This window comes from Achromobacter sp. 1L-A-4-B-C2 (assembly GCF_057291955.1).
In genome coordinates, this window is sequence record NZ_JBXAWP010000004.1 from 54184 (window position 1) to 169138 (window position 114955).

105 protein-coding genes, 2 tRNA genes and 1 pseudogene (1 of these 108 cut by a window edge) are annotated in these 114955 nt (G+C 64.5%); 45 read left to right on the top strand and 63 right to left on the bottom strand.

What is annotated here, in order from left to right; genetic code table 11:
• Positions 1–268 precede the first annotated feature (268 nt).
• The 6 genes from AC0Z35_RS18925 to AC0Z35_RS18950 form a co-directional block, all read right to left on the bottom strand.
• A tRNA-Val gene (locus AC0Z35_RS18925) sits at positions 269–343 on the bottom strand.
• 83 nt (positions 344–426) lie between these two features.
• Positions 427–1146: a DNA polymerase III subunit epsilon gene (gene dnaQ / locus AC0Z35_RS18930; protein ID WP_046806136.1), complete on the bottom strand. Its 720-nt coding sequence runs from the start codon at positions 1144–1146 to the stop codon at positions 427–429.
• 3 nt (positions 1147–1149) lie between these two features.
• On the bottom strand, positions 1150–4266 hold the full coding sequence (locus AC0Z35_RS18935) for an efflux RND transporter permease subunit (RefSeq protein ID WP_319307733.1): 3117 nt from the start codon (positions 4264–4266) through the stop codon (positions 1150–1152).
• Positions 4267–4299: 33 nt separating this feature from the next.
• Positions 4300–5385 carry an efflux RND transporter periplasmic adaptor subunit gene (locus AC0Z35_RS18940; protein WP_120153788.1) on the bottom strand — a complete coding sequence of 362 codons (1086 nt, stop codon included), beginning with the start codon at positions 5383–5385 and terminating at the stop codon, positions 4300–4302.
• A 190-nt stretch (positions 5386–5575) separates the two neighbouring features.
• Complete coding sequence (rnhA, locus tag AC0Z35_RS18945; protein WP_046806169.1) at positions 5576–6037, bottom strand: ribonuclease HI; 462 nt, start codon at positions 6035–6037, stop codon at positions 5576–5578.
• Positions 6038–6090: 53 nt separating this feature from the next.
• The gene (locus tag AC0Z35_RS18950; RefSeq protein ID WP_046806133.1) at positions 6091–6870 is read right to left on the bottom strand and encodes a class I SAM-dependent methyltransferase; all 780 of its coding nucleotides are present in this window, start codon (positions 6868–6870) and stop codon (positions 6091–6093) included.
• 20 nt (positions 6871–6890) lie between these two features.
• Here AC0Z35_RS18950 and gloB point away from each other — a divergent pair, with 20 nt between their 5' ends.
• The 3 genes from gloB to fabI all read left to right on the top strand — a co-directional run bounded on the left by gloB (position 6891) and on the right by fabI (position 10044).
• Entirely contained in the window at positions 6891–7712 is an 822-nt protein-coding gene (gene gloB / locus AC0Z35_RS18955; RefSeq protein WP_219991678.1) for a hydroxyacylglutathione hydrolase, read from the top strand.
• A gap of 7 nt (positions 7713–7719) precedes the next feature.
• On the top strand, positions 7720–9138 hold the full coding sequence (locus AC0Z35_RS18960) for a transglycosylase SLT domain-containing protein (protein WP_319307734.1): 1419 nt from the start codon (positions 7720–7722) through the stop codon (positions 9136–9138).
• Between the two features lie 120 nt (positions 9139–9258).
• Positions 9259–10044 carry an enoyl-ACP reductase FabI gene (gene fabI, locus AC0Z35_RS18965; RefSeq protein WP_046806130.1) on the top strand — a complete coding sequence of 262 codons (786 nt, stop codon included), beginning with the start codon at positions 9259–9261 and terminating at the stop codon, positions 10042–10044.
• 86 nt (positions 10045–10130) lie between these two features.
• Here fabI and AC0Z35_RS18970 read toward each other — a convergent pair whose 3' ends face one another.
• Positions 10131–10529, bottom strand: coding sequence for an OsmC family protein (locus AC0Z35_RS18970; protein WP_046806129.1), 399 nt, complete (start codon positions 10527–10529; stop codon positions 10131–10133).
• A 179-nt stretch (positions 10530–10708) separates the two neighbouring features.
• Between AC0Z35_RS18970 and AC0Z35_RS18975 the strand changes: the two genes are divergently transcribed.
• Complete coding sequence (locus AC0Z35_RS18975; RefSeq protein WP_046806128.1) at positions 10709–11401, top strand: tellurite resistance TerB family protein; 693 nt, start codon at positions 10709–10711, stop codon at positions 11399–11401.
• Between the two features lie 40 nt (positions 11402–11441).
• On the opposite strand, the gene AC0Z35_RS18980 is transcribed toward AC0Z35_RS18975, so the two are convergent.
• The 3 genes from AC0Z35_RS18980 to AC0Z35_RS18990 form a co-directional block, all read right to left on the bottom strand.
• A complete protein-coding gene (locus AC0Z35_RS18980) occupies positions 11442–12428 on the bottom strand; it encodes a tripartite tricarboxylate transporter substrate binding protein (RefSeq protein WP_485132510.1) in 987 nt (328 codons plus the stop codon).
• 9 nt (positions 12429–12437) lie between these two features.
• Complete coding sequence (nadC, locus tag AC0Z35_RS18985) at positions 12438–13322, bottom strand: carboxylating nicotinate-nucleotide diphosphorylase (protein ID WP_485132511.1); 885 nt, start codon at positions 13320–13322, stop codon at positions 12438–12440.
• A gap of 82 nt (positions 13323–13404) precedes the next feature.
• Positions 13405–14340 (bottom strand): NUDIX hydrolase, encoded by a 936-nt coding sequence (locus AC0Z35_RS18990; protein ID WP_046806125.1) that lies wholly within the window; start codon positions 14338–14340, stop codon positions 13405–13407.
• A 283-nt stretch (positions 14341–14623) separates the two neighbouring features.
• Here AC0Z35_RS18990 and AC0Z35_RS18995 point away from each other — a divergent pair, with 283 nt between their 5' ends.
• From AC0Z35_RS18995 to AC0Z35_RS19010, 4 genes are all read left to right on the top strand, one after another.
• Positions 14624–14854 (top strand): hypothetical protein, encoded by a 231-nt coding sequence (locus AC0Z35_RS18995; RefSeq protein WP_104145151.1) that lies wholly within the window; start codon positions 14624–14626, stop codon positions 14852–14854.
• Between the two features lie 231 nt (positions 14855–15085).
• Positions 15086–15793, top strand: coding sequence for a fimbria/pilus chaperone family protein (locus AC0Z35_RS19000; RefSeq protein WP_162941149.1), 708 nt, complete (start codon positions 15086–15088; stop codon positions 15791–15793).
• A gap of 94 nt (positions 15794–15887) precedes the next feature.
• Positions 15888–18332, top strand: coding sequence for a fimbria/pilus outer membrane usher protein (locus AC0Z35_RS19005; protein WP_485132512.1), 2445 nt, complete (start codon positions 15888–15890; stop codon positions 18330–18332).
• A 34-nt stretch (positions 18333–18366) separates the two neighbouring features.
• Positions 18367–18978, top strand: coding sequence for a DUF1120 domain-containing protein (locus tag AC0Z35_RS19010; protein ID WP_485132513.1), 612 nt, complete (start codon positions 18367–18369; stop codon positions 18976–18978).
• Between the two features lie 38 nt (positions 18979–19016).
• On the opposite strand, the gene AC0Z35_RS19015 is transcribed toward AC0Z35_RS19010, so the two are convergent.
• Entirely contained in the window at positions 19017–19721 is a 705-nt protein-coding gene (locus tag AC0Z35_RS19015) for a response regulator transcription factor (protein WP_485132514.1), read from the bottom strand.
• Between the two features lie 180 nt (positions 19722–19901).
• On the opposite strand from AC0Z35_RS19015, the gene AC0Z35_RS19020 reads away from it, so the two are divergent.
• From AC0Z35_RS19020 to AC0Z35_RS19030, 3 genes are all read left to right on the top strand, one after another.
• The gene (locus tag AC0Z35_RS19020; protein ID WP_052946066.1) at positions 19902–20621 is read left to right on the top strand and encodes a DUF1120 domain-containing protein; all 720 of its coding nucleotides are present in this window, start codon (positions 19902–19904) and stop codon (positions 20619–20621) included.
• Positions 20622–20730: 109 nt separating this feature from the next.
• Positions 20731–21504 carry a DUF1120 domain-containing protein gene (locus AC0Z35_RS19025; RefSeq protein WP_485132515.1) on the top strand — a complete coding sequence of 258 codons (774 nt, stop codon included), beginning with the start codon at positions 20731–20733 and terminating at the stop codon, positions 21502–21504.
• A gap of 33 nt (positions 21505–21537) precedes the next feature.
• Positions 21538–22254 (top strand): DUF1120 domain-containing protein, encoded by a 717-nt coding sequence (locus tag AC0Z35_RS19030; protein WP_485132516.1) that lies wholly within the window; start codon positions 21538–21540, stop codon positions 22252–22254.
• A gap of 124 nt (positions 22255–22378) precedes the next feature.
• Here AC0Z35_RS19030 and AC0Z35_RS19035 read toward each other — a convergent pair.
• From AC0Z35_RS19035 to ribD, 5 genes are all read right to left on the bottom strand, one after another.
• Positions 22379–22469, bottom strand: a tRNA-Ser gene (locus AC0Z35_RS19035).
• A gap of 136 nt (positions 22470–22605) precedes the next feature.
• On the bottom strand, positions 22606–24159 hold the full coding sequence (locus tag AC0Z35_RS19040) for a SpoVR family protein (protein ID WP_046806119.1): 1554 nt from the start codon (positions 24157–24159) through the stop codon (positions 22606–22608).
• Positions 24156–25415: a YeaH/YhbH family protein gene (locus AC0Z35_RS19045; protein ID WP_046806118.1), complete on the bottom strand. Its 1260-nt coding sequence runs from the start codon at positions 25413–25415 to the stop codon at positions 24156–24158. The genes AC0Z35_RS19040 and AC0Z35_RS19045 overlap by 4 nt, the downstream gene beginning before the upstream one ends.
• A 12-nt stretch (positions 25416–25427) precedes the next feature.
• Positions 25428–27344 (bottom strand): PrkA family serine protein kinase, encoded by a 1917-nt coding sequence (locus tag AC0Z35_RS19050; protein WP_370512763.1) that lies wholly within the window; start codon positions 27342–27344, stop codon positions 25428–25430.
• A gap of 770 nt (positions 27345–28114) precedes the next feature.
• Positions 28115–29230 (bottom strand): bifunctional diaminohydroxyphosphoribosylaminopyrimidine deaminase/5-amino-6-(5-phosphoribosylamino)uracil reductase RibD, encoded by a 1116-nt coding sequence (ribD, locus tag AC0Z35_RS19055; RefSeq protein WP_185975398.1) that lies wholly within the window; start codon positions 29228–29230, stop codon positions 28115–28117.
• A gap of 232 nt (positions 29231–29462) precedes the next feature.
• On the opposite strand from ribD, the gene AC0Z35_RS19060 reads away from it, so the two are divergent.
• Together AC0Z35_RS19060 and AC0Z35_RS19065 are read left to right on the top strand one after the other, a co-directional pair.
• Entirely contained in the window at positions 29463–30026 is a 564-nt protein-coding gene (locus AC0Z35_RS19060; protein ID WP_046806115.1) for a cysteine hydrolase family protein, read from the top strand.
• 17 nt (positions 30027–30043) lie between these two features.
• A complete protein-coding gene (locus AC0Z35_RS19065) occupies positions 30044–31006 on the top strand; it encodes a GlxA family transcriptional regulator (protein WP_485132517.1) in 963 nt (320 codons plus the stop codon).
• A 72-nt stretch (positions 31007–31078) separates the two neighbouring features.
• On the opposite strand, the gene nrdR is transcribed toward AC0Z35_RS19065, so the two are convergent.
• The 4 genes from nrdR to tyrS form a co-directional block, all read right to left on the bottom strand.
• Positions 31079–31558 carry a transcriptional regulator NrdR gene (nrdR, locus tag AC0Z35_RS19070; protein ID WP_046806113.1) on the bottom strand — a complete coding sequence of 160 codons (480 nt, stop codon included), beginning with the start codon at positions 31556–31558 and terminating at the stop codon, positions 31079–31081.
• 220 nt (positions 31559–31778) lie between these two features.
• Complete coding sequence (gene glyA / locus AC0Z35_RS19075) at positions 31779–33029, bottom strand: serine hydroxymethyltransferase (protein ID WP_046806112.1); 1251 nt, start codon at positions 33027–33029, stop codon at positions 31779–31781.
• 268 nt (positions 33030–33297) lie between these two features.
• The gene (locus tag AC0Z35_RS19080; protein ID WP_104145164.1) at positions 33298–33954 is read right to left on the bottom strand and encodes a YbhB/YbcL family Raf kinase inhibitor-like protein; all 657 of its coding nucleotides are present in this window, start codon (positions 33952–33954) and stop codon (positions 33298–33300) included.
• A 72-nt stretch (positions 33955–34026) separates the two neighbouring features.
• Entirely contained in the window at positions 34027–35256 is a 1230-nt protein-coding gene (gene tyrS / locus AC0Z35_RS19085) for a tyrosine--tRNA ligase (RefSeq protein ID WP_120153768.1), read from the bottom strand.
• Positions 35257–35513: 257 nt separating this feature from the next.
• Here tyrS and AC0Z35_RS19090 point away from each other — a divergent pair, with 257 nt between their 5' ends.
• Together AC0Z35_RS19090 and AC0Z35_RS19095 are read left to right on the top strand one after the other, a co-directional pair.
• Positions 35514–36923, top strand: a complete 1410-nt coding sequence (locus AC0Z35_RS19090; protein WP_046806109.1) for a M23 family metallopeptidase — start codon at positions 35514–35516, stop codon at positions 36921–36923.
• 79 nt (positions 36924–37002) lie between these two features.
• Positions 37003–38136 carry an anhydro-N-acetylmuramic acid kinase gene (locus AC0Z35_RS19095; protein WP_485132518.1) on the top strand — a complete coding sequence of 378 codons (1134 nt, stop codon included), beginning with the start codon at positions 37003–37005 and terminating at the stop codon, positions 38134–38136.
• A 69-nt stretch (positions 38137–38205) separates the two neighbouring features.
• On the opposite strand, the gene erpA is transcribed toward AC0Z35_RS19095, so the two are convergent.
• The 12 genes from erpA to pmbA form a co-directional block, all read right to left on the bottom strand.
• On the bottom strand, positions 38206–38577 hold the full coding sequence (gene erpA, locus AC0Z35_RS19100; RefSeq protein ID WP_006217313.1) for an iron-sulfur cluster insertion protein ErpA: 372 nt from the start codon (positions 38575–38577) through the stop codon (positions 38206–38208).
• Positions 38578–38663: 86 nt separating this feature from the next.
• On the bottom strand, positions 38664–39413 hold the full coding sequence (locus tag AC0Z35_RS19105) for a DUF6776 family protein (RefSeq protein ID WP_370638745.1): 750 nt from the start codon (positions 39411–39413) through the stop codon (positions 38664–38666).
• Positions 39414–39459: 46 nt separating this feature from the next.
• A complete protein-coding gene (argC, locus tag AC0Z35_RS19110) occupies positions 39460–40524 on the bottom strand; it encodes an N-acetyl-gamma-glutamyl-phosphate reductase (RefSeq protein WP_046806107.1) in 1065 nt (354 codons plus the stop codon).
• A 221-nt stretch (positions 40525–40745) separates the two neighbouring features.
• Positions 40746–41138 carry a 30S ribosomal protein S9 gene (gene rpsI / locus AC0Z35_RS19115; RefSeq protein WP_006217310.1) on the bottom strand — a complete coding sequence of 131 codons (393 nt, stop codon included), beginning with the start codon at positions 41136–41138 and terminating at the stop codon, positions 40746–40748.
• Positions 41139–41147: 9 nt separating this feature from the next.
• Positions 41148–41576: a 50S ribosomal protein L13 gene (gene rplM / locus AC0Z35_RS19120; protein ID WP_006217309.1), complete on the bottom strand. Its 429-nt coding sequence runs from the start codon at positions 41574–41576 to the stop codon at positions 41148–41150.
• A 328-nt stretch (positions 41577–41904) separates the two neighbouring features.
• Complete coding sequence (locus tag AC0Z35_RS19125) at positions 41905–42615, bottom strand: ABC transporter ATP-binding protein (RefSeq protein WP_046806106.1); 711 nt, start codon at positions 42613–42615, stop codon at positions 41905–41907.
• Positions 42616–42670: 55 nt separating this feature from the next.
• A complete protein-coding gene (locus AC0Z35_RS19130; protein ID WP_046806105.1) occupies positions 42671–43459 on the bottom strand; it encodes an ABC transporter ATP-binding protein in 789 nt (262 codons plus the stop codon).
• Positions 43452–44333 (bottom strand): branched-chain amino acid ABC transporter permease, encoded by an 882-nt coding sequence (locus AC0Z35_RS19135; RefSeq protein ID WP_046806104.1) that lies wholly within the window; start codon positions 44331–44333, stop codon positions 43452–43454. Before AC0Z35_RS19135 ends, AC0Z35_RS19130 begins: the two co-directional genes overlap by 8 nt.
• A gap of 3 nt (positions 44334–44336) precedes the next feature.
• Positions 44337–45218, bottom strand: a complete 882-nt coding sequence (locus tag AC0Z35_RS19140) for a branched-chain amino acid ABC transporter permease (RefSeq protein WP_046806103.1) — start codon at positions 45216–45218, stop codon at positions 44337–44339.
• Between the two features lie 172 nt (positions 45219–45390).
• The gene (locus AC0Z35_RS19145) at positions 45391–46545 is read right to left on the bottom strand and encodes an ABC transporter substrate-binding protein (protein WP_485132519.1); all 1155 of its coding nucleotides are present in this window, start codon (positions 46543–46545) and stop codon (positions 45391–45393) included.
• A 259-nt stretch (positions 46546–46804) separates the two neighbouring features.
• Positions 46805–47899 (bottom strand): TRAP transporter substrate-binding protein, encoded by a 1095-nt coding sequence (locus AC0Z35_RS19150; protein ID WP_485132520.1) that lies wholly within the window; start codon positions 47897–47899, stop codon positions 46805–46807.
• A gap of 159 nt (positions 47900–48058) precedes the next feature.
• Positions 48059–49423, bottom strand: a complete 1365-nt coding sequence (pmbA, locus tag AC0Z35_RS19155) for a metalloprotease PmbA (protein WP_046806101.1) — start codon at positions 49421–49423, stop codon at positions 48059–48061.
• 58 nt (positions 49424–49481) lie between these two features.
• Between pmbA and yjgA the strand changes: the two genes are divergently transcribed.
• The 6 genes from yjgA to AC0Z35_RS19185 all read left to right on the top strand — a co-directional run bounded on the left by yjgA (position 49482) and on the right by AC0Z35_RS19185 (position 54497).
• Positions 49482–50033 carry a ribosome biogenesis factor YjgA gene (yjgA, locus tag AC0Z35_RS19160; RefSeq protein ID WP_046806100.1) on the top strand — a complete coding sequence of 184 codons (552 nt, stop codon included), beginning with the start codon at positions 49482–49484 and terminating at the stop codon, positions 50031–50033.
• Between the two features lie 29 nt (positions 50034–50062).
• Positions 50063–50740 carry an alpha/beta hydrolase gene (locus AC0Z35_RS19165; protein ID WP_485132521.1) on the top strand — a complete coding sequence of 226 codons (678 nt, stop codon included), beginning with the start codon at positions 50063–50065 and terminating at the stop codon, positions 50738–50740.
• A gap of 407 nt (positions 50741–51147) precedes the next feature.
• A complete protein-coding gene (locus tag AC0Z35_RS19170; RefSeq protein WP_046806098.1) occupies positions 51148–52143 on the top strand; it encodes an ABC transporter substrate-binding protein in 996 nt (331 codons plus the stop codon).
• A complete protein-coding gene (locus AC0Z35_RS19175) occupies positions 52143–52955 on the top strand; it encodes an ABC transporter ATP-binding protein (protein WP_046806097.1) in 813 nt (270 codons plus the stop codon). The genes AC0Z35_RS19170 and AC0Z35_RS19175 overlap by 1 nt, the downstream gene beginning before the upstream one ends.
• Positions 52956–52958: 3 nt before the next feature.
• Entirely contained in the window at positions 52959–53795 is an 837-nt protein-coding gene (locus AC0Z35_RS19180) for an ABC transporter permease (protein ID WP_046806096.1), read from the top strand.
• Positions 53796–53804: 9 nt separating this feature from the next.
• Complete coding sequence (locus tag AC0Z35_RS19185) at positions 53805–54497, top strand: cysteine hydrolase family protein (RefSeq protein ID WP_046806095.1); 693 nt, start codon at positions 53805–53807, stop codon at positions 54495–54497.
• A 134-nt stretch (positions 54498–54631) separates the two neighbouring features.
• Here AC0Z35_RS19185 and AC0Z35_RS19190 read toward each other — a convergent pair whose 3' ends face one another.
• Complete coding sequence (locus tag AC0Z35_RS19190) at positions 54632–57073, bottom strand: bifunctional acetate--CoA ligase family protein/GNAT family N-acetyltransferase (RefSeq protein ID WP_485132522.1); 2442 nt, start codon at positions 57071–57073, stop codon at positions 54632–54634.
• Between the two features lie 119 nt (positions 57074–57192).
• Between AC0Z35_RS19190 and gltX the strand changes: the two genes are divergently transcribed.
• Positions 57193–58599: a glutamate--tRNA ligase gene (gene gltX, locus AC0Z35_RS19195; protein WP_046806093.1), complete on the top strand. Its 1407-nt coding sequence runs from the start codon at positions 57193–57195 to the stop codon at positions 58597–58599.
• 243 nt (positions 58600–58842) lie between these two features.
• On the opposite strand, the gene AC0Z35_RS19200 is transcribed toward gltX, so the two are convergent.
• From AC0Z35_RS19200 to AC0Z35_RS19210, 3 genes are all read right to left on the bottom strand, one after another.
• A complete protein-coding gene (locus AC0Z35_RS19200) occupies positions 58843–60042 on the bottom strand; it encodes an MFS transporter (RefSeq protein WP_120153744.1) in 1200 nt (399 codons plus the stop codon).
• A gap of 157 nt (positions 60043–60199) precedes the next feature.
• On the bottom strand, positions 60200–60706 hold the full coding sequence (locus AC0Z35_RS19205; protein ID WP_046806514.1) for a hypothetical protein: 507 nt from the start codon (positions 60704–60706) through the stop codon (positions 60200–60202).
• Between the two features lie 267 nt (positions 60707–60973).
• Complete coding sequence (locus tag AC0Z35_RS19210; RefSeq protein ID WP_046806515.1) at positions 60974–61423, bottom strand: Lrp/AsnC family transcriptional regulator; 450 nt, start codon at positions 61421–61423, stop codon at positions 60974–60976.
• A gap of 130 nt (positions 61424–61553) precedes the next feature.
• On the opposite strand from AC0Z35_RS19210, the gene AC0Z35_RS19215 reads away from it, so the two are divergent.
• The 5 genes from AC0Z35_RS19215 to AC0Z35_RS19235 all read left to right on the top strand — a co-directional run bounded on the left by AC0Z35_RS19215 (position 61554) and on the right by AC0Z35_RS19235 (position 71331).
• Positions 61554–65060, top strand: coding sequence for an indolepyruvate ferredoxin oxidoreductase family protein (locus tag AC0Z35_RS19215; RefSeq protein WP_485132523.1), 3507 nt, complete (start codon positions 61554–61556; stop codon positions 65058–65060).
• Positions 65061–65363: 303 nt separating this feature from the next.
• Positions 65364–68294, top strand: a complete 2931-nt coding sequence (locus AC0Z35_RS19220) for a ribonucleoside-diphosphate reductase subunit alpha (protein WP_485132524.1) — start codon at positions 65364–65366, stop codon at positions 68292–68294.
• Between the two features lie 19 nt (positions 68295–68313).
• On the top strand, positions 68314–69510 hold the full coding sequence (locus AC0Z35_RS19225) for a ribonucleotide-diphosphate reductase subunit beta (protein WP_104145178.1): 1197 nt from the start codon (positions 68314–68316) through the stop codon (positions 69508–69510).
• Between the two features lie 347 nt (positions 69511–69857).
• Entirely contained in the window at positions 69858–70622 is a 765-nt protein-coding gene (locus AC0Z35_RS19230; protein WP_104145179.1) for a histone H1-like DNA-binding protein, read from the top strand.
• Positions 70623–70770: 148 nt separating this feature from the next.
• Positions 70771–71331, top strand: coding sequence for a YggT family protein (locus AC0Z35_RS19235; protein WP_046806520.1), 561 nt, complete (start codon positions 70771–70773; stop codon positions 71329–71331).
• Between the two features lie 51 nt (positions 71332–71382).
• Here AC0Z35_RS19235 and AC0Z35_RS19240 read toward each other — a convergent pair whose 3' ends face one another.
• From AC0Z35_RS19240 to AC0Z35_RS19305, 14 genes and pseudogenes are all read right to left on the bottom strand, one after another.
• Positions 71383–72828 carry a D-alanine--poly(phosphoribitol) ligase gene (locus AC0Z35_RS19240; protein ID WP_485132525.1) on the bottom strand — a complete coding sequence of 482 codons (1446 nt, stop codon included), beginning with the start codon at positions 72826–72828 and terminating at the stop codon, positions 71383–71385.
• Positions 72829–72844: 16 nt separating this feature from the next.
• On the bottom strand, positions 72845–73972 hold the full coding sequence (locus AC0Z35_RS19245; protein ID WP_485132526.1) for an MBOAT family O-acyltransferase: 1128 nt from the start codon (positions 73970–73972) through the stop codon (positions 72845–72847).
• 7 nt (positions 73973–73979) lie between these two features.
• Positions 73980–74132: a hypothetical protein gene (locus AC0Z35_RS19250; protein WP_104145181.1), complete on the bottom strand. Its 153-nt coding sequence runs from the start codon at positions 74130–74132 to the stop codon at positions 73980–73982.
• The gene (locus AC0Z35_RS19255) at positions 74129–75316 is read right to left on the bottom strand and encodes a D-alanyl-lipoteichoic acid biosynthesis protein DltD (RefSeq protein WP_046806523.1); all 1188 of its coding nucleotides are present in this window, start codon (positions 75314–75316) and stop codon (positions 74129–74131) included. Before AC0Z35_RS19255 ends, AC0Z35_RS19250 begins: the two co-directional genes overlap by 4 nt.
• Positions 75294–75533, bottom strand: coding sequence for an acyl carrier protein (locus tag AC0Z35_RS19260; RefSeq protein WP_046806524.1), 240 nt, complete (start codon positions 75531–75533; stop codon positions 75294–75296). The genes AC0Z35_RS19255 and AC0Z35_RS19260 overlap by 23 nt, the downstream gene beginning before the upstream one ends.
• A 394-nt stretch (positions 75534–75927) precedes the next feature.
• A complete protein-coding gene (locus AC0Z35_RS19265; protein WP_046806525.1) occupies positions 75928–76431 on the bottom strand; it encodes an outer membrane lipoprotein in 504 nt (167 codons plus the stop codon).
• Between the two features lie 215 nt (positions 76432–76646).
• Positions 76647–77588: a carbohydrate kinase family protein gene (locus AC0Z35_RS19270; protein WP_485132527.1), complete on the bottom strand. Its 942-nt coding sequence runs from the start codon at positions 77586–77588 to the stop codon at positions 76647–76649.
• A gap of 12 nt (positions 77589–77600) precedes the next feature.
• On the bottom strand, positions 77601–78677 hold the full coding sequence (locus tag AC0Z35_RS19275) for a DUF3426 domain-containing protein (protein ID WP_240434124.1): 1077 nt from the start codon (positions 78675–78677) through the stop codon (positions 77601–77603).
• 345 nt (positions 78678–79022) lie between these two features.
• Positions 79023–79127, bottom strand: a pseudogene (locus tag AC0Z35_RS19280) (zinc-ribbon domain-containing protein); the annotation flags it as partial.
• A gap of 26 nt (positions 79128–79153) precedes the next feature.
• Positions 79154–80080 (bottom strand): 50S ribosomal protein L11 methyltransferase, encoded by a 927-nt coding sequence (prmA, locus tag AC0Z35_RS19285; protein ID WP_120153731.1) that lies wholly within the window; start codon positions 80078–80080, stop codon positions 79154–79156.
• 95 nt (positions 80081–80175) lie between these two features.
• Entirely contained in the window at positions 80176–81522 is a 1347-nt protein-coding gene (accC, locus tag AC0Z35_RS19290; RefSeq protein WP_046806529.1) for an acetyl-CoA carboxylase biotin carboxylase subunit, read from the bottom strand.
• A gap of 9 nt (positions 81523–81531) precedes the next feature.
• On the bottom strand, positions 81532–81987 hold the full coding sequence (gene accB / locus AC0Z35_RS19295; protein WP_046806530.1) for an acetyl-CoA carboxylase biotin carboxyl carrier protein: 456 nt from the start codon (positions 81985–81987) through the stop codon (positions 81532–81534).
• Between the two features lie 88 nt (positions 81988–82075).
• Entirely contained in the window at positions 82076–82510 is a 435-nt protein-coding gene (gene aroQ, locus AC0Z35_RS19300) for a type II 3-dehydroquinate dehydratase (protein ID WP_120153729.1), read from the bottom strand.
• 97 nt (positions 82511–82607) lie between these two features.
• Entirely contained in the window at positions 82608–83141 is a 534-nt protein-coding gene (locus AC0Z35_RS19305) for a TlpA family protein disulfide reductase (protein ID WP_046806532.1), read from the bottom strand.
• A gap of 94 nt (positions 83142–83235) precedes the next feature.
• Between AC0Z35_RS19305 and mpl the strand changes: the two genes are divergently transcribed.
• The 13 genes from mpl (at position 83236) to AC0Z35_RS19370 (ending at position 99477) form a co-directional block, all read left to right on the top strand.
• On the top strand, positions 83236–84606 hold the full coding sequence (gene mpl / locus AC0Z35_RS19310; protein WP_485132528.1) for a UDP-N-acetylmuramate:L-alanyl-gamma-D-glutamyl-meso-diaminopimelate ligase: 1371 nt from the start codon (positions 83236–83238) through the stop codon (positions 84604–84606).
• Positions 84607–84631: 25 nt separating this feature from the next.
• On the top strand, positions 84632–85234 hold the full coding sequence (locus AC0Z35_RS19315; RefSeq protein WP_319308706.1) for a YqiA/YcfP family alpha/beta fold hydrolase: 603 nt from the start codon (positions 84632–84634) through the stop codon (positions 85232–85234).
• A gap of 73 nt (positions 85235–85307) precedes the next feature.
• Positions 85308–87209 (top strand): ribonuclease catalytic domain-containing protein, encoded by a 1902-nt coding sequence (locus AC0Z35_RS19320; RefSeq protein WP_485132529.1) that lies wholly within the window; start codon positions 85308–85310, stop codon positions 87207–87209.
• 127 nt (positions 87210–87336) lie between these two features.
• Positions 87337–88008, top strand: coding sequence for a response regulator transcription factor (locus tag AC0Z35_RS19325; protein ID WP_219991653.1), 672 nt, complete (start codon positions 87337–87339; stop codon positions 88006–88008).
• Positions 87995–90481 (top strand): sensor histidine kinase, encoded by a 2487-nt coding sequence (locus tag AC0Z35_RS19330; protein ID WP_120153725.1) that lies wholly within the window; start codon positions 87995–87997, stop codon positions 90479–90481. The genes AC0Z35_RS19325 and AC0Z35_RS19330 overlap by 14 nt, the downstream gene beginning before the upstream one ends.
• Positions 90482–90620: 139 nt before the next feature.
• Positions 90621–91718: an extracellular solute-binding protein gene (locus tag AC0Z35_RS19335; protein ID WP_314364702.1), complete on the top strand. Its 1098-nt coding sequence runs from the start codon at positions 90621–90623 to the stop codon at positions 91716–91718.
• A gap of 151 nt (positions 91719–91869) precedes the next feature.
• Positions 91870–93648, top strand: a complete 1779-nt coding sequence (locus AC0Z35_RS19340; protein ID WP_485132530.1) for an ABC transporter permease — start codon at positions 91870–91872, stop codon at positions 93646–93648.
• Positions 93641–94729 carry an ABC transporter ATP-binding protein gene (locus AC0Z35_RS19345; RefSeq protein ID WP_046806539.1) on the top strand — a complete coding sequence of 363 codons (1089 nt, stop codon included), beginning with the start codon at positions 93641–93643 and terminating at the stop codon, positions 94727–94729. The genes AC0Z35_RS19340 and AC0Z35_RS19345 overlap by 8 nt, the downstream gene beginning before the upstream one ends.
• 120 nt (positions 94730–94849) lie before the next feature.
• Positions 94850–95746, top strand: coding sequence for a TonB family protein (locus tag AC0Z35_RS19350; protein ID WP_485132531.1), 897 nt, complete (start codon positions 94850–94852; stop codon positions 95744–95746).
• Complete coding sequence (gene aroE, locus AC0Z35_RS19355) at positions 95743–96606, top strand: shikimate dehydrogenase (RefSeq protein WP_314364706.1); 864 nt, start codon at positions 95743–95745, stop codon at positions 96604–96606. The genes AC0Z35_RS19350 and aroE overlap by 4 nt, the downstream gene beginning before the upstream one ends.
• Positions 96607–96611: 5 nt before the next feature.
• Positions 96612–97337 carry a monofunctional biosynthetic peptidoglycan transglycosylase gene (gene mtgA, locus AC0Z35_RS19360; protein WP_485132532.1) on the top strand — a complete coding sequence of 242 codons (726 nt, stop codon included), beginning with the start codon at positions 96612–96614 and terminating at the stop codon, positions 97335–97337.
• A 131-nt stretch (positions 97338–97468) separates the two neighbouring features.
• Complete coding sequence (gene lptG, locus AC0Z35_RS19365) at positions 97469–98647, top strand: LPS export ABC transporter permease LptG (protein ID WP_104145191.1); 1179 nt, start codon at positions 97469–97471, stop codon at positions 98645–98647.
• A complete protein-coding gene (locus AC0Z35_RS19370; RefSeq protein WP_046806544.1) occupies positions 98644–99477 on the top strand; it encodes a symmetrical bis(5'-nucleosyl)-tetraphosphatase in 834 nt (277 codons plus the stop codon). The genes lptG and AC0Z35_RS19370 overlap by 4 nt, the downstream gene beginning before the upstream one ends.
• 13 nt (positions 99478–99490) lie before the next feature.
• Here AC0Z35_RS19370 and AC0Z35_RS19375 read toward each other — a convergent pair whose 3' ends face one another.
• The 6 genes from AC0Z35_RS19375 to AC0Z35_RS19400 are packed head-to-tail and all read right to left on the bottom strand — an operon-like array spanning position 99491 to position 104407.
• Positions 99491–100216: an amino acid ABC transporter ATP-binding protein gene (locus tag AC0Z35_RS19375; protein WP_046806545.1), complete on the bottom strand. Its 726-nt coding sequence runs from the start codon at positions 100214–100216 to the stop codon at positions 99491–99493.
• A complete protein-coding gene (locus AC0Z35_RS19380) occupies positions 100213–100929 on the bottom strand; it encodes an amino acid ABC transporter permease (protein WP_046806546.1) in 717 nt (238 codons plus the stop codon). Before AC0Z35_RS19380 ends, AC0Z35_RS19375 begins: the two co-directional genes overlap by 4 nt.
• Before the next feature lies 1 nt (position 100930).
• Positions 100931–101632 carry an amino acid ABC transporter permease gene (locus AC0Z35_RS19385; protein ID WP_046806547.1) on the bottom strand — a complete coding sequence of 234 codons (702 nt, stop codon included), beginning with the start codon at positions 101630–101632 and terminating at the stop codon, positions 100931–100933.
• Positions 101633–101660: 28 nt separating this feature from the next.
• Positions 101661–102488 carry an ABC transporter substrate-binding protein gene (locus AC0Z35_RS19390; protein WP_104145193.1) on the bottom strand — a complete coding sequence of 276 codons (828 nt, stop codon included), beginning with the start codon at positions 102486–102488 and terminating at the stop codon, positions 101661–101663.
• A 30-nt stretch (positions 102489–102518) separates the two neighbouring features.
• Positions 102519–103736, bottom strand: coding sequence for an aminotransferase class I/II-fold pyridoxal phosphate-dependent enzyme (locus tag AC0Z35_RS19395; RefSeq protein ID WP_485132533.1), 1218 nt, complete (start codon positions 103734–103736; stop codon positions 102519–102521).
• Positions 103733–104407, bottom strand: coding sequence for an RraA family protein (locus tag AC0Z35_RS19400; RefSeq protein ID WP_485132534.1), 675 nt, complete (start codon positions 104405–104407; stop codon positions 103733–103735). Before AC0Z35_RS19400 ends, AC0Z35_RS19395 begins: the two co-directional genes overlap by 4 nt.
• 216 nt (positions 104408–104623) lie before the next feature.
• On the opposite strand from AC0Z35_RS19400, the gene AC0Z35_RS19405 reads away from it, so the two are divergent.
• Positions 104624–105514: a LysR family transcriptional regulator gene (locus tag AC0Z35_RS19405; RefSeq protein ID WP_046806551.1), complete on the top strand. Its 891-nt coding sequence runs from the start codon at positions 104624–104626 to the stop codon at positions 105512–105514.
• Positions 105515–105541: 27 nt separating this feature from the next.
• On the opposite strand, the gene AC0Z35_RS19410 is transcribed toward AC0Z35_RS19405, so the two are convergent.
• The 6 genes from AC0Z35_RS19410 to AC0Z35_RS19435 form a co-directional block, all read right to left on the bottom strand.
• Positions 105542–106282: a lysophospholipid acyltransferase family protein gene (locus tag AC0Z35_RS19410; RefSeq protein ID WP_319308689.1), complete on the bottom strand. Its 741-nt coding sequence runs from the start codon at positions 106280–106282 to the stop codon at positions 105542–105544.
• Complete coding sequence (locus AC0Z35_RS19415; RefSeq protein ID WP_485132535.1) at positions 106279–107625, bottom strand: dihydroorotase; 1347 nt, start codon at positions 107623–107625, stop codon at positions 106279–106281. Before AC0Z35_RS19415 ends, AC0Z35_RS19410 begins: the two co-directional genes overlap by 4 nt.
• Complete coding sequence (locus tag AC0Z35_RS19420; protein WP_485132536.1) at positions 107622–108623, bottom strand: aspartate carbamoyltransferase; 1002 nt, start codon at positions 108621–108623, stop codon at positions 107622–107624. Before AC0Z35_RS19420 ends, AC0Z35_RS19415 begins: the two co-directional genes overlap by 4 nt.
• A gap of 22 nt (positions 108624–108645) precedes the next feature.
• On the bottom strand, positions 108646–109047 hold the full coding sequence (gene ruvX, locus AC0Z35_RS19425) for a Holliday junction resolvase RuvX (RefSeq protein WP_485132537.1): 402 nt from the start codon (positions 109045–109047) through the stop codon (positions 108646–108648).
• Positions 109040–109627, bottom strand: coding sequence for a YqgE/AlgH family protein (locus tag AC0Z35_RS19430; protein WP_046806555.1), 588 nt, complete (start codon positions 109625–109627; stop codon positions 109040–109042). The genes ruvX and AC0Z35_RS19430 overlap by 8 nt, the downstream gene beginning before the upstream one ends.
• Positions 109628–109775: 148 nt before the next feature.
• Positions 109776–109940 (bottom strand): rubredoxin, encoded by a 165-nt coding sequence (locus tag AC0Z35_RS19435; RefSeq protein WP_003814980.1) that lies wholly within the window; start codon positions 109938–109940, stop codon positions 109776–109778.
• Between the two features lie 162 nt (positions 109941–110102).
• On the opposite strand from AC0Z35_RS19435, the gene AC0Z35_RS19440 reads away from it, so the two are divergent.
• Genes AC0Z35_RS19440 through hemL form a run of 3 tightly spaced genes read left to right on the top strand, consistent with a single transcriptional unit; the run spans position 110103 to position 112857 of the window.
• On the top strand, positions 110103–110912 hold the full coding sequence (locus AC0Z35_RS19440) for a hydroxymethylpyrimidine/phosphomethylpyrimidine kinase (protein ID WP_104145197.1): 810 nt from the start codon (positions 110103–110105) through the stop codon (positions 110910–110912).
• The gene (gene thiE, locus AC0Z35_RS19445) at positions 110909–111574 is read left to right on the top strand and encodes a thiamine phosphate synthase (RefSeq protein ID WP_485132538.1); all 666 of its coding nucleotides are present in this window, start codon (positions 110909–110911) and stop codon (positions 111572–111574) included. The genes AC0Z35_RS19440 and thiE overlap by 4 nt, the downstream gene beginning before the upstream one ends.
• Before the next feature lie 5 nt (positions 111575–111579).
• A complete protein-coding gene (hemL, locus tag AC0Z35_RS19450) occupies positions 111580–112857 on the top strand; it encodes a glutamate-1-semialdehyde 2,1-aminomutase (RefSeq protein ID WP_046806558.1) in 1278 nt (425 codons plus the stop codon).
• Between the two features lie 50 nt (positions 112858–112907).
• Here the strand turns inward: hemL and AC0Z35_RS19455 are convergent, their stop codons facing one another.
• Positions 112908–113657, bottom strand: a complete 750-nt coding sequence (locus AC0Z35_RS19455) for a lytic transglycosylase domain-containing protein (RefSeq protein ID WP_485132539.1) — start codon at positions 113655–113657, stop codon at positions 112908–112910.
• A 235-nt stretch (positions 113658–113892) separates the two neighbouring features.
• Between AC0Z35_RS19455 and AC0Z35_RS19460 the strand changes: the two genes are divergently transcribed.
• Positions 113893–114955 carry the 5' portion of a DUF342 domain-containing protein gene (locus tag AC0Z35_RS19460; protein WP_485132540.1) on the top strand. The gene runs 716 nt beyond the window's last position, so only the first 1063 of its 1779 coding nucleotides appear in the window; it begins with the start codon at positions 113893–113895; its stop codon lies off the right edge, out of view.

A 114955-nucleotide genomic window follows, 5' to 3' on the forward strand; every position in this document is an offset into this window, starting at 1 on the left:
GCATTTTTGCGCCAGATCAACAAGCTTTGATCCCCAAACGCGATCCGCAAAGACGATCCACAAACCCGGCGTGCCCCCCTTGCTTCCCCCCCGGCACCCCCCCTGCACACACAAAGCTGACAGGCACAAAAAAGCCAACCGATTAAGGTTGGCCTGTTTTGCTTTCTTTTTTCTTTTTTCTCTTTCAGTCTTTATGCCAAAGACGCCTGGCAGGTCAGCAACAACTAAATGCTATCTACAAGCCTTCGTGTCGCCTTCCAAGGGTCTTTGGTGGGTGGTACAAGTTTCGAACTTGTGACCCCTGCCGTGTGAAGGCAGTGCTCTACCACTGAGCTAACCACCCTGAAAGAGGCGAAATAATAGCATGTTTTTTAAAACGTGCGCAAGTCGAAGTTCGCACGCCGCAAGCCGGGTCGGCAATAGCCTTTATGCCGCCACCGGCGCATCCAGCTTGCGCCAGACGCATTCGCCGTTCACCGACTTGTCCAGCGCCGCCAGATAGGCCTCGTGTTCGGCCAGCTCTTCGTCGCTTGCCTTGATGACCACCAGCCCCGAGGCATCGAATTTGGCCAGCACGATCCCATCGCTGCCCGCGCCGTCGTTGTCGTCCACGTCGATCAGCAACGCATCCTGCCCGCGCGTCATGGCCAGCCAGACTTCGGCCAGCAACTGCGAGTCAAGCAATGCGCCGTGCAGCGTACGGTGCGCGTTGGAAATGCCGAAGCGGTCGCACAAGGCGTCCAGCGAATTGCGCTTGCCGGGGAACAGCGACCGGGCGTGCAGCAGGGAATCGGTGACCGTCTCGCAGTAATCGGTGATCGGGCCGCGGCCCGTCTTGGCCAGCTCGGCGTTGAAGAACTTCACGTCGAACGCGGCGTTGTGCGCGATCAGCTCCGCGCCCTGGATGAATTTGACGAATTCGTCCGCCACGTCGGCAAAGCGCGGCTTGTCGGACAGGAATTCCGTCGTCAGCCCGTGCACGGCCAAGGCCTCGGGGTCGCTGTCGCGATCCGGGTTCAGGTAGATGTGCAGGTTGTTGCCGGTGGACATCCGGTTGACCATTTCCACACAACCGATTTCAACGATGCGATGACCCTGGGCAGGGTCCAGTCCGGTGGTTTCCGTGTCAAAGATGATCTGGCGCATGACTTATTCCGACGCTGCATTGGCCGAGGCCGGCGGCGTCTGACCGCCCGGCGGATGGGCCGGAGGGTGCTCTGCGCTGCCGGCATGGCCGGGTTTCTTGCGTGCGGTGGCAATCAGCGTATAGGCCACCGGCACGACGAACAAGGTCAGTAGTGTACCCAGCAACAGGCCGCCCACCAGCACCCAGCCGATCTGCTGGCGGGATTCCGCCCCCGCGCCGGTGGACAGGGCCAGCGGCACCGTGCCCAGCACCATCGCGCCTGTCGTCATCAAAATGGGGCGCAAGCGCAGCACGCTGGCCTCGGTCACGGCGGCGAACAGTTCGCGGCCCTCGTCGCGCAGCTGGTTGGTAAATTCCACGATCAGGATGCCGTGCTTGGTAATCAGCCCCACCAGCGTAATCAGGCCGATCTGGCTGTAGATGGACAACGTGCCCCCCGTCAGCCATAGCGCCAGCAACGCGCCCGTCATCGACAGCGGCACCGACAGCATGATGATGAACGGGTTACGCCAGCTTTCGAACTGCGCCGCCAGCACCAGGTAGATGAAGGCCAGCGCCATGCCGAACACCAGGTAGATGCTGCCGGACGAATCGCGGAATTCGCGCGATTGCCCGTCCAGATCGGTGATGGTCGTATTGGGCAGGACGTCTCGCGCCACCTGATGCATGTGCGTCAGGACCTCGCCCAGCGCATAGCCGGGCGCGACCGCCGCGTCGATCTTGACGGCGCGCAGGCGGTTGAAGTGGTTCAGCGATTGCGGCGACACGCCTTCGTGCACGCCCAGCAAATTGTCCAGCTGCACCATGCTGCCATCGCGGGCACGCACATAGATGCCGGAAATATCCGTGGGCGTGGCGCGGTCGCGCGGGGTGACCTGCACGATCACGTCGTACTGCTCGCCCTCATCCTTGTAACGCGTGACCTGACGCCCGCCCAGCATCGTTTCCAGCGTGCGCCCCACGGTGTCCACATTGGCGCCCACGTCCGCCATCTTGTCGCGGTCAACGCGCACACGCAGTTCGGGCGTGTTCAGGCGCAGGTCCGTGTCCAGGTTCAACAGGCCCGGATACTTGCGCAGTTCCGTCAGGAAGACATCGGTCAGGCGGGCCAGCTCGGCGTACGACGCCTGGCTCATGATGATGAATTCCACCGGCTTCGAGCGCGCGGACTGCCCCAGCGACGGGGGGTTCGTCGGAAACGCCCGCACGCCGGGCAGCGAGGCGAATTGCGGCTGCAACTGCTGCGTGATGGCCTGCTGCTTGCGGTCGCGCTCTTCCCAAGGTTTCAGGCGCAGGATTGCCGTGCCGTCCGTCACGGTCGGAAAGCCCACCGTGACCTGGCTGCCGCTGGCTTCCGAAATTTCTGAATAGAATTTTTCGATGCCCAGCATGCTGTCCAGCGTGTAGTTCAACGTGGCGCCTTCCGGCGAGCTTACGATGCCGAACACCACGCCGCGATCCTCGATGGGCGCCAATTCGCTTTTGACCACCTTGAACAACACGCCGCTGCCCAACGCCACCGCCACGCCGATCGTCACCACCAGCCAGCGGTGACGCAACGACGCGCCCAACAGGCGGCGGTAGCCGTTGCTCATGCCGTTGAGCCAGCCTTCGATCAAGTTGTACCAGCGGCTGTGGCTGCTTTGATGGCGCAGCAGCACCGAGCACATCATGGGCGTCAGCGTCAGCGCCACGAAGCCCGACACCAGCACCGCACCGGCCAGGGCCAGCGCAAACTCAATGAACAGGCGCCCCGTGCGGCCCGTGGCAAAGGCCAGCGGCGCGTACACGGTGACCAGCGTCATCGTCATGGCCACCACCGCGAAGCCGATTTCCTTGGAGCCCCGCAACGCCGCTTCCTTGCGCGGCATGCCTTCTTCGATGTGCCGATAAATGTTCTCCAGCACCACGATGGCGTCGTCCACCACCAGGCCGATGGCCAGCACCATGGCCAGCAAGGTCAGCGTGTTGATCGAAAACCCGAAGAAATACATCAGGGCGCAGGCGCCCACCAGCGACACGGGGATGGTGACGATGGGAATGATGCTGGCGCGCAGATTGCGCAGGAAAAAGAAGATCACCAGCACCACCAGGATGATGGCTTCGCCGATCGTGTGGAAAACCGAATCGATCGACCGTTCGATGAACACCGACGAGTCGTACGCGATGGTCAGCTTCATGCCCGCCGGCAAGGTTTCGTTCAGGCGTTCGACCTCGTGGCGCGCCGCCTTGGACAGTTCCAGCGGGTTGGCCGTGGATTGCCGCGTCACGCCGATGTTGATGGCCGGCTTGCCGTTAAAGCGCGACAGCACCCGGTCACTGGCCGCGCCGATCTCGACCTTGGAGACGTCGCGCAACCGGACCGGATAGCCCTTCACGTTGGCCACGATCACGTCTTCGAACTGTGCGGGCGTTTGCAGGTCGGTGGACGACACCACCGAGAATTCACGCGCGCGCGACTCGATGCGGCCGGCCGGGATCTCGACGTTCTGGCTGCGCAGCGCGGCCTCCACCTCTTGCACGGTCAGGCCGTAGGCGGCGAGCTTGTCACGGTCCACATAGATGCGCATGGACGGCAGGCGTTCGCCAAACACACGCACCTCGGCCGCGCCGGGCAGCACGGACAGGCGCGTCTTGATGTAGCGGTTGATGTAGTCGGACGTCTGGATCGCCGAGTACGAACCCGATTCCACCGCGATATAGATGATGGGCTGCGAATCGGCCTCGACCTTGCCGATGATGGGCTCGTCGATTTCATCCGGCAGGAAGCGGCGCGCGCGCGATACCTTGTCGCGCACTTCGGCCGCCGCCGCATCCGGGTTGCGCGACAGGTTGAACTTGATGTTGATCAGGCTGCGCTCGGACCGGCTGCGCGAAGTCATCACGTCCACGCCTTCGATGCCCGCCAGCTGGTCCTCCAGCGGCTTGGTCACCTGCGATTCAATCACCTCGGGCGAGGCGCCCTTGTAGGTGGTGTCCACCGACACGATCGGCTCGTCGATCTTGGGATATTCGCGCACCGTCAGCCGCGAATAAGAGATCAGGCCGATCAGGACGATGATCAGCGACAGAACCGACGCAAACACCGGCCGCTTGATGCAGGTTTCCGAGATACGCATTGCGTCACCGCTAAAAAGAGTAGGTGGCCGGGCTCACGAGCCGCTGCCCACGACGTTCACCGCGCCGCCGTCCGTGACGCGCTGTATGCCCGCCACCACCAGTTGATCGCCCACCGCAACGCCGGTCAGGATTTCGACCCGGCCTTCGCGGCGCTCGCCGATGGTCACTTCGCGCTTCTCGGCGCGGCCATCCTTGACCCGGTAAACGTACTGTGTTTCGCCCGATGGCGACAACGCCGCTTCCGGTGCGACCAGCGCCTTGTCCTGGTTGAACAGCAGCTGCACGCGGGCGAACATGCCTGGCCGCAGCAAGGCGTCTTTGTTGGCGACGGTGGCGCGCAGCAGGATGGACCGGCCGCCCGCGTCGACCAGCGGGCTGACGGCATACACCTGCCCTTGCCGTTCCTGGCCGGGCAGCGCGTCCAGGCGCAGCGTCAGTTGCTGGCCCACGCCCACTTTGCTCAAGTACATTTCGGGCACGCGAAAGTCCACCTTCAAGGGGTCGATGGCTTCCAGCGGCGCCAGGTCCTGCCCCTGGTTGACGTAGTCGCCCACGGACACGCTGCGCAGCCCGACGATGCCGGCGAACGGCGCCGATATCGTCATCTTGTCCAGCCTTGCCTGCGCCAGCGCCACGGCGGCTTCCTGCACCTTCAGCGTGCTGGCGGACTCGTCGCGCGCCTGCTGGCTGACGAAGCCCTTGCCCTGCAATTCCACGGCGCGCCGGTAATGGCTTTGCGCCAGCGTCAAGTTGGCTCGGGCCTGCGCCAGCTCGGCGCGCGGCACGGAATCATCCAGCCGGATCAGCACCTGGCCCCGGGCCACCGGCTGGCCTTCCTTGAATTCAATCGCCTGGATCCGGCCCACCACCTCGGGCCGCAGCACGACGGACTCGTCCGAACGCAGGCTGCCCACGGCGGACAGGCCCCGGGCAAACGGAATTTCTTTCACGGAAGCGACCTCGACCCGAACGGGCGCGGCCGGCGCAGCGGCCGGCTTGGCGGTCGCCTGGACGGTGGGCGAGGCGCCGGGCGCGAGCCAGCGCGGCACGAACACGCCCAATGCGGCCCCCGCGGCCAACCCGGCCGCGACGGCGGCCAGCAGTACAGCTTTTTTCATGCGCGTATGTGGCGGTGGTGCGGCGCGCACCGTATTCCCCACCTGGACGGCGCCGCGGGAACTGGAATGGGGGAAGGCACTGTAGCACCCGAATTTACATACTGGAACAATCCAGACGCCGGATGAAACGACTAAATCCGCCTCACAAGGCGGATTTCAGGGTATATCCCGATGCCGTCAGCGGACGCGGTCAGGCCCGGCGGGCCAGATCCACGCCCAGATTGGCCAATTGGTCGGCGCGTTCGTTGCCTTCGTCGCCGTTGTGGCCACGCACCCAGCGCCACGACACCTGATGCCGCTGCACCTGCTCATCCAGCGCCTGCCAGAGCTCGGCGTTCTTGACCGGCTTTTTCTCGGCCGTCATCCAGCCGCGCCGCTTCCAGTTCACCAGCCATTCCGTCATGCCCTTCATCACGTACTGCGAGTCCGTGTGGATGGTGACGACGCAGGTGCGCTTGAGCGCCCGCAGGCCCTCGATGACCGCCATCAGTTCCATGCGGTTATTGGTGGTTTGCAGCTCGCCGCCATGCAGGGTTTTTTCGTGGCCGCCGGCGCGCAGCAATACGCCCCAACCGCCCGGGCCGGGGTTGCCCTTGCAGGCGCCGTCCGTCCACATGTCCACTTTCTGATCGATCGCTTTGTTGTCCTGCATGGTGCTGCTTTGAAATCCTTGTTCGTGCAATGTGAAACGGACGCCGCCCGCTCTCAGGAAGGGTCGAAGCCGTCGTCCGCCTGGCGATTGACCACCACCGAGGCGGCGCGCGCCCGCTTGGGCTTGGTTTTCCAGGCCGGGCCGATGATACGCATGCCGGCCACGCGTTTCACCGCCGACACCATATACACCGCGCCGCCCAGGCTCCACCAGCGTGCGCCCGCGGATTCCAGAAAGCCCCAGCGTTGCAGCCACTTTTCGCTGCGGCAAGCCGGTGCATAGCAGCCGAAATGGCTGTCGTCGACTTCCAGGGACAACAGCTTGAACCAGTCTTTCAAGCGCGCCAGCGACACCTGGGCCGAGGGCGGCTGCGGCAGCCAGGGCTCCATGCCGGGCATGCGCGTGCGCGCGCCCCACATGCTCCAGGGGTTAAAGCCCGAAATGACGACCCGGCCTTCCGGCACCAGCACGCGTTCCACTTCGCGCAGCACGTTGTGCGGGTCCTGTGTACATTCAAACGCATGCGGCAGGATCAGCAGATCGACGCTTTGCGATTCGAACGGCAAGGCCTCGGGTTCGGCCAGCACCACGCGCGACTGCCAGGCGGCGGTACTTTCGGGCGACGGGGTCTCGGTGCCCACATAGCCCTTGAAGGGCATGCGGTTGGCGCGCAGCAGGTTCATGTCGGCCAGGCCGACCTGCCAGGCATAATAACCAAACACATCCGCGACAGCCGCGTCGAACTGGGCCCGTTCCCAGGCCAGGGCGTACTGCCCCGGTGGCGTCTGGAACCATTCGGCCAGTTCTACAATCGGCGGTGTTTCTTCTGCCACGTTCTATTCCTTCGAATCTCATGCAAGCCTTGACCGCCCCCGCAGGCGGCCGCGAGCAACATGCCGCGGTCTTGCCTCTACCCGCCTTCACCGACAACTACATCTGGGCCATCGTCCATGGCGAAAATGCCGCCGTGGTGGACCCGGGCGAAGCGGGTCCGGTGCTGCGATGGCTTGAGCAGGAAGGCTTGAGGCTGCGCGCCATTCTACTCACGCACCATCATGGCGACCATGTGGGCGGTGTACTTGAATTGTCACGCATGGCGGACCTTACCGTATACGGTCCGGCCCGCGAAACATTGCCGCGCTGCGATGTTCCGTTGGCCGAGGGCGACCGGGTGACGCTGCCCGAACTGGACCTGGATCTGACGGTGCTGGATGTGCCGGGACACACCGCCGGGCACATCGCGTACACGGGCCGGGCAGCCGGGATAGAACCGGTCCTTTTCTGTGGCGACACCCTGTTTGCGGGCGGCTGCGGCCGGCTTTTCGAGGGAACTCCCGCGCAAATGCATGATTCCTTGGAAAAATTTTCCGTTTTACCGCCAGATACACAGGTTTTTTGCGCGCACGAGTACACTCTAGCCAACTTGCGCTGGGCATTGGCTGTGGATCCCGCCAATCGCACCCTGCATCAGTGGTATCAGCGAGCCCAGCAATTACGAGCAGAAGGTCTTCCCACGCTTCCGTCGACAATCGGTCAGGAACGCGCGACGAACCCGTTTTTGCGTACGCAGCAAGTGGACGTGATCCGTGCCGCATCCAACTGGGCCGGAAACAATCAACCTACGCCGGTAGAGGTGTTTGCCTCCCTGCGTGAATGGAAGAACGATTTCAAGTGACCGCCTGATGAATCTATCCCGACTCCTTCTGCCGCTCATGTTGGCAGTCCTCGCCGGTTGCGCAGGAACGAAAGCCCCCGATAGCAAGAACCTCACCACCAATTCCCAAGGGCGTTACATCGCCCGGGATACGTCCAGAACGGTCGACCTGACCAACCCGCCCAGCGACGCCTGGGACCGCATCCGCCGCGGTTTCGCCATCCCCAACCTGAATACCGACCTCTCGCAGCAGTGGACCGACTATTACGCGTCCCACCCCGAGGCGGTTCAGCGCATGGCCGAGCGCGCGGGCAAGTACCTGTACTTCATCGTCGACGAAATCAACCGCCGTGGCCTGCCCACCGAACTGGCGCTGCTGCCCTTCGTGGAAAGCGCCTACAACCCCACTGCCCTGTCCCGCGCGCAGGCTTCCGGCCTGTGGCAGTTCGTGCCGGCCACCGGCACGCACTTCAATTTGAAGCAGGATTGGTGGCGCGACGAACGCCGCGACCCCATCGCGTCAACCAATGCCGCGCTGGACTATCTTGAAAAGCTGTTCGAGATGCAGGGCGACTGGTATCTGGCCCTGGCGTCCTACAACTGGGGCGAAGGCTCGGTGCAACGCGCCATGGCCAAGAACGAAGCGGCCGGCCAGAACACGGACTACCTGTCCCTGAACATGCCCGACGAAACGCGCAACTACGTGCCCAAGTTGCAGGCCATCAAGAACATCATTGCCGACCCGCAACGCTACGCGGTGGCGCTGCCCCCGGTGGGCAACACGCCTTACTTCGTGACGGTGCAAAAGAACAGCGACATCGATCTTGAAATCGCCGCCAAGCTGGCCGAAATGCCGCTGGACGAATTCAAGGCATTGAATCCGTCGTTCAACCGCCCGGTCATCCGTGGCGATCACGGCCCCACGCTGTTGCTGCCGGCCGACCGCGTCGAAATTTTCAACGCGAACCTGACGAACTACAAGGGCGACCTGTCCGCCTGGAAGATCTACCATTCGCGCCGTGGTGAGTCCTACGCGTCCATCGCCAAGCGTTTCGGCGTGACCGAGGCCAAGCTGCGTGAAACCAACGACATCGGCTCGCGCCAGAAGTCGGCCTCGGGCCAGGCGCTGCTGGTGCCCGGCGAGCCCGGCACCGGTGGCGTGCAGCTGGCATCCCTGGCCGCCCCCGTGGGCGCGCTGGAACAGGCCCCCACCGACACCAAGGCCGCCGCGCCGCGTGGCCGTGCCGCCCCGGCACCCGCCGCCCGCGTAGCCAGCGCCCGGCCCAATGTGCGCACCCACAAGGTCCGCCCGGGCGACACGCTGTTCTCGCTGGCCAAGCAGTACGGCACATCGGTGGACGCCCTGCGTGCGCTGAACAACCTGAAGGGCAGCGCGCTCAAGGTCGGTACCGCCTTGCGCGTGCCGGGCACGAACGCCCGCGGCTGATCCCAGCTTGCAGCCCCCAAAAACGGCGCCCGGTAACGGCGCCGTTTTTACAAGTACGCGACGCCGCCAAACTCCTTAAAATGGGCGGTCTTTCAGCAGGAAAAAATCAAAGGAACCATCATGGGCTTTCTCGCCGGCAAGCGCATTCTCGTCACCGGGGTGCTATCAAACCGATCCATCGCCTACGGCATTGCGCGCGCCTGTCACCAGCAAGGCGCCGAGCTGGCGTTCACCTATGTGGGCGACCGCTTCAAGGAACGCGTCGTTGAATTTGCCGCCGAATTCGGCAGCAAGATCGTGCTGCCTTGCGACGTGGCCGAAGACAGCCAGATCGAAGGCGCCTTCGCCGAACTGGGCAAGCACTGGGATGGGCTGGACGGCTTGGTGCACTCGATCGGCTTTGCCCCGCGCGAAGCCATCGCCGGCAACTTCCTGGACGGCCTGTCGCGCGAGGGCTTTCGCATCGCCCATGACATTTCGGCCTACAGCTTCGCCGCCATGGCCAAGGCCGCCCTGCCCCTGATGGAAGGCCGCAACGGCTCGGTGCTGACCCTGACTTACCTGGGCGCCGAACGCGTGGTCCCCAACTACAACACCATGGGCCTGGCCAAGGCGTCGCTGGAAGCCAGCGTGCGCTACCTGGCCACGGCGCTGGGCCCGCGCGGCATCCGCGCCAACGGCATTTCGGCCGGCCCCATCAAGACGCTGGCCGCCAGTGGCATCAAGGACTTCTCGGCCATCCTCAAGTTCGTGGAAGCGCAAGCGCCGCTGCGCCGCAACGTCACCATCGACGACGTGGGCAACGTGGCGGCATTCATGCTGTCGGATCTGGCGGCGGGCGTCACGGGCGAGATCACCCACGTGGACGCCGGCTTCTCGACCGTCGTTCCGGGCATGGAAGACTGATCTTGCGGCGGGCGGGCGGGCGGCAAGATGGCCGCTCGGCCGCCGTATCGGCCCGCAGTATCAGGACGCCGTATCAACCCGCCGTATCAGGCCGCGCGCACCACCAGCGTGGACACCTGCACGTCCACCGCTGTCATCAGCTTGTGAATCGGGCACTTTTCGGCCACTGCCAGCAATTCATCGATGTGGGCGTCCGACAGCTCGCCATTGAGCGTCAGCTTTGCCGTCAAGCGATAGACGCCCTTGCGCTCTTCGCTGGCATCACGCACCACTTCCACATCCACCGACGTCAGCGGCAAGCCCTTGCGCTGCGCGTAGACCATCAGCGTCAACGCCTTGCAACCGCCCAGCGCGGTGTCGAAATAATCATGCGGATCAGGTCCATCGCCCTGCGGCTTGGGCATCGCCACCGGCAGGGCGTGGCCTTCGGCCGTGGCGGTGAATTGCAGGATGTCGGGCGCATTCTGATGGACGCGGATGCTCATGGCTGGGGTCTCTTGGGATAGGCGCCCGTGGTGGTCGCCTGAAGCTGACGTTGTAGCATCCGACGACAGATTTTGACGGCTGACAACAAGCTGAACTTATTGCCCATGCGGCGGTCGGATATCCCTATCCGCGTTCACGAACTGAACGCACCGACTGTATCGACATAAAAGGGGGCCGCATGAGCGCCAGACAACTTCTTGATCAACTGCTGCAATCGGGCCAAGGCCTGCTGGCTGATGCCACCAATCGCGTGCAAGGCGCGACGGGCGGCGCCGCCGGCGGCAAGGGCTCGTTCCTGACCGGCCTGGGCGGCGGCGCGCTGGGCGCTGGCGCGTTGGGACTGTTGATGGGCAGCAAGAAGGCACGCAAGATCGGCGGCAAGGTCGCGATGTACGGCGGCATGGCGGCGCTGGGCGCGCTGGCCTACCGCGCTTATGGCGACTGGCAGCGTAACCAGGCCGGTGGCGCCCAGGCCGCGCCACCTCAAACCCTGGACCGTCTGCCCGCGCCCGAGGCCGAGCAGCACAGCAACGCCGTTTTGACCGCCATGATCGGCGCCGCCAAGGCCGACGGCCACATCGGGCCCGAAGAGCGCGGCCTGCTGGAAACGGAGCTGGCCAAGCTGTCATCCGACGCGCAAGACCGCCAATGGCTGGAAACGGAATTGTCGCGGCCGCTGGACCCCGCGGCTGTAGCCCAGTCAGCCAAAACACCCGAGATGGCCGCCGAAATGTATCTGGCCAGCCTGCTTGTCGTCGATGAAGAAAGCTATATGGAACGCGCCTACCTGGACGAGCTGGCGCGGCAGCTCAAGCTGGAACCCGGCTTGAAGGAAAAGCTGGAACAGCACGCCAAGAGCGCGGTGGCCTGAGCGGGCTTAAGGCGCCGCTCAGTCCTCCGTCAGTGCTCCCTCAGTCCGCCCGCAAGCCGATTGATGCCGTGAGCGCCGTGTACCGGTCGATATCCGCATGGATCATCGACTGGAATTCGCGCGGCGTGCTGCTGGCGGGCGTGAAGCCCTGTTCCCGCAGCGCAGCCTGGGTATCGGGCTGGCTGACGATTTTTGCCACCGCTGCGTTTAACTTTTCGATGACGGCACGCGGCGTGGCCGCCGGGGCCAACAGACCATGCCACTGATCCAGCGCGTAGCCCGCAACGCCCTGCTCGGCAACCGTCGGCACCGTCGGCATCAGCGGTGAACGCTTGGGAGAGGTCACCGCCAATGCGCGCAGCTTGCCAGCGGCAATCAAGGGCGCCGCGCTGGACGCTGTGACGACACCCATCGCCACCTGCCCCGCCGCCACGTCGGTCAACGCGGGGCCGCATCCCTTGTACGGTACCTGCTGCAACACAGCGCCCGTGGCGCGCGCCAGCATTTCGCCCGCCAGGTGTTGCGGCGTGCCGTTGCCGCACGAGGCAAACGGTAGCGGCTTGCCCGGCAACGCCGCTGCCAGCGCATCATCCAGCGTGTGCAGCGGCGAGCCCGCTGGCACCACAAACACCGATGGCACGAACGCCACATTGATCACGGCGGCGAAATCCTGCTTGGGCGAAAAGCCCAGATTGCGATACACGCCCGGGTTGATGGCGAATGAACTGTTCACCATCAGCAGCGTGTAGCCGTCGGGTGGTGCTTCCGCCACGAGACGCGCGCCGATGTTGCCGCTGGCGCCGGGGCGGTTTTCAACCACCACGGCCTGGCCCAGCTGCGCTTGCAGGCTGGCGCCGATGCGGCGTGCCAGCAGGTCCGTGCCGCCGCCCGGCGGGAAGGTAACCACGATGGTGATCGGATGCGCGGGATACGCCGCGTCCATTGGCGCCTCGCCCGACGGCGAATTGCCGCATGACGCCAGCGGCAGGATCAACAACGCAAGGCTGGCTTGAAGCAGGCGTTTCATGATGGGCTCTCAGGCGTCCAGGCCAATGTCCAGCACCTTGGCGCTGTGGGTCAACCAACCAACGGCGATCTGGTCCACGCCCGTGGCGGCCACGGCAGCGGCGGTCTCGGGCGTGATGCGGCCCGAGGCTTCCGTGATCGCACGCCCACGCGCCATGGCGACGGCGCGCCGCAAATCATCCAGGCTCATGTTGTCCAGCAGCACCACGTCCACACCCAGCGACAACGCAACTTCCAACTGCGCCAGCGTGTCGACTTCAAGCTCGATCTTGACCATGTGCCCCACGCTCGCGCGCGCCCGCTGCACCGCCGTGGCCACGCCGCCTGCCAGGGCGATGTGGTTGTCCTTGATCAGCACCGCGTCGTCCAGCCCGAACCGGTGATTGCTGCCACCCCCCACGCGCACCGCGTACTTTTGCACCGCGCGCAGGCCGGGCATGGTCTTGCGGGTGCAGGTGACGCGTGCGCCGTAGCCCGAAATGGCACGCGCGATGGAGGCGGTGGCGCTGGCCACGCCGCTCAGGTGGCACAGGAAGTTCAGCGCCACGCGCTCGGCGGTCAGCATGGCGCGGGCGTTGCCGCGCAAGCGCGCAATTTCGGTACCTGGCGCCAGGTCGCTGCCGTCACGCTGCGAGACGTGAAATTCGATGGTCGGGTCCATGGCGCGAAACGCCAGACGCGCCAGATCCAGGCCGGCCAGCACGCCGGCTTGCCGCGATACCAGCCGCGTTTCTGCCACGGCGTCGTGCGGCACGATGGCGTCGGTGGTCAGGTCGCCGGCACGGCCCAGGTCTTCCAGCAAGGCGGCGCGCACCAGAGGCTCAAGCATGACATCCGGCAGGGGAGGCACCGCCAGGCGAGAGGCGGTCAAGGGCGCTTCGGCTTTAATGCTCATTTTGAGTATTTGTGAGTTAAAAAAAGGCGCGCAGTGAATGCGCAGTACTTATGCTAGAGACGAGCATAACCCTTGTCAAGCGTCATAACGCGCGAGACAAAGGCAATTTGCTACCGGCGATGGCGCGCTCAAGCAGCACGTCGCGACGGAACCGAAACAGCTTGGCGGGACGGCCCGCCGTACCGGTCGCCATGTCGCCGGTCTCTTCCACCAGCGCCTGTTGTTCGATCAGCCGACGGAAATTCTGTTTATGCAAGGCGCGCCCAGCCAGGGCCTCGACGGCCATTTGCAGCTGTAGCAGGGTGAACTCGGCCGGCATCAATTCAAACACCACGGGGCGGTATTTGATCTTGGCGCGCAAGCGGGCGATGCCCGTTGCCAGAATGCGGCGGTGATCGTGGCGCATCGATTGACCGGGTATGGCGGCTGCAAAGTCGCCGTCGGCGCGCCGCGCGGCCTCGGGCACCAAGCCGGCTTCGAACAGCAATTCGTAGCGCTGCAGCACCATGTCTTCGTTCCAGGCGGCCCCGTCCAGCCCGAAGGTGATGGCCACGCGCTGCTGGCGGCGTGTACGCACGGCGTCGTCGTCACTGGCGGCGCACCACTGCGCCAGGCGCGGCACGATCAGCTCATCGACCAGGGCGGGCGTGCCGGTGCGCCGGTCTTCCCACGGAAAGTAGCGATACCAGTCTTGCCAGCCCACCTGCGCCACGCCGGTTTCGCCAGCTTCACGCGTCAGCCCCAGATAGCTGACCGACATGACGCGCGCGCCGGATTCGTCGGAGCGGTCGCCATCGGCAAAGGTGTAGAGCTGCTCGACGTAACCCAGGGGGTGATGGGTCTGCGTTTCCACCCACGCGCGCAGCCCCGCCTGCAACGACCGATGCGACAGCTCGAAAGGGCCGGCCGGCAAGGCGCTGGCGTCATCCGTCGTCAACACACGCGGCTCGCCATGCGTCACGGCGACAAGCACGGCGACAAGTTCGGTATGGACGGAGCGTTCGATGGAGTCGGTCAAGGAGGGCGGCGGTGAAGGTGGTTAAGCGAATAAGGCCGGACCGGCAAGACTGCGAGGAAATGCCGGCGCGGTGCAAAGGCGCGCAATGAAAGGGTGACGGTGAAGCAGCGGTACAAAGCGGCTGACCGCACGATCGCCGGAAATTATAAGGTTCTGCTCCTGCAACAGCCCCTTGCAAACGTGACAGGCTCAACGGCCGCGTCGGGGCGCGCAGCGAATAAGATAAAACTCAGAAAACCAGGCGCGTCGCCATCCTGGGACGCCCGCAAGCGGAGCATGAGCCATGTTGAAAACTGCCCCTGACCCGAACGCCGCCACCAACACCAAAGACGTCGACCCGCGTCCGCCCACGGACCCGCGCAAAGGCACGGAGACGCTGCCCATGCCGGAACAGAGCAAGACCGTGGCCGGCATGCCGCGCGACGGACGCGCCGTCGCGCAACCGGGCGAACCCGGTGTCATCACGCCCGAGGACGACATCCTGGAAACGTCCTACGAGAACCGCAAAACGTGACGCCGAAAGGGTGACGCCGAAAGGGTGACGCCAAAAAGGGTGACGCCGCAAAGCGGCCGATGATACGCCAGCCCGCCACACGCGGCGCGCAAGTGGGCCGGACCGACAATGGTCCGGCCCACTGCACTTGAACATCCGGAAATAGGCGCTCGCCTATATCAAGCCAGGAATCAGGTTCCTACACTGCAATGCTTCCCAGGCCCTTCCGGCCGATGCCTTAGCGATATCCCCATGTTCAAGAATTCCTTTCCGCGAATCGTCGCGGCAACCCTTTTTGCAGTCCTTTTTCCCGCCAGCCAAGCCCTTGCCATGGGCATCCAGCCTGAAACCTCGGTCGTGCTGGTGCACGAAGCAACCGGCGAAGGCACGATCGGCATCAAGAACACGGGCGACGAGCCCGTGCTGCTGATCTCCATGATCGAACACATTGCCGAAGACCAGGACAACTGGGTCATGGTCTCGCCGCCCGCTGCCGTGGTGGCTCCTGGCAAAACGCAGCTGGTTCGCTTTCTGCTTACCCACGACAAGCCGCTGGACGCGCAGCGCATGAAGCGCGCCATTTTCGAAGGCATTCCGCAAACCGGCGAACAGGGCAACAAGCTCCACCTGACCATCCGGCAGGATCTCCCGCTGATTGCGCTGCCCAAGAAAGTCCCCAACGACAACGCCCCGTGGCGCTCGCTGCAGTGGGCCGCTCACGACGGCAAGCTGACGGTGCACAACCCCAGCCCCTACATCGTGCGCATGGACCAACGCGTCAATGTGCAGCCGTCCGACCAGGCGCTGATCCTGCCCAAGACCTACATCTTGCCGGGTGAAACGCTACAACTGGTCGGCACGGACGCGCCCCTGCAAGCAGGGCAGTCAAGCGTTCGCCTGTACCCCGCCAGCGTCTACGGCTATCAAGTCTCGTCCTTCGACGCGCCTATCAAGAACTGACCGCATCGTGCCCCCACGGGGCATCAACCCGCTTGGCCTTGCTCGCCAGACTCCATGACCGGGGTCTGGCGGGCGTTGCGCGCCAGGCTCACTCATGGTTTTCATGTTCTGCAACCGCTTACGCAATGCTCGCGGTGGCGCCTTCGTCGCCGCAAGCCTCCTGCTGTGCCTGCACCGGGCTGCCATCGCGCAATCCGGTACGGGCGGGTTCGACCTTGAAACCCTGAAAACGCGCGGCTTGAATCCGGCCATCGCATCGCACTTCAAGAACGGACCGCAATTCCTGCCGGGGCAGCACACCGTGCACCTGAGCGTCAACGGGCGCGGCGTCGGGCGTGCCTTGGCCACCTTCGATGCCGGCGGCAAGCTCTGCCTGACGCCGGAATTGCTGACCTTGGCCGAACTGAAGGTGCCCGAAGCGCAAGGCGGCGACTCTCACGCCTGTCCGGACTCTTTTCTTCAAGCCTGGCCCACTACGACCATCGCGCTACAGCCCGAGCGCATGACCGTGGACATCGTCGCGCCCCCGGGCGCAATAAATCGATCACACACCGCCACGATCTATCAATCCGGCGGCCGCGCAGCCATCCTGAACTACGACGTGCTTTCCAGCCAGACACGCCATATCGGCGGAAGGTCGAACTACCTGCAGGCTTATACCGAACTGGGCCTGAACGTGAACGACTGGATCCTGCGCAGCAACAGCAGCTATTCCAATAGCGGCGGGAAGTCGACGTGGAACCACGTAGATGCTTACGCGCAACGCACGTTTTCCACGTGGCACACCACCTTTCAGGCGGGGCAAATCAATCTGCGCGGCTCGCTGTTTGCCGGCGTTCCCGTCAACGGCATGCAGCTGTTCCCGGAAACCGCACTACAAAGCAGCGATCGCGCAGGCCCCCCCATTAGCGGCATCGCCCACACGCAGGCGCGCGTCGAAGTTCGGCAGAACGGTATTTCACTGGCCTCCGCCATCGTGCCCCCCGGCCCGTTCACCATGACCGATGTACTGCCCCGGTCGTTGACGCAAGACCTTGAGGTCGTCGTCCACGAAGCCTCGGGCGAAGAGCGCGTGTTTTACGTGCCGGCGGCGGCGTTGCAGGTGGACCGCGTTGGCGCAGCCACCGGATTCACCGGCGGCCTGGGCATGCTGCGGCAAACGGACTCGGCAGGTGGCGGCTCCCGGCCGGTCGTGGCGGCGGAATACGGCATCGCATTGGGCAGGCGCGCCAACGTCGCAGCCGGCTTGTTGTTGACGCAGGACTATCGCTCGGTCGGCGCCCGCACGGATCTGGCGCTGCCCGGCAACATCCAGACCGGCGTACAGAGCACTTTCTCGCAAAATTCCCATACGGGACGCAGTGGCGCGCAGCACATCATTTCGGTCGCGGCGCAAGTGCTGCCGGGCGTGTCCTCGAACCTGTCGCTGCTGCGTCGCACGGACGGCTACAGCGAAGTGCTGGACTACGCCAACAGGCCGGTGAACGGCACGCAGTGGTACCCGAACCTTCGCGAAGACCGCATCAAGCAGCAGTTCAGCGCGGGATTGGGCTGGAGCGGATCCAAGCTCGGCGGCTTCAGCATGAACGTCAGCGAATCCCAAAGCACGCGCGGCCATTCGTCCCGTCGCGGCATTTTCAGCTGGGGCAAGAGCTTCGGTCGGGCCAGCGTTTCGCTGTCATTCGAGCGTGACATGGGTTCCAGCCACCGCAACCAGGGCGACCTGATGTACCTGAACGTGAGCTTGCCCTTGGGCAAGCAAAGCGTCAGCGCATCGATGCAGCGGCAAGACAACGGCATGAGCTACGGCGTCAATACCGGTGGCGCCATCAGCGAGCAAAGCAGCTATACCCTGGCGGCCAGTTCCGGCTCGCACGGCCAGACGAGTTATTCCGGCTCGGTCGGCGTCAATTCAGCCTATACACAACTGAGCCTGGCGGCCAGCAGCTTCAAGGGCGGATACAGCCACTCCGCGCGCGTTCGCGGCGGGCTGGTCGGCCACGCGCATGGCTTGAGCTTTTCGCCCTACCGCGTGCAGGACACGTTCGCCATCGCGTCCGTGGGAGGCCTGTCGGGCGTGCGCCTGAGCACGCCGGCCGGCAACGTGTGGACCGACCCCTGGGGCCGGGCCGTCATCCCGTCGCTGTCGGCCTACCGTAACGGGCAGATCCAGGTCGCCACGGCATCGCTCGCGCGCAATGTGGACTTGATCAACGGACGCTACAGCCTGGATCCGGCGCGCGGGTCGGTGTCGGCGGTGGACTTCACGGTAGTCAAGGTGCGCCGCGCGCTTGTGACCGCCGCCTACGCTGACGGCACGCCGGTACCCAAGGGCGCAGCCGTGCTGGATGCCAACGGCGTGTTCGTCACGCTGGTGGGCAGCGGCGGCCAGATATTCCTGCCCGACATGCTGGCGGGCGCTACGCCGTTCAGCGTGGCGCCATCGGAAGAGGCGTCATGCACGCTCGAATTCGACATCGCCGATACGCCGGACCTGAACGCCTTGTACGAACGTGCCAGTGCGACATGCGCCCCGTAAAAGCCCCCAACCTTGCCTATCGCAAAAGGACCCCATGACTCTCGCCCACACTCGTCTCATTCGATCGTGTCGGCTCGCGCTGGCGCTGGCAACGATGCTGGCGACCGGTGCCTGGGCCCCGTCTGCCATGGCGCAAGCGTCGCCCTCACCGTCCATGACGCGCGGGGCAACCGCAGCGCCGACAGCGGGCTGCATGGTGTCATTCGGCCAAGCCATCGTCGACTACGGCAGCTTCACGGCGGGGCAGCTAAGTCTGGATGGCAATCAGCGCTACCAGCTTGAGCCGCGTGTGGTGCCCCTGACCGTCAACTGCCCTACCGCGCGCCCCATCGCACTGCGCCTGAACGCCGCCCCCGGACATCAGGGCGCCGCCAAGTTCGCGGGCAGCGGTGCTTTGCACGTCACGCTTAGCCACGTCCGCATTGACGGCGACGAAACTCGTGTCATCAACCCCGACGCGCTCCATGGCGCTCAGCCCCGCATCGCCCTGCGGCCCGGCGACATCGTGATGCTGGAGAACGGCCGCGCCGGACGCAGTCTTACCGCCCAGATCGCGTTGAACCCGGAAGTAAGCGATGCCGACATACGCGTCGCGGACCAGACGGAATGGTCGGCGACCTTACAGCTTGAATTGGTGGATCGATAGCAGGGGCCGTTCGCCGTCCATGGCGGTGAGCGTTGGACTTACAAAAGCCCGCACAGCTTGAACAAGCCGTTGTCCGTGGTGACGCCCAGTTTGCGATAGGCCGTGCCTTTTTGCGCGCTGATGGTTTTGGGGCTGCGGCCAAACTTGATCGCAATGTCGGAAATGGTCATGCCCGCGAGCAAGCAGCGAATCACCTCACGTTCGCGACCCGACAACGATGCGCCATCCAGCAGGCCGCTCGTCGATGCGGACAAGCTTGTGTCGTCCGAAGGCGTGGCGCCCGCCAAGGGCTCGGTCTGTTCGGTGCTTGCGCCAGACAGCAGATACGTCATCTGGGGATCGCAGTAGATGCCGCCCGCCGCCACCTTGCGCAGCGCCAGCACGATTTCCTCTTCGCGTCCGCCCTTGCCCACAAAGCCGTGCGCACCGGAACGCAAGGCCAACGCAACGGTTGCAGGGTCGTAGAGCGCGGAAAACACCAAGATGCGCGCGTCGGGAAACTTGATGCGCAGCATCTTGATCAGCGAAATGCCGTCGACCTCGGCCGGACCTAGCGAATAGTCGATCAACAGCACGTCGACGGGCTGGGCCGCAAGCGCCCGAATCATGTCGCGACTGGTCTCAAACTCACCGATGACAAAAATGTCCCGGTTCTGCGAGAGGTAGGCGGACATGCCAGCCCGCACTACCGGATGGTCATCCAGGATTGCGATGCGCAACGGATAGAAATGGGAGGCAGACAATATGGAATTCCCCGGTAGAGCCCAGATTTTCCACTGATTCTCGTTGAGCGAAAAACCAACGTGGACAAATAGTAACGCAGCCGTTTACGCAACTGTAATGAAGATTAGGCTCATGCCTATATCCTAAAAGGCATCTGTCTCCTAGAGTGATTCCTTTGTCCCACCAGAAATTGGATAGTCATGAATCACTCGGTACGCCCTCTGCCCGCCCTGCGTTGCCTTCTCGCCGCAAGCTTTTTGATCGCCGCCTCGGCTCAAGCTGCTCCCACCGCGGACCTGACAATCATCGGCCGCATCACCCCGCCTTCGTGCAACCTTGAACTGGCTGGCGGGGGAATACTGAACTTCGGTGAGCACGCGTTCAACTCACTCGCTCACGACGGCACCAAACTGGATTCCAAGACCATCGGCCTGAACATCACCTGCAACGGCAAGACGCGCGTGGGCCTGCACGTGGTAGACAACCGCGCCAGCAGCAAAGTTCTGAAGGCCTCGTTGAACGTCAATGCGTGGGGCTCAACCAACGCCACCATCAACGACCCGTTCATCTTCGGCCTTGGTTCCGTTGCCGGCGCCGACGACACGCAGATTCCTATCGGCGGCTACATGTTCGGTTTCAAGGAAGGCGACGTCCAAGCCGACGACACCAAGGCCACCGTCCTCTACAGCGCGGACAAGCGCACTTGGCTTGCCGAAGCCATACAGCGGCAGTTCATCAGCCCCAATTACACCTATGCGTTCTTCCTGGGTTCGCCGGGCGCCGGCGCCACGCCGGCAGCGGTCGCTTCGGTAACCGGCTCGCTTACCGTCACCCCGACGATCAACCGCGCTGCCGCTCTGCCGACCAGCACTGCCATTGACCTGAATGGCAGCGCCACGATCTCGCTGGTCTACCTGTAAACGCATTGCATAGGGCGCGCTGTGGCGCCCTGTCGCAATCGAACAAGCCCTTATAACAAGCGCGGCGTCTGGCTGTGCGGCCTTCAACGGCCGCACAGCGCCGCTGCCATTGCATAACGCCAGGGCCAGCTCGCTCGCTGTCTTCCGTGGACGGCATTTGTTCACATCAGGAACGTTCATCATGAAAAACCAATTCTTCGTCGGCGTGGCCTTTGCCACGCTGGCTGCCGCATCGCACGCTGCTGGCAATAGTGACCTCAATGTGACGGGCAAACTCATGCCACCGGCATGCAATGCTCATTTCGGCGGCAACGCAACGCTGGACTTTGACGTCATCGCGTTCAACGCCTTGGACAACAATGGCACGAACCTCGGCAGCAAAGACACCGCCCTGCAGATCAACTGCGGCGGGCCCACGCGCGTGAGCGTTGTCGCGCTGGATAACCGGGCAGGCTCGGGCATCACGATCCAGGAGGCCCCCAACCTGAACTGGCCGTACCAAAACCCCGAAAACGGCAGCAAGTATTCCTGGGGCCTGGGCTTTGCGGACGGCCAAAAAATCAAGACCGGCGCCTTGATCGGACTGATCACCCCCGCTACCACCACGGTCGATGGCGTGCTGCTGACCACGGCCGGTGCGCAGAAGGTCCTTGCACGCCCCACGGGCAGCAGTAGCTGGTCGTTGGCGTCGTCGCATTACTCCCTGAACCTCAGCCCTGACCTCGAATACTCGTTCGGCCCGATTGGCGGCCCCGCCGTACCGATCACGAACGCGCAATTGACAATGGGGCTCACGCCCATGATTGCCCAACCGGCGACCTTGCCGTCCGCGAACGAAATTCCGTTGGATGGGTCGATCACGTTCACTTTGCGTTACCTGTGAATACGTTCCAGTGGCATACGCACGATCCTGACCATGTTTGCTGACAGGATGACAACCGCGCCACGTCTTTTCGCCTGCTTGGCCCTGGTCGCTGCAAGCAGCACGCATGCCGCGACCGGCCAAGCGAACCTGGTCATCGCCGGTCAACTCACTCCGCCAGCTTGCAATTTGGGGGTTGGCGGAGGGGGTGCCATCGATTTCGGCACGTTGCCGTTCCAAAGCCTGAACCACAACGGCACGTTGCTGCCCGAAGAGCGCCCCCGCTTGGAAATCGTTTGTGGCGGCCCGACGCGCGTCGCGTTCACGGTCCATGAAAACCGTCCGGACAGTGCCATTACGCATCAGGAAGCCAGCGCCGCCGGCATGCCCTGGCCTTATCAAAACCCGGTGAACGGCGCACCCCATGCTTGGGGGCTGGGCCGTATCGATGATGTCAAGATCGGCGCCGTCGTACTGCTGGTGCGCCCCCAGGCCACTGTTGTTGATGGCGTTCCGCCCTTCCTGAGCACGTCCATGGTTCTATCCCGTCCAAGTGGGGCGTCAAGCTGGCCGGTTCAATCGGCCGTGGACACCATCAACTTGAATCCCACGGATGAGTACTCATTCGGCAAAGACGCCTCCGCCATGCCAATCACGACCGCGTCCGTGAGCCTGGCGGTGATACCCGTGCTGAACAGAACCGCGGCTTTGCCGACGTCCAAGGAAATCCCGCTTGATGGTTCGGTGACGTTCACGTTGCGCTACCTGTAGCCGCACAGCCGCCCGCAATACAAAAAGGCCCCCGACTTCATCGAAGTCGAGGGCCTTATGTATTTCATGCGCACCGATCGGATCGGTACAACGTGGAGGGCAATTGCCTTGCCATCAGTATTCTTGGCGGACAGAGGGGGATTCGAACCCCCGATACGCTTTTGACGTATACACGCTTTCCAGGCGTGCGCCTTCAACCGCTCGGCCACCTGTCCTAATCGACACTTTTCGGCAGCCAAAAAGACGCTGCGAAAATTGCGAATCCGCGATTCTAGCAGGTTTCGAAGTAGCGAGGCAAGCCAGGGAAGAAATGGGGACGCACCTCAGGTTCGCCGTGGTGCGCCCTGCCCCTCAGTGCGCGGCGGGCGGTTCCTGTTCGCGGTATGAACTGACGGTGCCGTCCGGCTCGGTCTCTTCAAGGCGGACCTTGAAGCCCCACAAGCGCGCCAGATGCTTCATCACCTGCTCGGCGTCATCCCCGGCCAAGGGGCGGCCACGGCTTTTCAAATGCCGCAGCACCAAGGAACGGTCCGAATCGCGATTGAAGCGAACCACCTGGATATCGGGCACCTGGTTGTCGCGATTGTGCTGCGCGGCCAACAGCCGGCGGATGTCGCGATAGCCTTCGTCGTTGTGGATGGCAGCCACTTCCAGCTTCGGGTTGGCTTGATGATCCGAGATGGCAAAGAAGCGGAACTCCCGGATCAGGCGCGGCGACAGGTACTGCGAAATGAAGGACTCGTCCTTGAAGTTGCGCATGGCGAAGTCCAACGTTTTTTGCCAGTCGCCGCCCGCGATGTCGGGGAACCAGCGGCGGTCCTCGTCGGTGGGGGCTTCGCAGATGCGGCGGATGTCCGTCATCATGGCAAAGCCCAGCGCGTACGGGTTGATGCCGCCATAACCCCGCTCGTCGAAGCCCCGCTGGCTGACCACGTTGGTATGGCTTTGCAGAAACTCCATCATGAAGCCGTCGTTGACCAGTCCTTTTTCATGCAAGCGGTTCAGGATGGTGTAGTGCCAGAACGTGGCCCACCCTTCGTTCATGACCTTGGTCTGCGTCTGCGGGTAGAAGTACTGGGCGATCTTGCGCACGATACGCACCAGCTCTTTCTGCCACGGCGCCAGCTTGGGCGAGTACTTCTCAATGAAGTACAGCAAGTTCTCTTCGGGCTCGGGCGGGAACGCGGGCGTTTCCGTGCGCGTGTCCTTGTCCGTTTCCAAGCGAGGCAAGGTGCGCCACAGGTCGTTGTATTGCAGCCGCGCATGTTCCTTGCGCTCGGCTTGGCGCGCGGCCTCTTCCTTCAGCGACATGGGCGCCGGACGCTTGTAGCGATCAACCCCGTGGTGGGACAGCGCGTGACAGGAATCCAGCAGCGCCTCGACGGCGTCGATGCCGTAGCGGTCTTCACACGACATCACATACTTGCGCGCGAACACCAGATAGTCCAGCACGCCATCGGCGTCGGTCCATTGCCGGAACAGGTAATTGCCCTTGAAGAACGAGTTGTGACCGTAGCAGGCGTGCGCAATCACCAGCGCCTGCATCGTCATGGAGTTTTCTTCCATGAGGTACGAGATGCAGGGGTTGGAGTTGATGACGATTTCGTAAGCCAGGCCCTGCATGCCGCGCCGATAGTATTGCTCGTTGCGGATGAATTCCTTGCCGTACGACCAGTGCGGATAGCCGATGGGCAGGCCGGCCGACGCATAGGCGTCCAGCATTTGTTCCGAGGTAATCACCTCGATCTGGTTCGGATACGTATCCAGGCCGTACTCGGCCGCGACCTTGGAAATCGCGTCGTCATAGGACTGGATCAGTTCGAACGTCCATTCGGAACCTTGGGAAATCGGCCGAGCCCCGCCGGCCGATTTCGGCTCCACGAGAGCACCCACGATGGCATTCATGCGGTTTCCTTCTTGAACAGGTCATGGAACACGGGAAAGATTTCGCCGCGATCGCAGATGCGCCGCATAACGAAATGCGGCTCCAGCTTCTGTTCATACTCGGCCCACAGGCTGCTCTTGCGAGCCTCTTGCGAGTCGGGAATTTCGATATAGGCGAAATACCGTGTCGACGGCAGCAAGTGTTCCGCCAGGAAGCGCGCGCTTTTACCGGCGTCGGCGCCAAACGAATCGCCGTCACTGGCTTGCGCCGCGTACACGTTCCACGCCGAAGGCGGATAGCGCTTTTCCAGAATCTCGCGCATCAGCTCCAATGCCGACAACACAATGGTGCCGCCGCTCTTGGGGTCGTAGAAGAAGGTCTGCTCATCGACTTCCTCGGCGTTGTCGGTGTGGCGGATGAAAACCAGGTCCACGTGTTCGTACTTGCGCGACAGGAACAGATACAGCAGCGTGAAGAAGCGCTTGGCCAGGTCCTTCTTGCCTTCGTCCATGGAACCGGACACGTCCATCAGGCAGAACATGACCGCGCGCGCCATAGGGATGGCCACGGACACGCGATTGCGGTAGCGCAGGTCAAGGTCATCCAGGAACGGCACACGGGCAAGGCGCTCGCGGCAATCTTCGACGTCCTGCTCCAGCGTGCGGATCGTCGCGGCGGGCGCACCCGCCGCGCGCGCATCGGCCAAGGCCTTTTCCGCGTCTTCGAGATCGGCGCGGGCCTTTACGTTCAGTGAAACCCGACGGGCCAGCGATGACTTGAGCGTACGGCTGATGCTCAACATGCTGGGCGAACCGGTCGTGGTGTAGCCCGCGCGCTGCCACTTCTTTTGGCTGACTTCGCCCAACTGGTTGCGCGCCAGATGCGGCAATTCCAGGTCCTCGAAGAACAGATTCAGAAACTCGGCCCGTGACAGGCTGAAGGTGAACTGATCTACCGATTCCCCTTCGCCCGGCTCGGACCCGCCCTCGCCTTGGCCTCCCTGCGGCCGGTCGATGGTGTCACCCTTGGCAAACTCACGATTGCCAGGGTGGACCATTTCGCGGTCACCGCCCGATCCGTGCCGGAAAGTCGGCTCGGAAATATCCCGGGCGGGCAGGTTGATCTCTCCGCCTTGATCCATATCCTGAATGGAGCGGTCACGGATCATCCCGTGAACCGCCTTGCGGATCTGGTCCTTGTAGCGCCGCAAAAAACGCTCGCGGTTGACGGCGCTTTTATTGCGCCCGTTAAGACGGCGATCGATCAGTGAATTCATGATTCACCTCGCTCAGGAAGACTTCCTCACTCGGAGGTACCACTCGCACAGCAGCCTGACCTGCTTTTCCGTGTAGCCCTTTTCCACCATGCGATCCACAAAGCTCTGGTGTTTCGTTTTGTCCTCGGCCGAAGCCTTGGCGTTGAACGAAATCACCGGCAGCAGATCTTCCGTATTCGAGAACATCTTCTTCTCGATCACTTCGCGCAGCTTTTCATAGCTGGTCCAGGTCGGGTTGCGGCCATTGTTATTGGCGCGCGCCCGCAGCACGAAGTTCACGATCTCGTTGCGGAAGTCCTTCGGGTTCGCAATACCTGCTGGCTTCTCGATCTTTTCCAGCTCGTCATTCAACGCGCTGCGATCGAAGCTTTCGCCCGTTTCCGGATCACGGAATTCTTCATCCTGAATCCAGCAGTCGGCAAACGTGACGTAGCGGTCAAAGATGTTCTGGCCATACTCCGAATACGACTCAAGATAGGCGGTCTGAATTTCCTTGCCGATGAATTCCGCATAACGCGGCGCCAGGAACCCCTTGATGAATTCAAGATAGCGACGGCGAATTTCTTCCGGATAGTCTTCGCGCCCGATACGTTGCTCAAGCACATACATCAGATGCACGGGGTTGGCCGCCACCTCGGTCTGGTCGTAGTTGAAGACGCTGGACAGGATCTTGTACGCGAAACGCGTCGACACGCCATTCATGCCTTCATCGGTGCCCGCGTAGTCCTTGTACTCTTGCAGCGCCTTGGCCTTGGGGTCCACGTCTTTCAGGCTTTCGCCGTCATAGACGCGCAACTTGGAATAGATGCTGGAGTTTTCAGGTTCCTTCAGACGCGTCAGCACCGAGAACTGGGCCATCATATCCAGCGTTCCCGGCGCGCAAGGTGCGGCCGACAACGAGCTGTGATGCAACAGCTTTTCGTAGATGCGGACTTCTTCAGACACCTGCAAGCAGTACGGCACCTTGACGATATAGATACGATCAAGGAACGCTTCGTTGTGCTTGTTGTTGCGGAAGGTCTGCCATTCGGATTCGTTCGAGTGGGCGAGGATCGTGCCGTTGAACGGAATCGCGGAAAAGCCTTCGGTGCCCTTGAAGTTGCCTTCCTGCGTGGCCGTCAGCAGCGGGTGCAGCATCTTGATCGGGGCCTTGAACATTTCCACGAATTCAAGCAGCCCCTGGTTCGCCAGGCACAAGCCGCCGGAGTAGCTGTAAGCATCCGGGTCGTCTTGCGAATGCCGATCCAGCTTGCGGATGTCGACCTTGCCGACCAGCGAGGAAATGTCCTGGTTGTTTTCGTCGCCCGGTTCGGTCTTGGCGATGGCCACTTGACGCAACACCGACGGGTTCAAGCGCACGACACGGAATTGCGAGATGTCGCCGTCGAACTCCTTCAGCCGCTTGACCGCCCACGGCGACATGATGCCCGTCAGGTACCGGCGCGGAATGCCGTATTCCTTTTCAAGCGTGTCGCCAAAGCGTTCCGGATGGAACAAGCCCAGCGGCGATTCATTGACGGGGGAACCCTTCAGGGCATAGATGGGATAGCTTTCCATCAGGGCCTTCAGACGTTCGGCGATGGACGACTTACCGCCACCGACGGGGCCCAGCAGATAGAGGATTTGCTTGCGCTCTTCCAGCCCTTGCGCGGCGTGTTTGAAGAACGCGACGATCTGACCGATCACGTCCTCCATGCCGTAGAACTCCTGAAACGCCGGGTAGCGCCGGATGGTCCGGTTGGAAAACAAACGGGAAAGACGTGGGTCGTTGCGCGTATCCACGACTTCGGGTTCGCCGATCGCCGCCAGCATGCGCTCAGCGGGGCTGGCATACGCCATGGGATCACGTTTGGCGAGGTTCAGATACTCCTCAAGAGAAAGCTCTGACTCCTGCTCTCTTGCATACTGCGACTTGAAGCCTTCGACGATGTTTTGCACGGAAACCTCCTACAACACGCGAAAAATTCACTACGCCTACGTGTCCCCATTGTGCCTAAGTGCCGACGCTTTACCAGTCAATCTCGCGTTTGGCGTTTTCGGCCAGTTGTTATGTTGCTTTCGCCACACATCAACCATGAAGCACGGTCGGACCCTTTCCAGTTAGGCTGCAAGCGCCTGACACAAGTTCCGTCAGGGAATGCAACTTACGTGAACAAGTTAACTCGCTCGTCTTCAGCATATTGCTATGGCAACCATGCGTGGTGCGACCGCACATGAAATGGACGGCAATGATTTGAAGGGATGAGCGATATCCCGGTGGATTCTTATGATTCGAGCAGTAGCTCGATGCGTCCGCCATGCGATGGCGGCGAACGTTCTGAAGAGCGCGTTGCGCTTCATTCAGCAGCGTGCCGGTCGGTTATGAAACAGCGCCGATACTGCGGCACGGGAATCCGTGGTGACGTGGGCGCATAGCACTTTGCGGTGATGGCCGCAGGCAAGAAGCGCCAAGTCATGTGTCTATGCTAAAGCCAATTGACGGTTTTGTGGCAATTCATTTGGCGTAATGATCAAAATCGTAATGCGGGTTTTCAGCAAGCAAAGGAGCGAGCAAACAGTCGCAAACTTTGCCGCAATTGCCGTGCCGGACACGACGCAAAGCATCGTCAATGCGTCGTGAAAAACGCGATTGGCAGCCGCCTGTGACGAGTGCTAGCACCTTGCCTTGAACGTGCGACGATGTTCAAACCAAGACCGCATCAAACCGACGTCGGCAACGCCACGCGCTGCATCAGCTCGCGCCAAGTGGCTTGCACGCGAGCACGCAAACGCAGGTCCGCGCCCACCATGACGCTGTCGATAAATTCGTAGCGGTGCGCGGCATCCAAGTGCTCAAGCATGGGCAAACGGACCATGCCCGCCGCGTCGCCAAGCAGGACAGGCGCCAGATACAACAGCAATTCGTCGACGCAGCCCGCGCCGACCAACGCGCCGCTCAGGCCGGCACCGGCCTCGACGTGCACTTCGTTGAACTCTGCTTGCGCGAACCAGCGCATCATGCCGCCAAGGTCCACGCGACCCGGCACGGCCCCCGGCATGTGGATGACGCGCGCGTTCTTGTCGGCCAGCCGTGAGGCCTTGGCGGCATCTTCGCGCGCGGTGAACAGAATCACTGGCCCCCCATCGAACAGGCGGGCATCTTCGGGAATGGCAAATTGGCCATCAACGACGGCTTTGCGCGGCTGGCGCGGTGTGTCGACGTCGCGCACGTTCAGCAGCGGATTGTCTTTCAACACGGTGCCCATCCCGGTCAGCACGACGCAGCTGCGTGCGCGCCACCGGTGGCCATCCGCCCGGGCTTGCGGCCCGGTAATCCATTGCGACATCCCGTTATGCAGCGCGCTGCGCCCATCCAGAGACGCCGCCATCTTCATCCACACCCAGGGCAAGCCGCGGCTCATGCGCGAAATAAAACCGGCATTCAACGCAAGCGCTTCTTGAACGCACACGCCCGTCGTCACGTGGATGCCGGCGGCGCGCAAGCGCGCCAGCCCCTGTCCGTTGACCAGCGGGTTGGGGTCGCCGATGGCGACGACCACGCGCGCCGGCCGGGCCGCCAGCACGGCGTCAACACAAGGCGGTGTGCGCCCGAAATGGCTGCAGGGCTCAAGCGTGACGTAGATCGTGGCGCCTGTTACGTCGTGGCCACGCGCCTTGGCGTCACGCAACGCGCCGATTTCGGCATGAGGGCCGCCTGGAGGCTGCGTGGCGCCCTCTCCCAGCACTTGCCCATCGCGCACGATGACGCAGCCTACGCGCGGGTTCGGCGCGGTGGTGTAAAGCACGCTTTCGGCCAGCGCCAGGGCGCGGCGCATCCAGGAAATATCGTCGGATTCGCTTGGGTGTGTCATGGCGGAATTGTATGTCCGGCGACGCGCATGCGGTCGTTCCGGCAGGCCGCGGATAGGGGTAAGCTGCTGCCAGGGACCTCGCAACAGGAATGTCCGTTTTGGGCCGATAACTGGCCCGGGAATGGCTCGCCTGGCGCCGCGAGGCGTCGCAGAATACCGCTACCCCCTCAAAAACCCTAGGCCTGGAGGCCGGACCATGAAACAAGCACTGATCGTCATCGACGTCCAAGAGTCTTTTCGGCAACGTCCGTTTTGGGACGAAACCGAGTACCCCGCGTTCGTGACGCAGCTCCAGGGCCTGATCGATTCGGCGCGCGCCAAAGACATTCCGGTGCTGCAGGTGTTTCACAAAAGCCCGTCGGACGACGCGTCGAACCCCTTCTCGCTGGCTTCGGGACACGTCAAAACGCTTGCCGAGCTCCGCATTTCGCCCACGGCCGTTTTCCACAAAACCGTGCATTCGTCGCTGTTTGCGGTCGATGCCAACGGCGCAACGCTGCACGATTGGTTGCGTGAAAACGGGGTGGAAGGCGTCATCGTCAGCGGCATCCGCACCGAACAATGCTGCGAAACCACCTCGCGCCATGCCAGCGATGCGGGTTTCAAAGTGGTGTTTCCGACGGACGCCACGCTGACCTTCGCGATGCAAAGCCCTTCGGGCAAGCATTACAGCCCGGCCGAGATTCGCGACCATACCGAACTGGTACTGAACGGCCGCTTCGCGCGCATTGCGCGGGCAGCGGACGCGCTGGCGGGCTGAAACGAGGCCGGGCACCCATGATTCCGGTGTATTTCGTTCTACCGCGGGGCATTGTTCTCTTGGACCTGGCGGGGCCGGCGGAAGCGTTCCGCGTGGCCAACAAGCTGTGCCCGGGTACGTTCGAACAGCACTTTTGCGGACCCTCACCGGAAGTGGAAAGTGGGATTACGGGCTTGCATCTGGCCCGCATCCGGCCACTGCCGGCGACGCTGCCAGCCAATGCGCTGGTCATTATTTCGGGCGTGGTCGGCCAACACACCCGCCTGGAGGACCCCGACGCGCACGCCATCATCAAGTGGCTGGCCGTCCGCCATCCCGCCGACGGCTTCACGCTGATGACGGTGTGCGCGGGCGCCCTGTTTGCGGCCTCGGCGGGGCTGACCCGCCAGCGCGACTGCACCACCCACCACTCATGCCTGGCGCAACTGAGCAGTATTGATCCCAGCGCCCGCGTGCATGACAACCGCATCTTCATCGAAGACGGCAACCTGGTCAGCAGCGCGGGCATCACTGCCGGCATCGACCTGGCGCTGCATATGGTCGCGCGTCACTGCGGGCCGCGCGTGGCCAGCGAAGTCGCGCGCGAGATGGTCGTCTACCAGCGCCGCGCGGGCACCGATACCGCGCTGTCGCCATGGCTGGAACACCGCAGCCACATGCACCCCACCGTGCACCGCGTGCAGGACGCGGTGATTCGCGATCCCGCCGCGCCATGGTCCGCGCAATCGTTGGCGGACCAGGCGCACACCAGCCCTCGGCACCTTACTCGGCTGTTCCGTGAGCACGCCGGTTGCACGCCGATGGACTACCTGTACCAGATCCGGGTGGCGCTGGCGCGCGACTTGCTGCGTGAAACCCGGCTGGACCTGGAGCGCGTGGCTGAAAAATCCGGGTTCGGATCTGCCCAGCACATGCGCCGCGTCTGGCGCAAATTTCAGCCCCACACCCCCAGCCTGGCGCGTTCGGCGCCCATGCAATAGCGGCGCCGAAGCGCCGCTATTTCACCGTCATATCGCCACCGCGCGCCAACGCCGGCCTCTGCCAGCGTCGACTTATTCCTTGCGCAACTTGCCGGGCAGCAGTGGCCCCTGCATTTCACGGATGGCCTCGACGAATTCGCCGATGTCCTCGAAGCTTTTGTAGACCGAGGCAAAGCGAACGTACGCCACCTTATCCAGCTTGCGCAGCTCGTTCATGACCAGCTCGCCGATATGTTCCGACGGCACTTCGCGTAACCCGCTGGCCAGCAATTGCTCTTCGATGCGTGCGACCGCGGCGTCCACGTCTTCAGTACTGACGGGTCGCTTGCGCAGGGCCAGGCTCAGGCTGGCGCGCAGCTTGACGGGATCGTAGTCGCTGCGGCTACCATTGCGCTTCACGATGGAAGGCATGGCAAGTTCCACCCGCTCGTAGGTGGTGAATCGCTTGTCACAGGACAGGCAACGGCGGCGGCGACGGATGGCGTCGCCCTCTTCCGACACCCGGCTGTCGACGACCTGCGTTTCGGCATTGCCGCAAAATGGACACCGCATGTGTGTTCCCTATAGGCACGAATGGCAAAATTTGAGCATATTGTAACGACGCGCCCATGGGAAGCGCCGACAGGGATTAATTTGTCCCTAATATTTTCGCTGAATGGCGCGAGGATACCGCAGTGCCGCGCAAAGCAAAGGGACGGCGCCTTGCGGGGCCGTCCCTTTATCCGTCGCCCGCGCGGCGAACCGCGCAGGCTGATTGCTTACCGCGTATGGCTTAACGCTTGCCGTACACGGGCAGGCGCGAGGTCAACTCGTTGACCCGGGCACGCACGGCGGCGATGTTGGCTTCGTCGCGCGGGTTGTCCAGCACGTCGGCGATCAGGTTGGCGGTGAGTTCGGCGTCGGCTTCAGTGAAACCGCGCGTGGTCATGGCCGGGGTGCCCAGGCGGATGCCGCTGGTCACGAAGGGCTTTTCCGGGTCGTTCGGAATGGCGTTCTTGTTGACCGTGATGTGGGCCTGCCCCAGCACGGCTTCCGCTTCCTTGCCGGTGATGCCCTTGGAGCGCAGGTCGACCAACATGACGTGGCTTTCCGTACGGCCGGACACGATGCGCAATCCGCGCTTGACCAGCGTGTCGGCCAGCACCTTCGCGTTCTTGACCACTTGTTGCGCGTAGTCCTTGAAGCCGGGTTCCAGCGCTTCCTTGAAGGCCACTGCCTTGCCGGCGATGACGTGCATCAGCGGGCCGCCTTGAATGCCGGGGAAGATGGCCGAATTGATGATCTTCTCGTGCTCGGCCTTCATCATGATGACGCCGCCGCGCGGGCCGCGCAGCGACTTGTGCGTGGTCGACGTGACGAAGTCGGCATGGGGAACCGGGTTGGGATAGGCGCCGCCAGCGACCAAGCCCGCGTAGTGGGCGATGTCGACCATGAACAGCGCGCCGTTTTCGCGGGCGATGCGGGCCATGCGTTCGAAGTCGATGTGCAGGGCGTATGCCGACGCGCCGGCCACGATCAGCTTGGGCTTGTGTTCCTTGGCCAGCTGCTCGACTTGCGCGTAGTTCAGGACTTCGTTTTCGTCCAGGCCGTACGAGATGAAGTTGTACAGCTTGCCGGAAGCGTTGACCGACGCGCCGTGCGTCAGGTGGCCGCCTTCTGCCAGGCTCATGCCCAGCACGGTGTCGCCCGGCTTGAGCACGGCCATGTACACGCCCTGGTTCGCTTGCGAGCCCGAGTTCGGTTGTACGTTGGCGGCTTCAGCGCCAAAAATCTGCTTCAGGCGGTCGATAGCCAGTTGCTCGACCACGTCCACGTATTCGCAACCGCCGTAGTAACGCTTGCCCGGGTAGCCTTCGGCGTACTTGTTCGTGAGCTGCGTGCCTTGGGCTTCCATGACGGCCGGGCTGGCGTAGTTCTCCGAAGCGATCAGCTCGATGTGCTGCTCTTGGCGAACGTCTTCCTTCTGGATGGCGGCCCAAACGTCCGGGTCAGCCTTGGACAAGGTAAGGTTGCGGTCAAACATGACGGGGGATTCCTGAGGCGGTAAGAGAGGAGAAAGCAGTGTCGGGTGGGTAAACCCGAAGAATTTGCGTAGTTTACCGCGTCAACCAGAATCAATTGCCGCCAAAATGCGCCGAAGGCAGGCAATTTTCGGCCGACGGGCGCGAAAACCACGGCACAGGCTGACAGCGGGAAATCGCGCTCATACCGACTTGAACAAGATTCATGCAAGGCGCCGCATAAAAAAAGGGCCGCACTCAATGGCGGCCCTTTTGGTTTTTGCACGGGCGTCAGGTCGCTGACGTTGCGCCGATCTGTTTCGGCGCCAGCCGCGGGTTCAGCGTGTAGGTGCCCGTGACCGAAGCCTGCGCCAGAACGTGCTTTTGCATGGCGCGCAGCGCGTCTTCGCCGGTGAATGAACCGTTCAGGTTCAGGCTCTGGACGTCCAGCGCATACAGCGTGAACACGTAGCGGTGGACGATGGAATCGTTCCAGGGCGGGCACGGGCCGTCGTAGCCGAAGTAGTCGCCGCTCATGTCGTGATCGTTGGCGAACCAGGACGAATACGAGTTGATGCCCTGGCGGGCGTCCATCGGCGCCAGCGGGCCGCCTTTTCCGCGCGGGGTAATTCCATTGGAGAACGCGCCTTCGTCGATTTCGCGAAGATCCGCTGGCAGGTCCACCAGCACCCAATGGAAGAAATCAACGCGGGGCAGGTCGGCGGGCACTTCGCGGCCTTCCTGGTTGACGTCATCGGGCTGCGACGGCACGTCCGGATCATGGCAGATCAACGCAAACGACTGCGTTCCCGCCGGGACGTCGTCCCACGAAAACTGCGGGTTGTGGTTGTCTGCCAGCGCGACGTGCGATTGCGCATCGACTTTGCCGAACGCATAGCGCTCGGGAATCGACTCGTGATCGGAAAAAGACAAACTCGAAAGTTTCATGTCGTGCTCCTTGAAATGCCGCAAAGGCGTACCAGCCTTCGTCCGTACCCTCAGCGTATCAAAACTTCGCAATCATGGGTTCAAGTTAACACGCGCGAACTTGCGCTTGCCCACTTGCACCACGTAGGTGCCCGCAGGCAATTGCAACGATTTATCTTCCACCCGATCGCCATTGACGCGCACCCCACCCTGCTCGACATTGCGCTGCGCCTCGGAACCGGATGCGACCAGGCCGGCCTCGCGCAGCAGCTTCAGGATGCCGACGGGCGCCCCGCCGATATTCACTTCAGGCATGTCTTCGGGGATGGCACCGTCACGGAAGCGCGCCTCGAACGAGGCGAGCGCGTCGTCCGCCGCCTTGGCCGAATGAAAGCGCGTGATGATTTCCTGAGCCAGCATAACTTTGGCATCGCGCGGGTTGCGCCCGCCATCCGTCTCTTGCTTGAGGGCAGCGATGTCTTCCAGCGAGCGGAACGACAGCAGTTCGAAGTAGCGCCACATCAGCGTGTCCGAAATGGACATCAGCTTGCCGAACATCGAATCGGGCGACTCTGAAATACCGATGTAGTTGCCCTTGGACTTGGACATTTTCTCGACGCCGTCGGTACCGACCAGCAGCGGCATCGTCAAAATGCACTGGGGCTCCTGGCCATATTCCTTTTGCAGCTCGCGCCCGACCAGCAAGTTGAATTTCTGATCGGTGCCCCCCAGCTCCAGATCGGACTTCAGCGCCACGGAGTCATAGCCCTGCATCAACGGATACAGGAATTCGTGCACCGAAATCGGGATGCCACCCTTGAAGCGCTTGGTGAAATCCTCGCGTTCCATCATGCGGGCAACCGTATAACGGGACGCCAGCTGGATCATGCCCCGAGCACCCAGCGGATCGCACCATTCGGAGTTGTAGCGGATCTCGGTACGCGCCGGGTCCAGCACCAGGCTGGCCTGGGCGTAATACGTCTTGGCGTTGGACTCGATCTGCTCGCGCGTGAGCGGCGGGCGGGTGCTGTTGCGGCCGCTGGGATCGCCGATGGTCGAGGTGAAATCGCCGATCAGGAAGATGACATTGTGGCCAAGGTCCTGCAACTGGCGCATCTTGTTCAGCACCACCGTGTGGCCCAGATGGATGTCGGGCGCGGTGGGGTCCAGCCCCAATTTGATGCGCAGCGGCACACCGGTGGCGCGGCTCTTTGCCAGCTTGCGCGCGAATTCGGATTCAACCAGCAGTTCGTCGCAACCGCGCTTGGCTATACGCAGATCAGCTTCGACTTCAGGAGTGATAGGGGCTTCAGAGGGAGACATGGCAGGGGGACCAAAGCGGCTTCAGCCGACAAAAAGGTGTAAAAAGTGACGAAAACTATCGAAAATTCTAGCCGAATCAGCTAGGATACCGCCCAATCATACGCAACTGCCATATATACGCAGTTGTGGTTCGGTCTACCACCCGTTGTTCACAAGATGCGCCCCGCGCCAGCCCTTGCCCCGGATATCGTGGCGCGCGGGGGCCGTTCGTGTCACGCACCCTGCGAGCTCATGCCACCTGAGAGGGTATCTTCACGATGAATCGTGGCCTCCACGAACTGGCGAGTAGCATCAAGCGCAAAGTTGCTGCCCTGTTTGCGCCCGTTGAGCCCAAGCCGCATCGCTCGGGACTTTTCCGTCGCACTGTTCTCGTCACCGCTATTGGTCTGTTTGCCGGCGCCGCCGCCCTGGGCATGGTGCAGCAACCCGACCGCTCCGAACTCCCCCCGTCCCGCATCATCCAGAGCGTTCTGCCGCTGACAGCCGAGCAGGTCGAAGTCAGCACGCCCAGCGCCGCGCCGTACATCAGCGAAACCCGCATTCGCTCCGGCGACACGCTGGCCGCGGTGTTGCAGCGCCTGGAACTGGACGCGCCCAGCCTGCAAACGTTCCTGACGCATGACCCCAGCGCCCGCAGCATCTACAAGCTGTACCCGGGCCGCTCGGTGCAAGCCGCCACGGACGAACAGGGCAACCTGATCTGGCTGCGTTACATCCATACGCCGGGCAACGAGACCGACGGCCAGGTCGTCACGCGCATGCTGCACGTCGCCCCTGCCGGCGACACCTACAAGGCCGAGGAAGTCACCGAAAGCACCGAGCGCCAGACGCGCGTTGCCGTGGGCACGATCAAGTCGTCGCTCTTTGGCGCGACCGACTCCGCCGGCATTCCGGACTCGGTCACCATGCAGATGGCCGACATCCTCAGCGCCAAGATCGACTTCCTGCGAGACCTGCGCCAAGGCGACCAGTTCCGTGTGGTTTACGAAGTTCGCTCGCACGACGGCCGCTATGCCGGCGCGGGCCGCGTGCTGGCTCTGGAATTCATCAACGGCGGCAAGACCTACAACGCTGTCTGGTTCAGCCCTGACGAAAAATCCGGTTCGTACTACGACTTCGACGGCACCAGCCTGCGTGGCGCGTTCCTGCGCACCGCGTTGAAGTTCAGCCGTATCAGCTCGACATTCGGCATGCGCATGCATCCCATCCACAAAACGTGGACGGGTCACAAGGGCGTGGACTACGCGGCGCCTTCGGGCACGCCGATCCACTCCACGGCGGATGGCACGGTCGAGTTCTCGGGCTGGCAGAACGGTTACGGCAACGTCGTCATCGTGAAGCACCACGGCAAGTATTCGACGCTGTACGCGCACCAGAGCCGCATCGCCGAAGGCATTACCAAGGGCGCCAAGATCTCGCAGGGGCAACTGCTGGGCTATGTCGGTTCCACCGGCTGGGCCACCGGCCCGCACCTGCACTACGAGTTCCGCGTGGACAACCAGCCGATCGACCCACTGGCGGTGGACCTGCCCGTTGCTCGTGCCCTGGAACCGGCGGAAGTCCGTGCATTCAACAATGCCGTGGCGCCCTACAAGCAGCAGATCCAGCTGCTGACGCAATTCCAGCAGACGCTGCCCGACGCGTTGACCAACGTGGCCAGTCGCTAGGCGGCCAGATCCGCAAACGTCCAGAAAGGCGGCCCGCGCAAACTCTGCCGGCCGCCTTTTTCTTTTTATCGAGGCGCCCGTGAACTCCCCTTCAACCGCATCGCCCGCACACCAGGGGCTTTATATCGGCTTGATGTCCGGCACAAGCGTCGACGGCGTGGACGGCGTGCTGGTGCGCCTGGGCGAATCCCAGGCCCCGCAGGTGCTGGCCAGCGCCAACCTGCCCATGCCGGAAAGCCTGCGGCGCGAGCTCTTGGCGCTGAACGTTTCCGGCAACGATGAGCTGGCTCGCGCCGCCTTGGCCGCCAATGCGCTTGCCCGCTTGTATGCGCAAGCGGTTTCCGCCCTGCTTCAGGACGCCGCAGCGGACGCCACCGACGTGATCGCCATCGGCGCGCACGGCCAGACCGTCAGGCACCGACCCGATAGCGGATATACGGTGCAATTGAATGCGCCCGCGCTGCTTGCTGAACTGACCGGGATCGACGTCGTAGCGGATTTTCGCAGCCGCGATGTGGCCGCCGGGGGCCAGGGCGCGCCGTTGGTGCCGCCCTTTCACGCGGCGATCTTCGGCGCGCCGCATGGCCGTGCCGTCCTCAACCTGGGCGGTATCGCCAACGTCACCCTGCTTGTTCCGGGCCAGCCCGTGCGTGGCTTCGATACCGGCCCCGCGAACGTGTTCCTGGACGCCTGGTGCCAGCGTCACCTGGGCCAGCCGTACGACGCAGACGGCCGCTGGGCCGCCACCGGCCAGGTGGTGGCGCCGCTGCTGGAACAGTTGATCGCCAGCGAACCGTGGTTTGCGCTGCCCGCGCCCAAGTCCACCGGGCGCGACCTGTTCAACCTGCAATGGCTTGATGATCGTCTGGCGGCCTTTGACGGCCCAAAGCCCGCGCCCCAGGACGTGCAGGCCACGCTGCAACGCTTGACCGCCCGCACCGTGGCAAACGCCATCGATGCCGCGGCGGCGGGCACGCAGGACGTCTTCGTATGCGGAGGAGGCGCGCGCAACGCGGGCCTGATGCAAGAGCTGGCGTATTGCCTGCAACGGCCCGTACAGCCAACCGACGCGTTGGGCGTGCCGGCACAACAGGTCGAGGCATTGGCCTTTGCGTGGCTGGCGCAGGCATTCGTGCAGCGGCGGCCGGCCGGGCATCCCGCCGTGACGGGTGCACGCGGGGCGCGTATTCTGGGCGCGCTGTATCCGGCCTGATCGCCCAATCACTGCAATGCAAAAAGCCCTTCGGCATGCCGAAGGGCTTTTACTTTCCTGCCAGGGTTATTACACCGAGAACGAGGAACCGCAGCCGCACGTGGTGCTGGCGTTGGGATTGCGGATGACGAATTGCGCGCCTTCCAGGTCTTCCTTGTAGTCGATTTCGGCACCGACCAGGTATTGGAAGCTCATCGGGTCAACCAGCAGTTGGACGCCGGCCTTGTCCAGCACGGTGTCGTCTTCGTTGACGACTTCGTCAAACGTGAAGCCGTACTGGAAACCCGAACAGCCGCCACCTTGGACAAAGACGCGCAGCTTCAGGTCAGGGTTGCCTTCTTCGGCCAGCAAATCCTTCACTTTGGCGGCAGCCGAGTCGGTAAAGACCAGGGGCACAGGCGGGGCGGCCTGAAGATCGACGGTTTCGGTTACTGCATTCATGGTTCACTCCTGGCCGGGTCGGCCATATTTCGGTGAGCGGCAACGGCGCTCGCATAGTGTCACTATAGCGCAGGGCTTGACTAGACTCAAAGTTCCAGTTTGACACTTCGCGACGCGCGGACGGTTTCGCCTTCCAGGACGCTGACGGTCACGCTTTCGGGGACAAATCCCTCGGGTACGGCCAGGATGCCCTGGCTGCGTTGGTACTGATCGAACTGCAACGCCAGCGAGGCGGCCGTGGTGGTTTCGCCTGTAGTCGTTACCGGGCCGGTCTCGGCCTTGACCTGCATCGGCGCCAGGTCGACGGTAACGGTTTCGCCCTTGAGCACGCCCGTGGCTTGAAACCGCAACGCGCCCGCAAACGGCGTGCCGCCATTGCGGCCGCTGCGCATCAACAACACTTTGTAGCGCAGGCCGCCGCCTTCACGGTCGATCTGCACGCCTCGGATATCCACCGACCCTTCCGGGCCTGCGGGCAATAATTGTTCGTAGAACGCCAGCTGGTCGCGTACCCGCCCGACTTCGGCCTGGGCAACGCGCAACTGCGTTTCAAGCTCTTGACGCGCCGACCGCTCAATGACGAGTTCGCCGTCCGCCGTATCCAGCTGGCTTTGCGTGTAGCGCAGTTGCGCGTTTTGCTGGCGCATGGCCTCTGCCTGCGCCTCGGCCTGTTGTGTACTGATCACCAAGGCGTCCGGCGGACGAGCCTGCCGCAGCGCATAGCCGTAACCGACGGCGCCTCCCAGCAGCACGCCGATCAGCAGCCCGGCAACGATGCGCAGCATCCCGCCTGCTGGGCGGGATGGCGAGTGGGAGGACGGGGCGTCGACGGGCATAAAGCGCGCAGGGCCGGCCACTTGCGCCGCCGGCCCGTGCAAAGCCTCAAGGCAGGATTGCCACCTGATCCAGGCCCGTGGATTCAGTAAACCCGAACATCAGGTTCATGTTCTGCACGGCCTGGCCGGCAGCGCCCTTGACCAGGTTGTCCTGCACGACCATGACGATCAGCAGGTCACCGTTGTCGGGGCGGCTAAGGGCGATGCGCAGGTTGTTGGATGCGCGCACCGACCGGGTCTCGGGCAGGCTGCCGGCGGGCATGACGTCAACAAAAGGCTCGTTGGCGTAACGCTCTTCGAACAGGGCCTGGAAGTCCGTGTCGCGCGCTTCGGGCAGGATGCGCGCGTACAACGTCGAGAACATGCCACGGATCATGGGCACCAGATGCGGCACGAAAGTCAGACCGACCTTGCCACCGGAGATCTTTTCCAGCTGCGACGAAATTTCCGGGTGGTGACGGTGGCCCGACACGCCGTACGCCTTGAAGTTGTCGGACGCTTCGGAGAACAGCGAGCCAACCTCGGCCTTGCGCCCGGCGCCCGACACGCCCGACTTGCAGTCGGCGATCAGGGATTGCGTGTCGACCAGGGCCTTGCCGCCTTCCAGCAACGGGGCCAGGCCCAGCAGCACGGTGGTCGGGTAGCAGCCGGGGTTGCCGATCACGCGCGCCTTGGCGATGGCTTCGCGGTTCAGCTCAACCAGGCCGTACTGGGCTTCAGCCAGAATTTCGGGGCACGTGTGGGGGATTTTGTACCAACGTTCGAACGTCGGGATGTCCTGCAGGCGGAAGTCCGCTGCCAGGTCGATGATGCGGGTTCCGGCGGCCAGCAGCTCTTGCGCTTGCGCCATCGCCACCCCGTGCGGGGTCGCGAAGAACACCACGTCGCATTCGGTGAGCGACGCCTTTTCCGGCGCGGAGAAGGCCAGATTCACGCGACCGCGCAGGTTCGGATACATATCAGCGACCGGCAAGCCGTCTTCCTTGCGGGACGTGATGGCGGTCAATTCCACATTGGGATGCTGCGACAGCAAGCGCAGCAGCTCGACGCCGGTGTATCCGGTGCCGCCGACAATACCAACCTTGATACGGGTATTCGATGCTTGGGCCATGATAGGTATGAACTCTTCGTAGGACGAAAACAGATTGTATCGCCCGGAGAATACAGGGTTGCGCCGACGCGAGCATCGCGTGGAACGATCTGGACTCATCCGACCGAAAAAGGCGGCGCGGAGTTCCGCGTTGCAGAAGGCGGGCGGGACAAATCGGACACCCATCCGCCATCAATGCCCAAAAACAAAAAACCCGCCGAAGCGGGTTTTTTGCAGCAACATTAACGCTTGCTGAACTGCTTGCGACGACGTGCCTTGCGGAAGCCGACCTTCTTACGTTCGACTTCACGGGCATCGCGGGTCACAAAGCCAGCTTGCGACAGTGCGGGCTTCAGGGTCGCGTCGTAGTCGATCAGGGCACGCGTGATGCCGTGACGGACTGCGCCAGCCTGGCCGGTTTCGCCGCCGCCGTGGACGTTGACTTTGATGTCAAACGATTCCAGGTGGCCGGTCAGTTCCAGCGGTTGGCGCACGATCATGCGACCAGTTTCGCGGGCGAAGAAATCGTCAACGGGCTTGCCGTTGACAACGATCTTACCCGTGCCCTTCTTGATGAAAACGCGAGCCACCGAAGTTTTGCGACGGCCGGTTCCGTAATTCCAGTTACCGATCATGGCGTTTCCTTAGATATCCAGCGTCTTGGGCTGCTGGGCGGTGTGCGGGTGCTCGGCACCAGCATAGACCTTCAGCTTCTTGATCATGGCGTAGCCCAGAGGACCCTTGGGCAGCATGCCCTTGACGGCCTTCTGAATGGCGCGACCGGGAAAACGCTCTTGCATTTTCTCGAAGTTCGTTTCGCGGATACCGCCCGGGTACGTGGTGTGGCGGAAGTACTTCTTGTCCTTCGCCTTGGTACCGGTAACGACGATATCGGAAGCGTTGATGATGACGATGTAATCGCCAGTATCAACGTGCGGCGTGAATTCAGGTTTGTGCTTGCCACGCAGACGACGTGCGACTTCGCTGGCCACACGACCGAGGACTTTGCCCTTGGCGTCGATCACAAACCAGTCACGTTGGACTTCATGCGGCTTGGCCACAAAGGTCTTCATGATGGTTCCTAAGAATAAAAAGTTCTTGCTGACTAGAACGTCTAGCCAGTGTTCTTTCCCCAACTGGGCAAAAACCAAAAACCTGATGAACCGCAACCCAAGGATTCGGTTCGGGGTTTTGCCTTTATCGACGTCCCGCCTAAGCGTTATTACCCGCCCGTGCAATAGTCAAAATGAGGGAAAGCCTGAAATTCTAACACGGCTGCTCAAAGATTGGGCAAGCGAAAAGAAGTCAGGTGGCGGCTGGCCGCAAGCAACGTTGCAGCCAGCGCACAGACAAATCCGGGGACAAATCGCTAGCACCCGGGCCGGCCAGAGCCCGGCGCGATCAGGCGCCCAGGTAGGCTTCGAGCACGCGCGGGTGGCCCAGCAGTTCGCGGCCCGTGCCGGTCAGCGCCATGGCGCCGTTTTCCAGCACATACCCGCTTTGCGCGATCTTCAGCGCCTGACGCACGTTCTGCTCCACCAGGAACAGGGTCAGCCCATCGGCGTTGATGGCGCGCAGCGAACGGAAAATTTCCTGCACGACGATCGGCGCCAGGCCCATGGACGGCTCGTCCAGCAGCAGCAGGCGCGGCTTGGCCATCAGGGCCCGGCCAATCGCCAGCATCTGTTGTTCGCCACCCGACAGGTTGCCGGCGATGCCCGTGATCCGTTCCTTTAGGCGCGGAAACAGGTTGAACACGTATTCCAGGTCGGAAGCCACGTTCTTCAGGCCACGGCGATACGCGCCCAACTCCAGGTTTTCCAGCACCGTCATGGTGGTCAGGATGGCGCGGCCTTCCGGCACCTGCACGATCCCGCGCGCCACCAGTTGGTGCGGCGCCAGGTTGGTGATGTCTTCGCCTTCGAACAGGACGCGGCCGCGCGCCTTGGGCAACAGGCCCGACAGCGCCAGCAGCGTGGTGGACTTGCCGGCGCCGTTGGCGCCGACCAGGGCGGTGATCTCGTTGGCGTTCAGGTCCAGGTCGATGCCGCGCACGGCTTCGATGTGGCCGTAGTTGACTTCGAGTCCGCGGACTTCAAGCATTGCGCTCATTGTGCAGCCTCCGCGCAACGCGCTACGGTATTCATCTTGGGAGCAGCCCGGCGACTCATTTGGCGGCCTCCACTTGTTCGGTGTCTTCGTCGTCTTCGCGGCCCAGATAGGCCTCGATGACCTGCTCGTTGTTGCGGATTTCGTCGGGGCCGCCGCAAGCGATGATCTTGCCAAAGTTCAGCACCGCGATGCGTTCGCACAGGCCCATGACGAAGCGCATGTCGTGTTCGATCATCAGGATGGTGTAGCCGCGATCCCGAATGGCCAGGATCTCGCGCATGAGTTCGGCGCGTTCGCCGGTATTCATGCCCGCGACCGGCTCGTCCAGCAGCAGCAGCTTGGGCTCGGTGGCCAGCGCGCGCGCCAGCTCCAGGCGGCGCTGTTCGCCGTAGGACAGGTTGTCGGCCAGATCGTTTGCCTTGTGATCCAGGCGCATCCACGTCAGCAATTCGTGCGCGCGCTCGCGGGCACGTTTTTCGTGCTCGCGGTAACCCGGCAGGCCCAGCAGCAAGCTGGGAAAGCCGTAGTTCATGTGCCGATAGGCGCCGACCACCACGTTTTCCAGCAACGTCATCTCTTTGAAGAGACGAATGTTCTGGAACGTGCGGGCGATGCCCATGCGCGTGATGCTGTGCGGCTTCTTGGACAGGACGCTTTGGCCGTTGAACGTGATGGTGCCGCCGCTGGGCGGCAACAGGCCGGTGATCAGGTTGAACACCGTGGTCTTGCCGGCGCCGTTCGGGCCGATCAAGCCGAAGATGGAACCCTCGGGCACCGACAAGTTGACGTCATGCAGCACATGCAGGCCGCCGAAGCTCTTGGAGACGGAAGAAAGCTCAAGCATGGCGCTTGCCCCCCTGGCCGCCCCGGCCTTGACGCATCCAGCGCTTGAAGCGCGCCGGATCCCAGATGCCTTGCGGCAGGAACAACACAATCACCACCAGAATCACTCCGTTGGCGACCAGGCGCAGATCCGCAAAACCGCGCAGCAGCTCGGGCAACACGGTAATGATGAAGCTGCCCAGCACGGGACCGGCCAAACCGCCGATGCCGCCCAGGATGGCCATGGTCAGGATTTCAACGCCACGGTCGAAACCGTATTCATTGGGACCGATGAAGAAGGTCAGGTGCGCGTTCAGGGCGCCGGCCAGACCCGCGATCATCGCGCCGGCCACGAAGGCCAGCATCTTGTTGGCGCGCACGTCGATGCCCATCAAGCCGGCCGCCGTTTCGTCGCCACGAATGGCGTCGAACGAACGTCCGATCTTGGAGGCGCGCACGCGCCACAGCACGAACAGCACGATGACGACCGCCAGCACCACATGCCACCACTGCGTCAGCTGCGGGATGCCGTTCAGCCCCAGCGCGCCGCCGGTAATGGATTCGGTGTTCAGGATGGTGACGCGCACCACTTCGCCAAAGCCCAGCGTGGCCATGGCCAGGTAGACCCCGGACAGGCGCAAGGTTGGCAAACCGATCAACGCCGCCACCAGCGCGGGCGCGGCCATGCCCCCGGCCAGCGCAACCGAGAACGGCGCGTCGTAGTTCATGGTGAGCAGCGCGGCGGTGTACGCCCCGATGCCCATGAAGGCGGCGTTGGCCATGGCCAGCATGCCGCAGGCCAGGGTCAGCCAGATGGAGAGGGCCAGCAATGCGTTGGTGCCCAGCGTAAGCACCAGGTTGCCGTAAATGGCCCAGAAGTTTTCGAATCCGCTCATTCTTTAAGCCTTGCGTTGAACCACTTTGCCGAACAGACCTTGCGGGCGCACCAGCAGGATCAGGAACAGCAGGCCGAAAGCCACCGCGTCGCGCATGGTGGAGCCGATGTAGGCCACCGACAGCACCTCGGCGAATCCCAGGAACAGACCGCCCAGCATGGCGCCGCGTATGTCGCCCATGCCGCCCAGGATGATGACCGCGATGCCCTTGTGCAGCATCGGCTGGCCCATCAGCGGGAACAGCGCGTTCGAATACAGGCCGATCAGCACGCCGGCCACGCCACCCAGGGCGGCGGCGGCGAACGAGGTCGTGACGAACAGCTTTTCAACGTTGATGCCAAGCAGCCACGCGGCCTTGGGCGATTCGGCGATGGCGCGAAGCGCGCGGCCGAACTGCGTGCGGCGCATGACGTACATCAGCACGGCCATCAACGCGAACGACAGGAAGATGATGCCCAGCTCGATCACGGTCAGATGCAGGCCGGCGACCTCGATCACTTCCTCGGGCACGGTACCGTGCGGAAAGCGCAGGTTGCTGGCGCCAAAGATGCTCTGGGCGCCGTTATTCAGGATGATGCCCACGCCAATCGTGGCGATCATGGGGATCAAGTGGGGTGCGTTGCGCTTGCGCAGCGGCTTGAGGACCAGGTAATCGATGATGACCCCGGTGAAGCCGGCCACAAAGAACGCGACCATCAGCGCCGCCCACAAGGGCAGGCCGAATTGCTGAACCACGAACAGTGCCGCGTAGGCGCCAACCATGAAGACGGCGCCATGCGCCAGGTTGATCACCCCGAGCACGCCGAAGATCAGCGTGAAGCCCAGCGCGAACAGTGCATACACACAGCCCAGCGACAAGGCATTGACGAATTGTTGTTCGAACATGATGGGACTTTCCAGATCTATGAGGGCCCCATGCAGCGCCCACTGCATGGCCTGACGCCGCCCGCGAAGACGGCATGGCTTTTATTGGGACGGCCCTGCGATAAAAAGCGCCTTGCGGCCAGCCTGTGGGCTGCCCGCAAGGCGCATCCCCCCGCGCGGGGATGCGTAGCGCTTACTTTTCGATGACGTACTTGCCGTCCTTGGTCACGCTGACGATCGGCGCCTGGTCGGCGTCGTAGCCGGCGGGCTTGCCGGCGCGGTCGTTGGCTTGGCGGAACTTGAACGGGCCGGTGGCGCCGGTCCAGGTCACGGACGGCAGCGCGTCGCGCAGCGCGGCACGGTCCTTGGGCAATTCGCCGGTGATCTTGGTGTTCTTCAGTGCCTGGGCCACGATGTACATGGCGTCATACGACTGAGCCGCGAACTGGTCCGGCGAACCGTTGAACTTGGCCTTGTAGGCGTCGATGAACTTGACGTTCTCGGGGGCCTTGTTCTCGATGGACCACGGGCTGCCGATCCACAGATTGTTCGATGCGCCGCCAGGGGCCAGGTCGAAAATCTTGACCGAGTTCATGCCATTGCCGCCGATGACCGGCACGTTCAGGCCCAGTTGGCGCGCTTGCACCATGATCGGGGCGCCTTCGGCCAGCAGTGCGGACAGCACGATGGCGTCGGGGTTGGTGCCCTTGATCTTGGTCAGCTGGGCCTTGAAGTCCACGTCGCCCTTGGCGAACGTTTCGGTCGTGGTGACCGGGATCTTCTGGTCTTCCAGGGCCTTCTTGAAGTTGTCGTAGCCGCTCTTCGTGAAGACGTCGTCGTTACCGTAAAGCACGGCCACGTTCTTCAGGCCGGTCTTTGCCTTGACGGTGGAAATCGTGGCCGGCAGCACGTCGGCTTCGGTGACCGAGTTGCGGAACACGTAGTTGCCGATGGACGTGATGCCATCGGCGGTGTTGGACGTGCCGAAGGCGACCGTCTTGGCCGCTTGCGCGATCGGGTCAGCAGCTTGGGCCGAGTTGGACAGCGTCGGGCCAAAGACCATCAGGACGTTGTCTTTGAAAATCAATTTCTTGAAGACGTTGATGGCTTCTTCTTTCTTGCCTTGTTCGTCTTCGACAACCAGCACCAGCTTGTTGCCGTTGATGCCACCCGCAGCGTTGATTTCATCAGCGGCAAGCTGGAAACCATTACGGATCGACACGCCGTACTGGGCGGCGCCGCCGGACAGGGCTTCTGCCACGCCCAGCTTGATGTCAGCCGCGTGCGCAGCCGGGACGATACCAGCGGCGATCAGCGCAGCCAGCAGCTTCTTGGTCTTGGATTGCATGGTTGATACCACCTTAAAGTCTGTCTCGGAATATTGGTAATCCGGGCTGGTGTAATCCCGCCGGATTGACGTCATATGGCGCCTAAAGGCGCCATGATTGCGCGTCAAGACCCGGGATATTACTCCTTTGTATCAGGCCGAAACTCGAATGTGGTTCGAGAAAAGCCCGAAAACCGCCCATTTTTTTGTAAAAAATGCGCTATTACTAGCAAAAACCCTACTTTGCACCGAATGCCATTCGGCGTCCGGCGCCCTCCTTCTACCGTCCCGACAACGCCACGGCCACGTACTGGCCGTAAGCGTTTTCGGTCAGGCGGAACCACGGCATTTCGCTGTCGCGAAAGCCCATGTAACTGTCGTGTATTGCCTTGAATTTCGGGTCTTTGGCCGACAAGTCCTTGTAGACCTGCTGCGTGGCCTCGAATGCCACGTCCATGATGGATCGCGGAAAAGCGCGCACTTGCACGCCGCTTGCCGCCAGTTGCGCCAGCGCTGAGGGGTTGCGCGCGTCGTAGCGGGCGGTCAGCGACACATGAGCGGCCAAGGCGGCAGCCTGCACGATGGACTGGTAATGCTTGGGCAGCTTGTTCCAGGCGTCGTCATTGATATATAGCGACAGCTGCTCGCCGGGCACCCACCAGCCGGGTCCGTAGTAATACTTAGCTACTTTATTGAAGCCCAGCTTGGCGTCGTCATAGGCGCCCGCCCCCGCGATGGCTTGCAGCCCTTCTTTGTCGAAGGCCTCGGCAAGCGGCACCTGGGAGACCGGCTGCGGCGCTACGCCCAGCCGGGCCAGCACGTCGGCGCCAAGGCCGGAGACGCGCATCTTCAGGTCTTTCAGGTCAGCCTGGCGCTTGATTTCCCGCGTGTACCAGCCGCCCATCTGGGCGCCGGTATTGCCCAGCGGGAAGTTGATGATCTTTTCGGGTTTGAACAGTTCGCGGGTGAGGCGCAGGCCGTCGCCCTCGCTCATCCACGCGTTCATCTGGCGCGCCGTCAGCCCGAAGGGCACGGCGGCATCGAAACAAAAGGCGGGGTTCTTGGCGTGATAGGCGCGCGACGAGCCGTGTCCGCATTCCACCTTGTTGGTGGAGACGGCTTCAAGCAGGTCGGCAGCCGGTACGATTTCCCCTTCCGGGAAATGACGGATATTGAACTTGCCGCCGGTGGATTCCGTGACGAACTTGCAAAACTGTTCGCCTGCGCCGATGCGCAAGTCCAGCGCGCTGGGAAATGCAGAGGCAAGGCGCCAGCTCAAGGACGGCATGTCTTGCGCGAACGCAGGCGCGCTGACGGCGGCGCCGGTTGCAACGGCGCCCAGTCCGGCATGCTTCAAGAATGAACGTCGTTGCATCGCAATGCTCCTCAGCAGCTTCGGGGTACGTCGAGCAATACCCGCCGGATATTACACGGTGAGGCCGTGCCGGGCGCTAGAGGAATTCCCCAGCCGCGCGGCCCCCATCCCAATGCATTCGGCAGGATGGATGAGCGCGCCCGCGAGCGCGCTCATGGCTCAGGTGCCGGCGATGGCCATTTGCTCGATCAGGATCGAGCCGGTGGTCTTCGTGCCGCGCGAAATGGTGTCCGCGCCCACCGCAACGATCTGCTGGAACATGTCGGCCAGATTGCCGGCGATGGTGATTTCCTGCACCGCGTGCTGGATCTTGCCGTTTTCCACCCAGTAGCCAAACGCACCGCGCGAGTAATCGCCGGTGACGTAGTTGACGCCCTGACCGATCAGCTCGGTGACCAGGAACCCCGTGCCCATCTTCTTGAGCATGGCTTCGAAATCGTCGCCGCGCTTGGTCAGCGTGGAGCTGAACACCAGGTTGTGCGAGCCGCCGGCGTTGCCGGTGGTGGCCATGCCCAACTTGCGCGCGGTGTAGCTGGACAGGAAGTAGCCTTCCAGCACGCCGGCCGACACGACGTTGCGGCGGCGGGTGCGCACGCCTTCGTCGTCAAACGGCGAACTGCCCATCGCGCCGGGGATGTGCGGGTCTTCGGTCAGGTTGATGTGCTTGGGGAAAATGGGCTTGCCCAGCGCGTCCAGCAGAAAGCTGGCCTTGCGATACAGCGCCCCGCCGTTGACGGCTTGCGTCAGCGCGCCGACCAGGCCCAGCGCCAGGGGCGCTTCGAACAGGACCGGGAACTTGCCGGTGCGAATGCGGCGGGCCGACAGGCGCGACAACGTGCGTTCGGCGGCGTAGCGGCCGATGGCTTCGGGCGATGCCAGGTTGGCCGGATCGCGTTCGGACGTGTACCAGTAGTCGCGCTGCATGCCGTTGCCCCGGCCGGCGATAGGCGCCACGGACAGGCTGTGGCGCGAATACGGGTAGCCGCCCATAAAGCCACGGCTGTTGCCCATGACGAACTGGCCTTCGTAGGTGCCCACGGTGGCGCCATCCGTATTGGTGATGCGCGGATCGACGTCACGCGCCGCGCGTTCGGCGCGCAAGGCGAGTTCGGCGGCTTCCTCGGTGGACACCGTCCAGGCGTGGTGCAGGTCCAGGTCGGGGAATTCCGTGGCCAGTTGGTCGGCGTCGGGCAGGCCGGCGGCCGGATCGGCGGCGGTGTGGCGGGCGATGTGCCAGGCGGCTTCGACCGTCTGGCGCAGGGCGGCTTCAGAGAAGTCGGACGTCGAGGCCGACCCGCGGCTTTGGCCGGCGTAGACCGTCAGGTCCAGCGAGCGATCGCGTGTCTGCTCAACGGTTTCGATGTCGTTCTTGCGTACCGAGACCGACAGCCCCAGGCTTTCCGAGACTTCCGCCGCCGCGTCCGAAGCGCCAATCTGGCGCGCGTAGGCGAGGGTTTGCTCAACGAGTTCGGAAAAACGCGCGTGATTCGCCGCCAGCGGCAAGGATGAGGAGGTTTTAACCATTGCTGTCCAATTTGCAGAGACGGTTATCATAGCCAAGTCTGTCATTGCGCAGTTTTCCATGAATTCCCATACTGAAGAAGAATCCGTCGACGACGGTTACGACGAGAACGGCTACGACCGTCCCAGCAAGTCCCAGGTCAAGCGTGAAATGCACGCCTTGCTGGACCTGGGCAAACAGCTGATCGAACTGTCCCCCGACCGCCTCAAGCAATTGCCGCTGGCCGAGCGCCTCTATGAGGCAATCCGCACGGCGCAGCGCACGACGGGCCGCGAAGGCCGCCGCCGGCAGATCCACTTTGTGGGCAAGCTGATGCGCGACGCGCCCGCCGACGAGATCCGCGCCCAGCTGGATGTGTGGGAAAACGGCTCGCGCGAAGAAACCGCCGCCATGCACCGGCTGGAAGCCCTGCGCGACCGCCTGCTGGACGACGACGACACGCTGACCAAGCTGCTGGCGAACAATCCACAAGCGGATGCGCAGCAATTGCGCACGCTGATCCGCGCCGCGCGCAAGGAAAAGCTGGGCAATGCCTCGCTGCTGCAAGGCCAGGAGCCGCAAAAGAAGCACTATCGCGCGCTGTTCCAGGCCTTGAAGACCTTGACGCTCTGATTCCCCCTTTTGATTTTTTTCGGCCGTCCATGAACGCTTCCAACGACCTGCTCGACTGCATCGAGATCGAAACCGCCCCCAACCCCACGCACGCCGTCATCTGGCTGCACGGCTTGGGCGCGGATGGCAACGACTTCGCCCCCATCGTGCCGGAACTGGACCTGCCCGCAGGGCTGGGCGTGCGCTTTGTGTTTCCGAACGCGCCGGTGCAGCGCGTGACGATCAACAACGGCATGTCGATGCGGTCCTGGTATGACATTTTGGTCATGGACCTGGTCCGTGTGGAAGACGCCAAGGGGATCCGCGCTTCCGAAGCCGCCATCCACAAGCTGATCGCGCGTGAAAACGCGCGCGGCATCCCGACGTCGAACATCGTGCTGGCGGGCTTCTCGCAAGGCAGCGCGATGACCTTGCACACCGGCTTGCGGCTGACCGAAAAGCTGGCGGGCATGATGGCGCTGTCGGGCTATCTGCCACTGCTGAACACGGCCGAAGCCGAACGCCACGGCGCCAACCACGCCACGCCGATCTTCATGGCGCATGGCCTGCACGACCCGGTTGTGTCCTTGGCGCGCGCCGAGGCGTCGGTGACGGAATTGAAGCGCCTGGGCTATGACGTGCGCTGGCACACGTACCCGATGCCGCATTCGGTATGCGCCGAAGAAGTCCGCGATATCTCGGCGTTCTTGAATAGCGTGCTGGCCTGAAGCAGCAGTGATGTTCGGGCGCGCGCCGGGCTTGCCGGCCCGCCGCGCCTGATCTTGCCGGCTGCCGGAACCCGCTTGCGGCACGCCGCCGTGCCCTGGGCATTGCCCCAGGCAAGCCGGCTCCAGCCCCCTGCCGACAATCCGACAAAAACCCCTTTGGTATACCAAGTGGTATTCAAGCCCTGAATTTTCCGGGCTTCGCCGGCGCTCGTCCATAGAGAAAAACGCCAATCCCAAAAAGCTTGTCTACGCCCGCTGCTTGAATATAGTATTCGATCCATGCCTTATCGGCCCGGGCTGCTGGTGTTCGGGCTTCCCTGTTGTTGCTGTCGATTCAACCCCATTGGCCATGCTGCGCCGGGTTTCGGCGTGCCATATAAGACGCAGGAGAAAGTCCCGTGAAATCCATGCCACTTCCCCGCCTGGCGGGCGCGGCGCTGCTTGCGCTGTTTGCTCCCTTGGCCGCCCAGGCCCAAGCCCTGAATCCCCCCGTGAAGGTGCGCTACGAAGAAGTGGTGCGATCCGTGCTTTACGTGCCCAAGTACGTGGCCCTGTCACAGGGATACTTCAAGGACGCCGGACTGGACGTGTCCATGAAAACCTCGCAGGGAACCGACAAGGGCATGACCGCCCTGCTGTCGGGCAGCGCCGATATCGTGCTGATCGGGCCCGAGGCTTCCATCTATGTGCAGAACAGCGAATCGCCGGTCAAACCGAAGATCTTTGCCGGGCTGACCGCCACCGATGGCTTCTTCCTGCTGGCGCGCAAGCCGGTCGACAAGTTTGACTGGTCGATGCTTAAGGGCAAGGAAGTCATCGGGTTTCGACCCGGCTCGAACCCCATCGTGTTCCTGGAAACCGCGTTGCGCAAGCATGGCCTGGATCCGCAAAAAGACGTCAAGCTGCTGAACAACATCGGCATCCCGGCGCGTGCGGGCGCCTGGATGGCGGGCCAGGGCGAATACGGCATCTTCCTGGAGCCCGAGGCCGGCGAGCTGGTGCGCAACGGCAAGGGGTACATCGTCGCTTCGGTGGGCCATGAAGTCGGCCAGGTCGACTACACCGTCTTCACCGCCACCGACAAATACATCCGCGACAACCCCAAGGTCATCCAGGCCTGGACCAATGTGGTGGCGCGTGCCGAGAAGTACGTGAAGGACACGCCGGCCGCAACGCTGGCGCCGCAGATCATGACGTTCTTCCCGGGCATGGACCAGGGCGCCGTCACGGAAGCCATCGAGCGCTACAAGCAATACCAGATCTGGAAGACGTCGCCACTGGTCACCGCCGAGGCCATGAACAAGTTGCAGGACATGCTGATTGCCAGCGCCGTCATGAAGGACTCCGCCCGCGTGAAATACGAGGACGTGGTGGTGGCCGACTTTGCCAACAAGGTGCAGTAATGGGAGCCGCCATCCATAACCTGAAGCCGGCCACCGCCACGGCAAAAATCGAGCTGCGCGACGTCTGCCTGTCGTACTTCACGACCGATGGCGAAACCGAGGCGCTGTCGAACGTGTCGTTCTCGCTGGCGCCGGGCGAATTCGTCAGCCTGATCGGCCAAAGCGGATGCGGCAAAAGCACCTTGCTGTCGTTGATTGCGGGCCTGATTCCGCCCACATCGGGCGCCGTCATGGTCGATGGCCACAGCGTGACCAAGCCGAACCCGCGCATCGGCTACATGTTGCAGCAGGACTATCTGTTTGAATGGCGCACCATCCTGGACAACGTGATGCTGGGCGCCGAGATCCAGGGCCGGCGCGACGCGCGCAGCGAGGCGCGCGCCGTGCACATACTTGAAAAGTGCGGGCTGGGCGCTTTCCTGACGCACACGCCGCGACAGCTGTCGGGCGGCATGCGACAACGCGCCGCGCTGGCGCGCACGCTGGTCACCGAACCGGACGTGATTTTGCTGGACGAGCCGTTCTCGGCGCTGGATTCGCAGACACGCCTGGCCATCTCGGACGAAGTCGTGGACATCCTGCGGCGCGAGGGCAAGACGGTGGTGCTGGTCACCCACGATATCGGTGAAGCCATCGCCATGACGGATCGCGTCATCGTGCTGTCGCGCCGCCCCGGCCGGCTGAAAAGCCAGTACCGCATCCACTACGGCGACGGTGCGCGTCCCACGCCCTTCCAGGCGCGCTCGCGGCCGGAATTCAACGCCTATTTCAAACAGCTCTGGGATGAGCTGGACGTCCACGTGGAGGGTTGACCGATGAATTCCCCCGTTGCCAACACCGTTCCCCTGCGCGCCGTACCCGCGCCCAGCGCCAAATACCTGGACTACCTGCGCCGGGACCGCGCCAAGAAGCGCAATATCCGCTTAAGCCAGGCGTTGTTGCTGATCGTGTTCCTGTGCGCGTGGGAAATCCTGCCGCGCATGCACATCGTGAACCCGCTGCTGACCAGCTACCCCAGCGCGCTGTGGCCCACCTTTATCGACCTGTGGAACAACGGCCACCTGGCCAAGCACATCATGACCACGCTGTCGGCCACGCTGGTCGGCTTCACCCTGAGCATGGCGATCGGCATCGTGGTGGCGGCCGCGCTGTGGTGGTCGGACTTCCTGTACAAGGTGCTGGACCCTTTCCTGGTGGTGGCCAATGCCATGCCCAAGATTGCCTTCGTGCCGATCTTCTATCTGTGGCTGGGGTCTGACTACGCCGTGTACGGCATGGCCGTCGCTATCGCGGTGTTCGTCACCATCATGGTCGTGTACGCGGGCTTTCGCGGCATCGACCAGAACAAGGTCAAGCTTGCCCACACCTTTGGCGCCAGCCGCTGGCAGGTGCTGACCAAGGTAGTGCTGCCGGGCAGCGTGCCCACGTTGATCGCGGCCGTGAAGATGAACATCGGCCTGGCCCTGGTGGGCGTGATCGTGGGCGAATTCCAGTCGGCCGATTCCGGGCTGGGTTTTCTCATCATGAACGGCAGCCAGGTGTTCAAGCTGAACATCGTCATGACGGCAATTGCCATGCTGGCGCTGATCTCCAGCGTGATGTACCTGATCATCTATCGCGTCGAAGCCGCCGTGGCGCGGCGCTACGGCTAAGGAGGCGTCATGGAATTTCCGCAATGGGTACAAGACCGCGTCGTGGCCCGGCAAGGGTGCCTGCATCCCTACGACACTCTGCCGGCAGCGCGCTGTGCGGTGGTCGTGATCGACATGCAGCAGTACTTCACCCTGCCCGGCTATCAAGGCGAATGCGCCCCGGCGCGTGACATCATCGCGCCGATCAACCGGCTGTGCGACACGGTGCGCGCGGCGGGCGGGACGGTAGTGTGGGTGCAGACGGCGTCGGACAACGCCGATGCGTTCTGGTCGCATCACCACGGGGTGATGCTGACGCCCGAACGCAGCAAGCGGCGCCTGGAAACGCTGCGCCGCGATTCGCCGGGATTTCAATTGCACCCCGACCTGCACGTGGACGATGCCGACCCGCGCGTCGTCAAGCGCTTCTACAGCGCCATGGCGACGGGCTCGTCAGAGCTTGAACCGCTGCTGCGCGGGCTGGGCGTGGATACGCTGCTGATCACCGGCACCGTCACCAACGTGTGCTGCGAATCCACCGCGCGCGACGCGATGATGCGCGACTTTCGCACCATCATGGTCGACGACGCGCTAGCGGCGGTCACGCCGGCCGAACACGAACATGCCTTGCAGGGCTGGATGTTGTTCTTTGGGGATGTGCTGTCGGTGGACGAGGTCACGGCGCGGCTGACGCCGGCCGAGGCGGTGCGGAAAACCGCCTGACGGCGACGGCGCGTCGGCTACACCCGGCAACAGGCGGCGCGTCATCGGCGGCCAGCCCAAGCCCGACCAAGCCAGGCCGGGCCGGGCCGAGCCGGGCCAAGCTGGGCCAACCCGATGCGCTGCCGTGTCGGCGCCTAGGCCAGGCCCAGCCACACGCGCCGCATCGTCGGGTCTTCCGGGTCGGCGTCGTTGGTAAAGCCCAGGCTGGTCATCAGCGCCAGCATGGGCCGGTTGGTCGACAGCACCAGGCCATCGATGTATTCCAGCCCCTGCTCGCGCGCGGCGTCGATCAGCGCCGTCATCAGCTGGCGGCCCAGGCCGCGCCGCTGCCAATCATCGCCGATCACCAGCGCGTATTCCGCGCCGCGCCCGTCCGGGTTGCGCAGATAGTGGGCAAAGCCCACGATCACTTCGCGCGGATGGCCGCGGTTGGCCGGGTTGGGCACCTGCGTGGCCGCCACCAGCGCCAGTTCGCGGTGGTAATCCACCTGCGTATAACGCGACACCATGCGTGGCGTCAGCTCACGCATCATCGACACAAAGCGCATGTAGCGCGACCGTTCGGACAAGCCGCGAATGAACTCCTGCAAGGCCTCGCCGTCTTCCGGGCGGATGGGGCGCAACACCCACGGAATGCCGTCATTGAATCGGCGCACGTGCACCAGCCGCGTGGGATACGGATGGATCGCCATATGCGGATAACCGGACGTCTGCGGCGTTTCACAGCCCGGCGTTTCGGTCAGCATCATGCGCAGCCCGCCCGCGCGCAGATGGGTTTCACCGGCGTAGAGGGGGTCGATATCCAGCGTTTCGATGTCGGGCAATTCCGACACCATTTCAGACACCAGCACCACGGCCTGTTGCAGCGACTCGGCCGCCATATGGCCCACACGCGGCGCCAGCACACGGCGCCACAGCCGGCTGCGTTCGATCAGCTGACGGGCCAGGAAGCCGTTGAGCGGCGGCAGATCCATGCCGCGATCGGCCACGGACAGCACCGCGTCGGGCCCGCCCGCGCCAAAGCGGATGACAGGGCCAAATTGCGGATCGCGCCGCACTCGGATCGCCATGGGGCGGGATTCGGGTTCGGCGGACGCCACCTCCACCGGCATGTCGCGCAGCGGCACGTAGAACAGGCCAAGCAAGGCCCGGATTTCGGAGGTATTCAATTCACGGCGGCAATCCGCCCGCACGCGCGCGATGAGTTCGCGCGCGGCGGCCAGGTCGGGCACGTGGGTGGGGGGTTCTTGCGGTTGCGTTTGCAGCAGCAACTGCTGGTTGTAGTGGTGCGAGGCCAGCACGCCGAATGCGTCGGCGGCCGATTCCGGCGTACGAAACGCCGACGTGCCCGCATCGTCCAGCATGCGGCGCAGCGGCCGCATGCCGGCGTCGCCCATGAAGCAGGTGACGACGGGCTTCTTCGCGCTGGGCGCAATCTGCGCCAGCTCGCGCGCCACGGCGGGCATGTCGGCCAGCGCGTCTGGCGCCAGCAGCACCAGCACGCCATCCACGCCCGTGTCGTCCAGCACCGTTTCCAGAATGGCGCGGATGCGTTCGGGCGTCAGCGGCGTGTAGGTAATGACGGGGTTGTCGCAGGCGGCGTCGGGCTCCAGCATGGCTTCCAGCGCGCGGCGGGTGGTGGGCGCCAGGTCGGCGCGCAGCACGGCGGCGTCGGGGCCGATCAGGTCCATGGCCAATTGCGGAGGCCCGCTGCCGTTCGAGATCAGCGCCACGCGCCGACCCTTGGGGCGGCGCGTATAGCCCAGCACTTTCACGGCCGAGAACAGCTGCACGAAGTAGCGCACGCGCACCGCGCCCGCGCGGCGCAGGGCGGCATCGAAAATGGCGTCGGCGCTGTCGGCATCGGACCGACCCGCCTTGAGCACGATGACGGGCTTTACGCTGGCCGCGGCGCGCAGCGCGCTCATGAATTCGCGCGCCGGCCCCACGTCTTCCAGGTACAGCACGATGCTGTCGGTGCGCGGATCGCTGGCCAGGTAATCCAGCACTTTCGACAGCCCCACCACCGCTTCGTCGCCCAGCGACACGGCGGTGGAAAAGCCGATGTGCACGTCTTCGGCCCAGTCCATGACGGCGGCCATGATGGAGCGCGACTGCGCCACCAGCGCCACGCGCCCCGCGCGCGCCAGCACCGGGTGCTGGCTGAAGTTCAACCCGGCATGCGGCCGCTGCGCGCCAAACGAGCGCGGCCCCAGCAGTTCGCAGCGGTTCTCTTCCGCCCACGCGCGGCACAACGCCCAGGTGCCGCGCGGATACGGATCGGGCAGTTCGTGCGGCAACAGGATCACGGCGCGCGGCGCCAGCGGCGACAGGCGGCGCAGTGTTTCCGGCAGCACGGCGGGCGACACGCAAACCAGGGCCAGATCAGGCCGCGCTCCCGCCGCCAGGCCTTCCAGGGCGGCGGGCAATTCCGGCGCGGCGCCCGCCTGGCAATCAACCACCGTGGTCTTCGCCTTGAGCGCGGGCGACAGAGAGCCCGCCGCCGGCAGTGGCCGGTCGGCAACGATCACCAGCGAACTGGGTTCGAACATGGGGGCAAGCGCGTGTCGCAGCATAGGGGGTACGCCCTAATCTAAAATACCGTTCATCGTAACAAGACAAGCCCGCCGTCCGCTTGATGTGGACCCAGCCTGACGCCGCTTTTGTGGCGCCGCAGCCGCTATCATTGCCACCTATGACTTCCAACGCCACCTCCCCCATTCGTACGCGCTTCGCGCCTTCGCCCACGGGCTTTCTGCATTTGGGCGGCGCGCGCACCGCGCTGTTCTCCTGGGCGTTCGCGCGCCACCATCAAGGCACGTTCGTGCTGCGCATCGAAGACACGGACGTCGAGCGGTCCACGCCGGAAGCGGTCGAGGCCATTCTGGACAGCATGCAGTGGTTGGGCATGCAGCCCGATGAAGGCCCCTTCTATCAAATGCAGCGCATGGACCGCTATCGCGAAGTGGTCGCGCAGATGCTGGCCGCCGGCACTGCCTACCACTGCTACAGCTCGCCCGAAGAAGTGGAAGCCATGCGCGAAGCCGCCCGCGCACGCGGCGACAAGCCGCGCTATGACGGCACGTGGCGCCCCGAGCCCGGCAAGACGCTGCCCGCCATCCCCGAAGGCCGCAAGCCGGTGGTGCGCTTCAAGAACCCGCAAGAAGGCGCCACGTCCTGGAACGACATGGTCAAGGGCACCATCAGCTTCGACAACACCGAACTTGACGACCTGATCATCGCGCGCCCGGACGGCACGCCCACGTACAACTTCTGCGTCGTGGTCGATGACTGGGACATGGGCATCACGCACGTGTTGCGCGGTGACGATCACGTCAACAACACGCCGCGCCAGATCAACATCCTGCGCGCGCTGGGCGCCACGCTACCCGAATACGGCCACGTGCCCATGATCCTGGGCCCGGACGGCGAAAAGCTGTCCAAGCGCCACGGCGCGGTCAACGTCATGGAATATGACAACGACGGCTACCTGCCCGAGGCCATGATCAACTACCTGGCCCGCCTGGGCTGGAGCCACGGCGACGACGAGCTGTTCTCGCGCGAGCAGCTGGTGTCCTGGTTCGACACCAAGCACCTGTCGAAGTCCGCGTCGCAATGGGACCCGAAGAAGCTGAACTGGGTCAACGCCCACTACATCAAGCAGATGGACAACGCGGAACTGGCCGAACGCGTGGCGCCGCGCGTGGCGAACCGGGGCGGCCACCCTGAAAAAATCGACCTGCCGGGCGTGATGGGCCTGCTGAAAGACCGCGCTGAAACCTTGGAACAATTGGCCGATGGCGCGATGCTGTTCTGCGCGCCGTTCGCACCGGCCGCGCCGGAACTGGTCGAGCAGCACCTGACCGCCCCCGCGCGCGAAGCGTTGGCCGACTTTGCCCAGCGCGCGCAAGACACCGACTGGACCCGCGAGGCCCTGTCGGCGCTGATCAAGGCCGTGCTGGCCGACCGTGGCATGAAGATGCCGCAACTGGCGATTCCGCTGCGCGTGGCGGTGACGGGTCAAACGCAAACCCCGGCCGTCGACGCCGTGCTGGCCCTGCTGGGCAAGCAGACGGTGCTGGCCCGCCTGGCTGCGATCTAAGCGGGATGGACTTCAAGCCGGGCCGGGCAAGGCTGGCCCGACTCGGCACAGACCTGTTGAACCCGGATCGGCTTAGCCAAGGCGATCCGGGTCGAATCCGATATGTTGGCCCCAAGACGGCGTTCCGAGTTTTCGGAACGCCGTTTTTTCGTTTTGCTATCGGCTTGCTGTTGGCTTGCTATTGGCGGGCGATTGACGGGCCGTTGGCCGGCGGTTGCCTTGCCATTGGCCCTGCCCCCCGCCCTACGCGTTCGTGATCGCCGCGCGCGCCTTCAACGCCCGGGCGAAGAACGCGCCCAGCAGGGGCAGCAGCACCGCCGACCCGCCAAACAGCGCCGCGGCGCCAATCTCGTCCACCACCGCCCCCGCCAACGCCACGCCCGCCGCCTGCCCCATGAACAGGCACGACGCAAACCACGCCACCGCCGTGCCGCGCGCGGAAGGCACCATCTGCGTCGCGTTGGTTTGCAACGTGGCATGCAGCAGGTAATAGCCAAAGCCCGCCAGCACGCTGGCAAGCAGGCTCCACATCCAGACCGGACCCAGCAGGTACGACAGGAAGGCGACGCCCAGCACCAGACCGCCCGCAACCGCCAGGCCGCGTTCGCCCAGACGCTTGAGTATGCGGCCGGCCACGACCGTGTAGATCAACCCGCCCACCGCGTACACCGCCACCAGCGCACCGGCGGCCGTCAACGAAATGTTGAATCGTTCGTGCAGGTAAGACGGCGCGAATGCCAGCGCGCCAAAGACCAGCAGGCCCTCAACGAACACCGTGGCCAACACAATGCGCGCCCACGGCGTACCCAGCACCAGCCGCGCCTGCCCGATAAAACCCTGGCGAACGGCGTTGGGGTCCACCTGCGCAAAGCCCGCCGCGCGCTGGCGCCGCACCTCCAGGTGCAGCAGCACGCCCACGATCAGGTAGCCCACCACCAGGGCCGCGAAGGCCCAGCGCCAGCCCACGGTGTCCGCGAAAATGCCGCCGGCCAACTGGCCCGCGGACATGCCCAGGATGGTGCCGGTCAAAAAGCGGGCCAGCGTCGCCTGGCGACGCTCGTAGGGCACGTTGTCGCCAATCCAGGCCATCGACAACGGCACGATGCCCGCCCCCGCCGCGCCGGACAGCGCGCGGCAAAGCACCAGCACATCCAGGGATTCGGCCATGATGGCGCCCGCGCTGCCCAGCGCACAGGCCACGGTGGCCACGCTGACCACGCGGTACTTGCCGTAGCGGTCGCCCACGGGACCGAAGAACATCTGCAACACGCCGTAGGCCACCGCAAACGCCGTCACGGCGCGCGCGGCCTGGCCGGTGGTCGTGCCGAATTCCGCCGCCAGCTGCGGCAGCATGGGATCACAGATGCGAAAGGCGCTGGCGCTGACAAAGGCGGCCAGGGCAAGCAGCGCGATGGCGCGTGCTTCAGAGGACATGGCGGGCATGGGGAACCGGCGGCTAGGCAAAAGTCGAAGCCCGCACCTTACCGCAGCCCGGCCATCTTGGCGCGGTGGGCGAACGCAGTGTCCGCCCCGCGCAACGGTGCGTCAGGCGCGGCCTTGTTCTGGCGCAGCGCCGGCACGCGCCCTCCCCGCGCAACGCTCAATACGGCAGGCGATAGCCCTGCGGCATGCGGCGCGCGGTGACCACCTGGCCGCCGCTCTTGAGTTCGCGCAGCGTCAATTTGGCGTGCTCGACTTTTTCGACGCGATAGCGGTTCAGGTAAATGGGGTCGTTGGCATCCACGGGCTCGCCGGCGGACTTGGTGGTCTGCATCGTGTAGACGTTGTCGGCCACCGTCCAGCAACCGGTCTCGCGCAGGGCCGGTCGCGACTTGCGCCCGATCTTGAGCAAAGACTCATAGGCCATCGAGCCATCGGCGGACAACACGATCAGCGATTGCAATTCGCCGCTGACATCGCGCGGGCGCGTGTTCGACAGCCAGGTCCCAATCATGGGGTCGCCGCTTTTGGCCGGCACACAGGCCACCGCCTTGGGCGGGTCCGCGGGCTGCGCCTCGGTGATGACGGCGGGCTTCCTGGCGACGCATCCGGCCAGGATAAGAACGGCGCAGGCGATGCCGGCCGAACGCAAATACACACTGCTCATGACTTCCTCAACACGTCTGTCGACGCGCCGCGCCGATCACACCGGCACGTCCCTCGCGCAGCAAACATCACGCACTCTAAAGAGCCGCTGGGGAAGAATCAACGACGATCCGCGCGGTGTGCAATTGCGCAACAGTCGGCGTCGCAAAGCCGCTGGTTTAGCCATGGATCGCGCACGAATGCGTTGGTTTCAAGCGACACCGCGCGCGTGTCCACGGCTGCTCTTTCCGCGCTCTCTATATATAGAGAGCGCTGCGATCGGCCTGGGTCACAACGGCAGCCGCTGTTCGTGCTTGATCTCGCGCAGCGCCACGATGGTGCGCGTCTGGCGAATGCCCGGCATGTTGAACAGGAAGCGATGCAGGAAACGGTCGTAGGCCTCGGGGCTTTCCACCAGGATTTTCAACAGGAAGTCCGAATCGCCGGTGACCGCGTAGCACTCCAGGATTTCGGGCGCGTCGCGCACCGAGCGTTCGAAGTGTTCAACCGTGTTCGACGAATGCCGCTCCAGGCTGATCTGCGCAAACATGCAGCCCAGGCCCACCTTGCTGCGGTCCACCTGCGCGCTATAGCCCTGGATCACCCCGCTGGCTTCCATCGCCTTGACCCGCCGCCACACCGGCGCGGCCGATAGCCCTACCTTGTCGGACAGCTGCTGCGCCGAAGCCCGGCCGTCCTCCTGCAAGGCCTTGAGGATGCCGATATCGGTCTTGTCCATCGCTTTGTCTCCTGGTTTTTGTCGAACACGAAATGTTCATTGCGAATTATAGGGATAGCACGATCCAAAAACGCAATAAATCGGATGCCTCGCGAACCTATCATGGTGCGAAATACCAGGAGCATTCACTATGGACGGCACTCCCGCCCCCGAACCCCAGCTGGACCTTGATTACCAGCTTGCCGACAACCTTACGCGGGAGTCCGGCCGCATCTTCCTGACGGGAACGCAGGCGCTGGTGCGAATCATGCTGACGCAGGCACGGGTCGACCGTGAACGCGGGCTGAACACGGCGGGCTTTGTGTCGGGCTACCGCGGATCGCCATTGGGCGGCGTGGACATGGCCATGTGGAAGGCGAAGAAGGCGCTGGACGCCAGCAAGATCTCGTTCCTGCCCGGCATCAACGAAGACATGGCCGCCACCGCCGTCATGGGGACGCAGCAGGCCGGCGTACGCGCCGACCGCAACGTCGATGGCGTATTCGCCATGTGGTACGGCAAAGGCCCGGGCGTGGACCGCGCGGGCGATGCGCTGCATCACGGCAATGCGGCCGGCGCATCGCGCAACGGCGGCGTGCTGGTGGTGGTGGGCGATGACCACACCGCCGTGTCGTCCTCGATTCCGCACGCCAGCGAAGCGTCGTTGATCGGCTGGCAAATGCCGATCGTGCATCCGACCTCGATCGACGAGTACGAGACCTTTGCGCTATGGGGCTGGGCGCTGTCGCGCTATTCCGGCACGTGGGTCGCATTCAAGGCGGTGTCCGAAACCATCGAAAGCGGGCACTCGTTCACCCCCGCCGCCGTGCAGCACTACGACATGCCGTCCAACCCCGACATGCCGCCCGAGTCGCTGGAGTATTCCGCGCGCGACTTCCTGTCGCTGGCCGTGGAAGCGCGCATGAATCTGCGCATGAAAGCGGTGGCCGCCTTCGCGCGCCGCCACAGCATTGACCGCCTGACCTGTCCGGCGCCGCGCGCCACCGTGGGCATCGTCACCGTCGGCAAGGCGCATCTGGACACCATGGAAGCGCTGGCGCGCCTGGGCGTGGACACCGTCACCGCCAACGCGCCCGTGCGCATCTACAAGCCGGGCCTGACCTGGCCGATGGACGGTGAACGGCTGCTGGAGTTTGCACGCGGGCTGTCGCACATCCTGGTGATCGAAGAAAAAGGCGCCGTGGTCGAAAGCCAGATCAAGGATCTGCTGTTCAACCTGCCGGACCGCCCGAGCGTCATCGGCAAGAAAGGCCTGGACGGCGAAACGGTGGTGCCGTCGGCGGGCCAATTGCGCCCGTCGCTGCTGGCGCGGCCGCTGGCGGCGTGGCTGTCGCGCAGCGCCGGCCTGCCGCTGGGCACGGACCTGGCCGCGTTCGATTGCCAGTCGGCGCTGTCGAACGACGCCGACGGCATGCGCCGCCGGCCGTATTTTTGTTCGGGCTGTCCGCACAGCACGTCGACCAAGGTGCCCGAGGGCAGCCAGGCCTTGTCCGGCGTGGGCTGTCACTACATGGCTGCGTGGATGGACCGCGACACGGGCGGGCTGACGCAGATGGGCGGCGAAGGCGTGGACTGGATCGGGCTGTCGCGCTACACCAAGATGCCGCACATCTTCCAGAACATGGGCGAAGGCACCTACTACCACTCGGGCTATCTGGCGATTCGCCAGGCGGTCGCCGCGCGCGCCAACATCACCTACAAGATCCTGTTCAACGACGCGGTTGCGATGACGGGCGGGCAACCCGTGGACGGCCCGATCTCGGTGCCGCAGATCTGCCAGCAACTGCGCGGCGAGAACGTGGCGCGCATCGTCGTCACCAGCGACGAGCCTGAAAAATACCAGGGCGTGGACCTGGGACCCAACATCAAGGTGCACCACCGCCGCGAGCTGGATGCGTTGCAGCGCGAGCTGCGCCAGATTGCCGGCGTGACCGTGCTGATCCATGACCAGACGTGCGCCGCCGAAAAGCGCCGCCGCCGCAAGAAGAACCAGTTCCCCGACCCGGCGCGCCGCATGCTGATCAACAGCGCGGTGTGCGAAGGCTGCGGCGACTGCGGCGTGCAATCGAACTGCCTGTCGGTGGTGCCGCTGGAAACGCCGTACGGCCGCAAGCGCGCCATCGACCAGTCCAGCTGCAACAAGGACTATTCCTGCGCCGAAGGTTTCTGCCCCAGCTTCGTGTCGGTCATGGGTGGCAAGCCGCGCAAGAGCGCCGCGCCCAAGACCGATCAGGAACGCCTGCAACGCCTGATCGAGCAATTGCCGCAACCCGCCACGCCGTCGCTGGACCGGCCCTACCGGCTGCTGGTCGCCGGCATGGGCGGCACGGGCGTCATCACCATCGGCGCCATCGTGTCGATGGCCGCGCACCTGGAAGGCCTGTCGGCGGCGGTGCTGGACCTGACCGGCCTGGCGCAAAAGGGCGGCACCGTTGTCAGCCATATTCGCCTGGCGCCTGCCGGCGCGCCGGCGGGTCCGGTGCGACTGGACTGGCAGCAGGCCGATGCCGCCATCCTGTGCGACCCGGTCGCCTCGGTCGCGCCGGATTCGCTGGGCGCGTTGCGCCGCGGGCACACGCAGGTCACCGTCAACACCTATGTGGCGCCCGTGTCCGAGTTCACGCGGGACCCCGACGCCGCCATGCGCCCCGAGGCGTTGCTGGCCAAGATTCGCCACGCCGCCGGCGATGCCAACACGGCCGCCATCGACGCGCACGAAGCCGCGCTGGCATTGTTCGGCGACAGCATCCTGTCGAACATGTTCATGCTGGGCTATGCCTGGCAGCGCGGCGGCGTGCCGTTGTCGCAGGCGTCGATCAACCGCGCCATCGAACTGAACGGCGTGGCCGTAGCGGCGAACCGCGCGGCATTCGACAGCGGCCGGCTGGCTGCGCATCAGCCCGACGCGCTGGAAAGCGCGCTGCGTCCGCGTGCCCAGGTGGTACAGCTGCACGTGCCGGAAACCTTCGAACGCGCCGTGGCCCGCCGCATTGCGGACCTGACCGCGTATCAAGACGCCCGCTACGCACGCGTCTACCAGGACGTGGTCGAAGCGGTTGCCGCGCGCGAACGCGAATTGGCGCCCGAGGCCAAGTCACCGCGACTGGCGATGGCGGTGGCGCGCGGCCTGTTCAAGCTGATGGCCTACAAGGACGAATACGAAGTGGCGCGGCTCTACACCGGCGAGGCGTTCCAGGCGCAGCTGAAGGGCCAGTTCGAAGGCGACTACAGCCTGCGCTTTCACATGGCCCCGCCGATCTTCGCCCGCAAGGATCCGCGCACCGGCGTGCCGCGCAAGATGACGCTGGGGCCGCGCACCATGTCGGCGCTGAAATTGCTGACACGGTTGAAAGGACTGCGCGGCACCTGGTTCGACCCGTTCGGCCACACCGCCGAACGCAAGATGGAGCGGGCGCTTGTCACCGAGTACCGCCAGACCATAGACCAGCTTCTTGTAGGGTTGACCCGCGACAAGATCGCGCAAGCAGCTACAATCGCCGGCCTTGCAGAAACCATCCGCGGCTACGGCCACGTGAAGTCTGCGAACGTCGAGAAGTACCGGACGCAATTGGGTCGATTGATGCAGAGCTATATGGCACCGGCCCCGCGCGACATACCCCTGCGGAAAACCGCATAAACAGTCGCTCTGAGCGGTGCAGTCCTGGGCGCGCCTTACTGGGCGCGCCCAGTGCATTTAGTAACAATCTTTTGTGAGCTTCGTCATATCTTCTTCTTGTTCCAGTAGGTCTCGATCACTAGAATTAGTGTCCAACGAGGGGTGCTACACTACATGTTGTGGTCGCCTAAGCGCTGATTCTCGTCGGCCACGCCTTTTGGACTAAGCCGTCCAAGCCGTTCCGACCCCCTCAAAAGATCCACATTCGTACCCGACATGACCGCCGTCATGTCGCTATCTACGCGTTTTCGCACAGGAGCTTCCATGCAGACTTCGATCGCCTCTGTGACCCGGCCTTCGGCCGTGCCGCCCTCGCAAACCGATTCCCCTGCCGACGCCAATGGCGGGCAATGGGCCAGCTACAACATCATTCGCCGCAATGGCTCGGTGGTTGGGTTTGAACCCAGCAAGATCGCCATCGCCATGACCAAGGCCTTTCTGGCCGTCAACGGCGGCCAGGGCGCCGCGTCCGCGCGTGTGCGCGAACTGGTCGAAAACCTGACCAGCCAGGCCGTGAACGCCCTGGTGCGCAACCGCCCCAACGGCGGCACCTTCCATATTGAAGACATCCAGGACCAGGTCGAACTGGCGCTGATGCGCTCGGGCCAACATGACGTTGCCCGCGCCTACGTCCTGTATCGCGAGAAGCGCACGCAAGAGCGCGCCGCCGCCGCTGCCGCCGAAGGCCAGGAAAAGGCCGCCGCCGCTCCTGAAGAACACGTGCTGAACGTCACCGACGCCGGTGTGCGCCGTCCGCTGGACCTGGCTGAGTTGCGCGCGACCATCGTCGCCGCCGGCGAAGGCCTGGACGAATTCATCGATAGCGAAGCCATCCTGAAGGAAACGGTCAAGAACCTGTACGACGGCATCCCCGTCGACGAAGTGTTCAAGTCCGCCATCCTGTCCGCGCGCGCGCTGGTCGAAAAAGACCCGGCCTACAGCCAAGTCACCGCTCGCCTCTTGCTGCACACGATCCGCAAGGAAGTGCTGGGCGAAGAAGTCTCGCAAGACGGCATGATCGCGCGTTACGCCGAATACTTCCCCACGTTCATCGCACGCGGCATCGAAGGCGGCCTGCTGTCGCCCGAACTGGCCAACTATGACCTGACCCGCCTGGGCAAGGCCTTGAACGCCAAGCGCGATCTGCAATTCGGCTACCTGGGCCTGCAGACGCTGTACGACCGCTACTTCCTGCACATCCGCGGCACCCGCATCGAACTGCCGCAGGTGTTCTTCATGCGCGTGGCCATGGGCCTGGCGCTGCGCGAAGCCGACCGCGAAACGCGCGCCATCGAGTTCTACGAGATCCTGTCCTCGTTCGACTTCATGAGCTCGACGCCGACGCTGTTCAACTCGGGCACGCTGCACTCGCAGCTGTCGTCGTGCTATCTCACGACCGTCTCCGATGACCTGGAAGGCATCTACGACGCCATCAAGGAAAACGCGCTGCTGGCCAAGTACGCCGGCGGTCTGGGCAACGACTGGACCCCGGTGCGCGCGCTGCGCAGCCACATCAAGGGCACCAACGGCGAAAGCCAGGGCGTGGTTCCGTTCCTGAAGGTCGTCAACGACACCGCCGTCGCGGTGAACCAGGGCGGCAAGCGCAAGGGCGCGGTGTGCACGTACCTGGAATCGTGGCACCTGGACATCGAAGAATTCCTGGAACTGCGCAAGAACACCGGCGACGAACGCCGCCGCACGCACGACATGAACACGGCGAACTGGATTCCCGATCTGTTCATGAAGCGCGTCATGGAAGGCGGTGAATGGACGCTGTTCTCGCCGTCCGACTGCCCCGACCTGCACGACAAGGTCGGCCGCGCGTTTGAAGAAGCGTATGTCGGCTACGAAAAGCGCGTCGCCAGCGGCGAGCTCAAGCTGTACAAGAAGATGCCGGCGCTGACGTTGTGGCGCAAGATGCTGTCGATGCTGTTCGAAACCGGCCACCCGTGGATCACGTTCAAGGATCCGTGCAACATCCGTTCGCCGCAGCAACACGTGGGCGTCGTCCACAGCTCGAACCTGTGCACCGAGATCACGCTGAACACCAACGAATCCGAAATCGCGGTGTGCAACCTGGGTTCGGTGAACCTGGTCGCGCACATGAAGCCGGCTGCCCGCGGCGGATTCGAACTGGATCACGACAAGATCAAGCGCACGGTCAGCATCGCGATGCGCATGCTCGACAACGTTATCGACATCAACTACTACGCCGTCGAGAAGGCCCGCAATTCCAACGCGCGCCATCGTCCGGTGGGCATGGGCATCATGGGTTTCCAAGACTGCCTGCAAATGATGCGCGTGCCCTACGCATCGCAAGCCGCCGTTGAATTCGCTGATCGTTCGATGGAAGCCGTTTGCTATCACGCGTACTTCGCGTCGAGCCTGCTCGCCGAAGAACGTGGTCGCTATCAATCGTATGAAGGTTCGTTGTGGTCGCGTGGCATCTTGCCGCAAGACACGTTAAAGATGCTGCGTGATGAACGCGGTGGTCATGTTGAAGTTGATGAATCGAGCACGCTCGATTGGGATACGTTGCGCGCGCGCATCAAACAACACGGCATGCGCAACTCCAATTGCGTGGCAATTGCCCCAACCGCGACTATTTCCAATATCATTGGTGTATCTGCGTGCATCGAACCTACTTTCCAGAACTTGTACGTCAAATCGAATCTCTCCGGCGAGTTCACGGTCGTTAACGATTACCTCGTGCGTGACCTGAAGAAACTCGGTCTCTGGGACGAAGTCATGGTCGCCGACCTCAAGTACTTCGACGGCAGCCTGTCCCGCATCGATCGCGTACCTTCCGAACTCCGCGAACTCTACGCCACCGCGTTCGAAGTCGAACCGAGCTGGCTGGTTGAATGCGCGTCGCGCCGTCAGAAGTGGATCGATCAAGCTCAGTCGCTGAACATCTACATGTCGGGCGCATCGGGCAAGAAGCTGGATGACACCTACAAGCTGGCATGGCTGCGTGGCCTGAAGACCACGTACTACCTGCGTACCCTGGGCGCCACCAGCGCCGAGAAGTCCACGGGCCGCGGCGGCGAACTGAACGCCGTCACCGCTGGTGGTCAATCCACGGCCGCGGCCGTGGGCGCCGCACCTGTTTTGCCGGAACCCGAAGTTCTCGGGGCGGTTTGCACCATGCGGCCGGGCGACCCCGGCTTCGAAGAGTGCGAAGCCTGCCAATAACCGCCTCCGGAGAATTGAAATGATTAATTGGGAAGACGACACCACCGCCACGCAACCTGCTTCCCCCGCCCCTGCGGGCGGCCAGCAGGCTGCGCCCGAAGTCCGGGCGGCGACGGGTGTATTCGGCGACACCGCCATGCCCACGCCTGCCGCGCCTGAACACGCGGCGGGTCTGGCTGCCAGCGGTGCCGCTACCGCGCAGCGCGTGAAGGTTGCCGACAAGCGCATCATCAACGGCGAAACCGACGTCAATCAACTTGTGCCGTTCAAGTACAAGTGGGCGTGGGAAAAGTATTTGGCCACGTGCGCCAACCACTGGATGCCGCAAGAGATCAACATGTCGCGCGACATCGCGCTTTGGAAGAACCCCAACGGGCTCACCGAAGACGAACGCCGCATCGTCAAGCGCAACCTGGGTTTCTTCGTCACGGCCGACTCGCTGGCCGCGAACAACATCGTGTTGGGCACCTACCGCCACATCACGGCTCCCGAATGCCGCCAGTTCCTGCTGCGCCAGGCATTCGAGGAAGCGATCCACACGCACGCTTATCAATACATCGTCGAAAGCCTGGACCTGGACGAAGCCGAGATCTTCAACGCTTATAACGAAGTTCCGTCCATCCGCGCCAAAGACCAGTTCCTGATCCCGTTCATCGACGCGATCGCGGACCCCAACTTCAAGACGGGCACGCCCGAAGCCGACCAGACGCTGCTGAAGTCGCTGATCGTTTTCGCTTGCTTGATGGAAGGCCTGTTCTTCTACGTTGGCTTCACGCAGATCCTGGCGCTTGGCCGCCAGAACAAGATGACCGGCGCCGCCGAACAGTACATGTACATCCTTCGCGATGAATCCATGCACTGCAACTTCGGCATCGACCTGATCAACACCGTCAAACTGGAAAATCCGCATCTGTGGACGCCGGCCTTCCGCGAAGAAATTCGAGAACTCTTCCGCAAAGCGGTCGAACTCGAATACGCTTACGCCGAAGACACGATGCCGCGCGGCGTGTTGGGCTTGAACGCACCTATGTTCAAATCCTACCTGCGCTTCATCGCCAACCGTCGTTGCCAGCAAATCGGTATCGAACCGCTGTACCCGCAGGAAGAAAATCCCTTCCCCTGGATGGCGGAAATGATCGATCTTAAAAAGGAACGCAACTTTTTTGAAACTCGCGTGATCGAATACCAAACCGGTGGCACGCTGAGCTGGGAGTAAAGCAGTACGTCATCAGGCCCGGCGCGGGCACGCTCTGCCAACACAGAGCGTCGCGTTCGCGACAGGCTTGATGACGCGCTTCCTGGTCAGGGTGTTTTCGAACACGTAGAACAAGCGGTCGGCGGCCTGTGATCAGGCTGCGACCGGCGCCATTTGAAATGGCTCGCGCCAAAGGAGCGGGGGCCATATCAAATGGCTGTGCCGAATTCATTAGCGCAAACCGTAGTAGCTGTTGCTCGCACAGAACAGCGGCATGCGCCGATGAATAGCCCGGGCACGGTTCGCCTTGTTGGCGAGTCGGGGCACGGGTTTAAGTTCTGGGACCCCTGAACCTAAGGAGCATGACCATGGCAACAGCCAAGAAAGCCGTAAAGAAAGCAGCGGCGAAGAAGCCCGCCGCCAAGAAGGCAGTCGCTAAGAAGGCCGCACCGGCCAAGAAAGCCGCTGTCAAGAAGGTAGCAGTCAAGAAAGTCGCCGCCGCCAAGAAGCCGGCAGTGAAGAAGGTTGCCGCCAAGAAGCCGGCAGCCAAGAAGGTCGTCGCCAAGAAAGCGGTAGCCAAGAAGGCCGTCGCTAAAAAGGCCGTCGCCAAGAAGGCGCCTGCCGCCAAGAAAGCGGTAGCCAAGAAAGCCGTCGCCAAGAAGGCCGTTGCCAAGAAGGCAGTTGCCAAAAAGGCCGTAGCCAAGAAAGCGGTAGCCAAGAAGGCCGTCGCCAAAAAGGCCGTTGCCAAGAAGGCGCCTGCCGCCAAGAAAGCGGTAGCCAAGAAGGCCGTCGCCAAGAAGGCAGTTGCAAAGAAGGCCGTTGCCAAGAAGGCTCCCGCCGCCAAGAAGGCCGTTGCCAAGAAAGCGGTAGCCAAGAAGGCCCCCGCTGCCAAAAAGGCTCCTGCCGCCAAGAAGGCGCCTGCTGCAAAGAAGGCTCCTGCTGCTGCGAAGAAGGCTCCTGCTGCCGCCAAGCCGGCTGCTGCTGCCAAGCCCGCCGCTGCCAAGAAGCCTGCTGCCAAGAAGGCCGCTCCCAAGAAGCCCGCAACGCCGCCCTCCACGGCTGCTGCCCCGGGCGCAAAGACCGCGCTGAATCCCGCCGCGTCGTGGCCCTTTCCCACGGGTGGCCGTCCTTAATTCGGACGGTTCGAAGCAATAGCTTCACTAGAGCCGCCTGGCCTTGGCCGGGCGGCTTTTTTGCGCCTGCGCCATCCGCCAAATGCGGCGGCAATATGTGCGCGCAGCGTGCGACAATTGACTCCTCTTTTTTTGGGTGATCGCGTCCATGCTCGGTGAAATCTTCCGCTTCCTACTCGAAATCGTGTTCACGCTGTTTGGCGCGGCATTGATTGCCCGCGCCTGGATGCACGCGATCCGCCTCCACGCTTTCAACCCCCTGGCGCGCACGATCTACCAAGCCACGAACTGGCTGGTGCTGCCGCTGCGCAAGGTCATCCCGGCAGGCAACAAGATCGACTGGACCAGCCTGGTCGCCGCCTGGCTGGCCGCGCTGTTCTATATCGTGCTGATCTGGCTGGTGGCGCTGGGCGCACTGATTCCCGCCGCGCTGCTGCCGGCCGCCATGGGTTCGGCGCTGATCATGGCCATCAAGTGGGCCTTGAACCTGGTGGTGTGGCTGACGCTGATCCAGGCCGTGCTGTCCTGGGTCAACCCGACGGCGCCGATGATGCCGCTGTTGCAGGCGCTGACCGCGCCCATGCTGGACCCCATCCGCCGCATCCTGCCGCGCACCAGCATCGACTTTTCGCCGTTGGTGCTGCTGATCGTGGCGCAGATCCTGCTGATGGTGCTGGCCAACCTAAGCCAGCGCATGATGGGCCTGTAGTAAACCAGGACACGGGGCATTGCGCCCCGTTCCTGTTTTCCTGTCAGCCCGCTAGGCCGGAATCCCGGCGTAGATCTCGACCAGCTTCTTGCGGTCGATCTTGTGGTTGTTGGACATGGGCAGCGCCGGGCAGGCCACCAGTTCCGACGGCACCATGTACGGCGGCAGCCGCTGGGACAGCCGCTCTTTCCAGCCGGCCAGCGCGTCGGGCGCCAGAAAGCGCGCATCGGGCTCTTGGGCCACACCCGCCACGAAACCAATCAAGCGCACCGCCGTGCCATCGGGCCGGCGCAGGACCGCGCACGCCCCGCCCTCCACGCCCGGCAGGCCATGCAATGCCTCATCGATCTCGGCCAGCTCGATGCGATAGCCGTTCAGCTTGATCTGGTCGTCCATGCGGCCACGACAAAACAGCAGCCCACCTTCCTGCATCAGCCCCAGGTCGCCGGTGCGAAACGCGCGGCGGCCATCTTCATAGGTGTAGAGCTTGGCTTCGTTCAGATCGGGCCGATTCAGGTAGCCGCGCATCACGTGGTCACCCACGATGCAGATCTCGCCTTCGTCCACGATCAATACGCTATCGGGTTTGGCATGGCCCACGGGCAGCGGATCGTGCGCGGCCAGCACCGCGTCGGTGACTTCGATCCAGGTGGTTGCCACCGTGGCTTCCGTGGGGCCGTACGTGTTCAGGATGACGGCATCGGGAAAGCGTAGGCGCAGCTTCTTGGCCAGCGCGGCGGGCAAGGGCTCGCCGCAAAACAGGAACGTGCGCAGCGCCGGCAAGGTCGCGGGGGAAAAGTCGCGGTTGGCCAACTGCTGGTGTGCGAACGACGGGGTCGACACCCACACCGTCACGCCATGCTCTGCCAGGCGCGGCATCCACGTGCCGGCCGCCGCGATCTGCTCGCGTGCGTTCAACACACAGGCGCCGCCCGAGGCCAGCGTGGCAAACACTTCATACATCGACAGGTCGAAGCTGAACGGCGCCTGGTTCATGAACACCGGCGCGTCGCCCAGGCCAAAGCTGCCCAGCATCCAGTCGCCCAGCAGGCCGACGCTTTCGCGGCCAATCTGCACGCCCTTGGGGTCGCCCGTGCTGCCGGAGGTAAACATCACATAGGCCAGGCCGCGTTCAGCCAGCATCGCGCCTTCGCCACGCGTGAAGGTATCGGACGCCGCATCATAGACAGCCGCGGCGCGCACGATCTCGACGATGCGGCGCAGGCGGTCGGCCGGGTAGATGGTGTCGACCGGCACGAACGGCGCACCGATCAGCAGTGCGCCCACCATGGCGACGAAGAACGACGCTTCTTTGTGGCCGTAGATGGCCACCGGCACATCGGGGGCCACGCCCTGCTCGCGCGCCACGTCCGCCCAGGCCTGGGCTTCGTCGCGCAACTGCGACCAGCTTAGCGAGCGGTCGGCGGCGGCAATGGCCAGGGCGTCGGGCGAGACGTCCGTATCCACGAACTGGAACGATTTCAGATCGAAACGCATGCCGAAACTCCCGGCGTCAGATGGGGCTGCGACCGCTGAACACGTACAGCGCCAGCGCAGCCAGGATCAAGGTAAGCACGCGGCCCAGGAAGCGCATCACCGGATGCGCCAGCGTGGCCTGCAACGCGGGGCGGGTGCGCGACGCGTTGATCAGCAGGTTGTGGCCCACCGAATACGCGCCGAACATCAGCCCGCTGACGATGTAGTGCAGCGACAGGCCGTTCCACACGCCCATGGCCAGCAGCGTGGCGAAGATGCCGATGTTCTGCGCCGCCATGCGATGGCGTCCGAAGAACCTGGTCTTGCTCAGCGCCTTGTAGATCGGCATGAACACCACGTCGCGCAGCCACTCGGACAGGCTGATGTGCCAACGGCGCCAGAAATCCTGCGGGTTCAGCGTGGCCAGCGGGTTGCGGAAGTTGATCGGCAAGGTGAAGCCGAACAGCATGCCGATGCCGATTGCCATCGTCGAATAGCCGGCGAAGTCGAAGAACAGATACGCGCTGTACAGCGACGCGTTCAACGCCACGCCCGTGAACGAATAATCGTGCGCGTCCAGCGTGGCCAGGCCATAGCGCCAGATCAGCTCGGCCAGGCCGAACTTCTGGATCACGCCCACCATGATCAGTTCCAGACCGACCAGCCACGTGTTCAGGTTCACGCCTTCATAGCCGCGCTTCAGGTCGGCCTGGAAATTGCGCCAGCGGTACATCGGGCCGGCCAGCAGCGTCAGCGGGAAGAACAGGTAGATGAAGTAGTCCAGCGGCGACACGCGTTCGTTGCGCTGTGCGAACAGCAGTACATCGATGGCGCGGAAGGTCGCGAACGACAGGCCCAGCATGGCGCCCAGATGCGACACGCCCGTCTTGACCAGCAGTAGCGGCGTCATGGTGATGATGACGGCCAGCCACGTCGGAATGTAGTTGCGGCGTACCGCCCACAAGGCGCTGCCCGAGATGGCAAGCAGCGCGATGGGCTGATACGGCCGCGCCCAGAAGACCGCCATCCATACGCCCAGGCAGATCACGCCGATGATGTGGCGATAACCGATGCGCAGCGGCATGCCGAACGACCGATACGCCAACAGGCCCAGGCCGCCGCACAGGGCGCCGCCAAAAAAGCTCAAGCTTGCGAACAATTCCATGGCGCGCTCAGAACTGTTGGTATTGGAATTCGACCTTGATCGGTCCGCCGCTGCCCGTGGTGGGCTGAGCCTGAAGCACGAATACGAGGATGACCCCGATGTACAGGCACAAATGCCAGAAGAAGCGGCGCCCGGCGCCGTCCTTGCGAAAGAATTTCATCGGGAAAAGTACTCCGCAATACCTTGGTCCGCCAAGGCCCAGCCTAGCTCGGCCAGATGCATGTCATCGCGCACCATGCCCGGTTCGAACGGGATGCTGTAAAGGTCCAGGCAGCCCATCTGATAGCGCTGGCACATGCCGGTGATGGCGGCCACCACCGGGTCGAACCGTTCGACATCCAGGATCAGCTTGGGGTTGAACGGCTGAATGACGAAGTACGCCTTGACCTTGCGCTTTTGCAGCAGGGCCATCACGCGCGACAGATCTCCGAGCTCGGTGCGGGTGATCGGGTCGACGTCGGCGAACTCGTTGCGCGCTGGCGAATACAGCGGCGCCAGGTACTGCTTGTAGTAATCGTCGCGCACGTCGTAGGGGTTGTTGCCGCCCAGTTGCCGTTCGACTTCGCGCGCTTCATGCGTCAGCCGGCCCCACTGCCCTTCGTTCAGGCGCGCGGCGGATGGCCAGGACACGAAGCGGTGCGCGGGCACCGACAGCTTGGTGCGCGGACGGTCGGGCGCCGGCTCTTTGCGGGCATGCCACCACAGCGACAGCTTGTCTTTCAGTTCAGCTACCTGGCCATTGGCGATCAGCCAGAGCAGCCCCCAGTTGGCGTTGTCGCTGATCCAGTTCTGCATCTGCTCGCGCGTGCTGGGCTGATCCCACAGGCGGTCCCAGACGGGGCCCGTCACGTGTTCGGCAAAGGCGCTGCGCGGCAGTTGGCCGCCCGAAGCAAACCAGGCCGGCGACACCATGATGACCAACCGCGTGTTGGGCGTCAGGGAATCGGCCACGGACTCCAGCACGCTGACGATGCCGTAGGACTGGAACATGGCGTGGCCGTACGCCAGCGTCGGCACCTTCAGCTCTTCAGGGAAGAAGCGGTAAGGCACGAAGCGCAGGTCGTGGCTGGACAATTCGGACGAACCCAGCACGACCAGCGTCCCGTCGCTCAGGGCGTTGCCCAGGCGATTCAGGTTGACGTGTTGAGTGCCCCAGTCCGGCCCGAGATTAGGCAGGTAGTTGCTCTTGTCGGTAGCGGCGGCCGAGGGCGAAGCCGCGGGTGTCACGATGCGGCTGAGCACATCGTCCGCGCCCCAGTACACCCCTATCGCCAGTGCTACTGCCGTCGCGGCGGCCGCGACATGGGACAAGAACCGGGTGTTATGCAGTATGGGCAGCGACATAGCCGGCAAGCGTACGGACCGACTGCAGGTGTTCCGCGATTTCAGGAGCCGGGATGCTGCAACCGTACTCGGATTCGACAGCCAGCGTGATGTCCACGGCGGCAAGGGAATCAACCAGACCCGTGGCGATCAGCTGCGTATCGGGGGTGACTTTCTTCATGACGATCGACTCGACGATCTCGCCGATCTTGGTGTGGAGTTCTTGCTCGGTATGCATAGATATTGCAGTTGCCTTGTCGGCAAAACATCCCCGCCCCTGGGATTCAGGTGACGAGAATACAGAAAAAAGCTGAAGCTCAACTGACGGGATTCAGCGATCCAGAACGATGTCGGGGAGCATGCAGGGACGCCCAGAGGGACGCACTTGGTTACATCGCCGCGAAAGCTTGACATCGATCGCAGGCGCAATCATTGCACTTTGGCCGTCGAATCGCCATGAAACTTTTGGGCTAAATCGCGAGAAAAGGCAGGGAAACGTAACGCCTGCGGGTAAATCCCGGGGTTCTCGTTGCGGCGGAGCGACACTTTCAGGCAAAAAAAGGCCCCGATAATCGGGGCCTTCATACGCGTCGGCGCGCATCGAAAAAGCCCGCTTGCGCGGGCTTCGGGAATTACATCGGGGTGACGCGGGTGGGGCCTGCGCCGCTGATCACCTGGACGCGTTGGCCCACGCTGATCGGCACGTCGGCTTCTTGCGCCACGACACGGGTTTCGCCGTTGTCCAGGCGCACGGTGACTTCATAGCCCGAGTTGGTTCCAACGCGGTTTTCGACCGCGTTGCCCGCCAGCGCGCCAAGAATGGCCCCGCCAACCGTGGCGATGGTGCGGCCCGTGCCGCCGCCAACCGCGTTGCCGGCCACACCACCCAGCGCACCGCCGGCCAACATGCCGACACCGCTGGACTTGTCATTCTGGATCACGATCGGGCGCACGCCCGTGACCGTGCCCGTACGGACGATCTGCTCACGCTGGGCTTGGTCGTAGCTATATACCCCGCTGGACGCGCTGCGATTCGCGCAGCCGCCAAGCACAGCCATCGACGTCACGACGGCCGCGATGGCCAGCCACCGGCCAGTACGCGGGGTCACCAGGGAAAGAGATTTACTTTGATTCATTTGGACTCCTCGATCGGGCACTGCCGACGAAAACTGATCATACCCCGCGCACTACCCCGGGCAGGCGCGGTTGCAACACACTGAAACTCACGGCCAAAGCCAGCAATCACCTTGTGACAGCGCGATATTCGCGCCGTCGCATCGGTGATTTTCAACGTCCGTTCGACCGCGCAATCGCGCGGCGGTTCCCGTGTGTCGAAGTCCGGATAAAACGATCAAGCCGGCAAGTGGATGCCGTAGGTGGCGTGCAGCACCGCGTCGATATCGGCGCGCGACGGCGCGTGATTCTGCGGTCCGCGCGAGGCGATCTTGATGGCGCCCATGACGTTGCCCAGGCGGCAGCTGTCTTTCCAGTTCCAGCCGCTGGTCAGGCCGTAAAGCAGGCCGCCGCGCTGCGCGTCGCCGCAACCGGTCGGGTCGACCACTTGCGTGGCGCGCACCGGCGCGATCTGGATCGTCTTGCCGCCGGTCAAGAGCGTGGCGCCTTCGGCCCCGCGCGTGACGACCACGGCTTCCAAGGTGGTGGCAATGTCCGCCATGCCACGGCCCGTGCGCTGTTCGACAACGCCGGCTTCGTAGTCATTCACGGTCAGGGCGCGCGCCATCTTCAGCATGCGTTCCAGGTCGGCGCCGTCGAACAGCGGCATCGCCTGGCCCAGGTCAAAGATGAAGGGGATGCCACGCGCGTGCAGGCGTTCGGCGTGCGCGAACATGCCTTCCTTGGCGTCCGGGGCAACGATGGCCCAGGCCGCTTGCGCATCGCTCAGGTCGTTGTCGGCCGAGAACGACATGGCGCCCGGGTGGAAAGCGGTGATCTGGTTATCGTCCAGGTCGGTGGTGATGAAGCACTGCGCGGTGAACGTATCGGGAATCACCTTGACGCGGGCGATGTCGATGCCCAGGGCCGACAGGCGTTCCAGGTATTCGCCGGCGTCTTCGCCCACGGTGGCCACGGGCAGCGGCTTGCCGCCCAGCAGATTCATGTTGTAGGCGATGTTGCCCGAGCAACCGCCATATTCCTTGCGCATGCTGGGCACCAGGAACGACACGCTCAACGACTGGATGCGGTCGGCAAGAATGTGCTCTTTGAAGCGGCCTTCGAACACGGCGATCGTGTCGAACGCCATCGAACCGCAAACCAGGACGGGGGTTGCCATGCGTGTCATCCTTTAAGGAAAGAACTTATCAAGTTGGTAGCCATTGACCTGAACACCAGTCACTTCAATGGGCACGGAAATCTTCAGCTCGCCCGCCGGCGCGAACGGCCCGCGCAGTTGCTCGGGCGTCAGGTAGTCTTCGGGCCGCAACACGCGGCGCACCACGACCGTGTCGGACAGATCCGTCAGGTCCAGCACCAGCGCCGGCCAATGCTGCGGCTTGTCGTAGCGGTTGCGCAGCACCAGGTTCAGCACCAGGCGGCTGCGACCATCGTCGATGGCGGCGGCGCCCGTGGGCGGTTGCAATGACGACGAGGAAATCGCGATGCGCTCCAAGCGCCGCGCGTAGCCGACCGTGCAGCCCAGCGGCTTGCACGCGGCTTCCAGCACCGGGCGCACGGCCGGCACGGAGTTGGCGATGTCGGTGCGGTAAACGTATAGCAGTTGCAGGCCCAGCGCGATCAGGCCCAACAGGCACGCATAGCCCCACAATTTGCGCAGCAGGCCACGGCGTTCGGTACGGTCCTGGTCCAGGAACTCGGGCGGGGCGCGGCCCACATCGGTGGCGCTGGAATATCGCGTGCGCGCATCGCCCAGCACGGGCTCGATGCCGTCGTCAAAGCCGGGGCCGTCGTCGTCGGCGCGGTAGGCGTCGTGACGGCTCAGGGCGTGGTCGGCGACGTAAGGCTGGCGAACGTCGTGGTGGCGGGGGGTGCGATCGCGGGAGACGTTGCGGTGATCGACGCGCGGGTCATCGTGGTGGCCTATGCGGTGATCGTCGTGGTCGTGATCGCGGTCTTGGTCGCGGTCGCGGTCGTGATCGTGGTCGCGGTCGTGATCCCGATCGTCGATTCGATGATCGTCTCGGTCGTCTTCGTCGGCCCGGTCCTGCCAGTTGAACACCGGTTCGTTGCCGCGCGGCGTGGCGATGATGGGTTCGGGGCGATACGTCTGGACGCGGCCATGCCGGTCGTCCCGCATTTCATCTTCCAGGTCCCGGTCCAACGGGCCTTCGTCGTCAAACTCGTCTTCCGGCAGCTTATCGTCGGGCTCGACGTGGCGGCGTATCGCGTCGCGCCCGCGCAGCACGGCGGGCGCAGCGGCAGGCGCCACGGCGGCCGGAATTACCGGCTCGGCTCGGCCCGGCGGCGGCGGCGGCGTCATCGGGGCGTACGCAGGCGTGGCGGGGGCTGGCGGCACTGCCGGAGCAGGCCTTGGTGCGGCAGGCGTCGGCGCGGCGGCCGGGGCATGCGGATGCGAGGCCGGTTCGTCTTCCCAGGGCGGAACCTGGCGCGGCTCTACCGAGGGCCGCGAGAGGACCGGCGCGGCGGCGGCTGCGGCCGGGGCCGGCGTTGCGGGACGCGCGGCTGGCGGCACGGGCGGCAGCGCCTTCGCGTCGGCGCCGGGCAAGAGGCAGGCGCGGCCGTCGAAAACCGTCGAGCAGGCGCCGCAGCGCACCAGGCCGTTACGGACGCGCAGCTGGTCCGGCACCACCTTGAACGTGGTGCCGCATTGCGGGCAGCGGGTGGTCAAAGCCATGTGATGCGATCCTGCCTAAGCGGTGCTCAGGCCTTCTGGCCGTGCAGGCAAACCCAGCCGTCGCGGGCGCGCCAGACCGACATCGCCATCCAGGGCGCGTAGGCGGCAGCCACTTCCTCGGCCTGGCGTTCCAGCACGCCGGACAGCACCAGATGCCCGCCCTCTGCCACGCGGCCGGCCAACATCGGCGCCAGCACTTTCAGCGGATTGGACAGGATGTTGGCCACGACCACCTGGAAGGTGCCGTCGGCCAGCGCGTCGGGCAGCATGGCTTGCAGTGCTACGTGGTTGACCTCGGCGTTGTAGGCCGTGCTTTGCACGGCCTGCGCGTCGATGTCCACGGCCAAGGTCGGGCCTGCGCCTAGCTTGCGCGCGGCAATGGCCAGAATCCCCGAGCCGCAGCCGTAGTCCAGCACGGTCGCGCCGGCGGGCAATTCGGCTTCCAGCCAGGCCAGGCACAGGTGCGTGGTGGGATGGCTGCCCGTGCCGAACGCCAAGCCCGGGTCCAGCTCGATATGGATGGCGCCCTCTTCAGCGGTGGCCGGGTCCAGCCCGGGCACATCGGGATTGTCGCGGTGCCAGCTGGGCACGATCCACAGGCGTTCGGCAATGTGGATGGGGCCAAACTGCGATTGCGTCAGGCGCACCCAGTCGGCGTCCGGCACGTCGCGCAGCGTCCAGCCGGCAAACAGCGTCGGGTCCAGCTCACCGGCCGACGCGGCTTCTTCCATGATCTGCGTGGGATCGGCGCCATCGGGCAGCAAGGCCACGACGCGGTTGCGGTCCCAGGCCTGCACGTCGGGCTCGGTGCCCGGTTCGCCAAACAAGGGGCGTTCGTCATCGGTGCCGAAATCGGCGTCTTCCACGGACACCGACAGCACGCCCGCTTCGAGCAACGCGTCCGACAGGGCTTCGGCCTGAGCCTCCAGGCAATGGAGCACGAGTTCACGCATGATTATTCTTCCATCTGGCCATCGGGCCGCGGCTCGCGCCGCGGCCCGATAGACCATAAAACGTAAAAAGGGGCCGTGAGGCCCCGGGTCGTCGGTCAGGGACGCTGAGCCAACTTGTTTTCCAGATAGTGGATGCTGGTGCCGCCTTCGATGAAGCGGGCATCTTGCAGCAATTCACGATGCAGCGGGATGTTGGTCGAAATGCCTTCCACCACCATTTCCGACAGCGCGATGCGCATGCGCGCCAATGCCTGGTCACGCGTATCGCCATACGTGATGACCTTGGCGATCATCGAATCGTAGTTGGGCGGCACGAAGTAGCTGTTGTAGGCGTGCGAATCAATCCGAACGCCAGGGCCGCCCGGCGTGTGCCAGTTGGTGATGCGGCCGGGGCTGGGCACGAAACGGAACGGATCTTCGGCGTTGATGCGGCATTCGATGGCATGGCCCTTGAAGGCGATGTCGCGTTGGCGCAGCGTGAACTTCTCGCCAGCGGCGATCAGGATCTGCTGCTGCACCAGGTCGATGCCGGTGATCAGTTCGGTGACCGGGTGTTCGACCTGGATGCGGGTATTCATTTCAATGAAATAGAACTCGCCGTTTTCAAACAGGAACTCGAACGTGCCCGCGCCGCGATAGCCCATCTTGCGGCAAGCGTCGGCGCAGCGGTCGCCGATGCGCTCGATGGCGCGACGGGCGATGCCAGGAGCCGGCGCTTCTTCGATGACCTTCTGGTGGCGGCGCTGCATGGAGCAGTCGCGCTCACCCAGCCAGACGGCGTTGCGGCCACCATCGGCCAGCACCTGGATTTCCACATGGCGAGGGTTCTCAAGGAACTTCTCCATATAGACTTCCGGGTTGTTGAACGCGGCGCCCGCTTCCGAACGCGTCATGGTGACGGCGTTCAACAGCGCGGCCTCGGTGTACACCACGCGCATGCCACGGCCACCGCCGCCGCCTGCTGCCTTGATGATGACCGGGTAGCCCACTTCGCGCGCAATGCGGATGATTTCCTGCGGATCTTCGGGCAACGCGCCTTCAGAACCGGGCACCACCGGCACACCCGCTTCGATCATGGCGCGCTTGGCGCTGACCTTGTCGCCCATCAGGCGAATGGTGTCGGGACGCGGGCCGATGAAGACGAAGCCGCTCTTTTCGACGCGATCGGCGAAGTCGGCATTTTCGGACAAGAACCCGTAACCCGGGTGGATTGCCTCGGAATCCGTCACTTCGGCGGCCGAAATGATGGCCGGCATGTTCAGGTAGCTGTCACGCGACGGCGCGGGCCCGATGCACACGGATTCATCGGCCAGGCGCACGTACTTGGCCTCGCGGTCAGCCTCGGAGTGCACGACCACGGTTTTGATGCCCAGCTCACGGCAAGCGCGCTGAATGCGCAGGGCGATTTCGCCCCGATTGGCGATCAGGATTTTTTCGAACATTTTCAGCTATCAGCCAATGACGAACAGGGGTTGACCGTACTCGACGGGCTCACCGTTTTCGACCAGGATTTCTTTGATGACGCCGGACTTGTCGGCTTCGATTTCATTGAGCAGCTTCATGGCTTCAATGATGCACAGCGGATCGCCTTCCTTGACGGTGGCGCCCACGTCGATGAACGGGGCGGCGCCCGGGTTCGGCGAACGGTAGAACGTGCCGACCATCGGCGCCTTGACGACGTGGCCCTGGATGACCGGGGCGGCTTCGGCGGCCGGCGCGGCGGGCGCGGCGGCTTGTGCGACGGGCGCGGCTTGCGCGCCGGCTTCGGGCTGGTGGTAAGCCACCGGCTGCAAGGTTTGCGAGAACTTGACGATGCGTACCTTGCCTTCGCCTTCGGTGATTTCCAGCTCGGCAATACCCGATTCAGCCACCAGGTCGATCAGGGTTTTGAGTTTTCGAAGGTCCATAGAAGCTGCTTCCCGAGATAGTGTCGGCGGCGTCCCAGCGTGGGGTCCGCGCCGTATAAGATGTAAAAGCCGTGAGTTTGGTGCGAGATCAGTGCCGCACTGCGTAACGCAGAGCCGCCTCGTAGCCGTCCGCGCCCAGGCCAGAGATAAGGCCTACCGCCAAGTCGGACAGATAAGAGTGATGCCTGAAGGGCTCTCGCTTATACAGATTGGACAAATGTACTTCAATAAATGGGATCGCGACCCCAGCCAGCGCATCGCGGATAGCGACGCTGGTGTGCGTATAAGCCGCCGCGTTGATGATGATGAAGTCTGTGCCGTCTTGCCGGGCCGCTTGAATGCGGTCAACCAGCGCGCCTTCGTGATTGCCTTGCCAAGCAGCCAGCTTGGCGCCCAATTCCCCTGCAAGCAGCTCCAGGCGCTCATTGATCTGAGGCAGCGTCAAACTGCCGTAGATATGAGGTTCCCGGGTGCCAAGCAGGTTTAGATTCGGGCCATGCAATACCAGTATGTTTTGCGCCATGCGCTTGCCAATGAGTGGATTGCCAACGGTGGAATTGTTGGCAAAACAGCCGATAAACCAGCTTTTTACGCCAATTCCTACTATTTGTCCAACAGACTTATGCCTTCAAACCGGATAAGGTTTGGTTCAGATCGTCGGGTTGAATTTCGCCCAGTATCTTCCGGTTAATTGCGCCATCAGCGTTGAACACGATGGTAAAAGGCAAGCCGCCGCTGGGGTTGCCCAGCTTGCGCAAGGTATCGATCGCACCTGCCCCGATCACCCACAAGGGGTACGAAACTTGCACTTTCTCGACAAATTTTTGCATGTTCGCTGCGGAATCAACGCCGATGCCGACAAAGCGGACATTCGGGTATTTTTTCTGCAAGGCATCCAATTCCGGCATCTCGCGCACACACGGCGCGCACCACGTTGCCCAGAAATTGACCACCATCGGCTGGCCCTTCCAGTTGGCCAGCGACTGCGTCGCGCCATGCAGGTCGGGCATCTGCAATTGCATCAAGGCGGCAACCGGGTCGCCGGCCTCAGTGGGCGGTGCAGACGTGCGGGACTTCTGCCCCAACAGGGTATAGCCCCCGGCGACCGTGGCGGCCACGGCCACGCCGGCGGATAGAAGTAGGCGTCGATTCATGGCGCGATCATAACCGCTGCCGGTATTTTGCGCGCTGCCCGGGCGGCATGGCCGGTGGCCGCTATATATACAATGCCGGACAGGAGAGTTTTCAATGCACCTGCACATTCTTGGCATCTGCGGTACGTTCATGGGCGGCTTGGCGCTGATCGCGCGGGCCGCCGGCCACAAGGTCACTGGTTGCGATGCGGGCGTATACCCGCCAATGAGCACGCAGCTGTCCGAGCAAGGCATCGACCTGATCGAGGGCTTTGGCGCGGACCAGATGGCGCTGGCCCCCGACCTGTACGTGATCGGCAACGTCGTCAGCCGCGGCAACCCCCTGATGGAAGCCATTCTGGAATCCGGCGCGCGCTACGTGTCCGGCCCGCAATGGCTGGGCGACAACATCCTGCCGGGCGCGCACGTGCTGGCGGTGGCGGGCACGCATGGCAAAACCACGACCAGCTCGATGCTGGCCTGGATCCTGGAAGCCGCCGGCCTTGCCCCCAACTTCCTGATCGGCGGCGTGGCGGCGGACCTGCATGTATCCGCCCGCTATGACCCCACGCGCCGCCCCTTCGTGATCGAAGCGGACGAATACGACACGGCGTTCTTCGACAAGCGGTCCAAGTTTGTCCATTACCGCCCGCGCACCGCCATCCTGAACAACCTGGAATACGACCACGCCGACATCTTCCCCGATCTGGCGGCCATCGAAACGCAATTTCACCATCTGGTGCGCACCATTCCCGCCTCCGGCCGCATCGTACGACCCGCCCATTGCGACGCACTGGACCGCGTGATTGCGCGCGGTTGCTGGTCTGAAACGGTCACGTTCGGCGCGGATGGCGCCTGGCAGGCATCCCCGCCGGATGATGACGGCGCCTTCACGGTGATACGCAGCGGGGTCGACATCGGCACCGTGCGCTGGAACCTGACCGGCGAGCACAACCGCATGAACGCGCTGGCCGCGCTGGCCGCCGCCGAGCACGCGGGCGTGTCGGCCCCGGAAGGCATCGCCGCGCTGACGCGTTTTGCGGGCGTGAAGCGCCGCATGGAACTGCGCGGCACCGTGGACGGCGTCAAGGTCTATGACGATTTTGCGCACCACCCCACCGCCATCGCCACCACCGTCCAAGGGCTGAGCCGCCAAGTCGGGTCGGCCCGCATCCTGGCGGTGCTGGAACCGCGCTCCAACACGATGAAGCTGGGCACCATGGCCGCCCGCCTGCCCGACGCGCTGGCCGACGCTGACCTGGTGTTCTGCTTTGGCGCCCACAGCGGCAAACATGCGCTGGGCTGGAATCCGGCCGAGGTCCTGGCGCCGCTGGGCGACCGAGCTTCCAGTTACGATGACATCGACGCGCTGGTCGCGGCCGTGACCGCCGCCGCCCGCCCCGGCGACCAGGTGCTGGTCATGAGCAACGGCGGGTTTGGCGGCGTCCATGGCAAGCTGCTGGACGCGCTGCGGGCACGCCGCTGATCCCTCTTTATTGGACGAGCACGAAATGATTCTCTACCTGCACGGTTTTCGTTCCTCGCCCAGTTCCACCAAAGCCCGGCAGATGGCCGATGCCATGGCCGGGCTTGGCCTGGCCGCGCAGTGGGCCTGCCCCCAGCTGCCCGCCAGCCCCCGGCAAGCCATTGCGCTGGCGACGGGCATTGCGCAGCGCCAACTGCAAGGCGCGGACAGCCCCAGGGCACTGACCGTGGTGGGCTCGTCGCTGGGCGGTTTCTACGCCACCTGGCTGGCAGAACAACTGGATTGCAAGGCGGTGCTGCTGAACCCGGCCGTCGAGGCCGCGCGCGACCTGGCCACCCAGGTCGGCGAGCACCACATGTATCATTCCGACGCGCCGTTCGTCTTTTTGCCTGAATATGTAGACGAACTGGCCGCCATCCACGTCCCCCGCATCACCCATCCCGACCGGTACTTCCTGCTGGCGGCCACGGGCGACGAGGTCCTGGATTGGCGTGAAATGCGCGATCGCTACGCGGGTTGCCGGCAGCGTATCGTCGAAGGCAGCGACCACGGTTTATCCGACTTCGAACGTTGGATGCCCGAGGTGCTTGAATTCGCCCTTGGCGGCAAGCAGGTTAGCCCTCAATAATCAGTACCAGACATCAACACTCTATTTCGCTGCGCAAGGCGGTGCGTACGCGCCGCCCAGGAAGATCCCCACCATGTATGTGTTTTACGAAGATGACGGCAGCTTCAAGGCCGGCAACATCCTGTCCGAAACCGACGCCAGCTTGCAGGTGGAGTCAGAGTCGGGCAAGCGCAGCAAGATCAAGCGCGCCAATACCCTGTTCAATTTCGCGTCGCCCGAACCGGCGGCGCTGATGAGCCAGGCGGCCGCGGCCGCCGACGAACTGGATCTGCAATTCCTGTGGGAATGCGCGCCGCAAGAAGAGTTCGACACGCCCACGCTGGCCGCCGACTACTTCGGCCACGCCCCCACGCCGGTGGAACATGCCGCGCTGCTGATGCGCCTGCACAGTGCGCCCGCGTACTTTCACCGCCGTGGCAAGGGCCGTTACCGCCCTGCCCCGCCGGACATCCTGGCCGCTGCGCTGGCGGCACTGGAAAAGAAGCAGCGCCAGGCCGAGCAGCAACAGGAATGGGTCGACGAGATGGCCGCCGGCCGCCTGCCCGAACCCATTGCCCAGGTTGCCGAAACGCTGCTGATCCGCCCGGACAAGAATTCGCAGCAATGGAAGGCGCTGGACGCCGCCTGCGCCAAGCTGGGCAAAAGCCCCGACCGCCTGCTGCTGGAACTGGGCGCATGGCCGCACGCGCTGGCGTTGCACAAGCGCCGCTTCCTGGCCGTCAACTTCCCGCGCGGCCTGGAATTCCCGGAACTGGAACTGCCGCCCATCGACCGCGAACTGCCGTTGTCCGATGCCGAGATCTATTCGGTGGACGACGTCACCACGACCGAGATCGACGACGCGCTGTCCGTCACGACGTTGCCCGACGGCCGCCTGCGCGTGGGCGTGCACGTGGCCGCCCCCGGCCTGACCGTGACCCGCGACAGCGAATTCGACAAGCTGGCGCGCGCCCGCCTGTCCACGGTGTACATGCCGGGCGACAAGATCCCGATGCAGCCGGACAACGTCATCAAGGCGTTCTCGCTGGATGCCGGGCGCGAAGTGCCGGTGCTGTCGCTGTATGTGGTGGCCGACCCGGAAACGGGCGAAATCATCGAATCCGACACGCGCCTGGAACGGGTGGTGGTGCGTGAAAACCTGCGCCACAACATGCTGGACGCGCAAGTCACCGAGGCCAGCCTGGCCGACCCGTCGACCGACATTCCCTACGGCCATTGGTTGCGTCCGCTGTGGAAACTGGCGCAGGCGCTGTCGGCGCAACGCGAAAACGTGCGCGGCAAGCCCGAAAACAATTCCCGCGTGGAATACAGCTTCTACCTGGACGGCAACCCCGACGACCCGGACACGCCGGTGCGCCTGGTGCCGCGTCAGCGCAACGCGCCGCTGGACCGCATGGTGGCCGAATACATGATCCTGGCCAACAACCTGTGGGGCGGCTTGCTGCACCAACACGGCGTGCCGGGTATTTATCGGTCGCAACAGGCGGGCCGCGTGCGCATGAGCACGCAGGCCTTGCCGCACGAAGCTATCGGCGTGCCGCAGTATGCGTGGAGCACGTCGCCGCTGCGCCGCTATGTCGACCTGGTCAATCAGTGGCAACTGATCGCCGCGGTGGAACACGGCGTGTCGGCGCGTCTGGTGGCGCCGTTCAAGCCGCGCGACGCCGACCTGTTCGCCATCATCGGCGCGTTCGATGCGCAGTACGCGGCCTGGGCCGAATTCCAAAGCGCCATGGAACGCTACTGGTGCCTGCGCTGGTTGAAGCAGAACGGCATCACCCGCACGGTGGCGCACGTGCTGCGCGATGATCTGGTGCGATTTGCCAACGCGCCGCTGGTGACGCGCGTGGGTGGCATGCCCGAACTGGAACGCGGCACGCCCGTTGAAATCGACATCCTGGGTATGGATGAGCTGGCGCTGGAACTGGACTGCCGGTATGTCGGCCAGCTGGCTCCCGAGCCCGCAAGCACGTAGGATGCATCCAGCGCGACAGCGCAACGTAACAAAAGCATAAAAAATGTCCCTGCCGCGGGCAGCCCTCCCGCCATTGCGCAAGAGGGGTTGCCCGCGGCAGAGGACCATAACAAGACGGAGACGCAACATGCGCATTTTGCTGGTCGAGGACAACCTTGATCTGGGCGATGCGGTGGAGAGCAAGCTGCGGTCGGCCGGCCACAGCGTGCAATGGGTGCGCGACGGCGTCGCGGCCTTGCGCTGGGGCCTGGACGAAACCTGGGACGCCCTGGTGCTGGACATCAACCTGCCCGGCAAGGATGGCTTCTCGGTCATCCGTGAATTGCGCGCCGCCGGGCTGGAAGCGCCGGTGCTGGTCATGACCGCGCGCGCTGAAATCGAAGACAAGATCGACATGCTGGACCTGGGCGCGGACGACTATCTGGTCAAGCCCTTCGACCTGCGTGAACTTGAAGCGCGGCTGCGCGCGCTGATGCGCCGGCCGGCCGGGCAAACCAGCAGCACCACCTCCTACGGCAATCTAAGCCTGGACCTGGCCGGGCGCAGCGTGACGCTGGCGGGTACACCGCTGGAACTGGGCCGGCGCGAATTCCGCCTGCTTGAGATCCTGGTGGGCCGCCTTGGCCAGACCGTGGCGAAAGAGCGGCTGATGAACCAGCTGTTCGATCTGGACGACGGCTCGCTGAACGCGCTGGAACTGTTGATCTCGCGGCTGCGCAAGAAGCTGGCGGGCGCGTCGATCGACATCATCACCGTGCGCGGCGTCGGCTATCAGGCCCGCAGCCATGAACATCCCTGAAAGCGCCTCGATCCGGCGCCGCGTCTTCACCTTGGGCGCGGCGCTGCTGGCCTGCGCGCTGATCGGGCTGGTTTTTTTCCTGCGGGGTTATGCCCAGCGCGCCGCCGAGCAGGCGTTCGACCGCCTGCTTGCCGCGTCGGCGCTGACCATTGCCGGGTCCGTCCAGATCGATGACGAAGGCGTCACCGTCGAGCCGCCGGTGTCGTCGCTGGCCATGCTGTCGGGCGGCGAACGGGTCTTTTACGAAGCGCGCACCTCCAATGGGCACCTCATCACCGGCTATGGCGACCTGGCGCCCAAGCTGCCGCTGGCGCAAGCCGCCACGCCGGTGTTCGCCTACGTCACCTACCACGACGAGCCGGTGCGCGTGGCGACTGTGGGGCGGCTGGTGTCGGCCAGCCAGCATGCCGGCTGGGTCACGGTGCGGGTGGCCGAGACCCTGGGGTCGCGGGATGAGCTGGCCGACGAAATACTGGGGCGTGGCGTCCTGCCGCTGGTGGTGGTGTCGTTGGTGGCGCTGGGCCTGTTGTGGTTTGGCGTGCAGCGCGCGTTTGCGCCGCTGGCCGTGCTGGAACGCGACCTGCGCACCCGCGCCCCCGAAGACCTGACGCCCGTGACGACGCCCGTACCGCGCGAAGTGCGCCGTCTGGTCGTAGCGCTGAACGCCTTCATGCAGCGCCTGTCCATCATCATGGACACGCTGAACACGCTGGTGGCCGACGCCACACATCAGGTCCGCACACCACTGGCCTCGCTGCGCGCGCAAGCCGAAGTGGCGCTGGACGAGACCGACCCCAAGCGGCTGCGCGAACGCATCGTACGCATCCACCAAAACGCCACGCATGCCAGCCAGCTGATCAACCAGCTGCTGATGGACGCCACCATCACGCACCGACTGGGCAAGGGGCCACCGGAATCCGTGGGCGTGGCCGAGACCATCAACGAAACGCGCCGGCGCATCGGCCCGGTGGAAGCCGAGCGCCTGCGCATCGAGATCGCGCCGGAAGTGCGCCGCGCGCGACTGGCCGGTGACCGGGTCGCCTTGCGCGAGATGCTGCGCAACTTGGTGGACAACGCCTTGCGCTATGCGCCCGACGGCACGGTGGACATCCAGGCCACGCCGGTAGCCGGTTTCCGCGTGGCGTTGACGGTGTCCGATCGCGGGCCGGGCATTTCGGACGACGAAAAAGAAGCCGTGCAGCAGCGCTTTACGCGCGGGCGGGCTGGCGAGTCGCAGCCGGGATCTGGCCTGGGACTGGCCATCGTGCGTTCGGTGGCGACGGCGCACGGGGGGTCGCTATGGCTGCATGATCGGCCGGGCGGCGGCCTGTCGGCGCGCGTCATCCTGCCGCTGCAACAACAGCCGGCCGGACGCAACGTTGCGGCGTGGCTGGGCGCGGCGTGCACGGCGGCGATGCTGCTGGTGTCCGCCCCGCAGGATGCGCGCGCGGCCGATCTGGACGAAATCGTCACGCGCTACCCCGCGCCGCAGCCCACGTCGCGCACGCTGGTCATCGCCGGGCCCACGGACACGCCCGTCGTCGCGCCGCTGATCCAGGGCTTTCAATCGTTGCGGCCCGACGTGTCGGTGGTGTATCGCGAAATCAGCAGCCGCGACCTGTACGAAGCGACCGTGGACGGGCGCCTGAAAAACGTAGACGTGCTGATGAGTTCGGCGTCGGACTTGCAGATCCGGCTGGCCAACGACGGCTATGCGCAGGCGTACTCGTCGCCCTACGCGTCCAAGCTGCCGTCGTGGGCGGTCTGGCGCAACGAGGTCTACGGCTTCACATTCGAACCGGCCGTCATCGTCTACAACCCCAAGCGCTTTACCGAGGCCACCGTGCCGCGTTCGCGGCAGGACATCCTGCGCCTGCTGGAACGCGAGCAAGCCAGCCTGCAAGGCCGTGTCGGCACCTACGACATCGCCGCCAGCAGCCTGGGCTATCTGCTGGCCGAGCAAGACGAACTGGTGTCGTCCAACTTCTGGGGGCTGGCCAACGCGATGGGGCAAGTGGGCGTGCGGCTGTCGCCCACCAGCGCGCAGATCCTGGACGCCATCGAGAACGACGAACTGGACCTGGCCTACAACATCCTGGGTTCATACGCCCTGTCGCGCCAGGCCGCCGGCAGCAAGATCGGCGTGGTGTTTCCGCAGGACTATGTGCTGGTGCTGGCGCGGTCGGTGCTGATCTCGCGGCGCGCGCCCAGCCCCGATCTGGCGCGCGCGCTGGTGGACTGGCTGCTGTCTCCGGCCGGCCAGCAGGTGGCGTCTAGCCACGCGGCGCTGGGTTCCATCATGGAAGACACGCCGGGCCGCTGGACCTCCGAGGCCGTGCTGGCGCGCTCGCAAGGCATCGTGCAGCCGGTGGTGTTAAGCCCGGCATTGCTGGTGGGGCTGGACCAGCGACGGCATTCGCGCTTCGTGCAGAACTGGGTGCGGCTGGTGACGGACACGCCCAAGCGGCCGTAGGCAGGGCGCGGCAAGGCCAGGGATTACCCCTAGCCGCTTATCGCCCCCATGACAGGACGACGACAGACGCCGCCTCCTAAGATGGCCGCAGGCTGGACCCAGATCCCGCTATAGACCAATTCCAATCGGAGACGAACACATGCTTGCCAAGTCCCAACTGGCGGCCGCCTGCGCCGCAGCTTTCGCCATCGCCACCGGCAGCGCCTTCGCGCAGGCCGTGCCGGCGGGTTACCCGGCCGACTATCAAAAGATCCTGGACGGCGCCAAGAAGGAAGGCAAGGTCGTCATCTATTCGACCACCGACACCAAGGCCGCCGGCCCCATCATCAAGGGCTTCGAAGCGCTGTATCCGGGCGTCAAGGTCGAATACAACGACATGAACAGCACCGAGCTCTACAACCGCTACATCAGCGAGCAGGCGGCGGGCGGCGGTAGCGGCGACATCGTCTGGAGCTCGTCGATGGATTCGGCCTTGAAGCTGGCCACCGACTACGCGCTGCAATACAAGTCGCCCGAAGCCGGCAAGCTGCCGGCCTGGGCCGTCTGGAAGGATTCGGCCTACGGCACGACCTACGAGCCGGCCGTGTTCATCTACAACAAGCGCCTGATCCCCGCCGCCGAAGTGCCCACCACGCACGGCGCGCTGGCCAAGCTGATTGCCAGCCAGCCCGACAAGTTCAAGAACAAGGTCACCACCTACGACATCGAAAAGTCGGCCGTGGGCTTCATGCTGGCCGTGCAGGACAAGGCCAACGACCCCAAGTATTTCGACACGCTGAAAGACATCGCCAAGGGCGGCCTGGTCGTGCAATCGTCCACCGGCACCATGATGGAACGCGTGTCCTCGGGTGAAAACCTGATCGGCTACAACATCCTGGGTTCGTACGCCGAAACCCGCGCCAAGGCCGACCCGTCGCTGGGCGTGGCCTACCCGACCGACTACGCGCTGGTGCTGTCGCGCGTGGCGTTCATCAGCAAGAAAGCCAAGAACCGCAACGCCGCCAAGCTGTGGATGGATTACCTGCTGTCCAGGAAGGGCCAGGAAATCATGGCCAACCAGGCCGACCTGGCCTCGGTGCGCGATGACATCGACGGCGACAACGATGTGGACGGCATGACCAAGAAGCTGGGCGCATCGCTCAAGCCGATTCCGGTCAACGAAACGCTGCTGGACTACCTTGAGCAGACCAAGCGCCTTCAGTTCATCAAGGACTGGCGCGCCGCGGCCGGCAAGTAAGGCCGCGCGGGTCCGGGGCGCGGCGCGCCCGCCCCGGCGCCCCATACGCGTAGCGGACGGCAGCTTGCCGCCCGCCTGACCGCCCCCCGGGCGGGCCTGCCCCTACCCGGGCGGCGCGACCGTCGCGTCACTTTGAATACAGGATTTCCCCATGCAGTCATTGCGCAGAAAATGGCAGTCCCTGCCGCGCGGCGTGGTGGTGTTGATTACGGCCCTGGCCATCTATGTGCCGTTGTCGTTCATCATCGTCCAGAGCTTTCTATCCGCGCCCTTCTTTGCCCCGTCCAAGGTTTTCAGCCTGGACGCGTTCCGCTTCATCTTCGCGGACCCGGATTTCTACAAGGCGCTGAAAAGCGGCTTCATCCTGGCCTTCGGGCTGGCCATCATCGCCATTCCGCTGGGCGGCATGCTGGCCTTCCTGATGATCCGCACCGACCTGCCCGGCCGCCGCTGGATCGAACCGCTGATCCTGGTGCCGGTGTTCGTGTCACCCATGGTGCTGGGCTTTGGCTACGTCGTGGCCGCCGGCCCGGTGGGCTTTTTCTCGATCTGGGCGCAGAACATCCTGGGCTTCGTGCCCTGGAACGTCTATTCGCTGACCAGCATCGTCATCATCGCCGGCCTGACGCACGTGCCGCACGCGTACCTGTACATCTCGTCGGCGCTGCGCAGCATGGGCTCCGACGTGGAAGAAGCGGCTCGCGTGGCCGGCGCGTCGCCGCTGCGCGTGATGGTGTCGGTCAGCCTGCCGATGGTGCGCCCGGCCATGCTGTACGCCACCGTGCTGCTGTTCTTCCTGGGTCTGGAAGTGTTCGGCCTGGTGCTGGTGCTGGGTGACCCCGAAGGCAACCTGGTGCTGGCCACGTACCTGTACAAGCTGACCAACAAGCTGGGCATTCCGTCGTATCACCTGATGGCCGCCGTGGCCGTGATCCTGATCTGCATGACGATTCCGCTGGTGATGCTGCAACGCCGTTTGATGCGCACTGCGAATCGCTTCGTCACCGTCAAGGGCAAAGCCTCGCGCGCTCGTCCGCTGCCGTTGGGCAAGTGGCGCTGGGCGGCGGGCGCGGTCGTGGCGTTCTGGCTGGTGGTCACCATCATCGTGCCGCTGCTGGGCGTGCTGCTGCGCGCGTTCGTGTCCAACTGGGGCATGGGCGTGTCGCTGTTCGACGTGCTGTCGCTGGACGCCTTCCGTACGGTCTTCGCACAGCCCAACCTGATCCGCGCCATTGTGAACTCGGTCGCCATCGGGGTGTTCGGCGGCGCGCTGGCGGTGATGTGCTACATGTTCGTGGGCCTGGCCATGCACCGCAAGCCCGACAACGTGACGCGCTTCATGGACTACAGCGTGTTGGTGCCGCGCGCCGTGCCCGGCCTGCTGGCCGGCCTGGCCTTCCTGTGGGTGTTCCTGTTTGTGCCGATGTGGCTGGACAACGCCCTGGACGTGGACCAAAACGGCTGGCTGTCGGCGCTGCCGTTCGCCGAATGGCTGCGCGAGAACTTCATCGAATGGCTGCGCGCCATGCGCAGCACCATCTTCAGCGTGTGGCTGGCCTACACGGTGGTCTGGATGGCTTACGGGCTGCGCTTGATTTCGTCGACCCTGCTGCAAGTGGGCCCCGAACTGGAAGAGGCCGCCCGCAGCGCCGGCGCGCGCCGCGGCCAGGTCACACGCCACGTCACGGTGCCGCTGGCCAAGTACGGCCTGATCGGTTCATGGCTGCTGATGTTCCTGATCTTCGAGCGCGAATACTCCACCGGCGTCTACCTGCTGTCGCCCGGCACGGAAACCATCGGTTCCATGCTGGTGTCGCTGTGGGCCTCGGGCGCCATCGACATCGTGGCCGCGCTTTCCTTCATCAATATCGTTCTGGTCGTGATCGGCCTGGGCATCGCCCTGCGATTCGGAGTCAAACTTCATGATTGAGCTTTCTGTAGAAGACCTGCACCTGGACTACGGCGACAACCCCGTGCTGAAGGGCGTGTCGATGCAATTGCGCCAAGGCGAAGTGGTGTCGCTGCTGGGCCCCTCGGGTAGCGGCAAGACCACGCTGCTGCGCGCCGTGGCCGGGCTGGAAGGCCCCAAGCGCGGCCGCATCACCATTGGCGATCGCATCGTCTATGACGGCGGCGCGCGCAAGGAGATTCCGGCCGAAGAGCGCAACCTGGGCCTGGTGTTCCAGTCTTACGCGCTGTGGCCGCACAAGACCGTGTTTGAAAACGTGGCCTACCCGCTGAAGTTGCGCAAGGTGCCGTCGGCCGAAGTGCGCGAACGCGTGCAGGCCGTGCTGGACCAGCTGGGCCTGGGCAAGCTGGGCCAGCGCCATCCGCATGCGCTGTCGGGTGGCCAGCAACAGCGCGTGGCCATCGGCCGGGCGCTGGTGTACAGCCCGCCCGTCATCCTGCTGGACGAGCCGCTGTCCAACCTGGACGCCAAGCTGCGCGAAGAAGCCCGCGCCTTCCTGCGTGAACTGATCATCCGCCTGGGGCTGTCGGCCCTGATGGTGACGCATGACCAGAGCGAAGCCATGGCCATTTCCGACCGCATCCTGCTGCTGAACAACGGCAAGATCGAACAGCAGGGTACGCCGCAGGAAATGTACGGCTCGCCGTCCACGCTGTTCACGGCGGAGTTCATGGGCAGCAACAACCGGCTGGAAGGCAAGGTCACCGAAGTGCGCGATGGCCGTGCCCGCATCGAGGGCCGTGGCTGGGCGCTGTGGGGCAAGGCGGGCGAAGGCGTGTCGGCCGGCCAGGACGGCACCGCCGTGATCCGGGTTGAACAAGTGCGCCTGGCGGACGACCCCGACGGCAACCACATCGACATGCCGCTGTTGACCAGCATGTACCTGGGCGACCGCTGGGAATACCTGTTCCGCACGCCCGACGCGGACCCGGCCAATACCCTGGCGCTGCGCGCCTATGGTCCCGAAGGCCGCGAACCCGGCCCCAGCCGCCTGGCCCTTCCGGCCAGCAAGGTCTGGGTATTCCCGCGCAAGCAGGCCTGATCGGGCCGGGCGGCGCCGGACGCCGGCCGCCCGCCCGCCTTCCCGGCATGCCGTCCAATAGCTGTTACAAGCGGTTGGCCGGCCTGTCCGGGCGGCGCGGACTCGCCTTACAATGCGTCCGTGCAACGCCCTGATTCCTCCTCCCCGCTAGGCCGTTATCTGCGGTGGCTGGGCGCTCCCGCCCAGCACTACCTGCGCATCGGCATTGCAATATCGCTGTTGGTGCACGCCGGCGCCCTGGCGTGGCGCTTCGGCGTGCCCGCGCTTACCCGGCCGCCCGTAACCAGCCTGGAAGTGGTGCTGCTGAACGCCCGCAGCGAAACCCCGCCCGAGGCGCCGCGCGCCCAGGCGCAAAACCAGATGACCGGTGGCGGCAATGCCGAACAAGGCATGACCACCACGCCACTACCCCAGACCGGCGCAGCCGCCGAGACCATCGTGCTGGAAGCCATGCGCCGCCGCCAGGTGCAGCTGGAAGCCGAACAAACCCGCCTGATGACCCAATTGCGCTCGGCGCAACAGGCCGGCGCCGAACGCCAGGCCGTCAACCCCTGGCCCGACGGCGCCGACCTGGGCAAGGACGCCGAGGACCAGGCCAGCGTGATCCAGAATGCCCAGGTTGCCGCGCTGGCCGCGCGCGTCCAACAATACAGCAACGAACCCCGCAAGCAGTTCGTCGCGCCGTCTGCCGAAGCCTCGCGCTACGCCGCCTACCTGGACGCGTGGCGTGCCCGCATTGAAACGGTCGGCACCCAGCACTACCCGGACGAGGCGCGCGGACGCATCTACGGGTCGTTGCGCATTACCGTATCGGTGCGCGCCGACGGCAGCATCGCCAACGTGGAAATCGACCAGCCGTCCCCGCATGCCGTGCTGAATCAAGCCGCGCGCCGCATCGTCCAGCTGGCCGCGCCCTTCCCGCCCTTCCCCCCCGATATCGCGCGCGATACCGACGTGCTGGTCATCACCCGTACGTGGCATTTCGTCAACGACACCCTGGAAACCCAAGCCCCATGACCGAGGCGCCCCCTCTTGCCCGCTACGCCGTCATCGGCAACCCCGTCGCGCACAGCCGCTCGCCCCAGATCCACGCCATGTTTTCCCAGCAGACCGGCAAGCCGCTGCGCTACGAGCGCCTGCTGGCGCCGGTCGACGGCTTTGGCGACGCGGTGGCCGCATTCGTGGCCGAGGGCGGGTTGGGGCTGAACGTCACGGTGCCTTTCAAGCTGGATGCCTACGCGCTGGCGGCGGGCCACCTGTCCGCCCGCGCGCGCCTGGCCGGCGCCGTCAACACCTTGTCCTGGCGCGATGGCGCCTGGCACGGCTGCAATACCGATGGCGTGGGCCTGGTGTCGGACCTGCAACGCCTGGGCCTGCGGCTGGCCGATGCCGCCGTGCTGATGGTGGGCGCGGGCGGCGCGGCGCGCGGCGTGCTGCAACCGCTGGCGCAAGCCGGCTGCGCGCGCATCCACATCGTGAACCGCACCGCGTCCAAGGCGCTGGAACTGGCCGATGCCTGGCGCGCCACCGGCGTGTCGCCCCAAACCCAGGTCACGGCGGGCGGCTTGACCGACGCCGCGCGGCCCGGCGGCTGGAACCTGGTCATCAACGCCACGGCCAGCGGCTTGCAGGATGCCGCGCCGGACCTGCCGCCCGGTTTGTACGCGCCGGGCGCCGCCGCCTACGACATGATGTACGGCGCCAAGCCCACCGCCTTCATGAAGCAGGCCGATGCCGACGGGGCCAGCTTGACGGCCGACGGCCTGGGCATGCTGGTGGGCCAGGCCGCCGAGAGCTTTCTGATCTGGCATGGCGTGCGCCCCGACCCGGCGCCGGTGCTGGCCGCGCTGCGCGAGGCCCTGGCGGCCGGACACTAAGCGGCATGGCGACTCGCAAGCAGGGCCGATCCTGGTTCCGGATCATCACCGGCGTGCTGATGGCGTTGGTGTGCGCGGTGCTGTTGTACCAATTCTGGCTGTTCTCGCAGGTGGTCTGGTACAACTACCGCGATCCCGGCAGCAGCGCGATCATGCGCGAAGAACGCTCGCGCCTGCGCGAAGGCAACCCCGCCTTCCAGCTGAAATACGAATGGGTCCCCTACGACAAGATCAGCCGCAACCTCAAGCGCGCGGTGGTGGCGTCCGAGGATTCCAGGTTCACCGAACACGACGGCATCGAATGGGACGCCATCCGCAAGGCCTGGGAATACAACCAGCGCCAGGAAGAAGCCGGCCGCAGCAAGATGCGCGGCGGCTCCACCATTACGCAGCAGCTGGCCAAGAATATGTTCCTGTCCAGTTCGCGCAGTTACATCCGCAAAGGACAGGAACTGGTCCTGGCCTACATGATCGAACACGTCATGAGCAAGGAACGCATTCTTGAGCTGTATCTGAACGTGGCCGAGTGGGGCGTGGGCGTCTTTGGCGCACAAGCCGCCGCGCAGCACTATTTCAATACGTCGGCCGCCAACCTCAGCGCCAGCCAGTCCGCGCGGCTGGCCGCCATGCTGCCCAACCCGCGCTTCTACGACACCCGCCGCAATTCCAATTACCTGAACTCCCGCGTGGGGGTACTGACCCGCCGGATGCAGATGGTGGACATCCCCTGATCCGCCTTGACGTCCCTGTGACGCATTCTTGCGTCTCCTGACCTCCCGAACCCGCCGCCCGCTACGCGCACTTCGCACCCTGGGCGGTGGGATTTGTTAAGCTTTCACGTTTAGCGCTTCCCCACATTTTCATGCGTACCGCCCGTCGCTACCTGGCCCGCGAAATCTATCGCTCTTGTGCAGTGGTCCTTATGGCCCTGCTCGGCCTTTTCACATTCTTCGCGCTGGTAGACGACCTGGACAACGTGGGCGACAAGTTCTCCATGATGGCCCTGCTCTACATGCAGGCGCTGGCCATACCCACCCGTCTGTACGATCTTCTGCCCATCGGCCTGTTGATCGGCGCGATCCTGGCGCTGGCCGGCCTGGCCCAGCGCAACGAACTGGTCATCCTGCGCGTCTCGGGCGTCAGCGGCATGCGGCTGTTGCGCATGCTGTGGGTGGTGACCATCCCGCTGATGATCGGCGCCGCCCTGTTGTCCGAATACGTCACGCCCTGGGCCGAAATCAAAAGCGGCGAAGCCAACCTGATGTTTCGCGGCAAGGCCGGCGGCGACCGCCTGAAAAGCGGCTACTGGTTCAAGGAACCCACCGCCAACGGCGGCATGCGCATCATCAACATCGCCGAACTCAAGGGCGACGGCCAGGTGGCCGGCATCACCCTTTACGAATTCAAGAAAGACCAGACGCTGACCGTGCTGTCCACGGCGCCCACCGGCCTGTTCGCGCATGGCGACCTGGTGCTGAAAGACGTGTCGGAAACCCGCCTGGACGACGACGCGGCCGAAGCACTGGCCAACGCGCGCCAACCCAAGAACCCGCCCGCCTCGGTCGCCAAGGTGCCCGAGCGCACGGTGGACACCACGCTTAGCGCCGAACGCCTGCTGGCCCGCGTGCTGACGCCCGAACGCATGTCCATCGTCACGCTGCTGGACTACGTGCAGTACTTGCGCGACAACCAGCTGCAATATGGTCGACAGGTGGTGGCCCTGTGGCGCAAACTGGCGTATCCGTTCACGCTGCTGGTGATGATCACCATTGCCGCGCCTATCGGCCTGATGCAAACCCGCCGTGGCGGCGTGGGCGCCAAAGTGTTCATCGGCATCCTGCTGGGCGTGGGGTTCTTCATGCTGAACCAGCTGGCGCTTAACGTCGGCATGCTGGGCAAATGGCCGTCATGGCTGACAGCGCTGGGTCCGAACATCGGTGCCATGGCCCTGGCCTTGGGCGCGATGAGCTACATGGAATACCGCCACACGATCACGCGCGTGGTCCAACAACGCTGGCCCTGGAGCAAGAGTCCCGCATGAACGGCAGTATCTGGATGATCGGCGACGTGCAGGGGTGCTGCTCGCCGCTGGACCGCTTGCTGGCCCATCCCGACCTGGTCGGAGACCCCCGTTCGCGCTTCTGGTTCGCGGGCGACCTGGTCAACCGGGGGCCGCAATCGCTGGAAACCCTGCGCCGCATCATCGATCTGGGCGACCGCGCCACCTCGGTGCTGGGCAACCATGACCTGCACCTGCTGGCCGCCGCGGCCGGCGTGCGCAAGCCGTCCAAGTCCGACACGCTGGACCCGATCCTGCGCGCGCCCGACGCCGCCGAACTCATCAACTGGTTGCGCTTTCGCCCGCTGGCCCATTTTGAACAAGGCCATCTGCTGGTGCACGCCGGTACGCTGGCCAAGTGGGACGTGGCCAAGACCCTGTCACTGGCCGGCGAAGTGCAGGACGCGCTGCGCGGCCCGAACTGGCACAAGGCGCTGCAAAAGATGTACGGCAACGAGCCGGCCACGTGGAAAGAAGACCACAAGGGCGGCAAGCGGATGCGGGTCATCATCAACGCGCTGACGCGTATCCGCCTGTGCACGCCCAACGGCCACATGGAATTTGCCACCAAGGTGGCCCCCGGCGCGTGGCCACCCAACCTGGTGCCCTGGTTTGACGTGCCCAATCGCGCCACGCGCGACATCACAACCGTGTTCGGCCACTGGTCCACGCTGGGCCTGCTACAGCGCCCCGACGTGATCTGCCTGGACACGGGCTGCGTCTGGGGCGGCGCGCTGACGGCCTTGCGCCTGCAAGACCGCAAGCTGGTCCAGGTCAAGTGCTCGCAATTCCAGAACCCGCTGTCGGACTGACGCCGCCACGCGCTCAGTGACGGATTTCGGCCAGGAACTTCTGCGCCCGCACCGTTGCGGGCCGGCTGAAGAACGCGTCGGGCGTGCCCGTTTCCACGATGCGCCCGGCGTCCATGAACCACACGCGGTCCGCCACTTCACGCGCGAAACCCATTTCGTGCGTCACGCACACCATCGTCATCCCGTCCTTGGCCAGGCCCTTCATCACCTGTAGCACCTCGCCCACCATCTCGGGGTCCAGCGCGCTGGTCGGCTCGTCAAACAGCATCACGGGCGGGTTCATCGCCAACGCACGCGCAATCGCCACGCGTTGCTGCTGACCGCCCGACAACTGGGCGGGATACGCCTCTGCCTTGTGCGACAGGCCCACGCGTTCCAGCAATTGCAGCGCCCGCTCGCGCGCTTCGGGACGCCGCGCGCGTTTCAATTGCAGCGGCGCCAGCATCAGGTTTTCCAGCACGGACAGATGCGGGAACAGGTTGAACTGCTGGAACACGAAGCCGATGTGGCTGCGCAGCTGGTCCAGGTGCACCTTCGGCCCGTAGATGTCCTGCCCGTTCACTTCAATGAGGCCCTTCTGGATGGGTTCCAGCCGGTTGATGGTGCGGATCAAGGTGGATTTACCCGACCCCGACGGCCCGCACACGACGACGACTTCGCCCTGCCTGACCTCTTCGGTCACGTCGGCCAGCGCCTGGTAATCGCCATACCACTTCTGCACTTGTGAAAATCGGATCATGTCGGCACCACTTTAGGGGCGGCCCCCAGCCCGGCGCGCCGTCTGCCGATACGTCGTTCGGTCAGGTGCACCAAGGAACTCAGGCCAAAATTCAAAACAAAATAGGTCATCGCCAGCAAGCCGAACACTTCAAACGGCTTGGTCAGCAACACGCTGTTGATCTGGTTGGCGGCGTAGGTCAGCTCCTGCACGCTGATGACGTAGGCCAGCGACGTTTCCTTCACCGTCGAGACGAACTGGCTCAGCATGCTGGGCAGCATGTTGTAGAGCGCCTGCGGCAGGATCACGCGCCGCATCGTCTGCATATACGACAGGCCCAGCGCCCGGCTGGCCTCTTGCTGTCCGGGCGGCAACGCCTGGATGCCGGCGCGGATGATCTCGGCCAGGTACGCGCTTTCGTAGCACACCAGCGCAACCACCATCGTGGTCGTGCCCGCCACGGGCCGGCCGATGATGAGCGGCACAAAAAAGTATGCCCAGAAAATAAACATCAGCAGCGGCAGCCCGCGCACCAGATACACCACGGCCGACGACGGCCAGTAGAAGATCCGGTAGGGGCTGATCCGGCCCAGCGCCAGCAGCACGCCGCAAGGCAGCGCCAACGCCAGGCTGATCGCCGCCAGGCCCAGCGTGGCGACCAGGCCACCGACCGGGCCGTGCGGATACTGCCCGATCAGCAGCAGCAGCCAGTTGTCTTTCAGGATGTCCCACATATCAGCGCGCCCCCAGCGGACGATACCGTCGTTGCAAGATCGCGCCGCCACCCATGATGAGGAACGACAGCACCAGATAAATCACCGTCACCACCGCATAGGCCTCGAACGTGCGGAACGTGTAGTTCTCGATTTCGCGCCCGGCCGCCGTCAGCTCCGTCACCCCGATCGCCATCGCCAGGCTGGTGTTCTTCAACAACAGCAGCGTCTGGTTCAGCAGCGGCGGAATGGCGATGCGAAACGCCTGCGGCAGCACCACGCAGCGCATGGTGCGCAGAAAGCCCAGGCCCAGCGCCCGCGCGGCCTCGACCTGCCCCGGCGCAATGCCGCGCACGGCGCTGCGCAGGTCTTCGCAGATGTAGGCCGACATCACCAGCGCGATGGCGATGCACGACATGATGAATTCACTGCCGTGGCTGTTGAGCCAGTCGCTGGCCCCTTGCGGCAGCAGCGCCGGCACGCCGAAGTACCAGAACAGGATGTGCACCAGCATGGGCACGTTGCGATGAAACGCCACATAAGTGGCGATCACCGCGTTGGCCACGGGCGAGCCCGTCAGGCGGATCACCGCCAGCAGGCTGCCCACGCCGAACGCCAGCACCCAGGACAGCCCCGCCAGCGCCAGGGTGGTGACGAATCCCCTCCACAGCCACGTTGGATACTCGCCCTGGAAAATGGCGTTGAAGTCGAAAACGTAATGCATCGAGACAGGCTCCGGCGCGCGTCGCGCATCAACCCTTGATGGCTTCGATGCGGAAGTCGCGCTTCATGTTGAACTGCGTGCCGGCGCCGAACCACTTGTCGAACACCTTACCGGCCTGGCCAGATGCCTCCATGCCGTCCAGCACCTTGTTGACCTGATTCAGCATTGCCGTGTCGCCCTTGCGCACGCCCATGCCCCAGGGCTCGACGAACAGCGCCGGCTCCAGAATCTTGACGGGCACGGCGCTGGTGGCGGCCTGATGCTGAAGCTTGACCAGCATCAGCTCAGACCCGACAAAGCCGCTGACCTTGCCTTGCTGCAAGGCCAGGAACGCGCCGCTGGGGTCCTTGAACGTCACGGGGTCCACGTTGGGGATGTTCTTGCGAGCGCCTTGCTCGGACGACGAGCCGCGCACCGCGCTGACGCGCTTGCCGGCCAGGTCGGCGGGCGCCTTCAGGTCTTTCTCGGAATCGCGGGCCAGGATCTTTTGCAGGCTGACGAAATGCTGGTGCGAATAATCGATCTGCTGCGCGCGTTCGGGGCTCCAGCCCAGGTTGGCCGCCACCACGTCGACGCGACCCGCGATCAGTTCGGGGATGCGGGCCTCAACGGCGATCAGCTTGAGCTCCAGCGGCACGCCCAGGCTGTCGGCCACCGCCTGGCACATATCGACTTCATAGCCGACCACGGCACGGGTCTTGGGGTCCTGAAAGCTGAAGGGCTCGGCGGTGCCCATGGTGCCGCAAATGAATTTGCCGCGCGCCTTGATGTCCTGCAACGTGTCCGCGTGCGCGGTGGGCGCCAGCGTGGCGGCAACGCCCACGGCGGCAAGAAGGCTGGCGATGGTGGTCTTCATGATTATTCCCCTTAAGTATCGGTATGTAGGTCAATCCAGCGCCGCGCAAGCCTGGGCGATGCGGCGGCATCCTTCTTCGATGTTTTCCATCGATGTGGCAAAGCTCAGGCGCAGGTACGGCGACAAGCCATAGGCCGCGCCGTCCAGCACGGCGACACCCGCGTCATCCAGCAGGTACATCACCACGTCCAAATCGGTTTGCAGTACGCGGCCGCCGGGCGTGCGCTTGCCCAGCAAGCCTTCCACCGACGGATAGACGTAGAACGCGCCCTGCGGTTGCGGGCAGCGAATACCGGGCACGGCGTTCAGCAAAGACACGATGCGGTCACGCCGCGCATGGAAGATGGCGGCGGCGTCGGTGACGCAGCGCTGGTCTGCGGTCAAGGCCACGCGGGCGGCCGCCTGGCTGATGGCGCTGACGCAGCTGGTGCTTTGCGAGATCAGCGTGGCCATGGCGCGGATCAGCGGCTTGGGACCGCCCGCGTAACCCAGGCGCCAACCCGTCATCGCATAGGCCTTGGACACGCCGTTGATGGTCAGCGTGCGGCCCGCCAGCGCCGACACCACGGCCGCCGGCGAGGCATGGCGCGCATCGCCATACGCCAGGTGTTCGTAGATTTCGTCGGTCAGCAACCACACGTGGGGATGGCGCGCCAGCACCGCGCCCAGCGCTTGCAGCTCCGCTTCGCTGTACATCGCGCCGGTGGGGTTGCTGGGGGTGTTCAGCAGCAGCCACTTCGTACGCGGCGTGATGGCTTGTTCCAGCGCTTGCGGCGTCAGCTTGAAGCCGTCGGCTTCGGGGCAGGCGAGCACCACCGGCTTGCCGTCGTTGACCAGCACCATGTCCGGGTACGACACCCAGTACGGCGCGGGGATGATGACTTCGTCGCCGGCCTGTACGGAGGCGGCCAGCGCCGTGAAGATGAGCTGCTTGGCGCCCACGCCCACGATCAGTTCGTCCAGGCCGTAGTCCAGGCCGTTCTCGCGCTGGAACTTGGCGCGCACCGCTTCCAGCAGCGGCTTGGCGCCGACCGATGCGGTGTAGCGGATGTCGCCGCTGTTCAGCGCGTCGATGCCAGCCTGCACGATGTGCGCGGGCGTGGGCAGGTCCGGCTCACCGACCGTGAAGTCGACGATGTCGCGGCCCTGCGCGCGCAGTTGATCCACGCGCGTCTTGGCGGCCATGCTGGGCGATGGCTTGATGGCCAGGGCGCGGTCAGCCAGGAAGGCGGTGTCGGCGGCGTTCATGCCAGCCCCTTGGCGGCAAACGCGGCCTGCATCCAGCTTTGCGTCTTATCGCCCTTGGCGATCTCGGCCATGATGCGTTCTTCCTTGGCGGCGTGCGCGTGCGCGGCCTCGATCAGGCTTTGCGCGTCGGACGCGGGAAAGCTGACCAGGCCGTCTTCGTCGCCCACCAGGATGTCGCCGGGTTGGATGACCTGGCCGCCGACCGACACGGGCACGTTGACTTCGCCCGGGCCGTCTTTGTACGGGCCACGATGGATGTGGCCGCGCGCATAGCAGGGAAAGCTGTCGGCCTCGAACGCGGCCACGTCGCGGATCGCGCCGTCGACCACCACGCCGGCGCAGCCGTGCAGCTGCAAATAGCGCTTCATGATTTCGCCCAGCACGGCGTTGGACAAGTCGCCGCCCGCATCCACCACCAGGACGTGGCCGGGCTGGATCTGCATCATGGCCTTGTAGATCATCAGGTTGTCGCCCGGGCGGGTCTTGACGGTCAAGGCAGTGCCAACAAGCTTGCCGCTGCGGTTGTAGCGGTGCAGGCCCGAGATGCCTTCGCGGCGCGCCAGGTTGTCGCTAAGGTGCGGCGTGACGATGCCGGCCAGGGCTTGGAGTACGGCGGCGGGAGCAACGGGGGAAGCCGGCAATTGGCGTGCGCCGGTAAGAATCTGAGCCATGACGATCTGCAACGTCCTCTATCGAAAGCCGCCGGGGGCAAGGGGGGTAAGGCTTCGGGATGCCGGCGGTCGGGGTGGGTTCAGATCGCATGTTGCGAGCTTTTCGTTTTCAGAAAAAGGGATTAAATTTCCACGATCTATATCGCTTTTAAGAATATACGGGTTACCCCTAGGCGGAAATTTCGGAATGAACATCACCCTTGCTCAGGGCTCGACATGCTGACCTTCAAGCAGATCGAGGCGCTGTACTGGACCGTGCGGCTGGGCACGTTTTCGGCATCGGCGCAAAAGCTGCACACCACGCAATCGGCCATCACCAAGCGCATCCAGGAACTGGAGGCGGACTTCGACGTGGCGCTGTTCGACCGATCGGGCCACCGCGCGGAATTGACGGCGCGCGGGCACGAGGTCTATGCGCTGGCCGAAGAAATGCTGGGGCATCGCGACCGCTTGCTGGTGCGTTTGAAGGGCCAGCACACGCTGACCGGAACGTTTCGCTTCGGCATCACCGAGATCACGGCGATGACGTGGCTGCCCGCGCTGATCCGCCTGCTGCGCGCGCACTATCCGCGCATCACGCTTGAGCCGCACATCGACCTGGGCGCCGACCTGCTCAAGCGCTTGCAGGCCGGGCAGCTGGACATGGCGTTCCTGCATGGGGAATTCGCGGAACCCAACTTGCAGGTGGTGGCGCTACAGCGGCTGGAATTCGCGTGGATGGGCAGCCCCGACCTGATCGACGCCAGCCGCGTCTACACGCCCGCCGACATCGCGCGCCTGCCGCTGCTGCGGCAAAGCCGCGAATCGGGCTTGAACATGATTTACGACGGGTGGTTGCGGCCGCACACGCCCGACAGCAATATCTTCACGATCAACAGCCTGATCGCAATGGCGGGGCTGACCGCCGCCGGCTTTGGCGTCAGCTGCCTGCCGCGCGATTACTTTGCGGACATGGTCAGCAAGAAGCAGCTGGTGATTGCGCGCACCAGCACCGCGCCGCCGCAATCGGTCTACAGCGCGATGTTCCGCCGTGACGCGGACGTGGCGTTTTGTGAAAGCGTGGCCGAGCTGGCCGAGAGTTGCTGCGAGTTTTCCGGCGGCATCTGAAGCCCGCCGGTGGGTCGGGCGCGGGCGTTACAACGCGCCCAGGATTGCGTCGCGAGCCTGATGCGACAGCTCCAGCCGCGTGGGCAGGCTGCCATCCGGATGCCGCGCCGCCAGCGGCGGCAGGAACACCACTTCAACGGCCAGCCCCGTCGCGCCCAACACGCGCCAAAGATTGGCCACCAGGCTTTCTTCGCCAACAAAGGCGGCAAAGCCGTCGCGCTTGCCGTGGCGCAAGAAGCGCAGCGCCACCGGCTGGATCTCAACGGCCGCCGAACGCGCCGGTTCGAACAGGCTGGCATGAAATGGAAGCAGGTCGAAGCCTTCGGTCGTGGTGCCTTCGGGAAACAGCCCCACCGCATCGCCCAGCTTGAACCGGGCCTGCATGGCCTCGCCCATCGCGTGCACCGCGTGCCGTTGGCCGCGTTCGATGAACAAGGTGCCGGCGCCCGCCACCAGCCAGCCGATCACCGGCCATTTGCGGATCTCGCTTTTGGCGACGAACGAGGTGGGGCGCGCGGAATTCAGGACGAAGATATCGATCCACGACACATGGTTGGCCACCAGCAGCACGGGCCCGGTCATGCGGGGTTCGCCTTTGAAAGCGACCTTCAGGCCACAGACGGCCATCAACGCGCGAGACCATGAACGGTTCAGCCAGGCGCGCGTCGCGGGGCGGATGAAGGGGTAGACAAGGCCCACGCACACCAGGCCATAGACAATCAGCGGCAGCACCAGGGCCAACCGCAAGACAAAGCGCAGCAGCTTCAAACTGAAGTCTCCCAGGCCAGTTGGCCACCGACCACGGTGGCGCGTACCCGACCGGGCAGCATCATACCCGCGAACGGCGTGTGCGGGCTGCGGCTTTGCAGCGCCGACGGCGTCACCAGCCATTCGGCGTCCAGGTCCACCACGCAAGCATCGGCGGGCGCACCCACGCCCAGTTGCCCGGCCTGCGCCGCGCTGCTTGTTGAGCCGACCGCCGGGGCAAATGCCGAGCCGACCGTCCGGCGATTCTCCAGGCTGTTCAATACGGCGCCGGGGCCGCAGGTGACGCGCGCCAGCGCGTCGGCCAGCGGCACACGATGGTCGCGCGCCCATTTCAAGGTCAAGGACAGCAACAGCTCCAACGCCGTTGCCCCTGGCGTGGACGACGCGAACGGCGCCGCCTTGCCCAGCGTGTCCACGGGCGTGTGGTCCGAACACAGCGCCGCGACCAGGCCGTCGGCCAACGCCGCCTGGATGGCGTCGCGGTCACGCTGGCCGCGCAGCGGCGGTTGCAGGTGGTAGTGCGTGTCGAAGAATCCGATGTCCACGTCGGTCAGGTGCAGGTTGTGGACCGACACGTCCGCCGTCACCGCCAGCCCCTCGCGCTTGGCCGCGCGCAGCAACGCCAAGCCCGCCGCCGTGGACAACCGCGTCAGGTGCACGCGCGCGCCCGTTGCCCGCTGCAATTCGAAAATCGTATTCAGCGCAATCGTTTCCGCTTGCGGCGGCAGGCCTTCCAGCCCCAGCCGTTCGGCATAGGCGCCCCCGGCAACCACGGCGCGCGGCGCCAACCACGGGTCTTGCGGGCGCAGCCACAGCGTGTGGCCCAGCCCGCTGGCATAACGCATCGCGCCCCACAGCACACGGGTATCCGCGATGCCATGTTCGCCCTGTGCGAACGCCACGCAACCGGTTTGGGCCAGCAAGCCCATCTCCGTCAGCGTCTGGCCCGCCAGCCCAACCGTCATCGCGCCCAGCGGGTAGATGCGCGGGTGGCCGGCTTCCTGTTGGCGCATCAGCGCGTCGACCTTGCCCGGTTCGTCCGGCGCGGCGTCGGCATCCGGCGGCATCACCAGGCGCGTCACGCCGCCTGCCAATGCCGCGCGCAATTCGGCGGGCGCGAAGGCCAGACCGGTCGCGTGGCCAGGCTGCGCGACGCGGGCCGACAAGTCAACCAGGCCGGGCAACACGGCCAAGCCCTGCGCATCGAATACGCGGTCGGCCTGGAAGCCGTCGGGCGCGGTGCCCACCGCGACGACATGGCCGTCGGCAAGGTAAAGATCGTGCCGCCCGTCCACCGCATTGGCGGGATCGATCAGGCGGCCGTTGGCGATATGCAGCCTCATGGCGCGTCTCCGGCCAGCAGGCTCAACGCGGCCAGGCGCAGATGCTGTTCCAGGTCCGCCAACTGCGCCTGCACGGGCGGCAGGCTGGCGGCCACGTCGCCGTCCACTTCCACGCCCGGCGTCAATGCGCCCACGGGCAACAGCAGCGCATCGGGTTTGGCGGCGGCAAGCGCGGCGGGCGTCAGGCCGTAGCCATGTGCGTATTCGCGCGCGGACGGCAGCAGCGCGCCGCTGATCTGCTCAACCTTCAACGGCAAGACGATGATGACGTCGGCGTCCAGCAAGCCTTCGTACAGGCTGCCGCATTCGCGCACGCCCAGCTGCGGCAAGCCTTCCGGCAGCAAGGTGCGCGGCGCGACCACGCGCACTTCGGGCACGCCCAGCGTGGTCATGGCGTGGATGACGGAACGCGCCACGCCGCAATGGCGCACGTCGCCCACCAGCGTCACGGCCAGGTTGGTCAGGTCCTGCCTTGCGTTCAGCATCGCCTGCACCAGCGCCAGGGCAGGCAAGGGGTCGGCATGCGATCCATCGCCGGCATTAAGAATGCGCAGTCCCGGCGCGGCATGCGCGGCGGCGCAATGCGCCGCGCCACTGGCCGCGTGGCGCAATACCAGCACGCCCGGCTGCAAACCGGCCACGGTCTGCGCCAGGGGATCGCCGGCGTGCGGGTCCACGGCTTGCGCGTCCAGGACCACGGGCAGCAGGGACAGGCGCGTCGCGCAGGCGGCATACGCCTCGCGGTCGTCAGCCAGGGACAGGAACACGGGACATGGCGCGGCGATGGCGTCGGACGTGGGGGAGAAGGGCGTCGGGGAGAACGATGTGGCGGAGAACGACGTGGGGGAGACGGGCACGGAGAGCGTCGGCGCCGTCTCAGCCGACCGGGCATAGCCGCGCGCGTCGTCAAGCAAGCGCTGGACGTGGCGCTTGGGCAGCCCTTCCGTTGTCAGCAGATGGATGAGTTCGCCGCGGCGATCAAGTTGCGGATTGAGCATAGAAGAAGCCGGGCCGCACGTATCACGGCGCTGGCAGGGTATCCAGATATCGTTGCAGGATAACAGCCGCTGCCATCGCGTCGTCGGCGGCGTGCGTGCCCAGCAGCCGCTGCGCTTCCATGCTGGAACCGCGTTCGTCGACCAGTTCAACGGCGATGCCGAAGCGGCCGTGCAGTTGATGGGCGAAGCGGCGGCAGCGCGCGGTGGCGGGTTGTTCGCCGCCATCGGCGTCAAGCGCCAGCCCTACCACCACACGGTGCGGCTGCCATTCCTGCAACAGCGCCGCGATGCGGCCAAAGCGCGCATCGCGGATTTCACTGAAGATGATTTCCAGCGGGCGCGCCTGGCGCGTCAGCGTGTTGCCGATGGCGATGCCGATCTTTTTTTCGCCGAAGTCAAAACCAAGCAGTGTTTCTTCAGGCATGGCCCGCATCGCCCGCCAGCATGACCGGATCGATGCCCAGCAGCTTGAGCGCGGCCGGGTAGCGGTCTTCGGCGGGTACGTCGAAGATGATGTGATCGTCGGCGCCGACATTGAGCCACGCGTTCTGGCCCATCTCGCTTTCCAGCTGCCCCGCGCCCCAGCCGGCATAACCCAGCGTGACCAGCATGCGTTCGGGGCCGTTGCCGTCGGCCACGGCTTGCAGCACGTCGCGCGAGGTGGTCAGCGCCATGGCGCCCATCTTGATGCTGGAGCTGTAGTCGCCGGCGGGCGCGTGCAGCACGAAGCCGCGGTCGGTCTGGACCGGGCCGCCGAAATAAACCAGCGTGTCTTTGACGGGGCCGATTTCAAGCGTCAGTTCGATGCGCTCGAACAAGGTGCCCAGCGTCAGGTCGGTAGGCCGGTTGATGACCAGCCCCAGCGCGCCGCGCTCGGTGTGTTCGCACACGTAGATGACCGAGCCGGCCAGGCTGCCCTCGACCATGCCGGGCATGGCGATCAGGAACTGGTTGGCAAAGTTGGCCGCCTGCGTGGTGGCGGATTCGTGGTGTTTTTCCGTCATGGCAACCCCTTTGGGTAGTCTGAAAGAACCGTCGACGTGGCACACGGCGGCGTGGCCATCTTGCCTGTCGGCAGACCGTCGTCGGTTGCGGTGGATGGGGCGATGCCCCATCTTACGAGCCCTGGCGGAATGGGTCAGCGGGTCGGGTTCAGATTTCCATCAATTCGAAATCCTCTTTGCGGGCGCCGCATTCGGGACAGACCCAGTTCGGCGGCACGTCTTCCCAGCGGGTGCCGGGCGCGATACCTTCGTCGGGGAGGCCGGCCTCTTCGTCATAGACCCAGCCGCAAATCAGACACATCCAAGTACGCATAGTTCTCTCTTACATCAATTCCCGACCCGGTTCCCCGTGGCGGGGCAAAGGTGGGGGGCTTCCATTAGAATGGGGACAATCTTACCGAAACCCAATAGGGGTTCCCCTGATTCACCTCAAAATGAGTCCGGGTACTCCGCTCAAAGCTCAAGCGCTGTCCACGTGGCCCCCGTTACCCCCCCTCTCGTTTTGGTCTTCGGCCCGTTTGATCCCTCGGGATCGGACGGCCTGCCCGCGGACGCCGTTACCTGCGCCCGCCTGGGCTGTCATGGCCTGGCGGCCGTGACCGCACTGACTGTGCAGGACACTGCCGGCATCGAAGAAATCCATCCCGTTTCGCCCGACCTGCTGGACGACCAGGCACGCTGCCTGCTGGAAGATATGTCCGTGCAGGCCATCAAGGTGGGCGGACTATACACCGCGGAAACGGCAAGCGTGGCCGCGCAGGTGGCCGCTGACTACAGCCAGGTGCCGCTGGTGTTGCACCTGGGCCAGCGCGCCCCGCTGCCCGCCGACGCCGCCGATGAAGACGACGCCGACGACCTCCTGGCCGCGACGCTGGAGCTGGTGCTGCCGCAGACGAATCTGCTTGTCATCGAACACCTGCGGCTGGCCCAGTGGCACGCCGACGGCGACATCGATATCGGGGACGCCCCCTCACCCATGCACGCCCTGGTGGCGGCCGGCGCGCAGTGGGTGTTGGTGCTGGGCAGCCCGCAGCGGCCCGGCCACTTCGCCAACGTGCTGCTCGGCCCCAGCGGCCAGACCCACACCTGGCCCTGGCAGACCCCGCCCGACCGCAACGGCGACGCCGGCGGCCTGGCCGCCACAGCCATCACCGCCATGCTGGCGCGCGGGCTGGACATGCCGGAAGCCGTGCGCCAGGGCCTGGCGCATGCCGATGCCTCGGTGGCCGCCAGCTTCCTGCCGGGCATGGGCCGGCGCATTCCCAACCGGATCCAACCGCAATGAAACCCCTGCGCTTTCCTTCCGGCCTGTACGGCGTGACGCCCGAATGGGACGACACCGACCGCCTGCTGCAAGCCGTGCGCAAGGCCGCTGAGGGCGGCATGCGCTCCCTGCAATTGCGCCGCAAGAACGTGCCCGACGCCGTGCGTGCGGCGCAAGCGCGCGCCCTGGCGCCGCTGTGCCGCGAGCTTGGCGTGGTGTTCCTGATCAACGACGACTGGCGCCTGGCGCTTGACGTGGGCGCCGACGGCGCGCACGTCGGCCGCGACGACGAAAGCCTGGCGCACATCCGCGCCGAAGCCGGCCCCGACCTGATTCTGGGCGGCTCCAGCTACGACGACCTGACCCGCGCCCGCGAACTGCTGGACGCCGGCGCCGACTACATCGCCTTTGGCGCCATGTTCGCGTCCACCGTCAAGCCGGACACCGTGCGCGCGCCGCTGTCGGTGCTGACCGAAGCGCGCCGCCTCGTCGACGAGCGCGACGCGCCCCGGCCCGCCGTGGTCGCCATCGGCGGCATCACGCCCGCCAACGCGCCGCTGGTGGCCCAGGCCGGCGCCGACGCCATCGCCGTCATCACCGCCCTTTTCGAAGCGCCCAGCATCCGTGCCGCCGCGGTGGCCTGCTCCGTGCCCTATTCCGCCAACCCTCTTCGCAAGCCTTGAACGCCATGTCCCGTAACGAACAGCTTTTCGATCGCGCCTGCCGCAGCATCCCCGGCGGCGTCAACTCGCCCGTGCGCGCCTTCCGCTCCGTGGGCGGCACGCCGCGCTTCATCAAGCGCGCGCAAGGGCCGTACGTGTGGGACGCGGACGACAAGCAGTACATCGATTACGTGGGTTCTTGGGGCCCCGCCATCCTGGGCCATTCGCACCCCGAAGTGGTGCGCGCGGTGCAGGAAGCGGCCGTCAACGGCTTGTCGTTCGGCGCCCCCACCGAAGCCGAAATCGATCTGGCCGAAGTGCTGATCTCGCGCCTGCCCTCGCTGGAACAGGTGCGCCTGGTCAGCTCGGGCACCGAAGCCACCATGACGGCCATCCGGCTGGCGCGCGGCGCCACCGGCCGCGCCAAGATCGTGAAGTTCGAAGGCTGCTATCACGGGCACTCCGACAGCCTGTTGGTCAAGGCCGGTTCGGGCCTGCTGACCTTCGGCAACCCCAGCTCGGCCGGGGTGCCGCCGGAATTCGTGTCGCACACGCTGACCCTGGAATACAACAACCTGGATGCCGTGCGCGAAGCCTTCGCCCAGCACGGCGCCGACATCGCCTGCATCATCGTCGAGCCGGTTGCCGGCAACATGAACCTGATCAAGCCCGCGCCCGGCTTCCTGGAAGGGCTGCGCGAAGTTTGCACCCAGCACGGCGCGCTGCTGATCTTTGACGAAGTAATGACGGGTTTCCGCGTGGGTCCGCAAGGCGTGCAGGGGCTGACCGGCGTCAAGCCGGACATCACCACGCTGGCCAAGGTGATCGGCGGCGGCATGCCGGTGGGCGCCTTCGGCGGCAGCGCCGACGTGATGAAGCACATCGCCCCGCTGGGCGGCGTCTACCAGGCGGGCACGCTGTCGGGCAACCCGGTGGCCGTGGCCGCCGGCCTGGCCACGCTACGTTTGATTGCCGCGCCCGGCTTCTATGACAAGCTGGCCGCGCAAACCGCAAAGCTGGCCCAGGGCCTGCAAGAACGCGCTCGCGCCGCCGGCCTGGCGTTTTCGGCCGACTCGGTGGGCGGCATGTTCGGCATTTACTTCAGCAACACGATCCCGACGTCGTTCGCCGAAGTCTCGCAATGCGATACCGCCGCGTTCAACCGCTTCTTTCACGCCATGCTGGACCACGGCGTGCACTTCGCGCCGTCGGCATTCGAAGCGGGCTTTGTGTCGGCCACGCACGACGACGCGGTGATCCAGTCCACGCTGGATATCGCTGAAAAGGTCTTCGCCGCCATCTAGGCATCCAGGCGGCACGGGCGCCGGGCGGCAAGCCTGGCGCCGGTTTTTGTTCAGGGCGTTTTGTAGTGCTCGTACAGGGCCGTCACGTCCCGCACATACGCCTGCGTTTCGGCATACGGCGGCACCGCATCGTATTTGCGCACCGCCCCTTCCCCCGCGTTGTACGCCGCCAGCGCCAGATCCAGCCGGCCGGGATACTGGTCGATCAGCCGACGCAGATGGCGCGAGCCCGCCCGCACATTCGTTGCCGGGTCCACCAGGGCGCGCTCGATATCGTCCACCGCCAGCACCGACGCCGCCGTCGCGGGCATCAGCTGCATCAAGCCCAGCGCGCCCTTGGGCGAACGCGCATCGCTACGAAAACCCGATTCAATCGCAATGACCGCCGTCAGCAAGGCGCGGTCCACGCCCGAGTCCTGGGCGGCCCGTTCGATCAGGCCATCGTGCGCGGTAGGCATGGCCTCGCCCCAGCGCAGCGCGCGTGATGTCGGCGCCAGCGCGGCCAGGCGGGCGCCGTCGCCGGCTTGCGGCGCGCAGTCCAGACAGACCTTCATGCCGTTGCCCCGCCACGCCGTCCGCGTCTGCGCCCGCTTGTAATGCTTGGCATAGCCGGTCGGCACCTTCATGGCGCGCCAGACGCCGTAGGGGTCCTTGTAGCGGTAGATCTCGGCAGCCTGCGCGGGGCGCGAGGGCGCCAGCGCCAGAGCGCCCAACGCAATCGCCATCAGCACCGCCATGCCGCCCGCACGTGCCACAAAGGCGTTGAAGGCCTGCGGAATGGGTCGGTGTCGAGGGTCCATGGTTGGGGCTCCGGCGGCGTCCAAAGACGCGTTGGCGAGCCCCTATGCTGCGGCGGTCGACCCGGTTTGTCGCTAGGCCCTACGCCCTAGTCCCTTGCCCGAGGATGCGCCCGCTGGGAACCTGGGGGACATACCTAGGACATACGGCGGACGCGAAGCTCAATATGTCGTAATATTTCGATTATTTTCCAAATGAATGAACCTGGCCGATCGTGCCAGGCACGGAGAGGCAAAGATGGACGCAGAAAACACGCTCCAGCTGGTGCTGGAAGCCAGCACCAACGTCCTGACGGCAATCTACACGCCGCCCCCACGCCAGGACCCCTCTGCCCAAGACCCCGCACAATCCTCTGCCGACGCCGGCCCAGACGCCGCGTCCGACTCGCGCTCCGCCTCCGCCGACGGCGACGCCGATGCGCAGCAGGCCGACGCCGACCTGGCCGTCGAAGCCGAACCCGCCCCGCCCTTCAATACCGACATCCCCAGCTGGGACACGCTGACCGCCGCCGCCGTCGCCAACGGCTGGGGCGCCGAAGCGCTGGACAACCACGCCGTGCTGGCCTTTATCGACCGCTGCCGCACCGCCACCGAACCGGTCCAATTCCCGGTGGGCATGGTGGTGGACGGCGCGTTCGAGCTGGAACTGGACCCCAACCGCATGACCGCGCTGCTGACGCTGCACCCGCCCAAGGGCGGCAAGCCGGTCACGCTGGACACGCTGCGCCAGGCCGTGGCCGACCGCGGCATCGTGCACGGCGTGCTCGACCAGCCGCTGGCCGAGGCCGTTGAAAAGGGCACGCGTGAAACCGTGGTCATCGCCCGGGGCACGCCGCCCACGCGCGGCACCCCCACCCGCTTCGAAAGCCTGCTGGACCGCCTGAAACCGCGCGCGCAGGAAATCGATGAGTTGGCGCAGGTGGACTACCGCGACCTGGGCAGCTTGCTGCTGGTATCGCCCGGCACGCCCTTGATGCGCCGCATACCGCCGCTGCCCGGCGTGGACGGCGTCACCGTGCTGGGCGAACCGGCCTTGCCGGATGAACTGCCCGACACCCCGTTTTCCCGCGACCTGTCGGGCGTCGAGGTGGACCCCGAAGATCCCCTGCTGCTGCGCGCCACCATTGCGGGCACGCCCACCTTGATCAGCCACGGCGTGCAGGTGAACCCGATGGTCGAGGTGGACGCCGTCAACCTGTCCACCGGCAACATCACCTTTGAAGGCTCGCTGCAAGTGCGCGGCGACATCGCCGCCACGATGGAAGTACGCGTGACGGGCGACGTCGTGGTCAACGGCACCA

Coding starts and splice junctions, on each gene's coding strand:
- dnaQ (WP_046806136.1), bottom strand. CDS start 1,146: ATGCGCCAGATCATCTTTGACACGGAAACCACCGGACTGGACCCTGCC.
- AC0Z35_RS18935 (WP_319307733.1), bottom strand. CDS start 4,266: ATGCGTATCTCGGAAACCTGCATCAAGCGGCCGGTGTTTGCGTCGGTT.
- AC0Z35_RS18940 (WP_120153788.1), bottom strand. CDS start 5,385: ATGAAAAAAGCTGTACTGCTGGCCGCCGTCGCGGCCGGGTTGGCCGCG.
- rnhA (WP_046806169.1), bottom strand. CDS start 6,037: ATGCAGGACAACAAAGCGATCGATCAGAAAGTGGACATGTGGACGGAC.
- gloB (WP_219991678.1), top strand. CDS start 6,891: ATGCAAGCCTTGACCGCCCCCGCAGGCGGCCGCGAGCAACATGCCGCG.
- AC0Z35_RS18960 (WP_319307734.1), top strand. CDS start 7,720: ATGAATCTATCCCGACTCCTTCTGCCGCTCATGTTGGCAGTCCTCGCC.
- fabI (WP_046806130.1), top strand. CDS start 9,259: ATGGGCTTTCTCGCCGGCAAGCGCATTCTCGTCACCGGGGTGCTATCA.
- AC0Z35_RS18970 (WP_046806129.1), bottom strand. CDS start 10,529: ATGAGCATCCGCGTCCATCAGAATGCGCCCGACATCCTGCAATTCACC.
- AC0Z35_RS18975 (WP_046806128.1), top strand. CDS start 10,709: ATGAGCGCCAGACAACTTCTTGATCAACTGCTGCAATCGGGCCAAGGC.
- AC0Z35_RS18980 (WP_485132510.1), bottom strand. CDS start 12,428: ATGAAACGCCTGCTTCAAGCCAGCCTTGCGTTGTTGATCCTGCCGCTG.
- nadC (WP_485132511.1), bottom strand. CDS start 13,322: ATGAGCATTAAAGCCGAAGCGCCCTTGACCGCCTCTCGCCTGGCGGTG.
- AC0Z35_RS18995 (WP_104145151.1), top strand. CDS start 14,624: ATGTTGAAAACTGCCCCTGACCCGAACGCCGCCACCAACACCAAAGAC.
- AC0Z35_RS19000 (WP_162941149.1), top strand. CDS start 15,086: ATGTTCAAGAATTCCTTTCCGCGAATCGTCGCGGCAACCCTTTTTGCA.
- AC0Z35_RS19005 (WP_485132512.1), top strand. CDS start 15,888: ATGGTTTTCATGTTCTGCAACCGCTTACGCAATGCTCGCGGTGGCGCC.
- AC0Z35_RS19010 (WP_485132513.1), top strand. CDS start 18,367: ATGACTCTCGCCCACACTCGTCTCATTCGATCGTGTCGGCTCGCGCTG.
- AC0Z35_RS19020 (WP_052946066.1), top strand. CDS start 19,902: ATGAATCACTCGGTACGCCCTCTGCCCGCCCTGCGTTGCCTTCTCGCC.
- AC0Z35_RS19030 (WP_485132516.1), top strand. CDS start 21,538: ATGTTTGCTGACAGGATGACAACCGCGCCACGTCTTTTCGCCTGCTTG.
- AC0Z35_RS19040 (WP_046806119.1), bottom strand. CDS start 24,159: ATGAATGCCATCGTGGGTGCTCTCGTGGAGCCGAAATCGGCCGGCGGG.
- AC0Z35_RS19045 (WP_046806118.1), bottom strand. CDS start 25,415: ATGAATTCACTGATCGATCGCCGTCTTAACGGGCGCAATAAAAGCGCC.
- ribD (WP_185975398.1), bottom strand. CDS start 29,230: ATGCGCCGCGCCCTGGCGCTGGCCGAAAGCGTGCTTTACACCACCGCG.
- AC0Z35_RS19060 (WP_046806115.1), top strand. CDS start 29,463: ATGAAACAAGCACTGATCGTCATCGACGTCCAAGAGTCTTTTCGGCAA.
- AC0Z35_RS19065 (WP_485132517.1), top strand. CDS start 30,044: ATGATTCCGGTGTATTTCGTTCTACCGCGGGGCATTGTTCTCTTGGAC.
- nrdR (WP_046806113.1), bottom strand. CDS start 31,558: ATGCGGTGTCCATTTTGCGGCAATGCCGAAACGCAGGTCGTCGACAGC.
- glyA (WP_046806112.1), bottom strand. CDS start 33,029: ATGTTTGACCGCAACCTTACCTTGTCCAAGGCTGACCCGGACGTTTGG.
- AC0Z35_RS19080 (WP_104145164.1), bottom strand. CDS start 33,954: ATGAAACTTTCGAGTTTGTCTTTTTCCGATCACGAGTCGATTCCCGAG.
- tyrS (WP_120153768.1), bottom strand. CDS start 35,256: ATGTCTCCCTCTGAAGCCCCTATCACTCCTGAAGTCGAAGCTGATCTG.
- AC0Z35_RS19090 (WP_046806109.1), top strand. CDS start 35,514: ATGAATCGTGGCCTCCACGAACTGGCGAGTAGCATCAAGCGCAAAGTT.
- erpA (WP_006217313.1), bottom strand. CDS start 38,577: ATGAATGCAGTAACCGAAACCGTCGATCTTCAGGCCGCCCCGCCTGTG.
- AC0Z35_RS19105 (WP_370638745.1), bottom strand. CDS start 39,413: ATGCCCGTCGACGCCCCGTCCTCCCACTCGCCATCCCGCCCAGCAGGC.
- argC (WP_046806107.1), bottom strand. CDS start 40,524: ATGGCCCAAGCATCGAATACCCGTATCAAGGTTGGTATTGTCGGCGGC.
- rpsI (WP_006217310.1), bottom strand. CDS start 41,138: ATGATCGGTAACTGGAATTACGGAACCGGCCGTCGCAAAACTTCGGTG.
- rplM (WP_006217309.1), bottom strand. CDS start 41,576: ATGAAGACCTTTGTGGCCAAGCCGCATGAAGTCCAACGTGACTGGTTT.
- AC0Z35_RS19125 (WP_046806106.1), bottom strand. CDS start 42,615: ATGAGCGCAATGCTTGAAGTCCGCGGACTCGAAGTCAACTACGGCCAC.
- AC0Z35_RS19130 (WP_046806105.1), bottom strand. CDS start 43,459: ATGCTTGAGCTTTCTTCCGTCTCCAAGAGCTTCGGCGGCCTGCATGTG.
- AC0Z35_RS19135 (WP_046806104.1), bottom strand. CDS start 44,333: ATGAGCGGATTCGAAAACTTCTGGGCCATTTACGGCAACCTGGTGCTT.
- AC0Z35_RS19140 (WP_046806103.1), bottom strand. CDS start 45,218: ATGTTCGAACAACAATTCGTCAATGCCTTGTCGCTGGGCTGTGTGTAT.
- AC0Z35_RS19145 (WP_485132519.1), bottom strand. CDS start 46,545: ATGCAATCCAAGACCAAGAAGCTGCTGGCTGCGCTGATCGCCGCTGGT.
- AC0Z35_RS19150 (WP_485132520.1), bottom strand. CDS start 47,899: ATGCAACGACGTTCATTCTTGAAGCATGCCGGACTGGGCGCCGTTGCA.
- pmbA (WP_046806101.1), bottom strand. CDS start 49,423: ATGGTTAAAACCTCCTCATCCTTGCCGCTGGCGGCGAATCACGCGCGT.
- yjgA (WP_046806100.1), top strand. CDS start 49,482: ATGAATTCCCATACTGAAGAAGAATCCGTCGACGACGGTTACGACGAG.
- AC0Z35_RS19165 (WP_485132521.1), top strand. CDS start 50,063: ATGAACGCTTCCAACGACCTGCTCGACTGCATCGAGATCGAAACCGCC.
- AC0Z35_RS19170 (WP_046806098.1), top strand. CDS start 51,148: ATGCCACTTCCCCGCCTGGCGGGCGCGGCGCTGCTTGCGCTGTTTGCT.
- AC0Z35_RS19175 (WP_046806097.1), top strand. CDS start 52,143: ATGGGAGCCGCCATCCATAACCTGAAGCCGGCCACCGCCACGGCAAAA.
- AC0Z35_RS19180 (WP_046806096.1), top strand. CDS start 52,959: ATGAATTCCCCCGTTGCCAACACCGTTCCCCTGCGCGCCGTACCCGCG.
- AC0Z35_RS19185 (WP_046806095.1), top strand. CDS start 53,805: ATGGAATTTCCGCAATGGGTACAAGACCGCGTCGTGGCCCGGCAAGGG.
- AC0Z35_RS19190 (WP_485132522.1), bottom strand. CDS start 57,073: ATGCTGCGACACGCGCTTGCCCCCATGTTCGAACCCAGTTCGCTGGTG.
- gltX (WP_046806093.1), top strand. CDS start 57,193: ATGACTTCCAACGCCACCTCCCCCATTCGTACGCGCTTCGCGCCTTCG.
- AC0Z35_RS19200 (WP_120153744.1), bottom strand. CDS start 60,042: ATGCCCGCCATGTCCTCTGAAGCACGCGCCATCGCGCTGCTTGCCCTG.
- AC0Z35_RS19205 (WP_046806514.1), bottom strand. CDS start 60,706: ATGAGCAGTGTGTATTTGCGTTCGGCCGGCATCGCCTGCGCCGTTCTT.
- AC0Z35_RS19210 (WP_046806515.1), bottom strand. CDS start 61,423: ATGGACAAGACCGATATCGGCATCCTCAAGGCCTTGCAGGAGGACGGC.
- AC0Z35_RS19215 (WP_485132523.1), top strand. CDS start 61,554: ATGGACGGCACTCCCGCCCCCGAACCCCAGCTGGACCTTGATTACCAG.
- AC0Z35_RS19220 (WP_485132524.1), top strand. CDS start 65,364: ATGCAGACTTCGATCGCCTCTGTGACCCGGCCTTCGGCCGTGCCGCCC.
- AC0Z35_RS19225 (WP_104145178.1), top strand. CDS start 68,314: ATGATTAATTGGGAAGACGACACCACCGCCACGCAACCTGCTTCCCCC.
- AC0Z35_RS19230 (WP_104145179.1), top strand. CDS start 69,858: ATGGCAACAGCCAAGAAAGCCGTAAAGAAAGCAGCGGCGAAGAAGCCC.
- AC0Z35_RS19235 (WP_046806520.1), top strand. CDS start 70,771: ATGCTCGGTGAAATCTTCCGCTTCCTACTCGAAATCGTGTTCACGCTG.
- AC0Z35_RS19240 (WP_485132525.1), bottom strand. CDS start 72,828: ATGCGTTTCGATCTGAAATCGTTCCAGTTCGTGGATACGGACGTCTCG.
- AC0Z35_RS19245 (WP_485132526.1), bottom strand. CDS start 73,972: ATGGAATTGTTCGCAAGCTTGAGCTTTTTTGGCGGCGCCCTGTGCGGC.
- AC0Z35_RS19250 (WP_104145181.1), bottom strand. CDS start 74,132: ATGAAATTCTTTCGCAAGGACGGCGCCGGGCGCCGCTTCTTCTGGCAT.
- AC0Z35_RS19255 (WP_046806523.1), bottom strand. CDS start 75,316: ATGTCGCTGCCCATACTGCATAACACCCGGTTCTTGTCCCATGTCGCG.
- AC0Z35_RS19260 (WP_046806524.1), bottom strand. CDS start 75,533: ATGCATACCGAGCAAGAACTCCACACCAAGATCGGCGAGATCGTCGAG.
- AC0Z35_RS19265 (WP_046806525.1), bottom strand. CDS start 76,431: ATGAATCAAAGTAAATCTCTTTCCCTGGTGACCCCGCGTACTGGCCGG.
- AC0Z35_RS19270 (WP_485132527.1), bottom strand. CDS start 77,588: ATGGCAACCCCCGTCCTGGTTTGCGGTTCGATGGCGTTCGACACGATC.
- prmA (WP_120153731.1), bottom strand. CDS start 80,080: ATGCGTGAACTCGTGCTCCATTGCCTGGAGGCTCAGGCCGAAGCCCTG.
- accC (WP_046806529.1), bottom strand. CDS start 81,522: ATGTTCGAAAAAATCCTGATCGCCAATCGGGGCGAAATCGCCCTGCGC.
- accB (WP_046806530.1), bottom strand. CDS start 81,987: ATGGACCTTCGAAAACTCAAAACCCTGATCGACCTGGTGGCTGAATCG.
- aroQ (WP_120153729.1), bottom strand. CDS start 82,510: ATGGCGCAAAACATACTGGTATTGCATGGCCCGAATCTAAACCTGCTT.
- AC0Z35_RS19305 (WP_046806532.1), bottom strand. CDS start 83,141: ATGAATCGACGCCTACTTCTATCCGCCGGCGTGGCCGTGGCCGCCACG.
- mpl (WP_485132528.1), top strand. CDS start 83,236: ATGCACCTGCACATTCTTGGCATCTGCGGTACGTTCATGGGCGGCTTG.
- AC0Z35_RS19315 (WP_319308706.1), top strand. CDS start 84,632: ATGATTCTCTACCTGCACGGTTTTCGTTCCTCGCCCAGTTCCACCAAA.
- AC0Z35_RS19320 (WP_485132529.1), top strand. CDS start 85,308: ATGTATGTGTTTTACGAAGATGACGGCAGCTTCAAGGCCGGCAACATC.
- AC0Z35_RS19325 (WP_219991653.1), top strand. CDS start 87,337: ATGCGCATTTTGCTGGTCGAGGACAACCTTGATCTGGGCGATGCGGTG.
- AC0Z35_RS19330 (WP_120153725.1), top strand. CDS start 87,995: ATGAACATCCCTGAAAGCGCCTCGATCCGGCGCCGCGTCTTCACCTTG.
- AC0Z35_RS19335 (WP_314364702.1), top strand. CDS start 90,621: ATGCTTGCCAAGTCCCAACTGGCGGCCGCCTGCGCCGCAGCTTTCGCC.
- AC0Z35_RS19340 (WP_485132530.1), top strand. CDS start 91,870: ATGCAGTCATTGCGCAGAAAATGGCAGTCCCTGCCGCGCGGCGTGGTG.
- AC0Z35_RS19345 (WP_046806539.1), top strand. CDS start 93,641: ATGATTGAGCTTTCTGTAGAAGACCTGCACCTGGACTACGGCGACAAC.
- aroE (WP_314364706.1), top strand. CDS start 95,743: ATGACCGAGGCGCCCCCTCTTGCCCGCTACGCCGTCATCGGCAACCCC.
- mtgA (WP_485132532.1), top strand. CDS start 96,612: ATGGCGACTCGCAAGCAGGGCCGATCCTGGTTCCGGATCATCACCGGC.
- lptG (WP_104145191.1), top strand. CDS start 97,469: ATGCGTACCGCCCGTCGCTACCTGGCCCGCGAAATCTATCGCTCTTGT.
- AC0Z35_RS19370 (WP_046806544.1), top strand. CDS start 98,644: ATGAACGGCAGTATCTGGATGATCGGCGACGTGCAGGGGTGCTGCTCG.
- AC0Z35_RS19375 (WP_046806545.1), bottom strand. CDS start 100,216: ATGATCCGATTTTCACAAGTGCAGAAGTGGTATGGCGATTACCAGGCG.
- AC0Z35_RS19380 (WP_046806546.1), bottom strand. CDS start 100,929: ATGTGGGACATCCTGAAAGACAACTGGCTGCTGCTGCTGATCGGGCAG.
- AC0Z35_RS19385 (WP_046806547.1), bottom strand. CDS start 101,632: ATGCATTACGTTTTCGACTTCAACGCCATTTTCCAGGGCGAGTATCCA.
- AC0Z35_RS19390 (WP_104145193.1), bottom strand. CDS start 102,488: ATGAAGACCACCATCGCCAGCCTTCTTGCCGCCGTGGGCGTTGCCGCC.
- AC0Z35_RS19395 (WP_485132533.1), bottom strand. CDS start 103,736: ATGAACGCCGCCGACACCGCCTTCCTGGCTGACCGCGCCCTGGCCATC.
- AC0Z35_RS19400 (WP_485132534.1), bottom strand. CDS start 104,407: ATGGCTCAGATTCTTACCGGCGCACGCCAATTGCCGGCTTCCCCCGTT.
- AC0Z35_RS19405 (WP_046806551.1), top strand. CDS start 104,624: ATGCTGACCTTCAAGCAGATCGAGGCGCTGTACTGGACCGTGCGGCTG.
- AC0Z35_RS19415 (WP_485132535.1), bottom strand. CDS start 107,625: ATGAGGCTGCATATCGCCAACGGCCGCCTGATCGATCCCGCCAATGCG.
- AC0Z35_RS19420 (WP_485132536.1), bottom strand. CDS start 108,623: ATGCTCAATCCGCAACTTGATCGCCGCGGCGAACTCATCCATCTGCTG.
- ruvX (WP_485132537.1), bottom strand. CDS start 109,047: ATGCCTGAAGAAACACTGCTTGGTTTTGACTTCGGCGAAAAAAAGATC.
- AC0Z35_RS19430 (WP_046806555.1), bottom strand. CDS start 109,627: ATGACGGAAAAACACCACGAATCCGCCACCACGCAGGCGGCCAACTTT.
- AC0Z35_RS19435 (WP_003814980.1), bottom strand. CDS start 109,940: ATGCGTACTTGGATGTGTCTGATTTGCGGCTGGGTCTATGACGAAGAG.
- thiE (WP_485132538.1), top strand. CDS start 110,909: ATGAAACCCCTGCGCTTTCCTTCCGGCCTGTACGGCGTGACGCCCGAA.
- hemL (WP_046806558.1), top strand. CDS start 111,580: ATGTCCCGTAACGAACAGCTTTTCGATCGCGCCTGCCGCAGCATCCCC.
- AC0Z35_RS19455 (WP_485132539.1), bottom strand. CDS start 113,657: ATGGACCCTCGACACCGACCCATTCCGCAGGCCTTCAACGCCTTTGTG.